Annotated in this window: 89 protein-coding genes and 2 tRNA genes (1 of these 91 only partly in view); 45 read left to right on the top strand and 46 right to left on the bottom strand. The window is 73.3% G+C overall.

What is annotated here, in order from left to right; translation table 11 throughout:
* Positions 1–1,026: 1,026 nt before the first annotated feature.
* The 3 genes from AC3CHW_RS12725 (at position 1,027) to AC3CHW_RS12715 (ending at position 3,713) form a co-directional block, all read left to right on the top strand.
* Positions 1,027–1,995 (top strand): L-tyrosine/L-tryptophan isonitrile synthase family protein, encoded by a 969-nt coding sequence (locus AC3CHW_RS12725; protein WP_198427432.1) that lies wholly within the window; start codon positions 1,027–1,029, stop codon positions 1,993–1,995.
* Positions 1,992–2,816 (top strand): TauD/TfdA dioxygenase family protein, encoded by an 825-nt coding sequence (locus AC3CHW_RS12720; RefSeq protein WP_488470528.1) that lies wholly within the window; start codon positions 1,992–1,994, stop codon positions 2,814–2,816. Before AC3CHW_RS12725 ends, AC3CHW_RS12720 begins: the two co-directional genes overlap by 4 nt.
* Before the next feature lie 99 nt (positions 2,817–2,915).
* Complete coding sequence (locus AC3CHW_RS12715) at positions 2,916–3,713, top strand: class I SAM-dependent methyltransferase (RefSeq protein WP_488470527.1); 798 nt, start codon at positions 2,916–2,918, stop codon at positions 3,711–3,713.
* Positions 3,714–3,867: 154 nt separating this feature from the next.
* Here AC3CHW_RS12715 and AC3CHW_RS12710 read toward each other — a convergent pair whose 3' ends face one another.
* Positions 3,868–4,341 (bottom strand): MarR family winged helix-turn-helix transcriptional regulator, encoded by a 474-nt coding sequence (locus AC3CHW_RS12710; RefSeq protein ID WP_176163594.1) that lies wholly within the window; start codon positions 4,339–4,341, stop codon positions 3,868–3,870.
* A gap of 224 nt (positions 4,342–4,565) precedes the next feature.
* Between AC3CHW_RS12710 and AC3CHW_RS12705 the strand changes: the two genes are divergently transcribed.
* Both AC3CHW_RS12705 and afsK read left to right on the top strand, forming a co-directional pair.
* Positions 4,566–5,264: a hypothetical protein gene (locus AC3CHW_RS12705; RefSeq protein ID WP_488470526.1), complete on the top strand. Its 699-nt coding sequence runs from the start codon at positions 4,566–4,568 to the stop codon at positions 5,262–5,264.
* Between the two features lie 424 nt (positions 5,265–5,688).
* Positions 5,689–8,427: a protein serine/threonine kinase AfsK gene (gene afsK / locus AC3CHW_RS12700; RefSeq protein WP_488470525.1), complete on the top strand. Its 2,739-nt coding sequence runs from the start codon at positions 5,689–5,691 to the stop codon at positions 8,425–8,427.
* Positions 8,428–8,765: 338 nt separating this feature from the next.
* Here afsK and AC3CHW_RS12695 read toward each other — a convergent pair whose 3' ends face one another.
* Positions 8,766–9,983, bottom strand: a complete 1,218-nt coding sequence (locus AC3CHW_RS12695; RefSeq protein WP_488470524.1) for a hypothetical protein — start codon at positions 9,981–9,983, stop codon at positions 8,766–8,768.
* 403 nt (positions 9,984–10,386) lie between these two features.
* Here AC3CHW_RS12695 and AC3CHW_RS12690 point away from each other — a divergent pair, with 403 nt between their 5' ends.
* Positions 10,387–11,010: a hypothetical protein gene (locus AC3CHW_RS12690; protein WP_488470523.1), complete on the top strand. Its 624-nt coding sequence runs from the start codon at positions 10,387–10,389 to the stop codon at positions 11,008–11,010.
* Positions 11,011–11,173: 163 nt separating this feature from the next.
* Here the strand turns inward: AC3CHW_RS12690 and AC3CHW_RS12685 are convergent, their stop codons facing one another.
* The 3 genes from AC3CHW_RS12685 to afsR (AC3CHW_RS12675) form a co-directional block, all read right to left on the bottom strand.
* A complete protein-coding gene (locus AC3CHW_RS12685) occupies positions 11,174–11,359 on the bottom strand; it encodes a hypothetical protein (protein WP_398609718.1) in 186 nt (61 codons plus the stop codon).
* A gap of 213 nt (positions 11,360–11,572) precedes the next feature.
* Positions 11,573–11,821: a hypothetical protein gene (locus AC3CHW_RS12680; protein WP_488470522.1), complete on the bottom strand. Its 249-nt coding sequence runs from the start codon at positions 11,819–11,821 to the stop codon at positions 11,573–11,575.
* Positions 11,822–12,042: 221 nt separating this feature from the next.
* On the bottom strand, positions 12,043–14,964 hold the full coding sequence (afsR, locus tag AC3CHW_RS12675) for an SARP-family global regulator AfsR (RefSeq protein ID WP_488470521.1): 2,922 nt from the start codon (positions 14,962–14,964) through the stop codon (positions 12,043–12,045).
* Positions 14,965–16,154: 1,190 nt separating this feature from the next.
* Here afsR (AC3CHW_RS12675) and AC3CHW_RS12670 point away from each other — a divergent pair.
* The 3 genes from AC3CHW_RS12670 to AC3CHW_RS12660 all read left to right on the top strand — a co-directional run bounded on the left by AC3CHW_RS12670 (position 16,155) and on the right by AC3CHW_RS12660 (position 18,380).
* On the top strand, positions 16,155–16,661 hold the full coding sequence (locus AC3CHW_RS12670) for a hypothetical protein (protein ID WP_488470520.1): 507 nt from the start codon (positions 16,155–16,157) through the stop codon (positions 16,659–16,661).
* Positions 16,654–17,127 carry a hypothetical protein gene (locus AC3CHW_RS12665; RefSeq protein WP_488470519.1) on the top strand — a complete coding sequence of 158 codons (474 nt, stop codon included), beginning with the start codon at positions 16,654–16,656 and terminating at the stop codon, positions 17,125–17,127. Before AC3CHW_RS12670 ends, AC3CHW_RS12665 begins: the two co-directional genes overlap by 8 nt.
* Positions 17,128–17,306: 179 nt before the next feature.
* On the top strand, positions 17,307–18,380 hold the full coding sequence (locus tag AC3CHW_RS12660) for a hypothetical protein (protein ID WP_398609722.1): 1,074 nt from the start codon (positions 17,307–17,309) through the stop codon (positions 18,378–18,380).
* A 16-nt stretch (positions 18,381–18,396) separates the two neighbouring features.
* Here AC3CHW_RS12660 and afsR (AC3CHW_RS12655) read toward each other — a convergent pair whose 3' ends face one another.
* Complete coding sequence (afsR, locus tag AC3CHW_RS12655; protein WP_488470518.1) at positions 18,397–21,396, bottom strand: SARP-family global regulator AfsR; 3,000 nt, start codon at positions 21,394–21,396, stop codon at positions 18,397–18,399.
* Between the two features lie 626 nt (positions 21,397–22,022).
* Between afsR (AC3CHW_RS12655) and AC3CHW_RS12650 the strand changes: the two genes are divergently transcribed.
* The gene (locus AC3CHW_RS12650) at positions 22,023–23,825 is read left to right on the top strand and encodes an APC family permease (protein WP_488470517.1); all 1,803 of its coding nucleotides are present in this window, start codon (positions 22,023–22,025) and stop codon (positions 23,823–23,825) included.
* Positions 23,826–24,094: 269 nt separating this feature from the next.
* Here AC3CHW_RS12650 and AC3CHW_RS12645 read toward each other — a convergent pair whose 3' ends face one another.
* The gene (locus tag AC3CHW_RS12645) at positions 24,095–25,603 is read right to left on the bottom strand and encodes a CehA/McbA family metallohydrolase (protein WP_488470516.1); all 1,509 of its coding nucleotides are present in this window, start codon (positions 25,601–25,603) and stop codon (positions 24,095–24,097) included.
* 307 nt (positions 25,604–25,910) lie between these two features.
* Between AC3CHW_RS12645 and AC3CHW_RS12640 the strand changes: the two genes are divergently transcribed.
* From AC3CHW_RS12640 to AC3CHW_RS12630, 3 genes are all read left to right on the top strand, one after another.
* A complete protein-coding gene (locus tag AC3CHW_RS12640; protein WP_488470515.1) occupies positions 25,911–26,765 on the top strand; it encodes a TIGR03619 family F420-dependent LLM class oxidoreductase in 855 nt (284 codons plus the stop codon).
* 123 nt (positions 26,766–26,888) lie between these two features.
* Positions 26,889–29,816, top strand: a complete 2,928-nt coding sequence (locus AC3CHW_RS12635) for a bifunctional FO biosynthesis protein CofGH (RefSeq protein WP_488470514.1) — start codon at positions 26,889–26,891, stop codon at positions 29,814–29,816.
* Between the two features lie 140 nt (positions 29,817–29,956).
* Positions 29,957–30,823: an AraC family transcriptional regulator gene (locus AC3CHW_RS12630; protein ID WP_488470513.1), complete on the top strand. Its 867-nt coding sequence runs from the start codon at positions 29,957–29,959 to the stop codon at positions 30,821–30,823.
* 161 nt (positions 30,824–30,984) lie between these two features.
* Here the strand turns inward: AC3CHW_RS12630 and AC3CHW_RS12625 are convergent, their stop codons facing one another.
* Positions 30,985–32,013 carry an endo alpha-1,4 polygalactosaminidase gene (locus AC3CHW_RS12625; RefSeq protein WP_488470512.1) on the bottom strand — a complete coding sequence of 343 codons (1,029 nt, stop codon included), beginning with the start codon at positions 32,011–32,013 and terminating at the stop codon, positions 30,985–30,987.
* Positions 32,014–32,452: 439 nt separating this feature from the next.
* Here AC3CHW_RS12625 and AC3CHW_RS12620 point away from each other — a divergent pair, with 439 nt between their 5' ends.
* Positions 32,453–33,547, top strand: a complete 1,095-nt coding sequence (locus AC3CHW_RS12620) for an ADP-ribosylglycohydrolase family protein (protein ID WP_277324106.1) — start codon at positions 32,453–32,455, stop codon at positions 33,545–33,547.
* A gap of 94 nt (positions 33,548–33,641) precedes the next feature.
* Here the strand turns inward: AC3CHW_RS12620 and AC3CHW_RS12615 are convergent, their stop codons facing one another.
* The 4 genes from AC3CHW_RS12615 to AC3CHW_RS12600 all read right to left on the bottom strand — a co-directional run bounded on the left by AC3CHW_RS12615 (position 33,642) and on the right by AC3CHW_RS12600 (position 38,419).
* Positions 33,642–34,832, bottom strand: a complete 1,191-nt coding sequence (locus AC3CHW_RS12615) for an aminotransferase-like domain-containing protein (RefSeq protein WP_488470511.1) — start codon at positions 34,830–34,832, stop codon at positions 33,642–33,644.
* 667 nt (positions 34,833–35,499) lie between these two features.
* Complete coding sequence (locus AC3CHW_RS12610) at positions 35,500–35,709, bottom strand: DUF397 domain-containing protein (protein ID WP_488470510.1); 210 nt, start codon at positions 35,707–35,709, stop codon at positions 35,500–35,502.
* Between the two features lie 341 nt (positions 35,710–36,050).
* Positions 36,051–36,926: a helix-turn-helix domain-containing protein gene (locus tag AC3CHW_RS12605; RefSeq protein ID WP_217196219.1), complete on the bottom strand. Its 876-nt coding sequence runs from the start codon at positions 36,924–36,926 to the stop codon at positions 36,051–36,053.
* A 737-nt stretch (positions 36,927–37,663) separates the two neighbouring features.
* Entirely contained in the window at positions 37,664–38,419 is a 756-nt protein-coding gene (locus AC3CHW_RS12600) for a GOLPH3/VPS74 family protein (protein ID WP_387591651.1), read from the bottom strand.
* Positions 38,420–38,832: 413 nt separating this feature from the next.
* Here AC3CHW_RS12600 and AC3CHW_RS12595 point away from each other — a divergent pair, with 413 nt between their 5' ends.
* Together AC3CHW_RS12595 and AC3CHW_RS12590 are read left to right on the top strand one after the other, a co-directional pair.
* Positions 38,833–41,997, top strand: coding sequence for a D-alanyl-D-alanine carboxypeptidase (locus AC3CHW_RS12595; RefSeq protein WP_488470509.1), 3,165 nt, complete (start codon positions 38,833–38,835; stop codon positions 41,995–41,997).
* A 465-nt stretch (positions 41,998–42,462) separates the two neighbouring features.
* Positions 42,463–44,331: an MFS transporter gene (locus tag AC3CHW_RS12590; RefSeq protein WP_488470508.1), complete on the top strand. Its 1,869-nt coding sequence runs from the start codon at positions 42,463–42,465 to the stop codon at positions 44,329–44,331.
* A gap of 67 nt (positions 44,332–44,398) precedes the next feature.
* On the opposite strand, the gene AC3CHW_RS12585 is transcribed toward AC3CHW_RS12590, so the two are convergent.
* The 3 genes from AC3CHW_RS12585 to AC3CHW_RS12575 all read right to left on the bottom strand — a co-directional run bounded on the left by AC3CHW_RS12585 (position 44,399) and on the right by AC3CHW_RS12575 (position 47,846).
* Positions 44,399–45,580, bottom strand: coding sequence for a 4-hydroxybenzoate 3-monooxygenase (locus AC3CHW_RS12585; RefSeq protein WP_488470507.1), 1,182 nt, complete (start codon positions 45,578–45,580; stop codon positions 44,399–44,401).
* A 195-nt stretch (positions 45,581–45,775) separates the two neighbouring features.
* Positions 45,776–47,065 (bottom strand): glycosyltransferase, encoded by a 1,290-nt coding sequence (locus tag AC3CHW_RS12580; protein ID WP_488470506.1) that lies wholly within the window; start codon positions 47,063–47,065, stop codon positions 45,776–45,778.
* A 7-nt stretch (positions 47,066–47,072) separates the two neighbouring features.
* Positions 47,073–47,846, bottom strand: a complete 774-nt coding sequence (locus AC3CHW_RS12575; RefSeq protein WP_398609734.1) for a MerR family transcriptional regulator — start codon at positions 47,844–47,846, stop codon at positions 47,073–47,075.
* Between the two features lie 256 nt (positions 47,847–48,102).
* On the opposite strand from AC3CHW_RS12575, the gene AC3CHW_RS12570 reads away from it, so the two are divergent.
* Positions 48,103–48,534, top strand: coding sequence for an OsmC family protein (locus AC3CHW_RS12570; protein WP_187060457.1), 432 nt, complete (start codon positions 48,103–48,105; stop codon positions 48,532–48,534).
* 176 nt (positions 48,535–48,710) lie between these two features.
* Here the strand turns inward: AC3CHW_RS12570 and recQ are convergent, their stop codons facing one another.
* The 4 genes from recQ to AC3CHW_RS12550 form a co-directional block, all read right to left on the bottom strand.
* Positions 48,711–51,038, bottom strand: a complete 2,328-nt coding sequence (gene recQ / locus AC3CHW_RS12565; protein WP_488470505.1) for a DNA helicase RecQ — start codon at positions 51,036–51,038, stop codon at positions 48,711–48,713.
* Between the two features lie 158 nt (positions 51,039–51,196).
* A complete protein-coding gene (locus AC3CHW_RS12560; RefSeq protein WP_488470504.1) occupies positions 51,197–52,378 on the bottom strand; it encodes a trypsin-like serine peptidase in 1,182 nt (393 codons plus the stop codon).
* A 319-nt stretch (positions 52,379–52,697) separates the two neighbouring features.
* Positions 52,698–53,570, bottom strand: a complete 873-nt coding sequence (locus tag AC3CHW_RS12555; protein WP_488470503.1) for a class I SAM-dependent methyltransferase — start codon at positions 53,568–53,570, stop codon at positions 52,698–52,700.
* A 474-nt stretch (positions 53,571–54,044) separates the two neighbouring features.
* Positions 54,045–54,467: an arsenate reductase ArsC gene (locus AC3CHW_RS12550; RefSeq protein WP_398609737.1), complete on the bottom strand. Its 423-nt coding sequence runs from the start codon at positions 54,465–54,467 to the stop codon at positions 54,045–54,047.
* Positions 54,468–54,667: 200 nt separating this feature from the next.
* On the opposite strand from AC3CHW_RS12550, the gene AC3CHW_RS12545 reads away from it, so the two are divergent.
* Positions 54,668–54,976 carry an ArsR/SmtB family transcription factor gene (locus AC3CHW_RS12545; protein ID WP_176163624.1) on the top strand — a complete coding sequence of 103 codons (309 nt, stop codon included), beginning with the start codon at positions 54,668–54,670 and terminating at the stop codon, positions 54,974–54,976.
* Complete coding sequence (gene arsB, locus AC3CHW_RS12540; RefSeq protein ID WP_488470502.1) at positions 54,973–56,088, top strand: ACR3 family arsenite efflux transporter; 1,116 nt, start codon at positions 54,973–54,975, stop codon at positions 56,086–56,088. Before AC3CHW_RS12545 ends, arsB begins: the two co-directional genes overlap by 4 nt.
* A gap of 180 nt (positions 56,089–56,268) precedes the next feature.
* Here the strand turns inward: arsB and AC3CHW_RS12535 are convergent, their stop codons facing one another.
* Positions 56,269–57,378, bottom strand: coding sequence for a methyltransferase domain-containing protein (locus AC3CHW_RS12535; protein ID WP_488470501.1), 1,110 nt, complete (start codon positions 57,376–57,378; stop codon positions 56,269–56,271).
* A gap of 505 nt (positions 57,379–57,883) precedes the next feature.
* Between AC3CHW_RS12535 and AC3CHW_RS12530 the strand changes: the two genes are divergently transcribed.
* Together AC3CHW_RS12530 and AC3CHW_RS12525 are read left to right on the top strand one after the other, a co-directional pair.
* Entirely contained in the window at positions 57,884–58,783 is a 900-nt protein-coding gene (locus AC3CHW_RS12530) for a hypothetical protein (RefSeq protein ID WP_488470500.1), read from the top strand.
* Positions 58,780–59,640, top strand: a complete 861-nt coding sequence (locus AC3CHW_RS12525) for a sacsin N-terminal ATP-binding-like domain-containing protein (protein WP_488470499.1) — start codon at positions 58,780–58,782, stop codon at positions 59,638–59,640. The genes AC3CHW_RS12530 and AC3CHW_RS12525 overlap by 4 nt, the downstream gene beginning before the upstream one ends.
* A 459-nt stretch (positions 59,641–60,099) precedes the next feature.
* Here AC3CHW_RS12525 and AC3CHW_RS12520 read toward each other — a convergent pair whose 3' ends face one another.
* From AC3CHW_RS12520 to AC3CHW_RS12510, 3 genes are all read right to left on the bottom strand, one after another.
* On the bottom strand, positions 60,100–60,906 hold the full coding sequence (locus tag AC3CHW_RS12520) for a DUF6551 family protein (protein ID WP_488470498.1): 807 nt from the start codon (positions 60,904–60,906) through the stop codon (positions 60,100–60,102).
* Positions 60,899–61,792 (bottom strand): ParB N-terminal domain-containing protein, encoded by an 894-nt coding sequence (locus AC3CHW_RS12515; protein ID WP_488470497.1) that lies wholly within the window; start codon positions 61,790–61,792, stop codon positions 60,899–60,901. Before AC3CHW_RS12515 ends, AC3CHW_RS12520 begins: the two co-directional genes overlap by 8 nt.
* 636 nt (positions 61,793–62,428) lie before the next feature.
* Positions 62,429–62,587, bottom strand: coding sequence for a hypothetical protein (locus AC3CHW_RS12510; RefSeq protein WP_488471273.1), 159 nt, complete (start codon positions 62,585–62,587; stop codon positions 62,429–62,431).
* Here AC3CHW_RS12510 and AC3CHW_RS12505 point away from each other — a divergent pair.
* Complete coding sequence (locus tag AC3CHW_RS12505; RefSeq protein ID WP_488470496.1) at positions 62,528–62,770, top strand: hypothetical protein; 243 nt, start codon at positions 62,528–62,530, stop codon at positions 62,768–62,770. The genes AC3CHW_RS12510 and AC3CHW_RS12505 overlap by 60 nt on opposite strands.
* 145 nt (positions 62,771–62,915) lie before the next feature.
* Here the strand turns inward: AC3CHW_RS12505 and AC3CHW_RS12500 are convergent.
* From AC3CHW_RS12500 to AC3CHW_RS12490, 3 genes are all read right to left on the bottom strand, one after another.
* A tRNA-Arg gene (locus AC3CHW_RS12500) sits at positions 62,916–62,988 on the bottom strand.
* Positions 62,989–63,312: 324 nt separating this feature from the next.
* On the bottom strand, positions 63,313–63,699 hold the full coding sequence (locus tag AC3CHW_RS12495; RefSeq protein ID WP_488470495.1) for a hypothetical protein: 387 nt from the start codon (positions 63,697–63,699) through the stop codon (positions 63,313–63,315).
* A 27-nt stretch (positions 63,700–63,726) separates the two neighbouring features.
* Positions 63,727–63,885 carry a hypothetical protein gene (locus AC3CHW_RS12490; RefSeq protein WP_176163632.1) on the bottom strand — a complete coding sequence of 53 codons (159 nt, stop codon included), beginning with the start codon at positions 63,883–63,885 and terminating at the stop codon, positions 63,727–63,729.
* 200 nt (positions 63,886–64,085) lie between these two features.
* Here AC3CHW_RS12490 and AC3CHW_RS12485 point away from each other — a divergent pair, with 200 nt between their 5' ends.
* Complete coding sequence (locus AC3CHW_RS12485) at positions 64,086–64,772, top strand: TetR family transcriptional regulator (RefSeq protein WP_488470494.1); 687 nt, start codon at positions 64,086–64,088, stop codon at positions 64,770–64,772.
* Between the two features lie 44 nt (positions 64,773–64,816).
* Here AC3CHW_RS12485 and AC3CHW_RS12480 read toward each other — a convergent pair whose 3' ends face one another.
* Entirely contained in the window at positions 64,817–66,484 is a 1,668-nt protein-coding gene (locus tag AC3CHW_RS12480) for a M6 family metalloprotease domain-containing protein (protein WP_488470493.1), read from the bottom strand.
* Between the two features lie 1,109 nt (positions 66,485–67,593).
* Here AC3CHW_RS12480 and AC3CHW_RS12475 point away from each other — a divergent pair.
* The gene (locus tag AC3CHW_RS12475) at positions 67,594–68,274 is read left to right on the top strand and encodes a TetR/AcrR family transcriptional regulator (protein ID WP_176163634.1); all 681 of its coding nucleotides are present in this window, start codon (positions 67,594–67,596) and stop codon (positions 68,272–68,274) included.
* Between the two features lie 151 nt (positions 68,275–68,425).
* Positions 68,426–69,934, top strand: coding sequence for an MFS transporter (locus AC3CHW_RS12470; RefSeq protein ID WP_488470492.1), 1,509 nt, complete (start codon positions 68,426–68,428; stop codon positions 69,932–69,934).
* Positions 69,935–70,358: 424 nt separating this feature from the next.
* Here the strand turns inward: AC3CHW_RS12470 and AC3CHW_RS12465 are convergent, their stop codons facing one another.
* Both AC3CHW_RS12465 and AC3CHW_RS12460 read right to left on the bottom strand, forming a co-directional pair.
* A complete protein-coding gene (locus tag AC3CHW_RS12465) occupies positions 70,359–70,862 on the bottom strand; it encodes a MarR family winged helix-turn-helix transcriptional regulator (RefSeq protein WP_176163636.1) in 504 nt (167 codons plus the stop codon).
* Positions 70,863–71,340: 478 nt separating this feature from the next.
* Positions 71,341–72,561 carry a questin oxidase family protein gene (locus AC3CHW_RS12460; protein WP_488470491.1) on the bottom strand — a complete coding sequence of 407 codons (1,221 nt, stop codon included), beginning with the start codon at positions 72,559–72,561 and terminating at the stop codon, positions 71,341–71,343.
* Between the two features lie 1,439 nt (positions 72,562–74,000).
* Between AC3CHW_RS12460 and AC3CHW_RS12455 the strand changes: the two genes are divergently transcribed.
* Positions 74,001–75,002, top strand: coding sequence for a sigma-70 family RNA polymerase sigma factor (locus AC3CHW_RS12455; protein ID WP_398609755.1), 1,002 nt, complete (start codon positions 74,001–74,003; stop codon positions 75,000–75,002).
* Between the two features lie 687 nt (positions 75,003–75,689).
* Here the strand turns inward: AC3CHW_RS12455 and AC3CHW_RS12450 are convergent.
* The gene (locus tag AC3CHW_RS12450; RefSeq protein WP_488470490.1) at positions 75,690–77,036 is read right to left on the bottom strand and encodes a P1 family peptidase; all 1,347 of its coding nucleotides are present in this window, start codon (positions 77,034–77,036) and stop codon (positions 75,690–75,692) included.
* A gap of 352 nt (positions 77,037–77,388) precedes the next feature.
* Here AC3CHW_RS12450 and AC3CHW_RS12445 point away from each other — a divergent pair, with 352 nt between their 5' ends.
* A complete protein-coding gene (locus tag AC3CHW_RS12445; protein WP_398612333.1) occupies positions 77,389–77,940 on the top strand; it encodes an AMP-binding protein in 552 nt (183 codons plus the stop codon).
* Between the two features lie 171 nt (positions 77,941–78,111).
* On the top strand, positions 78,112–78,297 hold the full coding sequence (locus tag AC3CHW_RS12440) for a hypothetical protein (RefSeq protein WP_187060499.1): 186 nt from the start codon (positions 78,112–78,114) through the stop codon (positions 78,295–78,297).
* Positions 78,298–78,403: 106 nt separating this feature from the next.
* On the opposite strand, the gene mscL is transcribed toward AC3CHW_RS12440, so the two are convergent.
* The 6 genes from mscL to AC3CHW_RS12410 all read right to left on the bottom strand — a co-directional run bounded on the left by mscL (position 78,404) and on the right by AC3CHW_RS12410 (position 85,338).
* A complete protein-coding gene (gene mscL / locus AC3CHW_RS12435) occupies positions 78,404–78,934 on the bottom strand; it encodes a large conductance mechanosensitive channel protein MscL (protein ID WP_459249246.1) in 531 nt (176 codons plus the stop codon).
* A gap of 114 nt (positions 78,935–79,048) precedes the next feature.
* On the bottom strand, positions 79,049–79,906 hold the full coding sequence (locus tag AC3CHW_RS12430; RefSeq protein WP_488470489.1) for a hypothetical protein: 858 nt from the start codon (positions 79,904–79,906) through the stop codon (positions 79,049–79,051).
* Between the two features lie 287 nt (positions 79,907–80,193).
* Positions 80,194–81,075: an S-methyl-5'-thioadenosine phosphorylase gene (locus AC3CHW_RS12425; protein ID WP_488470488.1), complete on the bottom strand. Its 882-nt coding sequence runs from the start codon at positions 81,073–81,075 to the stop codon at positions 80,194–80,196.
* Positions 81,076–81,434: 359 nt separating this feature from the next.
* The gene (locus AC3CHW_RS12420; protein ID WP_488470487.1) at positions 81,435–81,794 is read right to left on the bottom strand and encodes an FmdB family zinc ribbon protein; all 360 of its coding nucleotides are present in this window, start codon (positions 81,792–81,794) and stop codon (positions 81,435–81,437) included.
* 66 nt (positions 81,795–81,860) lie between these two features.
* Positions 81,861–83,297 (bottom strand): MFS transporter, encoded by a 1,437-nt coding sequence (locus AC3CHW_RS12415; protein WP_488471033.1) that lies wholly within the window; start codon positions 83,295–83,297, stop codon positions 81,861–81,863.
* A gap of 301 nt (positions 83,298–83,598) precedes the next feature.
* Positions 83,599–85,338: a potassium/proton antiporter gene (locus AC3CHW_RS12410; RefSeq protein WP_488470486.1), complete on the bottom strand. Its 1,740-nt coding sequence runs from the start codon at positions 85,336–85,338 to the stop codon at positions 83,599–83,601.
* Positions 85,339–85,651: 313 nt separating this feature from the next.
* Here AC3CHW_RS12410 and AC3CHW_RS12405 point away from each other — a divergent pair, with 313 nt between their 5' ends.
* On the top strand, positions 85,652–88,420 hold the full coding sequence (locus AC3CHW_RS12405; RefSeq protein WP_488470485.1) for a penicillin acylase family protein: 2,769 nt from the start codon (positions 85,652–85,654) through the stop codon (positions 88,418–88,420).
* 176 nt (positions 88,421–88,596) lie between these two features.
* Here AC3CHW_RS12405 and AC3CHW_RS12400 read toward each other — a convergent pair whose 3' ends face one another.
* Entirely contained in the window at positions 88,597–89,211 is a 615-nt protein-coding gene (locus AC3CHW_RS12400; RefSeq protein ID WP_187088268.1) for a 5-formyltetrahydrofolate cyclo-ligase, read from the bottom strand.
* Between the two features lie 100 nt (positions 89,212–89,311).
* Here AC3CHW_RS12400 and galU point away from each other — a divergent pair, with 100 nt between their 5' ends.
* The 7 genes from galU (at position 89,312) to AC3CHW_RS12365 (ending at position 95,529) form a co-directional block, all read left to right on the top strand.
* Positions 89,312–90,214, top strand: a complete 903-nt coding sequence (gene galU, locus AC3CHW_RS12395) for a UTP--glucose-1-phosphate uridylyltransferase GalU (protein WP_398611879.1) — start codon at positions 89,312–89,314, stop codon at positions 90,212–90,214.
* Positions 90,215–90,218: 4 nt separating this feature from the next.
* A complete protein-coding gene (gene glp, locus AC3CHW_RS12390) occupies positions 90,219–91,547 on the top strand; it encodes a molybdotransferase-like divisome protein Glp (RefSeq protein WP_488470484.1) in 1,329 nt (442 codons plus the stop codon).
* Between the two features lie 219 nt (positions 91,548–91,766).
* Entirely contained in the window at positions 91,767–92,252 is a 486-nt protein-coding gene (moaC, locus tag AC3CHW_RS12385) for a cyclic pyranopterin monophosphate synthase MoaC (RefSeq protein ID WP_187062078.1), read from the top strand.
* A 76-nt stretch (positions 92,253–92,328) separates the two neighbouring features.
* Entirely contained in the window at positions 92,329–92,979 is a 651-nt protein-coding gene (locus tag AC3CHW_RS12380) for a MogA/MoaB family molybdenum cofactor biosynthesis protein (protein WP_488471032.1), read from the top strand.
* Positions 92,980–92,993: 14 nt separating this feature from the next.
* A complete protein-coding gene (locus AC3CHW_RS12375; RefSeq protein ID WP_381163525.1) occupies positions 92,994–93,599 on the top strand; it encodes a GNAT family N-acetyltransferase in 606 nt (201 codons plus the stop codon).
* A 150-nt stretch (positions 93,600–93,749) separates the two neighbouring features.
* A complete protein-coding gene (gene sepX / locus AC3CHW_RS12370; RefSeq protein ID WP_488470483.1) occupies positions 93,750–95,363 on the top strand; it encodes a divisome protein SepX/GlpR in 1,614 nt (537 codons plus the stop codon).
* 92 nt (positions 95,364–95,455) lie between these two features.
* Positions 95,456–95,529: transfer RNA gene (locus AC3CHW_RS12365), tRNA-Ala, on the top strand.
* 202 nt (positions 95,530–95,731) lie between these two features.
* Here the strand turns inward: AC3CHW_RS12365 and AC3CHW_RS12360 are convergent.
* Positions 95,732–96,676 carry a nuclease-related domain-containing protein gene (locus AC3CHW_RS12360; RefSeq protein ID WP_488470482.1) on the bottom strand — a complete coding sequence of 315 codons (945 nt, stop codon included), beginning with the start codon at positions 96,674–96,676 and terminating at the stop codon, positions 95,732–95,734.
* An 859-nt stretch (positions 96,677–97,535) separates the two neighbouring features.
* Between AC3CHW_RS12360 and AC3CHW_RS12355 the strand changes: the two genes are divergently transcribed.
* Complete coding sequence (locus tag AC3CHW_RS12355; protein WP_488470481.1) at positions 97,536–98,024, top strand: hypothetical protein; 489 nt, start codon at positions 97,536–97,538, stop codon at positions 98,022–98,024.
* Positions 98,025–98,394: 370 nt separating this feature from the next.
* Here the strand turns inward: AC3CHW_RS12355 and AC3CHW_RS12350 are convergent, their stop codons facing one another.
* The 3 genes from AC3CHW_RS12350 to AC3CHW_RS12340 all read right to left on the bottom strand — a co-directional run bounded on the left by AC3CHW_RS12350 (position 98,395) and on the right by AC3CHW_RS12340 (position 101,847).
* On the bottom strand, positions 98,395–99,609 hold the full coding sequence (locus tag AC3CHW_RS12350; RefSeq protein ID WP_488471031.1) for an RNA polymerase sigma factor: 1,215 nt from the start codon (positions 99,607–99,609) through the stop codon (positions 98,395–98,397).
* An 8-nt stretch (positions 99,610–99,617) separates the two neighbouring features.
* Positions 99,618–100,025, bottom strand: a complete 408-nt coding sequence (locus AC3CHW_RS12345; RefSeq protein ID WP_176163653.1) for a YciI family protein — start codon at positions 100,023–100,025, stop codon at positions 99,618–99,620.
* A gap of 223 nt (positions 100,026–100,248) precedes the next feature.
* On the bottom strand, positions 100,249–101,847 hold the full coding sequence (locus AC3CHW_RS12340; protein WP_488470480.1) for an amidase: 1,599 nt from the start codon (positions 101,845–101,847) through the stop codon (positions 100,249–100,251).
* A gap of 354 nt (positions 101,848–102,201) precedes the next feature.
* Between AC3CHW_RS12340 and AC3CHW_RS12335 the strand changes: the two genes are divergently transcribed.
* Positions 102,202–102,768: a 3'-5' exonuclease gene (locus tag AC3CHW_RS12335; RefSeq protein WP_488471030.1), complete on the top strand. Its 567-nt coding sequence runs from the start codon at positions 102,202–102,204 to the stop codon at positions 102,766–102,768.
* A gap of 121 nt (positions 102,769–102,889) precedes the next feature.
* Positions 102,890–103,801 carry a LysR family transcriptional regulator gene (locus AC3CHW_RS12330; RefSeq protein WP_398611926.1) on the top strand — a complete coding sequence of 304 codons (912 nt, stop codon included), beginning with the start codon at positions 102,890–102,892 and terminating at the stop codon, positions 103,799–103,801.
* A 163-nt stretch (positions 103,802–103,964) separates the two neighbouring features.
* Here AC3CHW_RS12330 and AC3CHW_RS12325 read toward each other — a convergent pair whose 3' ends face one another.
* Complete coding sequence (locus AC3CHW_RS12325; protein ID WP_398611884.1) at positions 103,965–104,432, bottom strand: MarR family winged helix-turn-helix transcriptional regulator; 468 nt, start codon at positions 104,430–104,432, stop codon at positions 103,965–103,967.
* Between the two features lie 352 nt (positions 104,433–104,784).
* Here AC3CHW_RS12325 and AC3CHW_RS12320 point away from each other — a divergent pair, with 352 nt between their 5' ends.
* Positions 104,785–105,852 (top strand): Rieske 2Fe-2S domain-containing protein, encoded by a 1,068-nt coding sequence (locus AC3CHW_RS12320; RefSeq protein WP_488470479.1) that lies wholly within the window; start codon positions 104,785–104,787, stop codon positions 105,850–105,852.
* Between the two features lie 87 nt (positions 105,853–105,939).
* On the opposite strand, the gene AC3CHW_RS12315 is transcribed toward AC3CHW_RS12320, so the two are convergent.
* The 3 genes from AC3CHW_RS12315 to AC3CHW_RS12305 form a co-directional block, all read right to left on the bottom strand.
* Positions 105,940–106,755 carry an SAM-dependent methyltransferase gene (locus AC3CHW_RS12315; protein ID WP_488470478.1) on the bottom strand — a complete coding sequence of 272 codons (816 nt, stop codon included), beginning with the start codon at positions 106,753–106,755 and terminating at the stop codon, positions 105,940–105,942.
* Between the two features lie 149 nt (positions 106,756–106,904).
* Positions 106,905–107,873: an aminoglycoside phosphotransferase family protein gene (locus tag AC3CHW_RS12310; RefSeq protein ID WP_488470477.1), complete on the bottom strand. Its 969-nt coding sequence runs from the start codon at positions 107,871–107,873 to the stop codon at positions 106,905–106,907.
* An 89-nt stretch (positions 107,874–107,962) separates the two neighbouring features.
* On the bottom strand, positions 107,963–108,442 hold the full coding sequence (locus AC3CHW_RS12305) for a GNAT family N-acetyltransferase (protein ID WP_488470476.1): 480 nt from the start codon (positions 108,440–108,442) through the stop codon (positions 107,963–107,965).
* 224 nt (positions 108,443–108,666) lie between these two features.
* Here AC3CHW_RS12305 and AC3CHW_RS12300 point away from each other — a divergent pair, with 224 nt between their 5' ends.
* The gene (locus AC3CHW_RS12300) at positions 108,667–109,059 is read left to right on the top strand and encodes a hypothetical protein (RefSeq protein WP_398611888.1); all 393 of its coding nucleotides are present in this window, start codon (positions 108,667–108,669) and stop codon (positions 109,057–109,059) included.
* A gap of 59 nt (positions 109,060–109,118) precedes the next feature.
* Entirely contained in the window at positions 109,119–109,901 is a 783-nt protein-coding gene (locus AC3CHW_RS12295) for an exodeoxyribonuclease III (RefSeq protein WP_217195348.1), read from the top strand.
* Between the two features lie 49 nt (positions 109,902–109,950).
* Here the strand turns inward: AC3CHW_RS12295 and AC3CHW_RS12290 are convergent, their stop codons facing one another.
* Positions 109,951–110,736, bottom strand: coding sequence for a MerR family transcriptional regulator (locus AC3CHW_RS12290; protein WP_488471029.1), 786 nt, complete (start codon positions 110,734–110,736; stop codon positions 109,951–109,953).
* Positions 110,737–111,005: 269 nt separating this feature from the next.
* On the opposite strand from AC3CHW_RS12290, the gene AC3CHW_RS12285 reads away from it, so the two are divergent.
* The 3 genes in view from AC3CHW_RS12285 to AC3CHW_RS12275 are tightly spaced (each overlapping or abutting the next) and all read left to right on the top strand, a layout consistent with a single transcriptional unit that may run on beyond the window.
* Complete coding sequence (locus tag AC3CHW_RS12285; RefSeq protein WP_488470475.1) at positions 111,006–112,643, top strand: flavin-containing monooxygenase; 1,638 nt, start codon at positions 111,006–111,008, stop codon at positions 112,641–112,643.
* Positions 112,640–113,644 (top strand): alpha/beta fold hydrolase, encoded by a 1,005-nt coding sequence (locus tag AC3CHW_RS12280; RefSeq protein WP_488470474.1) that lies wholly within the window; start codon positions 112,640–112,642, stop codon positions 113,642–113,644. The genes AC3CHW_RS12285 and AC3CHW_RS12280 overlap by 4 nt, the downstream gene beginning before the upstream one ends.
* Positions 113,641–114,393, top strand: partial view of an SDR family oxidoreductase gene (locus AC3CHW_RS12275; RefSeq protein WP_398611891.1) — the 5' portion only. The gene runs 144 nt beyond the window's last position; 753 of the gene's 897 nt are visible here — the first part of the coding sequence; the start codon lies at positions 113,641–113,643; its stop codon lies off the right edge, out of view. The genes AC3CHW_RS12280 and AC3CHW_RS12275 overlap by 4 nt, the downstream gene beginning before the upstream one ends.

Genomic DNA, 114,393 nt, shown 5'->3' with positions numbered 1-114,393 from the left:
CAAGAGGCAATAGCGGTGATCTCGATTTGGCGTACACAGTAGGTGTGGCAGAGCGACCTGCCGCCCGGGCCTGGCCCGGCGGCCACCCCCCACGTCGGTCACGAGCCGATGGCGGGAACGCGGTGGCGGTGCATGCGTCTTGACGCGGCGACCGGTCGCGCAGGGGGAATCCGGGGAGGGAGAGCCGAATGCGCGCTCTGACGCATCGAATGGCTATCGACGGGGTATCGTTCGCGGCTTTCGTGGCCGTTTACTGAACTCGATCGAATGCGCCGACGTCCCGTGGGCGGCGGCCCGACGCGGCGGGGCCGGCCCGCCCGACGGGCCCGCGTCGCGTCGGCCGCCGGTCGCGCGCGGTGGCGCGGTCCGGCCCGGCGGCCCGACGCCGAGCGCACCGTGTAACCGCGCGCCACGTCGGAGCCGGGTCCGCCGCGCGCCACAACGCGCCACCGACGGGGGGTGTGGCGCTGAGACGGGCTCTCGTGACGCGGGTCGGCGGTGATCTCGGGCGCGGTGGGGCCGATCGACCGTTCGGTACTGACATCGATGCCGAGCGCGGGTATCGGTCGCGGCGACCGGCGGCGCGCCACCGTGCGGGAGCCGTCGCGGCTCGCCGTGGCGCGGTGCCGCACGCGTTCGGTCCGCACGCCGCGCCCGCCCGAGCGGCGCGGCCCACGGCCGCCGCCGTCCCGCCACGGCGCCGCCCCGTCCGGCCGGTCCCCCGTGCCGATATGTCACGCCGTCACCCGCGGGGCGGCAGCGGTCGATTCCGACGCGTTCGCTCGCGAAGTCCCGTACCTGGTCAGTTCTTTTACCGTTCGCACCAGCCCACGATCCGCGATTCCCGGGTCTGCTCAGACTCTTTGGGCACCCCGGGGCTTTCGGCTTCGAGCAACAAGGTCCGCGACCCCCGGGCCGGCGCTGCTACGCGCGTCGGGTCCCGGGCGCCGGGCAGGCACATCGGTCTCGTACGAGGCCGGATGGTTCACCTCCATTTACCCCTTTATAAGTAGGCAGGAGAGTGCGGTGACGCAGGTCAAGCAGCAGGCGACCAGCACCGAGATCCTCAACCACGTCTTCCGTTTCCGGCGGTTGATAGCCGGCCCCGACGGGGGCTGCGCGGAAAAGCCGTGCGAGGCGTGCCGCGCCCCGCACGAGAAGAAGGTGCAGAAGTTCCTCGACGCGGGGGAACCTCTGCACTTCGTCATTCCGGCCTTCCCCGCCAAGTCGCCCAACGGGCAGAAGACGTTGGGCGCGCTGCCCGACATGGGGGAGCGCCTGGCCCTGGAATTCCTCCAGTCCTTCTGCGACCACCTGTCGCATTACCACGCGCCGGGCGCCCGGGTCACGATCTGCTCCGACGGTCACGTCTTCGCCGACGTCGTCGGGGTCACCGACGAGGACGCCACCAGCTACCGGTCCGAGCTGGAGGCGATGGTGCGCTCCTTCAACGGCTCGTCGATCGGCTTCTACGCGCTGGCCGACGCGTACGACAGCACCGATTACGACGTCATACGCGACGAACTCATGGCCAAGTACGCCGAGTCGCTGGAGAGCCTCAAGCACCGGGCCACGCAGGACGAGCAGGTGCGCGGGATGTTCAACGGCATACACCGCTTCATGTTCGAGGACCGGCTCGCGGTGAGCGAGGGCAAGAGCCGCTCCAAGATCCGCGAGGAGGCCAAGCCGATCGCGTGGGAGGTCATCCGGCGCTCCAACGCCTGGAGTCGCCTGGTCGCCGAGACGTACCCGGACGCGCTGCGCCTGTCGATCCACCCGCAGCCGGTGCACTCCGAGAAGATCGGCTTCCACCTGGTCCGCACGCGGGACCGCTGGCTGACCCCGTGGCACGGGGTGGCCCTGGAGACCGGGGACGGGATGTTCCTGACGAAGCGCGCCCACGCCGAGGAGCTGAAGGCGTCGCTGGTGTGGCGCGGCGACCGGCCCAGCCACTTCGTCGCGCCCCACCTCACCCTCCAGGAGGTCATGTCGTGAGCGTGGCGCCACCCCACGGTTTCCCCCACGCGGCCGTCCGCATCGAGCGTTCGTTCCTCAAGCCCTTCGGCGCGCTGATCGAGGCGACCGGCGACGCGGACATCAACGCCCTGACGCCCGCGCTGCTCGCGCGCTGGGTCGGCGAGTTCCGGGTGGTCGTGCTGCGCGGCTTCGCCGGGCTGTCCAAGGAGGAGTTCGCCGACAGCGCCCGCCGCTGGGGACCGCTGTTGACCTGGGACTTCGGCGAGGTGCTCGACCTGGTGGTGCAGGAGCGCCCGAAGAACTACCTGTTCACCACCGGCTGCGTGCCCTACCACTGGGACGGCGCGTTCGCCGAGCAGACGCCGGCGTACATGTTCTTCCAGTGCCTGCGGGCGCCGCTGGCCGACGCGGGCGGCGAGACCACCTTCGTCGACACCACCCGCCTCCTGGACGCCGCCGAGCCGGAGCGCCGGGCGCAGTGGGAACGGGTGTGGATCACCTACACCGTCGAGAAGCGCGGCCACTTCGGCGGCAGCTTCACCACGCCGCTGGTCTCCCCGCACCCGATCACCGGGCGCGCGACGCTGCGGTACGCGGAGCCGCTGCCGGCCGAGGAGTACGAGAACCCGCTCACCCTCGACATCGAGGGCATCCCGGCCGCCGACCACGACGAGTTCCTGGCCGACCTGCACGCACGGCTCTACCGCGGCGACGCGGGCTACACGCACACCTGGCAGGACGGCGACTTCCTGCTGATCGACAACCACGCGGTGCTGCACCGCAGGGAGTCCTTCCACCAGGAGTCGCCGCGCCGGTTGCAGCGCGTCCAGATCCTCTGACCGCCCACCGCGGGCGTCCCGCCGCCGTGGCGCCCGCCCGCCCCGTACCGCCGCGAGGTCCCGTACCGCCGCGAGGTCCCGTACCGCTGGAAGGTCCCGATGTCCGTCACCACTGATTACGCGTTCGACAACCAGGCCGCGCAGGCGCCGTCCCGGCTCGGGGCGCTGGAGGCCGCGTACGACCCGATCACCATCGCCCGCGTCGCCGAGCTGGACCTTCCGGCGGGCGCCCGCTGCTGGGAGGTGGGCGCGGGTGGCGGCTCCATCGCCCACCACCTGGCCGACCTGGTGCGGCCCGGCGGTGGCAGCGTGCTGGCCACCGACATCGAGCCGGCGCTGACCGCCCCGGCGGCGGGGTTGGAGACGCGCCAGCACGACGTGCGCGGGCCGCTGCCGTCCGCCGACCGCTACGACCTGATCCACGCCCGCCTGGTGCTCGGGCACCTGCCCGAGCGGCGGAAGATCCTGGCCACGTTGGTCGAGGCGCTCGCGCCGGGCGGCTGGCTGCTGATCGAGGAGTTCGACGCGACCTCGCTCCAGCGCCCGCTGACCGTGCCGAGCGCGGCGGACGCCGAGGTCATCGACCGGGTCGTGGACCTCACCCAACGCCTCCTGGTGGCCAGCGGCGCCGACCCGGCGTGGGGCAACGCGGTGCACGCCGCGCTGGCCGACGTCGGACTCACCGGCGTGCACACCCGGGTGCACGCCGAGAGCTGGTCGGGCGGCAGCGCCGGCGCCCGGCTGATGGCCCACAACACCGCGCAACTGCGCGACCGGCTGCTGGCCGCCGGCGCGACGGAGGCCGAACTCGACCGGATGGGCGAGCTGTTGGCCGACCCGGCCGTGGCCGTCACCTCGTGGCCGCTGGTCTCCACCCGCGGCCGGCGCGCCGCCTGACCCGCACCCGCCAGCACGGTGTCCCGCACCACCAGGGCGGGCCCGACCCACCGGTCGGGCCCGCCCGCCGTCGTCCGGGGGCGCGGCGCTGGGCGGGCGCGCGGCGGCGGGCGGGGGGCCCTGGGGTGGGCGGCCCTGGGGTGGGCGCGAAGCGTTACGGGGTGGGCGCCAGGGGCGGCGGGGGCTGGATGGGCGGCGACTCGTTGTGCCGGGCCCGCCAGCCGTTGGCCAGGACCTGCCGCAGGCCCCCCGCGAGGGCGGCGCGCTGCTCCTCCGACAGGCCGGCGAGCAGCGGCTCCTCCGCCGCCCGCACCACCCCGTCGAGCTCGCCGAGCAGGTCCCGGCCACGGGCGGTGACCCGCAGTTCGGCGGTGCGGCCCCGGCCGGCCGGCGACTCGCGGGCCACCGCGCCCGCCTTCTCCAACTGCCGCACCGTGGCCTGCATGCTCTGCGCGGTGACCCCGGCCCGGCGGGCGAGCGCGCTGTAGGACAGGCCGGGCTCGCGCGAGAGGTGGCCGAGCGCGCTCACGTGCCGCAGCGAGAGCCCGCGCGCCCCCAGCGCGCTGTCGATCTCCTCGCGCATCAGCCGCCCCGCGGTGAGCAGCAGCATGCCCGTGCGCGGCGTCATCGGTACCGGCCCCGGCGCCGGTGGCGTGCGCGGATGCTCGACCGGGCTCTGCCTCACGTACTCCCGCCCTCCGCCGCCCCTGCCGGGCGGCCACTCGTCGGCCGGCCTCCACGAGGGGGCGGCCCGTCATCGGTCAGCGGCGCGAATGCTAGCCTCGATACGAGTTTAAGGCAGACTGAAACAAGGGGTTGGCGCCGCGTCGGGCGCCGCCGGGAGGGCGTGCCATGACCAAGCTCCTGCTCAGCATCCACGTGCTGGTGGCCGTGATGTTCATCGGCCCCGTCACGGTGGCGGCCAGCCTGTTCCCCCGCTTCGCCCGGCAGGCCCTGCTGCCCGCCGGCGCCCCGGGCGACCGGGAGGCGGCGGTGGCGGTCAGGACCGCCGAGAGCCCGGCCAGGGACGCCGAGCCGGCGGGGACGACCGGGATCGCGAGCGCCGCCGAGAGCCCGGCCAGGGACGCCGAGCCGGCGGGGACGACCGGGATCGCGAGCGCCGCCGAGAGCCCGGCCAGGGACGCCGAGCCGGCGGGGACGACCGGGATCGCGAGCGCCGCCGAGACGGTGCGCTCCATCGCCTCGGTGATGCTGCTGCACCGCATCAGCCGGGTCTACGCGGTGCTCAGCGTCGCCGTGCCGGCCTTCGGCCTGCTCACCGCCCAGCAGATGGGTGTGATGGGAGACACCTGGCTGATCGCCTCGATGGTGTTGACCGTCGTCGCCGCGATCCTGCTGGGCATCGCCGTACTCGGTTACCAGGACGCCGTCGTGACCCTGCTCGAGGACGAGGAGCGCGACGCGGGCGCGATGCGCGCCATGGCCGCCCGGCTGCCCAAGCTGGGCATGGTGACCGGTCTGTTCTCGCTGACCTGGGCCGTCGTCGTGGTCCTCATGGTCGTCCGGCCCGGCTCCACGACCGGCGCCTGACCCACCCGAACCCCCGGCCCGCCGCTTCCATCCCCCGCGGAACCCGGCGGGCCGGGCCTTTTCCCCGGCCTCACCCCCGACGCCTCGCCCCGAGCCTCAGACCGCGCCCCCGGCGCCTTCCCCGCGCCGACCGCCGCCGGCCCGCCGCCCCCTCGCTCCACGTGAGCGCCCGCGGGCGCGGGGTGCGCGCCGGCGCCCGCCGCGCGCGGAGGTAGCCCCTCCACTTCCCGTACGAGCCCGCGCGGGGCCGCCCCCATGGGAGAGATCGTCACCGATCCGCCCGGGACACGGCGAATTGCCCCCGGGTTCGCAACCGACGCCTTCGCCAGAGAGAATGCGGGTTGCGTACCGCCGGTGGGCTATGTCGGTGAGACGCTGCAAGGGGTCGTACATTTCCGGCCCCCACGGGGAGGTGGCAGGCACAGTGGAGCAGCTCACGCAACAGGACCCGAGACGGATCGGCCCGTTCGAGGTCCTCGGGCGGCTCGGCGCGGGCGGCATGGGGCTCGTCTACCTGGCCCGCTCGGCCTCGGGCCGGCGGGTCGCGATCAAGACCGTACGGACCGAGCTCGCCGAGGACCAGCTCTTCCGGGTCCGCTTCACGCGCGAGGTGGAGGCCGCCCGCGCGGTCAGCGGCTTCTACACCGCAGCCGTCGTGGACGCCGACCCACGGGCCGCCGTGCCGTGGCTGGCCACCGCCTACGTGCCCGCGCCTTCGCTGGAGGAAATAGTCAACGAGTGCGGGCCGCTCCCGGCCCAGGCGGTGCGCTGGCTGGCGGCCGGCATCGCCGAGGCACTCCAGTCCATCCACGGCGGTGGCCTCGTCCACCGCGACCTCAAGCCGTCGAACGTGCTGGTCGTGGAGGACGGGCCGCGCGTCATCGACTTCGGCATCGCCTCCGGCGTCTCCAACACCCGACTGACCATGACCAACGTGGCCGTCGGCACCCCGGCGTACATGTCGCCCGAGCAGGCCCGCGACTCCCGCAGCGTCACCGGCGCCAGCGACGTCTTCTCGCTCGCCTCCACCCTGGTCTTCGCCGCGACCGGACACGCCCCGTACCACGGCGCCAACCCCGTCGAGACCGTCTTCATGCTGCTGCGCGAGGGCCCGGACCTGACCGGCCTGCCGGACGAACTCCGTCCGCTGATCGAGTCCTGCATGCAGATGACCGCCGACGACCGGCCGACCCCCGCCGACCTCCAGGCGCAACTGGCCCCGCACCTGTTCTCGGCCGGCGACGACAGCGGCACCGCCTCCGCCTGGCTGCCGCACAGCGCGGTCGCCCTCATCGAGGAGCGGCGCGGCGGCCGGACCCCCGGCGCCCGCGCCGGCGGTGGCCAGCACCAGGGCCGCAGCGGCGGCGGACCCGCCAGGTCCGACCGGCCAGGTCCCACCGGCCAACCCGGCGGCGGCTCCGGTTGGGGCCCGGCCGCCGGCGGAGACCCGCGCGGCGGCCTCACCGGCCCCGCGCCGGGCGCCGGCCGGCACGCCGCCCCCAGCGCGGCGGGCATCGGCCCGCCGTCGGCCGTCGCGCCCTCCGCGCCCGCGCCGCCGGTCACGCCCGCGCCGGTGTCCACCGGACCCGGGGCCTCCGCCCAGGTCTCGTCGCCGCCCCCGCTCTCGTCGCCGCCCTCGTCGGCCGCGTCCTGCCCGCCCCCCTCCGCGCCGCACGCCGGCCCCCAGCGCCCGCGGGACGGCGCCGCGCCGGGCGCGAGCGGCGGGCCGGCGCTCAGCGAAGGCCCCGACGGCTCCGTGCGACTGCCCGGCTCCCAGGTGCCGATCGGCCCGGGACCGCGCGTCGCGGACGCCAGGAACGGGCGGGCCGCCCTCGACGGCGGCCCGGCCACCGGCTGGGTCAGGCCACCGACCGGCGGCCCCGGCGTGGGACACGGCGGCGCCCCGGGCGGCCACCCGCCCGGCCACGGACACCCGCCCGCCACCGGACACGGGCCCGCCGCCGGCCACGGCCCCCGCGACGAGGCGGGCCACGAGGGCGACCCGGCGGGCGGCGGGCCGGGCCGCTGGCGGCCCTGGCGGTTCCGGATGTCCAACGACGTCTGGGGGACCCCCGCGGTCGCCGGAGACCTGCTGTACGTCACGTCCTTCGAGGTCCACGCGCTGGACACGGGCACCGGGCGGCGCGTCTTCAAGACCCGCGACGTGGCCTGGGCGATGGCCGTCTCGGGCGGACGCATCCACGCCTCCGACGGCACCACGCTCTACGCGCTGGACGCGTCCGACGGCGCCGAGCGGTGGCGGCTGGCCACCGAGGGCTGGGTCTACTCGCTCGCGGTCGACCGCGGCACCGTCGTCACCGGCACCCGGGGCGGCGGCGTGCAGGCGTGGGAGGCGGCCAACGGCGAACTCCTGTGGGAGATGAGCGGCGCCCAGACGGACTTCGAGACCCCGGAGTCGGGCCCCGTCATCCACGGCGACACGGTCTACGTGTGGTCGGACGCGCGGCTGCGCGCCCTGGAGGCGCGCACCGGCGTCGAGCGCTGGTCCTACCCCGTCGGCGACGCCGCCTCCTGCGGCGGCGTGCCGGTCCGGCTGCTGCACGCGCCCGACGGGGTCGCCTACGTCGCCGCCGGCACCCGCGTGCTGGCCATCGACATCGCCCGCGGCGACGTGCGCTGGCGCTTCGAGGCGCCGGCCGTCTTCCTGAGCCCGCCCGCGTTCGCGCCGGGCGCCGCCGTCGCCGGTGGCGGCATCTACATCGCCGACTACCTGGGCACCGTCTACGCCCTGGACGCCGCCAACGGGCGCGACCGCTGGCGGATCGCCACCGAGCCCCGGCAGTCCATCGAACCCGTCCTGGTCGCCGCCGGCTCCGTACACCTGGGCAGCGGCGGCGCCCTGTACACGCTGGACGCGGTGACCGGCACCCCGAAGTGGCGGTTCGCCGCGGGCGGCGAGGTCATCGGCGCCCCGGTCGTCGCCGACGGCCGGGTGCACTTCGGCTCGGCCGACCACTGCCTGTACACGGTGGACGCCACCGGCGGCCAACTCCGCTGGAAGCTCGCCACCGGCGGCGAGATCACCGGCTCGCCGGTGGCCGTCGCCGGCGTCGTCTACGCCTGCAGCAAGGACCGCTGCGTCTACGCCCTGGACGCCGCCAAGGGCACGGGCCTCTCCCGCTCTCCCGCCCGCCAGCCGTAACCCGCCCGCCGCCGCACCCCCGGGGCGCCTTCCGGCGCCCCCGACGCCGGTCCGGGCCCCGCGACCGGCGGCCTCACGCCGCCGGCGCCATGGGCCCCCGGCACCCGCCGCGCGCGGGCGCGCGCCCCTCGGCTAACCCGGTTTCCCGTACGGCCTGCCGTGGCCCGTGCGGCTCGCCGCCCCGCCCGTACGCCCTGTCGCTCCTCGGGTACGTCTCCGCACGTCCCTCGTACGCGCTGCCGCGCCAGGCGGCTGCCGGTCGTTCCCGGACGTGGCGTACGGCGCGGGCCCCCGCAACCCCGTCAGGGTCCTCGTCAGGGGCCTCGTCCAGGGCGTCGTCAGGGGGTTTCGTCGTCCTCGCGCCGGACGGGCTGCGGCAGCGTTCGCTCGGTGTCCGACTCGGCCGGGGCGGTCGGCCCGGGCCACGGCGCGGTCTCGGGCCCGCCCCGCGAGGGCCCGTCGCCGGTGTCGTACGAGGGGGCGCCTCCGGGCGGCGGGCCGGCGTCGCGGCCCTGGTCGGGGGCGTCCGGGGTGGGGGCGCGGTGGCCGGTGGGGGGCCGGCCCGGGGCGGGGGTGTCGTCCGTGACCGGCGGCATCTCGATCGTCTTGTCCTCGCGCTCGGCCTCCGGGGCGGCGGGCCAGGTGACGCGGGGAGTGGGGGCGCCGCTCGCGCTGGCACCGGCCCCGGTCCCCGTCGTGTACGGCGGACGCGCGCCGGCGCGCGCCTCGGGGCCCCGTGGCGCGGGCTGGGGCCGTGGCGCGTACAGGTCGCGCGGGTACGCCTCCGGCTCGTGCGGGTCGCGCTGGAACAACCCGGCCGCGTAGCCCGCGGGCAGCGGCGGCTCGCCGTCCCGGGCCCCGCCGGGCCGCCGTTCGCCGGGCCGCCGTTCGACGGGCCTGCCGTGCCCGGCGCCGTAGCCCGCGCCCGTACCGGCCCCCGCTCCGTAGCCCGCGCCCGTACCGGCCCCGGCGCCGTAGCCCGCACCCGTACCGGTCCCGGCTCCGTAGCCGCCGCCCGGGCCGGCGGCCGGTGGCGGCCCGCCGTAGCCACCCGGGCCCGGCCCCGGGTACGCCCCGTACCCGCCGTACGTCTCGTCCGCCCGCTCGCCGGTCAGCGCGTGCCGGCCCCGGCGCGCGGGGCGTCCGCTCATCAGGGCCGCCGCGATCAGCAGCAGGATCGAGCCACCGAGCGCGCCCGCGACGCCGAGACCCAGGCCGTTGCCCTCGCCGTCCACGGTCAGGCTGCCGGCGGCCTGGCCCTGGCGGACCATCCACAGCACCGTGAAGCCCAGCGCCACGAGGCCGGCCAGCGCGACGAGCAGCCGCGACCGCAGCAGCAGGCCCACCACCGCGATCAGCGCGGCGCAGGCCATGGGCAGGAACAGCGAGCGCAGCAGGCTCACCTCGACGCCGCGCCCGCCGTCGAGCCCGCCGAAGAGGTCGTCCACCCGCACATCGCGCCCGTGACGGCCGTCGTACCAGGCACGGAAGGGGCTCCAGACGACGGCCGTCGCTCCGATGAGAGCGATGAGGCTCCCGAAGACGTTGCGGACCATCCCCGACTCCTCGCCTGTCGCGTACGCGCTCTCCCTCTCGACGCTACGCCCGCCCCGGCGGGCCTGCCACGCGAGGAACACACTGGGTAACGGTGCGGGGGGAGTTGGTGAAGAGATGAACCAATGGGGCCGGAGGGAACCGATCTCCGTCCCGGAGCGTGGTGGAATGCAGACCCGTCGCGGGCGATCACCCAGCGGTCCGGCACCGTCCGGACGGCGTCACACCACGCACTCCCGCCAGGTGCCGCGGCCGGGTTCACCCCGTACCCAGTCGGGCCGGGCGCAGGGCCGCGGCGGCCCTCCCCCGAGGGGGTCGGTGCCGTCGCTTCGTTGCTCTATGCTGGCGTGCACTCGTCAATGGGCACTTATTGGCTTGTAACGGTCTTTTCCACGGGGGTATTTCATGAATGTGCGTCGCCGACGGCACCTGCGGGTGGTCGCCATGGTCGCCGTCGTCTTTATCGCCCTGACCGGCGCCCGGCGCAGCGGGGGCGGCGGCTGCGACGACAACGACAGCAGCTCGTCGTCGTCCAGCGACGGCTTCGTCTCGGGCAGTTCGTCCGGCGGCAGTTCGTCGGGCGGCAGTTCGTCGGGTGACAGCTCATCCGGCGGCGACTACGGGGGCGGCTCGTACGGAGGCGGTTCCTACAGCGGCGGCTCGTACAACGGCGGCACGTCCTCCGGTTACGACTCCACCCCGACGCCGTCCCCCACCCCGACCGAGCCGACCTACGTCGGGGACGTGTCCGGCGAGGCGAACGGCAGCAACTGTCGCTACGACCAGTCGTCCAGCCAGCTCGAGTACGACGTCGCGGTACACAACCCGTCCACGGTCACGACGTACGACTACTCGATCACCGTCAAGTGGGCGGCCAGCTCCAACAGCCAGACCATGGGCACCGACTACGAGCGCGTCACGGTGGGGCCGGGCCAGTCCCAGACGGTCACGATGTCGAGCTACTACACCTTCAGCGAGCGGACGTACTACACCTGCCAGGTGACGAGCGCGTCCAAGTCCGCGAGCTGAGGCGGGGGCGGATCGTCGGAGCCGCGTGCGCGGCGGGGCGTGCGTGAACGCCAAAGGCCGGCTGTGCACGGTCAGGTGAACGGCGCGGCTCCGACAACACAGACACATGCGACGGTGGAGCCTGCCCCTCGGGGCCGGACTCCGCCGTCGCAGCGCGTTGCGCTCAGGAAGCGTGGCCGTCCAGCGGTATCGCCGGAGGGGTGTCGCTGTCATGAGCTTGAATGCCCGTCACGTGGCCACTCGTCGGCGCGCTGGTGGTGTGGCCATCGGCCACCGCGGACGAACCGGCGAAGAGGACCGCGGCTGCGGCCATGGCGAGTGCCGCACATGCCCTTCTGGTGTCACTCATGAGAGCTCCTTAAGCGGGGGTGAATATGCCTCGTGACAGGAACGTAATGACGGTGGTGCTTCTTTTCGATCAAGCGGCCAGAAGTGGTGTGAACCTTGGCCGGAATCGGCTAGCGATTCTCATGGGTGCAGGGACCAGCCGCGCCGGCGCCCCCTCCGTGCCGACGATGCCGGTCCCTGCAGTTATCCCCCAGGAAAGATGTCGAGAAGCCGCCTAGCCCTGCGGCTCGGACGTGGCGTGCCCGTCGCCCAGGGCGACCGCGGGCGCTCCGGTGGCGTGACCGTCGCCCAGGGTGGTGGGCGCTCCGGTGGCGTGACCGTCCTGCGGCAGCACGGGCACGGGCTTCTTCCGCTTGTCCGGGCGGATGGGGGCGCCGGTGGCGTGCCCGTCCAGGGACCTGATGTCCGCCTCGGTCACGGTGTCTTCCTGTGGTTCTATCTGGGCAGTCTGGTTGTCAGCCATGGTGCGGGTCCTCCCGTTAGTCGTGCAGTGAAGGGGTCAGAAGTGCCCGCCCAGTCGCTCCCCCGTGGGCGGCCGGACGGGCATTCAGGGCCGTTCACCATAACGGTGTGGCCACCTGATCGACCCGCCTGCCCCCCGACGCGACGGATCGACGCCACAGAGACTGCCGTGCAGTGATAAACGATCGATGAACGGCCAGCGTAGGAGGGTGAGGGAGGCGACTACGCGGCGGCGGGGGAAAGGAGTCGACGCACGGCGTCCGCTTCCGCGGCGCCCAACTGGTCGAAAATTCCGAGCGCCTCATTCCAGCACGCCTGCGCGCGACCGGACTGTCCGATCGCGTCGAGTGACCGGCCGAGTACCGTCAGCACGTTTCCGCGACGCCATTCGCCGCCGATTCCCCGCAAATACGAGAGCGCCTGTTCCGCATTGGTGGCGGCGTGCGCCGCTTCTCCGGCCGCGAGATGTACCTCGGCGAGCCGGTACAACGTCATGCCTTCCCAAAGGCGTTGCCGGTTCTCGCGGAATACCGTGAGCGCGTTGGTGAACTGCGTGAGCGCCATGTCCAACTGCCCGGCGTGCCGCAGGGCGAGGCCGTAGGCGTACAGGCCGTTGGCCAGTCGGAAGGTGACCCCGAGCTGTCGGTAGATGGTCAGCGCCTGCTCGGCGAGTCGGACCGCGCTGTCGGTGTTGCCCAGGGACACGTGGACCCGGGACAGGTTGCACAGCGCGCTCGCCTCGCCGGGGCGGTTCTCGTCGGCCCGGAAGGCTTCGAGGGCGCGCGTCAGGTACGCCTCGGCGTCGTCGTGCCGGCTGTGGTAGATCGCGATGATCCCGCGCTCGTTGGCCGCCTGACCGCAGGGCACCGGGTCGTTGCTGGCCACGCCGAGAAGCATGGCGTGCTGGGCTTCCTCGTCGGCCTTGTCGAACCGGCCCGAGAGGCTGTGCGCGAACGTCAGCACCGTACGGGCCCGGCCCTCGGCCCGGGTGTCCCCGGCCTGCTGGGCGGCCTGCAGGAGCACCGTGCCGGCCTGCAGGCACTGGTGCGAGTAGGTGCCCGACTCGGCCAGGTCGCGGGTGGCCTGGAGCAGGTCGACGGCCCGGCGCAGGGTGTCGCCGCCGGCGAGCTGGCGGGCCGTCGCCAGGATGCAGGTGGCCTCCGCGAACAGCCAGTCCAGCGCGGCCTCGCGGTCCAGGAAGGCCAGTCCCGGGTAGGTCGTGGGCGCCAGGTGGTCCACGACGCGGTCCCCGGGGCGCTCGATCGCGTACACCCGGGCCGCGGACGCCAGGTAGAAGTCCAGCAACCGCGACATCGCGGCGGCGCGCTCCGACGGCGGTTGCTCGTCGCGCTCCGCGCAGGCGCGGGCGAACAGGCGCACCAGGTCGTGGTAGCGGTAGCGGCCCGGCGCGGCGGACTCCAGGAGTGACGCGTCGACCAGGGACTCGATCAGCTCCTCGGCGTCGTCCGGGTCCATGTCGAGCACCGCCGACGCGGCGGCCAGCGAGATGTCGGGGCCGTCGGGCAGGCCGAGCAGGCGGAAGGCGCGCGCCTGCTGCGGCTCCAACTGGCCGTAGCCCAGCTCGAAGGTGGCCTTGACCGCGAGGTCGCCGGCGCGCAGCTCGTCCAGCCGGCGGCGCTCGTCGCCCAGCTTGCGGGCGAGCGCCGAGACCGTCCAGGTGCGGCGCGAGGCGAGCCGGGAGGCGGCGATGCGGATCGCGAGCGGCAGGAAGCCACAGGCGGCCACCACGTCCATGGCCGCGTCCCGCTCCGCGTTGACGCGCTCCGCACCCACGATGCGGGTGAAGAGCATGAGCGCCTCCTCGGGGCTCATGACGTCGAGGTCGACCAGGTGCGCGCTCTCCAGGTCGATCATGCGGGCGCGGCTGGTGATCAGCGCGGCACAGCCCTCAGCGCCGGGCAGCAGGGGGCGCACCTGCGCCGCGTCGCGCGCGTTGTCGAGGAGGGTGAGGACCTTGCGGCCGGCGAGCGTGGAACGGTAGAGCGCGGCCCGGTCCTCCAGGGTGTCCGGGATGGCCTCGTCGGGCGTGCCCAGGGCGCGCAGGAACGAGGCGAGGACGGCCTCCGGCTCCACGGCGGTGGGGCCGGCGCCCTGGAGGTCGATGTACAACTGTCCGTCGGGGAAGTGGGCGCGCGCCGCGTGCGCCACGTGGACGGCGAGCGTGGTCTTGCCGACGCCGCCGATGCCCGCGACGGCGGAGACGGCCATCACGCGCCCCTCGGCCGTGGCGAGCTGGTCGCTCAGCTCCGTGACGAAGGCCGCGCGGCCCGTGAAGTCGGCGACGGTGGCCGGAAGCTGGGCGGGTCGCACGGTGGTCGGCTGCGAGGCGGACGAGGTGCCCGTCGGCATCGCGTTGAGGTTGGTGTCCGCCTGCAGGATGCGCTGCTGGAGCTCGGACAGCTCGGGGCGTGGGTCGACCCCGAGTTCGTCGGCGAGCAGCTTGCGGGTGTCGGCGTAGACGGCGAGGGCCTCCGCCTGTCGGCCGCTGCGGTACAGGGCCAGCATCAGCAGTTCGCGCAGCCGCTCGCGCAGCGGGTGGGCCGCCGTCAGCGCGGTGAGCTCGGAGATGGTCTCGGTGTGGTGGCCCAGTTCGAGGTCGAGGTCGAGGCGGGTCTCGACGAGGCTGAGGCGCCACTCCAGGAGCCGGGTGCGCTGGTTGTCGGCGTACGGGCCGGGGAGGCCGGCTAGCGGCTCGCCGTCCCACAGGTCCAGGGCCTGGCTGATCAGCTCCCGGGCCCGGGCCCGCTCGCCGCCCGCGCGCGCCTTCTCGGCCTGGCCCGCGAGCTGTTCCGCGCGGTCCACGTCGAGCGCCTCGGCGTGGACCTGGAGCGCGTACCCGCCGGACTCGCTGACCAGCGTGCTCGCGTCCGGCCCGAAGGACTTCCGCAGCCGCGACGCGTACGTGCGCAGCGTGGCGATCGCGGCGTCCGGGGGCTCGTTCCCCCACAGGCCGTCGATGAGTTCGGCGGCGGTGGCCGTCCGGCCTTCGCGCAGCAGCAGGGCGGCGAGGAGGGCGCGCTGTTGCGGCGAGCCGGTGTTGAGCGGTACGTCGCCGCGCCAGGCCCGCACGGGGCCGAGCACGGTGAAGCGCAACTGGTGCGCTTGCCCCTGATCGTCGCCCATGGTCTCCCCTTGCCGAGTGTCTCCGCTTCGCACCGGTCAGTTTGCCTTGTCGGTGGCCTCCGCGTCAGTAGGGGCCGGGCCTCTGCACAAGGCCCGCAAGAGTTGGCCGATTCGCAATATCGGTGGGTGGGGTAGTGGGCCGGCGTGCGGTAGTTGGCGTCGCGGTACCGGCAGGCAGGGGGGAGGGAACTCCGTTGATATCAACTAGTCTCCCGGCATCCGCGCATCGATGCGGATATACCACTACTTTCGATTCCATAGCGGGGCTTCGCCCCCACGCGTTTCGCGGCCGGCGTGCGCGAACGGGGGTTGCTCTCCGGCCAGTTGACCACGCCTAAACCGATGTCAACAGGCGCATGAAGTGTCCCCCGTGACGGCCCCGCGTCCGCATATCGGCACCGTACGGGCTGTTCGAGGTCAACGCTACCGGCCGGCCGACGCGTTGGCGGTCGCGCCATTCGCGCCGCGCAACACGTTCCGCATCCGGGCTGCGGGGCGGTGGGTTGAGACGGGTGGTGCGGGTGGGGCGATACCGCGTGTGGTGCGTACGCGGGCCCTCGAACGGGGCCCTTGGCGGACGGCGCGCCCCGCGTCGGCGCGCCGCTGGCGCGGGCCGGCGGGAGGCCCGCGGCACGGCGCCCGGTCCGACCGGGCGGCGCGTGCCCTGCGCGCGCGGGGACGGGGCTGGGGTCGGGGCTTCGCGGTCGTGGACGAGCGGGTCAGGGGACGAGGCGGGCCGGGGAACGGGTTCCGGTCGGGCGATTTCAGGATCGCCGACCGGTCACAATCGGCGCGGTGTTCGCGAATGCGATGATCTCGTGAAACGGTCCGCGCGCGCCATGTCGCATATGCCCATACAGCGTATACGCGTCACTCGCCGGACTGTTTACTAGTGAAATTACCAGTGGATTCGGTGTCCGCTAAGTGCCGGTCCCTTTGCTGAGGGGTGGACCGCGTAGACGCGCACCGCCACTCCTGGCACGCTCACTTCCGAAGCGGCCCGAGGATCGCGGGGATTTATGAATCCGAGGGCCGCGGGGTCAGTTATTCCACTGGCTCTCGGCGAACGGGGGACCCGCCCGTGCCCACCGTCGCGGAGATGGGCACGGCGCGGGGTCGTCGTTGTCGGGGAGGCGGGACGGGGGCGCCTACTGGTTATCGCTGTTGTATGGATTGGTTGAGGTCAGTTGATGAGGCTCGTCGCGTACCGCAGTTCTGATGCGCCACTGCTCACGGGATATCGACTACCGGACGAGCTGTTGGGGGTGCGGCCGGCCGACTGGTCGGACGCGGCCGAACCGCACCGGATATCCGAGCCGCGGGAGCGCCGCGACGAGCGGCTGTACGTCGTACGCGACATCGCGTACGTGCGCTATACGGAAATCGACTGGGCCAGTGGGCAGGCCCGGTTGGAGATCGGACCGCGCGCGGGGAAGGGGCGCGACGACCGGGACGCCCGGGAGCACGGCGAGCGCGAGGGTGACCTGATCGGCGCCCTTGTCGACGCCGCCGTGACGCACGGTCGTCGCGTCCTGAACCTGCGCCGCCTGCACGGCTGGGTCACGCCGGCGGCCCGGCCCCCGCTGGCGCCGTTGCGCGCGGCCGGGTTCGCCTGGGAGGCGGTGGTACCGCGGGGATGTTGGTACGCGGGCGCCGAGGTGGAGCGGGAGATCTGGGGACTGGTCGCCCATGGCTGAGCCCGTACGGCTGGACCTGCCGACCGCCGTCCGCAGGTTGCGCCGACTGCCCGACAGCGGCCTCGGGTTCCTCGGCCTCGACCCGCTCACCCAGAACGACCAGTGGCTGCTGAACCGTCTCACCAGCATGCGCGCCACGCTCTACGACACCGAGCGCGGCACCCTCGTCGGCTGCGCGCCGAACCCCGCAAACCCACGCCAGGCGCGGGTGGCGGTGGCCGCCGACGACAGCGCGGCCCTGACCGCGCTCCTGGTCCTCGTCCGCGCGACGGCCGGCTACACCTCGTTCACCGCCGTCGCCTGCGCGTCGGACGCCGGCCTGCCCGCGCTGCTCGACTGCGGCTTCCGCGAGGTGGGCACGTTGCGCGGGCACGTGTTCCGCGCCGGGGTCTACCTCGACGCCGGCGTCTACTACGCCGCGGACGACGACCTACGCGCGCACCCCCAGGCCACCTCCCACGCCTGACGGACGGTGCCGCCGGCTCCCCGACGCGGCGTCAGCCAGCCCCGTACGACCGTCGACGGGTCGCCCGTCGCCACCGTCTGTGCGGCCGGGACTACCCCGCGCAGGCGAATCGCTTATCGGACGGTTAGCGTCATGCGACACCCTGGAGTTGATAACGGGGGCTGAGCGGAGGGGGAGTCATGAAGCCGATCGAACCGGGTGAGACCCAGAGCGTGACGGTCATGCGGCTCTATCAGCACGCGGTGCGCGAGGGGGGCATCGAGCCGGGCCAGGCCGCCGAGCAACTTCAGGTCTCCGAGGACGAGGCCGCTGCCGCCCTGGCCGAGCTGCGCGAACTCGGGCTGCTGCGCCGGCTGTCGGTCGCGCACACCCGCCTGGTGGCGATCAACCCGCAGACGGCGGCGGCCGACCGGCTCGGCCCACGGGAGCACTCGCTGCGCGAGGAGCAGTCCCGGCTGGCGAGGCAGCGCGCGGCGATCGAGGCGTTCATGCCCGTCCACCTGGAGGCCGCCATGGGGCAGTACCCCGCGGAGGGCGTGGAGGTGGTGGACGACCCCGAGCTGCTGCACAAGATGATCAGCGAGATGACCGCGGTGAGCCAGACCGAGGCGTGCGTGATCCAACCCTTCGGCATCCGCACCCAGGAGGAGGCGGACCTGGGGCTGCCGAAGTACCTCAACCTGCTCGGCCGCGGCGTGCGCCAGCGCACGCTGTGCCAGCACAGCGTGCGCTACAGCGCCACCACCAAGCAGGGGGTCGCGGAGCTGTGCGCCGCCGGAGCCGAGGTCCGCACGCTGGACGTGCTGCCGCCCCGGATGATCGTCATCGACGGCTCCCAGGCCATCCTGCCCGGCCCCGACCCCGCCGAACTCGGCGTGGTCGTCCGCAACTCGGCCGTCGCCCGCTACCTCACGGGCGTCTTCGACATCTTCTGGATGGCCGCGACCCCCTTCTCCGGCCTCGGCCAGGGCCCGCGCGACCGGGACATCTCGCGGGACATCGACTCCGCCATCGTCAGGCTCCTCACCACGGGCGCCAAGGACGAGGTCATAGCGCGCCGGTTGGGCATATCCCTGCGCACCTGCCGCCGCCGCATCGCGAACCTCATGGACGACATCGGCGCCGACAGCCGCTTCCAGGCGGGCTACCTGGCCCGGCAGTACGAGGAGCGGCGGGCCGGCGCCGCGGGCCCGGGCGTGGGCTCGGCGGCGACGCTGCGCCGAGTGCCGGGGCTGGCCGCCCGGGCGAGCTGAGCTTGGGCCCGCCGCGTCACGACGAAACGGGGGTCGCGTGCGGGGCGGCGGGCCGGGCCAGCGAGTCCAACAGGCGGCGTACGTCGCGCTGTTCCGGGGAGTCGAGTCGCTCGTGTACGGCCAGCGCCGCGCTCCAGCACACCCGGGCCCGATCGGTCTGTCCCAGCTCGGCGAGGGCCAGGCCGAGCGTGGTGAGAGTGGTGGCCCAGCGCCTCTCTCCGCCGATGCAGCGGAGTTCGAGGGCGCGCTCGGCGTGGTGGATGGCCTCGGCGGGCTGTTGTTGGGCGAGGCGCACCTCCGCGAGCCGGGCGTGCGTCGAGCCCTCCCACAGCCGCTGCCGGTGGCTGTGGAAGCACTCCATGGCGCGGTTGAGATAACCCGTCGCCTCCTCATGGCGTCCGATCTGGGTCAGGGCGATGCCCATGGCGTACCAACTGTTGGCCACCCGGAGGACACCCCCGGAGCGCTCGTGGAGGGTGATGGACTCGTCCAGGAGCGCGAGCGCCTCCTCGGCGCGTCCGGTTGCCGCGTAGACGCGGGACATGTTGCTCAGAGAGTTGGCGACGCCCGGGAGGTTGTCGTCGGCGCGGAAGGCCGCCAACGCTGCTCGGAAGTGCCGTTCGGCGTCGTCGTAGCGGTGCTGGTAGACGGCCACGATGCCGCGATCGGTGTGGGCCTCGCACCGCGGGATCGGGTCATTGGCGCTGATGGCCAGCGCCAGTGCCTGCCGGCTCGCCTCGTCCGCGTCGTCGAGTCGGTTCAGCAACCGGTAGCTCAGCGTCAGCAGCAGGCAGGCGCGGCCCTCCGCGCGGGCGTCCCCGGTCGTGCGCGCGGCGTCCCGACAGGCCAGCGCCGCACGGTGGAAGGCGTTGGTCACGGCCCCCGACTCCACCAGGTCCTTCGAGACGGTCAGCAGGTCGACGGCCTGGCGTTGCCGCGCGCCGCCGAGGGATTGGTGAACCAGCGCGAGCAGCCCCTCCGCCTCCGCGAAGAGCCAGTCCGAGGCGGCCTCCTGGGTCGCGAAGGCCAACCCCTCGTGCCGGGTGGCCGCCACGTGGTCGACCACCCGGTCCCCGGGCCTGCTCCGCGCGTACACCCCGCGCGCCGTGGCCAGGTAGAAGTCCAACAGGCGGGAGAGGGCGGCCTCCCGGTGCTCCACCGGCTGGTCGGCCTCGGCGCGGGCCCGGGCGTAGAGGCGCACCAGGTCGTGGAAGCGGTAGCGGTCCGGCGTCGTGGCCTCCAGCAGGGAGGCGTCCACCAGGGACTCGATGATCCCCTCCGCCTCCTGGTCGGGCAGGTCGAGGAGGGCGGCGGCGGCCGGCAGGGAGATGTCCGGGGTGTGGGGCAGCCCGAGCAGGCAGAAGGCCCTGGCCTGGGCGGCGTCGAGCTGGGCGTAACCGACCTCGAAGCAGGCGGTCACGGCCAGGTCCCCGACGCGCAGCTCGTCCAACCTGCTCCGCTCGTCGGCGAGCTTGGTCGCCAGTGTGGCCACGCTCCAGCGGCGGCGGGTGGCCAGGCGGGAGGCGGCGATGCGGATGGCCAGCGGCAGATAGCCGCAGGCGGCCACGACCGCGGAGGCCGCCTGGTGATCGTCGCCGACGCGCTCGGGACCCACGATGCGGGCGAAGAGGGTGTGGGACTCGGCCGGGGTCGTGACGTCCAGGTCGACCACCAGCGCCCCGTCCAGCGCGAGGTGGGCACGGCTGGTGACCAACGCGGCGCACCCCTCCGCACCCGGCAGCAGCGGCCTGACCTGGCCCGCGTCGCGCGCGTTGTCCAACAGCGTGAGCACACGCCGACCGGCGAGCGTGCTGCGGTACAGGGCGGCCCGCTCCTGCACGCCGGGCGGAATGGCCTCGTACGGCACCCCGAGGGCACGCAGGAACGCCCCGAGCACGACCTCGGGCTCGGCGGGGCCCGGGCCCGCGCCCTGGAGGTCCACGTAGAGCTGCCCGTCGGGAAAGTGGTGCCGGGCGGCGTGCGCGACATGTACGGCGAGGGTGGTCTTGCCGACGCCACCTATGCCGGCGACGGCCGCGACCGCCATGGTCGGCCCCTGGTCCGGGGCCAGGTGGTTGACCAGTTCGGCCGCCAGCCGGGTGCGTCCGGTGAAGTCCGCCACCGCCGCCGGGAGCTGAGCGGGTCGGACCGCCACCTCCCGCCGCGCGGCGCCTGGCCGGTCCGCAGGCGGGTTGAGCTCCGGGTCGCCCCGCAGAATCCGCTGCTGCAACGCGGACAGCTCGGCCCTCGGGTCCACGCCCAACTCGTCGGCGAGCAGCCTTCGCGTGTCGGCGTACACCGCGAGCGCCTCCGCCTGCCGGCCGCAGCGGTACAGCGCCAGCATCAGCAGCTCCCGCAGCCGCTCCCGCAACGGATGCGCGACCGTGAGCGCGGTCAACTCGGCGATGCAGTCAGCGGGGTGTCCCGTGGTGAGGTCCAGCTCCAGGCGGCTCTCCAGCAGACCGACGCGCCACTCCTCCAAGCGGTTGCGCTGCGAGTCGGCGTACGGGCCCGGCACGCCGGCCAGGGTTTCGCCGTCCCACAGGTCAAGCGCCCGCTGGAGCAGCTCCCTGGCGCCGAGCTGGTCGCCCGCGGCGCTCGCCCGGTCGGCCAGGGTGCGTAACTCCTCGGCCTGGCCGAGGTCGACGGCGTCCGCCGCGATCCGCATCGCGTATCCGCCGGACTCGCTGGCCAGCACGTCCGCGTCGGGGCCGAACGCCTTGCGTAGCCGAGAGGCGTGGTTGCGCAGCGCGGCGACCGCGGCGTCCGGTGGCTGGGCGCCCCACAGGTCGTCGATCAGCTCCGGTGCCGTCACCGTCCGCCCGCGGCGCAGCAACAGGGCCGCCAGCAGCGCCCGCCGCTGCGGCGAACCCACGTCGAGCAGTTCGTCACCGCGGCACACCCGCACCGGGCCCAGCACGCCGAACCGCAGCGGACCCGCTTGGCCCGCGCGGCCCGGGTGTTGCGCGTCGGACTCCCGCCCCGCCCCGTCCCACGGCCGACCCCCACCCGCCATGGCTCCCCTCCTCAGGCATAGACCAGCGCAGTGCCCGTCAGTTTGCCTTCTTCCGCTGCCCGACACGGCAGATAAATGGTGACTGCTGCCCCTGCCGCACGACCATGGCCCGAAGCACACGGTAACCCTGTGGTTACGGATTCCGCCGGTGGTTCGGGTGTTGTTCCGGCGGCGAAGGCACGCCGATCGCCGGCGTGCGGCGTCGAGTAGCCCGCGACGGGGGCGGGTCGAACGGGATGGCTGTGGCTCGTGGGGCGGGGCCCGCTGGCCCGAGAACGCGCGGTCGGCATGCGGCGTGGCTCCCTGTGACGCAGGTGAGACGGGATGTGACGGGTGTGTCAGTGGTGCGGGCTGTGCCGCTGGCGGCTGTCGGCTGGGGTCGTCAGCACGGGTGAACGGGCGGTTCCCCTCGCCCGGGGCGGAAATTTTTGAACCCGGACAAACGGGGCGCGGATGCGATTCCCGTAGCAGGGGCAAAGGCGCGTGATGCCTCCGAAGCCCAGGAACTCGCGGCGATTCACCGAGCATTTTCGGCCAAGGTTCTGCTTTCTGGCTTCTCAATCAAGCTTCCCCGCCTGGAATTTGATCTTCCGGCTGCGGAAACAGCACGGCTTAACGTCCTGTTCATGGTTCAGGCAGACCCCCCGCGGCCCCAGGCCGGAGACACGGTACGGAGCGTCGCCTCGCGCTGGCGCCGGCCCGGCCGCCGCGCGCGGGCCGGCGCCAGCGGAGTCGCGAACGGCCCCGCGGCGGAGGCGGTCACCGGGCCCGCCGCCCCACCGACCGCCCCACCGGCCACCCGACCCGTCGCCTCCGTGCCCACCGCCGGCGTCGCCGCCACCGCTCGACCGGCCCCACCCGGCACACCCGGCACACCCAACTCGCCCGACGCCCCCGAGGTGCCCGAGCCGTCCGGCTCGGGCGGGCGCGGCGTGCGGGACAAGGGGCTGAGCGGCGGGTCCGTCGGGTTGTTCGGGAGTGCCGTGATCGGCGTCTCCACGGTCGCGCCCGTCTACTGCCTGACCTCCACGCTCGGGCCGACCGTCGGCGAGGTCGGGTTGCAGACGCCCGCCGTCTTCCTGGCCGGCTTCCTGCCGATGCTGCTCGTCGCCTTCGCCTACCGCGAGTTGAACCGTTCCGTCCCGGACTGCGGCACCTCCTTCACCTGGACGGTCAAGGCGTTCGGGCCCCGGGTGGGCTGGATGTGCGGCTGGGGGCTGGTGGTGGCCACGATCATCGTGCTCTCCAACCTCGCCGGAATCGCCACCTCCTTCTGCTATCTCCTGCTCGGCGAACTCACCGGCAGCGCGGCCGTCGCCGAACTGGACGACAACACCGCCGTACACATCACCACCTGCCTGGCCTTCATCGCCCTGGCCACCGCGATCAGCTACCGCGGCATGACCGCGACCAAGGGCGTCCAGTACGCGCTGGTCGGGCTGCAACTGGCCGTACTCGTGCTCTTCGTGGCCCTGGCCATCGACAAGGCGCGCACCGGCGACCTCCCCGGCTCCATCGACTTCTCCTGGAGCTGGCTCAACCCCTTCGCGGTGCGGTCCTTCGCCACCTTCACCGCCGGCCTCTCGCTGTCCATCTTCATGTTCTGGGGCTGGGACGCCTGCCTGACCGTCAACGAGGAGACCTCGGGCAGCGACCGCACGCCGGGCCGGGCCGCGTTGCTGGCCATGGTCGTACTCGTCGGCTCGTACCTGCTGACCGCCGTCGCCGCGCAGATGTACGCCGGCGTCGGGGACCGGGGTACCGGGCTCGGCAACCCCGACACCGCCGACAACGTCTTCGCCGCGCTCGCCGACCCGGTCCTCGGCTCGGCGCTCGGGGTGCTGCTGTTCGTGGCCGTCCTCGCCTCGGCCGCGGCCAGCCTGCAGACCACGTTCATCCCCGTGGCCCGCACCGTCCTCGCGATGAGCGCGTACCAGGCGCTACCGCCCGCCCTGGCCCGTGTCCACCCGCGCCACCGCACGCCGGCCGTGGCGACCGTGGCCGCCGGCGTGGCGACCGGCCTGTTCTACGCCGTGATGAGCCTGGTCAGCGAGAACGTGCTGATCGACACCATCTACGCCCTCGGCCTCATGATCTGCTTCTACTACTCCATCACCGCCTTCGCCTGCGCCTGGTACTTCCGCCACGACCTGCGCCGCTCCGCACGCGACCTGCTGTTCAAGGGCGTCGCCCCGGCCCTCGGTGGCCTGCTGCTCGCCGCCGTCTTCGGCAAGACGCTGTACGACATGGGCGACCCCTCCTACGGGAGCGGCAGCTCGCTCTTCGGGGTCGGCAGCGTCTTCGCCATCGGTGTCGGGCTGCTCCTGCTGGGGGCGGTGCTCATGGCCGTGATGCACCGCCGCAGCCCGGCCTTCTTCCGCGGCGAGGTCCTCACCCGCGCCACCCCGGCCCTGACCGTCCAGGACTGACCACACCCGACCGGGCGCGACCGGTCCACGGCGGACGCCGCACCAGGCCGCTCCCGCACGGCCCGCCGCGCCGGAACCCCCGCCCGAGCACCGCACCCGAGCACAGTGGCAACCCACCACGCCCGAGCACCGCACCTGAGCGCCGGGGCAACCCACCACGCCCGAGCACCACACCCGAGCACCGCACCCGAGCACCGTGGCAACCCACCACGCCCGAGCACCGCACCTGAGCCCCACGTCCGAACGCCGCGCCGGAGGTCGGCCGCCCGTCAGTGGTCGCCGAGGAAGATCGGATTGGTCATGGCCGCCATCGGGCCGGGGACGCCGGAGGTGCCGCCGTCCGCCGGGGCGTGCCGGACCTCGGCCCGGACGTACGCGGCGTACGAGGGCGTGGTCTGCCACTCGACCGTGCCCGAGCCCGACGCGGGCGTGGCCGTCGCGAACAACTGGCCCTGGTCGGTGAGGAAGCGGACCGTGCCCTTGGCCGGGGCGCCCGATATCTCGAGCCGGACCGTGACCCGCTCGTCCCGGGCGGCCGACAGGCGGCCCCCTATGCCCGCGTGCCGCCCGCGCCCGCCGAGGGCCGTGAACGACAGGTCGATCGCCGCGGACTCCGCGATCCAGCTCCGCCCCGCCCTGATGCCGGCCAGGACGGCCGGCCGGGACAGGTCGTCGGCGAGCACCACCGTCTGCGGCAGGCCCACCGTCTGGCCCTCCCGATGGGCGTCGCTGTTGCCCATCGCCGGGAGCCAGGGCTTGCCGCCACGGACCGCGGCGACCAGGGCGTTGTCCCACTCGGCGATCGACACGTCGTCCTCAAGGGTGAACGGCCCGTTCCACACCTCGACCGCGTCCGCCTCGTTGAAGCCGAACTTCCAGTTGCAGCCGACGCAGGACGCGTGCGGGTGGGCCGGCACGACCAGGCCGTCGGCCTGCCGGATCTTGCGGGCGAAGCGGCCGAACGCGTTGTCCCTGGCCCGGTAGCGCCAGTCCACGAAGGTGCCCGGGTCCACGCCGAGCGCCAGCACGTGTCCGTTGCGCGTGGTGACCTCCTCGCCGGTGAGGATCAGCAGGTCATCGCCCCACAGCCCGTCCCACGCGGCGTGCGCCGAGTGCGTGTTGTGCTCGGTGGTGGTGATGAAGTCGAGGCCGGCGGCGCGGGCCGCGGTCGCCACCTCGCGCGGGGTGCGCTTGCCGTCCGAGTGCACCGTGTGCAGGTGGCTGTCGCCCCGGTACCAGGCGCGCCCGCGCCCCTTGGCGCGCTGCGGCGGGTAGACCGGGCGCGGGGTGCGCCCGCGCGGGCCGTGCCGCAGGGTGATCGTCACCTCGTAGCGCAGGCCCTGCGGCGCGACGGTGTACGGGCCGAGCACGACGTGCCAGGTGCCGGCGCCCACCGGGCCCGGCAGATAGCCCGGCGTCGCGTGCTCCGCGCTGATGGTGAACTCCGTACGAGCCCCGCCGGACCAGCCACGGAAGCCGCGACCGCCCAGCTCGGTGCCCCGCTCGTCGAAGATGCCGATGTCGCAGGCGTTGCCCTGGGTGCCGGCGGGCACGGTGGGCCTGTCGTAGGAGTACGCGACGTGGATCTCGCGGACGCCGCTCGGCACCTCGATCGGCAGGTAGACGAAGTCCGGGGCGCCGGTCGGCAGTTCGCCGGTGACGCGCCGGCTCTGCTCGCCGCGCCCGTCCGCCGCCTGGGCGAAGGTCACGGTGGAGAGCGTGAGCGCGCTCGCCGCGCCGGTGGCGGCCGACGCCTTCAGCAGTGATCGACGGTCCATTTCCATCCCCCCATCAGCGGCCCGCGCCCTGCCCGATCGCAGGTCGCCGTCACCCGTCCCACTGGCCCGCGCGGCGCCGGGCTGTCAGCGCCCCGCGTGCCCGTGGCCCCACTCGCGCGACGGCGCACGAGGCAGCCGCCACCGACGGCCGAACGGCCCCCGCGCGCCTCGCGGCCGGGTGCCGAACTGCCGTGTGACAACCGTTGTACGCGTCTGTGACAGAGGCGGAAAGCCCTGTGGATAACCCGATGACGGTGAGAGAACATACGGGCAGCAAGCCCAGCCGACGCGGAGGTAACCCCCGGCCATGCGTGTCTCCATCACCAGCATGCTCACCGACGAGACCATCGGCCCGCTCCGACTGGCGCGCGAGCTGGAAGAGCGCGGGTTCGCCGGGCTCTACCTGCCCGAACACACTCACATCCCGGTGGACGCCGCCTCGCGGCTGCCCTCCGGCGAGCCCACGCCGCGCGCGTACGGCCGCACCCTCGACCCGTTCGTGGCGCTCGGTCAGGCCGCCGCCGTCACCGAGCGGCTCGGTCTCGGCACCGGCGTCGCCCTGGTCGCCCAGCACGACCCGATCGACCTCGCCAAGCAGGTCGCCACCCTCGACTTCCTCTCCGGCGGCCGGTTCACCCTGGGCCTCGGCTTCGGCTGGCACGTGGAGGAGGCCGCCAGCCACGGCGTCGGCTGGTCCACCCGGCGTGAGCTGGTACGCGACCGGATGGCCCTGATGCAGGCGCTCTGGGCGCCGGAGCCGACCGGCCACGAGGGGGAGTTCGGCTCCGTGCCGGCCAGCCACGCCCACCCCAAGCCGCCGCACGCGCCACGGGAGCGCGCCGGCGCGCCGCTGACCGGGCCGCGCACCCTGGTGGGCGGGGCGGCCGGGCCCAAGCTGTTCGCACACATCTCCGAGTACGCCGACGGCTGGCTGCCGCTCGGCGGCAAGGGCCTCACCGAGACCCTGCCGAAGCTGCGTCAGGCGTGGACGGAGGCGGGCCGCCCGGGCGAGCCCGAGGTGGTGCCGTACGGGGTGTTGCCCTCCGCCGGGAAGCTCACGCACTTCGCTGACCTGGGCATCACCGAGGTCGTGTTGCAGACGCCGACCGGCGACGGGAACACCGTGCTGCGGGCGCTCGACGACTACGCGCAGTACCTGTGACCCCACCCGCCCCACGGCCGTCCCGCACCGCGCGGGGCGGTCGCGCGCGGCGTGCCCGGACCTGTGACATAGCCCGCAGCGATCTTCGGCGCCACTGTCAGGGGCCGCTCGTATCCTCAAGGAATGACGACGAGCGCAGAGGGACAGGACCCCGAACGACAGCCGCAGCGGTCGCGGCAGGCGCGGCAGTCGCACCCGGCCACGCCCGATCACACCCCCGCTGACCAGGCCGTACCGCGGCCGGCAGCGGGCACGGCGCCCCCGGCCGACCCGCCGGCGACCCCCGAAGGGCCGCCCGCGCCGACCACTTCGGCCCCCACGGCCCCGCCGGTCGAAACCGCCTCGCCCACCCCCGCCGCCCCGGCTGCCTCGCCCACCCCCGCCGTCCCACTGCCCACCCCGCCCACCCCGGCCGTCCCCTCCGCCGCGCCCACCGCCAACGCCATGCGCCGCGCGCTGCGCCGGGCACGCGACGGCGTGGCCCTCGACGTCGGCGAGGCCGCGGTGCTGCTCCAGGCGCGCGGCGCCGACCTGGACGACCTGTGCGCGTCCGCCGCGCGGGTGCGCGACGCGGGCCTGGCCGCCGCCGGCCGGCCCGGCGTCATCACGTACTCGCGCAGCGTCTTCATCCCCCTCACCCGGCTGTGCCGGGACAAGTGCCACTACTGCACCTTCGCCACCGTGCCGGGCAAGCTGCGCCGCGCCGGCCACGGGATGTACATGTCGCCGGACGAGGTGCTCGCCATCGCCCGCCGCGGCGCCGAGATGGGCTGCAAGGAAGCGCTGATCACGCTCGGCGACAAGCCCGAGGACCGCTGGCCCGAGGCGCGCGAGTGGCTGGAGGCCGAGGGGTACGACGACACCATCTCCTACGTGCGCGCCATGGCCATCCGCGTCCTGGAGGAGACCGGGCTGCTGCCGCACCTCAACCCCGGGGTCATGACCTGGACGGACTTCCAGCGGCTCAAGCCGGTCGCCCCGTCCATGGGGATGATGCTGGAGACCACGGCCGAGCGGCTGTGGAGCGAGCCGGGCCAGCCGCACTACGGCTCGCCCGACAAGGAGCCGGCCGTGCGGCTGCGGGTCCTGGAGGACGCGGGCCGCAGTTCGGTGCCGTTCACCAGCGGGTTGCTGATCGGCATCGGCGAGACGCCCGAGGAGCGCGCGGAGTCGCTGTTCGCGCTGCGCCGCGTCGCCCGCGCCTACCACGGCATCCAGGAACTCATCATCCAGAACTTCCGCGCCAAGCCCGACACGGCGATGCGCACCGCGCCGGACGCGGAGCTGGACGACCTGGTCGCCACCGTCGCCGTCGCCCGGCACATCCTCGGCCCGTCCGTGAACCTCCAGGCCCCGCCCAACCTGGTGGACGGCGACGTCACACAGCCGGCGGCCGGTGGCGCGTACGCGCGGCTGATCGGCGCGGGCATCGACGACTGGGGCGGCGTCTCGCCGCTCACGCCCGACCACGTCAACCCCGAGCGCCCCTGGCCGCAGATCGACGCGCTCGCCGAGCACAGCGCCGCCGCCGGCTTCGAGCTGCGCGAACGGCTCGCGGTGTACCCGGAGTTCGTCCAGCGCGGCGAGCCCTGGCTCGACCCCCGGCTGCTCCCGCACGTCGGCGCGCTCGCCGACCCCGAGACCGGCCTGGCCCGCGCCGAGGCCCTGCCCACCGGGCTGCCGTGGCAGGAGCCCGACGAGGGCTTCGCGCTGCCCACCACCGGCACGGGCCGCACCGAACTGCACCGCACCATCGACACCGAGGGCCGTACGGGCGACCGGCGCGCCGACTTCGACCACGTCTACGGCGACTGGGACGCGCTGCGCGAGGCGGCGGCGCCCGGCATGGTGCCCTCGCGGATCGACGGCGACGTGCGGGCGGCGCTGGCCGTGGCCGCCGACGACCCGACCCGGCTCACCGACGACGAGGCGCTGACGCTGCTGCACGCGGACGGGGACGCGCTGGACGCGCTGTGCCGGGTGGCGGACGACCTGCGCCGCTCGGTGGTCGGCGACGACGTCACGTACATCGTCACGCGCAACATCAACTTCACCAACGTCTGCTACACCGGCTGCCGCTTCTGCGCCTTCGCCCAGCGCCGCACGGACGCCGACGCCTACACCCTCTCCCTGTCCCAGGTCGCCGACCGCGCCGAGCAGGCGTGGGAGGTGGGCGCGGTGGAGGTCTGCATGCAGGGCGGCATCCACCCGGACCTGCCGGGCACCGCCTACTTCGACATCGCCCGGGCGGTCAAGGAGCGCGTGCCGGGCATGCACGTGCACGCGTTCTCGCCGATGGAGGTCGTCAACGGCGCCTCGCGCACCGGCCTGTCCATCCGCGAGTGGCTGACCGCCGCGCGCGAGGCGGGGCTCGACTCCATCCCGGGCACGGCGGCCGAGATCCTCGACGACGAGGTGCGCTGGGTGCTCACCAAGGGCAAGCTGCCCACGGCCACCTGGGTCGAGGTCGTCTCCACCGCGCACGAGCTGGGCATGCGCTCCTCGTCCACGATGATGTACGGGCACGTGGACCAGCCCCGGCACTGGCTCGGCCACTTCCGCACGCTCGCCGGCATGCAGCGGGCCGCCCTGGAGAAGGGCGTCGATGGCTTCACGGAGTTCGTGACCCTGCCCTTCATCCACACCAACGCCCCGGTCTACCTGGCCGGCATCGCCCGCCCCGGCCCCACCACCCGCGACAACCGGGCGGTCACGGCGATGGCCCGGCTGCTGCTGCACCCGTACATCCCCAACATCCAGACGAGCTGGGTCAAGCTGGGCACCGAGGGAGCGGCCGAGATGTTGCGCTCGGGCGCCAACGACCTGGGGGGCACGCTGATGGAGGAGACCATCTCCCGGATGGCGGGCTCGGGTTACGGCTCGTACCGCTCCATCCAGGACCTGGTCGCCATAGCGGAGGCGGCGGGCCGCCCGGCGCGGCCCAGGACGACGACGTACGGCCAGGTCCCGGCGGAGCGGCAGGCCGCGGCGCTGGCGTCGGACGGCCACCTGCCGGAGCTGCTGCCGGTGCTGGGGGACGGCGCGGTGTGAACCTCCCGACGGACCAGTCGGGCCAGGCGGACCGGACGGCCCCGACGGACCCGGCGAGCCCGACCGAACCGGGCACGGGAAGTCGGGTCCGTGGGGGTGCGGCCTTCCTAGCGTGGTGGGCGTAAGGGAAGGAGACCGAGGTGCTGGACCGGCTGAACCAGGCCCTGGAACACATCGAGGCGCACCTCGACCAGCGGATCGAGATGGCCGACCTGGCGCGGATCGCGGTGACGTCGGAGTACCACTTCCGGCGGCTGTTCTCCGCGCTGGCCGGGATGCCGCTGTCGGAGTACGTCCGGCGCAGGCGGCTGACCGTCGCGGGCGCCGAGGTGCTCGCCGGCGAGCGGACACTCCTGGAGGTCGCGGTGCGCTACGGCTACGGCTCGGGGGAGGCGTTCGCGCGGGCCTTCCGGGCCGTGCACGGCGTGGGCCCGGGGGAGGCGCGGCGCGATGGCGCGCCGCTGTGTTCGCAGCCTCGGATCTCCTTCCGGCTCACCGTCGAAGGGAGTAGCAGCATGCGATACCGAGTGGTGGAGAAGGCGCGGTTCCACGTCGTGGGCAGGAAGGCCCGGGTGCCGCTCGTCCACGAGGGCGTGAACCCGGCGATCGCGGAGTTCATCCGCGGCATCGACCAGGAGACGCTGGGGCGTATCACCGCCCTGTCCGACCAGGAGCCGCGCGGCGTGGTCGGGGTCAGCCACAACCTCGACCCGAGCCGGGCCGAGGGGACGGAACTGGACTACTACCACGCCGCCGTGACCGGGGCCGACGCCCCCGCTGACCTGGACGTGTTGGAGGTGCCGGCCGGCACCTGGGCCGTGTTCGACAGCGAGGGCCCGTTCCCGCTGACGCTCCAGCACCTGTGGCGGGACGTGTTCACCCAGTGGTTCCCGTCCAACCCGTACCAGAGCAGGCCGGGGCCCGAGATCCTGCGGACCCACCTGTCGGAGGACGGGACGCGGGCCGAGGCGGAGCTGTGGATTCCGGTGGAGCGCGTCCGGAGTTGACCGGGCGGGGGCGGTGGCGCGAGTGCAGGTGTGGGTGCGAGTAGGGGGTGTGGGCGGGCGGGTGTTGACCAGCCCGCTCACCCGCCAGCCCGCCGACCCGCCAGCCCGCCATCCCGCTCACCCGCCACCCCGCCGACCCGCCACCCCGCCAACCCGTCGGCTCAGGACCGACAGGGCACGCGGTGGGCGCCGGTGGGGGGCTCGTCCTTGATGAGGCCGTCGAAGCCGCGGGAGCGGTGCTGGCGGCAGGCCGGGCCGGCCCGCACCGAGCCCGCGTAGTCCACGGCGAAGACGGCCTTGCCCTCCTTGATGAACGGCGACAGCTCGTCGCACTCGTCGAACTGCGCGCACTCCTCGGGTAGCGCCCAGTCGAAGGCGTCGACCAGCCGGGCGGCCGAGCCCGGCTGGTCGTGGCCGTTCTTCAGGCCCACGGACAGGCCACGCCGGTGGGCCTGTTCGGCGACCTCGCGGTACCAGGAGAGCTGGTCCTCCAGCGTGATCGGGAACCCGGGGTCGTTGTCGACCGGATTGTTCTGGTCGGGCTCCACGCCGTCGCACCCCATCCGCCGGGCGAGGTCGAACCGGGCCCAGACGGCGTCGGCGAACAGGTGCCGCCGCGACCGCCGGATGTCCAGCCACCGCTCGCCCTCCCACCCGGTGTCCCAGCCGATCACGGAACCCGAGGCGGGCTGCCGCGGCCGGTTCGGCGGCCCGCCCTCGGCGGCGGCGCGGTGGCCGGGGAAACGGTGGGCGTCGGGCCGGTAGTCCTCGTACGCGCCGGTGTCGACGTAGCAGATGACGATCGGGCGCGGCGTGCGGGCGTGCAGGGTGGCGATCTTCCCGGCGAGCGCGCCGGCCGGTACGGGGATGACCTCGCCGCCCGGGTAGCGCAGTTCGGACCCGGCGGGCGCGAGGTCGAACAGGTCGAGGTCGTACATCTGCCGGGGCGCCGACAGGTCGTACGGCTCGCTGATCTGCCAGTCCCAGTCGGCCGCGGCGCCCGGCCGGGGGCGCCACCAGTCGCCGGCGGCGGGCTCACGGGTCGCCCCGCCGGTGGGCTCGCGCGCCTCCGCGGACGGCTCGGTCCTGTCGTGCGCCCCCTGTGATCGCTGCGCGCGCCCGCTCTCACCGCAACCCGCCAGTACGGACGCGACCAACACCAGCGCGACCGCCAACCCGCCCACCCTCATGGACTCCCCCTGCCCGTGCGTTCCCCCGGTGCGCGACGTTCCCGGCCGCGCGCCGCACGGGGCGATGCTAGGTGGCCCGGCGTGGTGCGACGGGCCGCGCTGCTCGCCTCTCGGACAGGTGCCCGAATGGCCGGACGCGCCCCGGTACGGGCCGGCGCGGCGCGGCGCGGGGCCGCGCACCGTCCGGGGGGCGCTCGGCGGGCGGGTGGTTCGATGTGGGCGAAGGCGGGCCGCGGCGGTCGGTTCGGCGGCTACGGCGAGGGGGTGTGGTGCTCCGCGCGGGGCGTCGCGATGATGTGGTTCACATTCGGCGACGGGCCGGAAGCGATCATTCATGGTCCATTACAGTGCTGAACCAGTTTGGGTGCTGCGCGAAGAGCCATAGAAACGAACTGAAAGGGGCGAGGTCGTGACCGCATCTGCCCGTGCGGCGTCCGCGATGTGGGGCCGCGCCGAGCAGCAGGACTTCCGTAGTCGGGTCCGCGGTTGTCTGCTCGGCGGCGCGATCGGCGATGCCCTGGGCGCCGGCATCGAGTTCGACTCGCTGGCCGCCATCCGCGAGGCGCACGGGCCCGACGGCGTCACGGACTTCGTCCCGGCCTACGGGCGGCGGGGCAGCGTCACCGACGACACCCAGATGACGCTGTTCACCGTGGACGGGTTGATCCGCGCCCAGGTCAGACGCGACACCGGCGCCTGGCACCCACCCACCGACGTGTACGCGGCCCACCGCCGCTGGTACGCCACACAGCACGACTGGGGACCCGACGAGCGCAACCACAACGACGGCTGGCTCGCCCGCGAGGAGTGGCTGTACGCGCAGCGCGCCCCCGGCCGGGCCTGCCTGTCCGGCCTGGCCGACGGCCCGATGGGCACCCTGGACGCGCCGAAGAACCCCGACTCCAAGGGGTGCGGCGCGGTGATGCGCTCCGCGCCGTTCGGGCTGCTCGTCGGCTGGGAGCCGCAACTCGTCTTCCAACTGGCCATCGAGTGCGCCGCGCAGAGCCACGGCCACCCGACCGGCTACCTCTCGGCGGGCGCGTTCGCCCTCATCGTGCACGGCCTCGCGCGCGGCGAGGCGCTGGACGGCGCCGTACAGCGCTCGCTCGCCATGCTCGCCACCCGGCCCGGTCACGAGGAGACCTCCGACGCGCTCAAGCACGCGCTCGGCGCCGTACGTCAGGGGTTGCCGACGGCCGAGCGGGTCGAGTCGTTGGGGGAGGGGTGGACGGCCGAGGAGGCGCTGGCGATGGGCGTGTACTGCGCGCTGGTCGCCGAGGACATCCGGCACGGCCTGCTGCTCGCGGTCAACCACGGCGGCGACAGCGACTCCACCGGCTCCATCTGCGGCAACCTGCTCGGCGCCCTGCACGGCGAGACGGCCCTGCCGCCCGGCTGGCTGGCCGAGTTGGAGGGTCGCGGCACGATCCTGGAACTGGCCGACGACTTCGCCATGGAGATGACCCAGGGCCCCGCCCTGCACACCCCGGCCAAGTCGTCCCCCGCCTGGCTGGCCCGCTACCCACGGGGTTGAGCGGCGCGCGAGCCCCGTGGGTGAGGGCGCGCGAGCCCAGTGGATGGGGGGCGGGCGAGCCCCCTGTGACGGGGAGGCGCCGCGCGCGAGCGCGCTACCGCAGGCCCTTGGCCAGGCGCTTCAGGCCGTCGGCTATCTCGTCCGGGGTGTGCGTCACGAACGAGAGCCGCAGCGTGGTCGGGTCGGGCTCGCCCGGGTAGAACGGGGCGCCCGGCACGTACGCCACGTCGTGCGCGACCACCTCGCGCAGCGCCTCGGTGGCGTTCCAACCGGCGGGCAGTGAGGCCCAGACGAACATGCCGCCCTGCGGCCGGTTCCACCGCGAGCCGGCGGGGAGCGCCTCCGGCAGCCCGGCGATCAGCGCGTCCCGACGCTCGCGGTAGGCGCCGCGGACCCGGGCGAGGTGCGCGTCGAGGTCGTTGTCGGCGAGGTAGCGGGCGGCGGCGAGTTGGTTGACGGTCGGCGTGTGCAGGTCGGCCGCCTGCTTGGCCACGTTGCAGGCGCGCAGCAGCGGCGCCGGCGCGCGCAGCAGGCCAAGGCGCAACCCGGGTGCCATGATCTTGGAGTAGCTGCTGATCAGCGCCGTGCGGTCGGTGGCGCCCGCGTCCTGCGCGAAGGCGGCGATCCACGGCACCGGCTCGCCCTCGAAGCGCAGTTCGCCGTACGGGTCGTCCTCGACCACCCACAGCCCGCGCCGCGCCGCGACCTCGGCGATGGCCCGGCGCCGGGCGGCACTCAGGGTGCGGCCGGTGGGGTTCTGGAAGGTGGGCACGGTGTAGAGCAGCTTCGGCCGCTCCCGTACGACGGCCGCCTCCACGGCCGCCGGGTCCAGGCCCTCCTCGTCCCCAGGGACCGCGACGACCCGCGCCCCGGCGAGCCCGAAGCACTGGAGCGCCGCGAGGTAGCACGGCTCCTCCACCAGGACCACGTCGCCGGGGTCGAGCAGGGCGCTGGCGACCAGCGTCAGGGCCTGTTGCGAGCCGGTGGTGATCAACAGGTCGGCGGGGTCGGTCGGCAGGCCGCGCGCCGTCAGCCGCCCGGCAGCCGCCGCGCGCAGTCCGGGGTCGCCCTCGGTGGTGGAGTACTGCAGCGCGCGCCGCGGCTCCTCGTCGAGTACGCGACGGAAGGCGGCGGCGATGCCGTCGGTGTCGAAGAGTTCCGGCGCGGGCAGGCCACCCGCGAACGAGATGACCTCCGGCCGGGCGGTGAGTCGCAGGATCTCCCGCACCGGCGAACCGGCGACCGTGCCGACCCGGGCGGCGAGGCTGGGGGTGTTGGCGCGCATCGACTGCTCCTTGTCTCCCGGGTGCAGTCTACGGAGTAGATGGCCAGGTCAACCATCTGCGTGCACGCCCGTGCGCATATCGGTGCGCACGCCCATGTGCGCATATGGGCTGGTATCTGGGTGCATGGCTGCCGGTTGTCGGCAGCGGTGTGCGGCGGTGGAACTCGGCAGCGGGGCTCGGCAGTGGTGGCGCGGCGGTGCCGTTCGGTGCCGGCTTCGGTGGCGCGGGGCGGGGAGGCGGCGCGGCAGCGGGCGACGCGGGGGGCGAACGGCTGCCGGGGAGAGGCGATGTGGGGTCGCCCCTCCCGGCGGTGACGGGTGGCAGGGGGTGGTGGACGGCGGCGAGCCCCCTCGGCAGGGACGGCGACCGGTCGAGAGGGCTCGTGTCGACGGCGCGTCAGCGAGTGCGACGCGTCGCCGCCGTACAGAAGAACTCCGAGGTCACAGGCGCGGATCTCGGATGGTGCGGCTGGTGCGACGATCCCCCGCGGCGAGCTGCGGCTCACACGGTCTCGTAGCGGCTCGTGGGGATCGTGGTGGAGCCGAACCGGTCAGGAGAGCTGTGGAACGGACCGGGACGGTTCCTGGCGTGGTCAGCGCACTGACCGCTCGACGCGGCCGGGTGGGCGCTGCCGGGAACTGCTCTGTGGCGCGGGCGGCCGGTGGATCAAGCGCCCTTGAAAGCGCCGTGGTTGACGCCCGCGATAAAGCTGTTCCACGACTCCGGGGAGAACGCCAGGGAGGGGCCGCTCGGGTCCTTGGAGTCGCGCACCGCGATAATCTCGGTGGCCGGGGACGCCACTTCCACGCACGCGCCGTTGCCTCCGGAGTGCGTGGACTTCTGCCAGGCGTGGGTTTCCCCGCGTCGAATAGCCATGTTTACTCCGATGTGTTTGCCGGATGGTTCTCGCCACCATTCGGGCGACGCGCTCGACGCTACTCGCCTCCCCTGCCAGGGGAATGGGGCGTTCACTCGACCGGATGGCACATTCCCTGGCGCCCTTCCACGCGTGGGGCGCGACGGTGTAGCCTCCCTCCCCGCGTCGGAGCGCCGGAGGCGTGAAGGCTCAACGTGACCCGCGTAGAACGGAGTTCGGCCCGCGCTTGGGCCGCGAGCGGCGGCGGACCCGCGTGTGGGTCGCCGGGCGGGGCCGGTTGGCGGGCCGACGGGGAATGCCGTATCCAACGCGTACCGAAAAGGACGTCGGGCGCGGCGGTCTACTTCCCGGATTCGTGGTTTCGCGCGTGCTCCTGGGCGACCTTCGCGATGAACTCGCGGGTCTGGTCCACATTGAGCGCCTGGGCCCGCAGGTGCTCGTACATCATGCTGTAGCTCTGCACGTCGGAAAGCTTCTCCAGATACAGGTCGCTGGTGACGCCCTCCAGGTAGACCACGCTGGTGTCGGACTCGTCGGAGAATTCCAGAATGGAGAACTGGCCGCTCATGCCCGGGTGCGAGCCCAGGTCGAACGGCAGCGCCTGCACGGTCACGTGCGGCTCGTGGCTCATGCGAATCAGGTACTCCAACTGTTCCGCCATGACGCGCGAGTTGCCCACCAGGCGGCGCAGCGCCGACTCGTCCACCACCGCCCACAGGCGCAGCGGGCTGAGCGGGTCGGTGATCCGCTCCTGCCGGCGCATGCGTACCTGGACCCGCTGCGCGAGTTGCTCCGCCGTGCCCTCCGGAATCGCCCCGCCGATGACCGCCTCGGCGTACTGCGGGGTCTGGAGCAGCCCCGGAACCACCTGGGACTCGAAGACGCGCAGCGAGGCCGCGTCGTTCTCGAAGCCGATGTAGACGCTGTACGGGACGTCGCCGAACGCGTTCCACCAGCCCTGCTGACGCGAGTCCTTGGCCATTTGCATCAGCGACTCGACCAGGCGCTTGTCCTCGACCCGGTACGTGCGGCACAGGTCGCGCACGTCGCGCTGGCTGATGCTGCGGCGGCCGTTCTCCAGTCGGCTGATCTTCGACTGGGAGACCATCAGCTCCTCGGCCACCTCCTCCGCCGTCATGCCCTTCTCCTGGCGGAGCCTGCGCAGTTCCTGGCCCAACCGGCGTCGCCTGACCGTGGGGCCCACACTGGATGTCACGGGAAGTGCACCTCCGGGTTCACTCTGCTGCCCGTTGCTGGGACCGTCTCCGTACGTGCGGAGACCACTGCCGTTCAGCAGCCTGCCATCACTGATCGGGGCGGCGCTGGAAAATGCACACAGAGGGTCTTGATGCGGCCACGTTCGGCGATGCGCGGGCGGTCCGCCGGCGCGCGGGCGGGCGCGCGGGGCGGCGGAACGGCCGTACGTCACGGTGACCGTCCCCCCACCCCGCGCGCTTTCAGCGGCTCCCGAACCGGTCAGTGGACCGCGGCGGGGTGCGCCCCGGCGAAGCGTGCTCGGCATGCCGCCCGGGCGGTGCTGGTGTGGTGCCGGTGGTGCCAGAGGCACCCAAGTGCCGTGCGGTGCCGGGACGACGCCGGTGGCGTCGCCCGTACCGCGCGGCACGGGTGGAGATGTCGTGCAGATGGTGCGAGCGGTGCCGAGCGTCTGCTCGGCACCGCGGGTCGTACGGCCCTGCGCGAAGCACCGCTCGGAAGCGGTGCTCGTGGTGCTCTGGTTGTTCGTGGTGCTGGCTGAATGTTGCTGGTGGTGCCTGATGTTGCTGGTGGTGCTGGGCTGGGCCCATGGTGCGTGGCGTCATGCCGGCCGAGGGGACGCCGTGGGGCGGTGGGTCGGCCGGCAGCGCGTCGGCTGGCGATGTGCCGGCCGGGCAGCGTCCTGCGCGGCAGCACATCGATGAAACGGTTTTTCCTCGCGCGTGACGCCGGACCTCGTCAGCGAGCGCCGACGCGGGCCATGTTCCCGCTGGCGGACGCCGACTGCGCCGGAACGCCCGTCGCGGCCTCCGCCGTCGGCCGGGCCCCGGCGACCTGCCGGCCAGTGGCCGGTGCTCGCCTTGGCTGAGCGGCGACGCCGTTCTGTACGTCCATCACGGCGTGCGCCACGAGCCCGCCCATCGGGTCGTGCCTGATCAGGTCCCGGAGCCGGGAGCGCGATGAACGCCCCTCGTTCCCCGGGTAGAGGTGCTTGCCGAGCCCGACCGCGTGGGCCAGGGCGGCAAGCGCCGCGGTCCGCGGGTCCGGCGGTACGCCGGTGCGGATCGCGTTATCGAGTCGGGCCCTGATCTCCCGGCTGATCGCCGTCTCCGTCGCTTGGTAGCGCGTCGTCGGCAGCACCCCACACATCTGACCCGCCACGGCATGCACCATGCCGCACCGCTCCAGGTGCGTGAGATACGTCTGGCGCAGCCCCAGTCGGGGCCCGCCGATCCAGTGGACGGCGCGCACCGGACTGCCGCGTCGGCGCAGCAGTTCGAGCGCGGAGTCCAACGTCGGATCTCCGGTCGGCCGTGGTAGCACCACGGCTATACGATCCCCATCTGGGGCTATCCGTCCTGCCAGAGCCAGCTCTACTAGCTGGGCCCCGGCAAGGCCGAGGTCAAGCGACTGCGGCTGCGCTGTGGTGCCCGTGGCCGGGTCCAAAGCGAGCAGCAGAAGCTCCTCCGGAATTGTTCTGCGGCTCCTGCCCATCCATGCCTCCCCGCGTGGATGAATGACAGGGTGACCCCTCTCACATTGGTCTGTCGAGAGCGCGTGGGCACTTCGAGCGGGAACCGGTAGGTATGTCGTTCTCGTCTAGCAGGTGGGCGACGCCCCTTGGCGGAGCGGCCGTGCTGGCGCGCCGCGGCGACACAGGACACTGGACAGACGGTTGGGCGGCGGGGCGCGGTGCCACGGGCAGTGGTGCGTCCCGCGCAACGTATTTCGAGGAGGCATCGGTGGCGGGCGAGTCCCCCGACAGGTCAGAGCAGCGAAAGTCATCGGGGGAGACCATCAGGGGCGAACGTGACCCGCGGCTCACCGACCGGCGCGAAGCGGAGGAGACTCCGGGCTCCGCTCCGGCGCGCGAGGGCGCCGCACGGACGGCCGCCAGGGCGCCGGGCGTGAACGGCCGCGCGGAGGCGCCTGGCGGGGCCTCCACGCCCTCCTCGGGCGCCTCGGAGCGCTCGGGTGGGCCCGAGCGTCGGTCCGGCGGCGACGGCGCCGAGCGCGGCGCCTCCGGCGTTCCGGCGCGCCGCGGCGGCGCGACCGGGGCCCGGGCGGACGCGGAACCGGAATCCGATCAGCGCGAGCCCGCGGGCCGCGAGCGGTCCGGCGACCAGGCGACGGCCGTCTTCACAGCGATACGTCGCACCCCCGGCCAGGCGTCGGGCGAACCCGACACGTCGAGCGACCCGCGCGGGAACACGGGCAGGGCCAAGGCCGGGGCCGCCGGCTCCGGCGGCCCGGCCAACGTTCGCGACAGCGAATCGGACGCGGCGGACGAGGGCGCCGACGGCGCGCGGGACGAGGCGGGCGACGACGGCACGGCGGGCTCGGGCTCGGCCGCCGACGGTGAGGACCGGGTGACCACCGTGCTGCGCACCGGCCCGCTGCCGACGCGGCCCGGCGCCGACCGGTCCGCGACGGACGCGGCGCCCGCCGGCGACGGCGCCACGGACGCGGACGCCGATGTGGACGGAGAAGGGGACGAGGGGTCGGACGGCGGTTCCGCCGCCGCTTCCGTTTCCAGCACCTCCGACTCCGCGTCGGCCGCTTCCTCGGCGTCGGATGCTCAGGCGGACGACGCCGACGCGTCGGCATCCTCCGGTGCGGGCGACGAGCCGGCCGCGCCGGTCGGCGACGCTCGGCTGCGGGCCGCCGTCGCCGCCTGGGTGGCCAAGGCGGGTCCCGACGACCGGGAGGAAGCGCCAGGTGACGGCCGGTCCGACGGCGGCACCCGTACCGACTCCGCCGCCTCCGCAGGTGGGGCCGGCACCGCCGAGCGCGGCAAGGGCAAGGGCGGCGACAAGGGCAAGGGCGGCGCGTCGGCGACCCCGGCCGGGGCGGGAGCCGCCGCGAGCGGCTCGGCGGCCGACGCGTCGTCCTCCGCGTCCGACGACGATTCCGTATCGGGTTCCGCATCCGGCTCCGGCGGCGTCCCCGGGACGCCCGCCGACCGTGCCACGGCCGTGTTCGGCGCGGTGCACGGCGCCGCGGCGGCCCGCGCGGCCCGCGACGGCGCGAGCGACGGCGGCACCGGGACCAAGCCCAGCGACGGCAAGGGCGGCGGCGGCAAGGGCAGCGGGACCACGGCCAGCGACAGCGAGGCCGCTGGCGGCACGAGCGACGGCGGCAAGAACGGCAAGGACGGCAAGGACGGCAGCGCCAAGGCCAACGGGTCCGACGGGGCTGACGGGACCGGCCGTACCGATGCCACCGGCCGGGCCGCCGCTTCGGTGGACACCCCCACCTCCGTATTCGGCACCCTCCGCCCCAGGGAAGCCGGCGACGGGCCGGCCGGCGAGCGCGCCGGCGCCCGCCCCGGCAAGGCCGAGAGCAAGGGCGAGGACAAGGCCAAGGGCAAGGACAAGGCCGAGGGCAAGAACGACGCCGCGGACGAGGCCAAGGCCAAGGGCGCGGACAAGGCCAAGGGGGTGGGCCCGGCGGGTGACGCCGTCGACCGTCCGACGACCGCGTTCAAGGCGCTGCGCCCCTCCGATCTGCCGCGCGACGCCGGCGCCACGGCGGGCGGCAAGGGCAAGGGCGCGGGACGAGGCCAGGAGCCGGCGAGTGCCGAGCGGACCAGCCAGTTCGTGCCGCTGAAGTCCGCCGACGAGCGGCCGGCGAAGCCGGCGGCCGGCGCGCGGCCCGCCGCCGCGGCCGGCGCGGGGGCCCCGCCCGTGACCGAGCGCACGGCGCAGCAGCCCGTGCTGGACCTGCCGGCCGGCGCGGCCACCGGCGCCACGGCGACCGGTGAGTCCGAGCGGCCCGCCGGTCCGCCGGCGCCGCTCGACCTGTTGGCGCAGCTCACCAACACGCCGCCGCCCAAGCCGACGCTGACCCGGACCATCGTGCGCCGGGTGAAGATCTGGACGCCGGTGGTGCTGGTCCTCGCGATCCTCTTCGGGGTCGCGCAGTCGCTGCGCCCGCTGCCGACGCCCGAGCTGAAGCTCACCGCGAACAGTTCCTTCTCCTTCGACGGCGCCAAGCCGACGATGCCGTGGCCCAGCAAGGGGCAGGCCGTCGTGGACGTCGAGGGGCTCGGCAGCCTGGGCGCGTACGGGGAGCAGAAGCCCGCTCCGATAGCGAGCGTGGCGAAGGTGATGACCGCGTACGTGATCATGCGGGATCACCCGATGAAGGCGGGCACCGACGGGCCCAAGATCAAGATCGACGCTAAGGCGGCGGCCGACGCCGGGAAGGACGCGGACGGCGAGTCCGTCGTCAAGGTGGACGAGGGTGCGCAGATCACCCAGCGGGAGGCGATCGAGAGCATCATGATCGCTTCCGCGAACAACATCGCGCGGCTCCTCGCCCGCTGGGACGCCGGGTCGGAGGCCGCGTTCGTCACGAAGATGAACGAGGCCGCCAAGGACCTGGGGATGAAGAACACCACGTACACCGACCCCAGCGGTCTGAACGCGACCACCGTCAGCACCGCCGTCGACCAGGTGAAGCTGGCCAAGAAGGCGATGGACGACCCGGTCTTCCGGGAGGTCGTCAAGATGCCGAACTACGAGGACAGCCGCGGCGACGTGCACGGCAACTGGAACCACCTGGTGCCGTTCAACGGCGTGGTGGGCATCAAGACCGGCACCACCACGAAGGCCGGCGGCAACCTGGTCTTCGCGGCCGAGAAGAAGATCGGCGGCACCACGCAGCTGATCATCGGCGCGGTGCTCTCGCAGCCGCCGGCCGAGCGCGACAACTCGATCCTGACCGGCGCCCTGGACGCCAGCAAGAAGCTGATCCTCAAGGCGCAGGACACCCTTCAGGCGCACAAGGTGGTCAAGAAGGGCGACGTGGTCGGCGAGGTGGACGACGGTCTCGGCGGCAAGACGCCGGTCGTCGCGGTCAAGGACGTGACCGCGGTGGGCTGGCCCGGCCTGACGGTGAACCTGGACCTGACGGACGGCGGCAAGAAGCTGCCGCACACGCAGGACGCGGGCACCGAGATCGGCACCCTCACCGTTGGTCAGGGCCCGGGACAGGTGAAGGTCCCGGTCGCGCTGGGCGAGGACCTCGCCGAGCCGTCGTTCGGTACGAAGCTGCTCCGCGTCACCTGACCGGCCCGTTCTGACCCGCCACCTGTGGGGGTCGGCACCCAGGCCGCGCGGCGCCCCGGCCACGCCGCCCGCCCCCGGCGGGCGGCGTGGCCGTCTCCGGCCGGGCCGCCCGCCGGGCACGGCCACGCGTCGTAGGCCCGCGCCGGCGCGCGACGCCCGGAACGTGCCCGCCCGGTGCGCGTCCCGTGCGCGCGTCGTGCGCGGCTCGTGACCGCCCCGCGTGCGGGGGCGCCCGGGCGCGGTGACCTTACGCACAGCCGGACGGTGAAGAGTTGGCGAATGCCGAGGTCACGCGCAGATCGGGAAAGAGCAGGGGGTGCGGTCGTGCTAGCGTCGCCACGGTCCGACCGGGCCTGTCATCGCACGCGCCCCATCGCGGACCAGCGCGAGACCATCGGGTGGCAGACCAGCCCGAAGAGCGCTGAAGATGGGGGATGACCCTCGGGGCAGACGGGGAGAGCTGCAGTGACCACCGTTGATCCGGCGCGGACGGACCAGGAAGACGCGAGCGCCACGGGGCTGATACGCGTACCCGCACAGCGGCGGTCGGGGGAGGGCGAGGGCGGCTCGGTCGACACCCGGGAGCGGCCAGGCATGCTTCGCCGAATCGCCCTCGCGCTCTGGCATCCCGTTCCCGCCGCGCTGATCTTCGCCGGCCTGCTGCACCTGGTGTGGGTGCTGGTGGTGGCCAACAGCGGCGGTGACATGGCCGCGCAGGACGCGTGGGCCGAGTTCGCCCTCCAGCACCCCGGCTCGGCGTACAACCTGGCCTGGTACGGGGGCATGCACCCCGTCTCGTACAGCGTGATCTCGCCCTATCTGATGGCCGTGCTCGGGGTCCGCACCACGATGGTGATAGCGGGCACGCTCTCCGCGGGGCTCGTGGCGCTGCTCCTGGTGCGCAGCCGCGCGGTGCGCAAGCCGATGGTGCCCGCGCTGTACGCGGCGTTCGCGCTGGTCTGCAACGCGATATCGGGGCGCGTGACGTTCGGGCTCGGCACGATGTTCGGGCTCGCGGCGCTCGCCGTGATCTTCGCCTGGCCGACCCGGTGGCGCTCCACGCGGGCCCTGCACCGGGTCCTTCGCTGGCTGCTGGCCGCGCTGCTGGCGGGCCTGGCGACCATGGGCAGCCCGGTGGCCGGCCTGTTCGTGGGCATCGTGGCGGCGGCCCTGTGGCTGACCAAGCGGCGCTGGGCGGCGTACGCGCTCGGGGTCACGCCCACCATCGTGGTGGCCCTGTCCTCGTGGCTGTTCCCGTTCTCCGGCGAGCAGCCGATGACCTTCCCGTCGACGATCCTGCCGCTGCTGTCCGGCATCGGCGCCGTCGTGTTCTGCCCGAAGAGCTGGCGCACGGTGCGCTTCGTCGGCGGCCTGTACACGCTCGCCGTCCTCCTCACCTGGCTGATCCCCTCGCAGATCGGCAGCAACATCACCCGGCTCGGCATGCTGTTCGGCGGCGTGGTGCTGATCGCCGCGCTGTCGGAGTACACCCGGCCCCGCCGCGCGGAGCTGCTGCGCGCCGGCCGGCAGTGGACGGCGCTGGTGACCGCGCTGGTGGCCCTCACCGTGTGGCAGGGCTGGAAGTCGGGTGACGACATCGTCAACACGACCCCGTCCGCCGCCTGGGCCCGCGAGCTGGCACCCATGCTGGACCAGCTCAAGCAGGTCAAGGCCAAGGAGCAGGGCCGGGTCGAGGTCGTGCCGGCCAAGAGCCACCGCGAGTCCTCGGCCCTGCTGCGCTACGTCAACCTGGCCCGCGGCTGGAACCGCCAGGCCGACCTGGAGCGCAACCCGATCTTCTACGACGACACGCTCACCCCGCACAGCTACCGCGCCTGGCTGAACCGCTGGGCCGTGCACTACGTCGTCCTGCCCACCGGCAAGGTGGACACCGCCGGTGAGAAGGAGGCGGAGCTGATCTTCGACGGGCTGCCGTACCTGGAGGAGATCTGGTCCAACGCGAGCTGGAAGCTGTTCAAGGTCGAGGACCCGACGCCGGTCGCCGAGCCGCCCGGCAAGCTGGTGAGCGCGGAGCCCGACCAGCTCACCCTCACCGTCAAGGAGCCGGGCCCGGTCCTCATCCGCGTCCCGTACTCGCCCTGGCTCGGCCTCGTGGACCGCAAGGGCGACCGCATCAAGGCGCCCAGGTCCGACGTCGACGGCGGCGCGCCGGTCAACCTCAACGGCTGCCTGACCAAGCGCGTCGTGGAGGCCAAGGACGGGCAGCCGGAGGACGAGTGGACGGTGCTGCACGCGCCGCACGCCGGGACGTACCGGATCGGCGCGCCCTACCAGTTCCCGCGCGGCACGCCCTGCCCCGACAACATGGAGTAGGGGCCCCGCCCGAGCCCCGGCCGCACGCGGGCCGGGGCGGTGGACGGCGTAGGGCGAGCGGGCGGTCTCAGTTCAGACCGGTGAGGAACTCGCCGAAGAGTCGGCCGGCGGTCTCCGATTCGAAGAGGCGTTCGAACTCGGCGCGCGCCAGGCGGCGCCGGAACGCGCCCCGGTAGGAGGCGTCCCCGGCGTCGTGCACGAGGTCGGTGACCCACGCGGTGTACGCCTGGTAGTTCCACACGTGCCTCAGGCAGGTCGCGGAGTACGCCTCAAGGAGGCTCGCGTCCCGCTCCGTGAGCCACGCCAGGAGGGCCGTGGCGAGGACGCCTGCGTCGTGCAGGGCCAGGTTCATGCCCTTGCCGCCCGTGGGCGGCACGATGTGCGCGGCGTCGCCGAGCAGGAACAGGCGGCCGTGACGCATCGGCTCGTGGACGACGCTCCGCAGCGGCACCAACGTCTTGCTGGTGATCGGCCCTCGCGCGGCGACCGGCTCCCCGAAGCGCGCCTCGATCTCCCCCCAGACCCGATCGTCCGGCCACTCCTCGACGACGGTGTCCAGCGGGCACTGGAGGTAGCAGCGGCTCGCCCCCGGGCCGCGCGGGAACTGGCTGGCGAAGCCCCGGTCGTGGATCGCCATCGTGGTCTGACGGCTGGCGGGGGCATCGGCCAGTACGGACAGCCAGGCGTATCCAAAGTCCCGGGAGTAGCTGGTCAGCGCCCCGGCGGGGACGCTGGTCCGGCTGACGCCGTGCTCGCCGTCGCAGCCGGCGACGACGTCACAGCCGATGGTGCGGGTCACGCCCGCGCCGTTCCGGTAGCGCACGCGCGGCCGGGGGCCGGCGATGTCCGCCAGCTCCACGCCCTCGGCCTCGAAGCGCAGGGCGCCGCCGTCGCTGACGAACACGTCGATGAGGTTGCGTACGAGCACCTGCTGGGGGCACAGGCGGCCGTCGGCGTGGCCGTCGGTCGCGTACCGGAAGGGCCGTGGCTCGCCGTCGACGCGGAAGTGCAGCACCGGTTCCAGGGGGACGCCGCCGACGACCCGGTCGGCCAGGCCCCACGCGCGGAACATGCGCACGGCTCGCGAGTCGACGACCCCGGCGCGCTGCCGCCGCTCGACGTACGCGCGGTCGCGCCGCTCCAGTACGACGCAGTCGACGCCGCCGCGCAGCAGGAAGGTGCCGAGCGTGAGGCCGGCGACGCCCGCGCCCACGATCACGACGGTGGTGTTCTCCTCCGGCACGGACATGGCCGCTGCTCCTTGGTTCCGGGGACCTGGGCGAGCCGCTGGCGCGCTCGCCGCCGCGCGGCGGCGGTCGCCGGAGGCGGCCCGCCCCGCGCCCTCGGCGACACATTCTTCAGCGGGCGGCCGACGGGGAGAAGGGCGCGCCACCCGGCCGGGGCGCGCCACCCGGCCGGGGCCCGCCCCTCCGTGCCCCGCCCGCTACCCGCCCGCCGCCGCGAGCGCGCCCACCGCGCGGAGCACCGCCCCCGCCCCGTCCTCCGTGGCCATCGCGCGCGCGAGCCGCTCCGCGCCGGAGCGCAGCGCCGGTTCCCGTACGGCCGTCGTGATCGCCGCCGCGAGGCGCTCCGCCGTCAGCTCCGCGAACGGGATCGCGGGCGTGGCCGCGCCGCTGGCCGTCAGGCGTCGGGCCCAGAACGGCTGGTCGGCCAGGACCGGCACCGGCACCGTCGGCACGCCGGCGCGGGCCGCCGCCGCGGCGGTGCCGGCCCCCGCGTGCTGGACCACGGCCGCCACGTGCGGGAAGAGCAGCGTGTGCGGCACCTCCCCGACGGTCAGCACGTCGTCGCCGTGCGCGGCCAGGCCCGCCCAGCCCGCCTGCACCACGCCCCGCACGCCGGCGTCGCGCAGCGCCCGCGCGGCCAGCTCGCTCAGCCGCTCGCCGGCGCCGCCGCCCATGCTGCCGAAGCCGACGAACACCGGCGGCGGGCCGGCCGCGAGGAAGTCCGCGAGTTCGGCGGGGAGCGCGGCGTCGGCGGGCAGGTGCGGCCACCAGTTGCCGGTGACCTCAAGCCCCGTCCGCCAGTCCCGTGGCCGGGGCACCAGCGCCTGGCTGAACCCGTGCAGCACGGGCCACCGGGCCGCCTCCCGGGCCCCGCGCACCGCGCGCGCCTCGGCCGCCGGCAGCCCGAGCCGGCGCCGCAGGTCGCGGGCGGCGTCCGCGTGGACGCGGTCCACGACGCGCAGCGCGAGCCGCCCCGTGGCGCGGTTGCCCCACCGGCCCAGCGACCGGGTGCCGCCGACGACCGGTGGGAAGTCCCCGGTGGGCGCGGTCGGCTGGAGGTACAGGCCCAGGCTCGGCGCCTCCAGCGCCTCGGCGATGTGCCAGCCGAGCGGGGCGGTGGTGGTGGACAGGAGCAGCAGGTCGGTGCCGGGCTCCGCGGCGTCGGCCATGCCCTGCCCGAGCCGCCCGACGAAGGCGGACGCGGTCCGCAACAGCGCCCGCCGCCCCCGTGGCGCCGAGCCCCCACCGCCGCTCACGCCCTCGCCTCCGCCCGTGCCCCCAGCCCCGCCCGTGCCCTCGCGTGCGTCCCCGCCGCGCGGGTCGGCCGGCAGCGGGCGGAAGGCCAGGCCGGCGTCGGCCGCCGCGCGCGCGTACGGCTCGTGCGTGGCGAGCGTGACCTCGTGACCGGCCGCGCGCAGCCTGGCGCCGACGCCGGTGTACGGGACGACGTCGCCGCGCGAGCCGGCGGCCATGATCAGGATCCTCATCGCCGCGTCACCCCCGCCGGCGCCCGGCGCCCGCCCGCACCGCCGCGTGCAGGAACTCGGCGAGCCCGGGCCGCTGCTCGGCCGGCGGCACGACCAGCGCGAACGCGCGGGCGTCGGCCAGGTAGTCGTCGGCGATGCGGCAGTGCATCTCGGGCGGGCACGGCGCGAACCACCGCGCGATGTGCTGGCGGTGCTCCTCGGCCAGCTCCAGCGCCAGTTCCCCGTCGGGCGCCACGCCCTGGTCGAACGCGTCGAGCAGCCGCTTCCGCCACTCGGCCGCCTCCGCCATCAGTTGCCGCCAGTCCTCCTTGGTGTGCTCGGCGGCGCGGGCCATCGCCTGCTGGTATCCCTCGCTCGCGCCCCACTTCAGGTGCGCCTCGGTGGCGTAACTCAGGTCGAACGCCACCTCCCCGAACACCTCGAAGCGCTCGCGCGGGGAGAGCTGGACGCCCGTGCGCCGCACCTCCATGGCCCGCTCGGCGACCTCGACCAGCCGCCGCAACGCGGCGATCTGCGCGGTGAGTTCGCGGTGCCGGGTGCGGAGCGCGTCCAGCGCGTTGGCCTGCGGGTCGCGCAGTATGGCGGCGATCTCGTCGAGGGGGAAGCCGAGTTCGCGGTAGAAGAGGATCTGTTGGAGGCGGGCCAGGTCGGCGTCGCCGTAGAGCCGGTAGCCGGCCGGACTGCGCTCGCTCGGCGTCAGCAGCCCCGCCTTGTCGTAGTGGTGCAGGGTGCGCACCGTGACCCCCGCGAAGCCGGCGACCTGCCCGACTGAATAGCTCATGGTGGTGACCTCCCGTTCGGGAAAAGCCTGGAGCCTGACGCGAGGTGAGGGTCAACCGGGCCCCGAACCCGCCCCCTCCGGGCCACGCGCCCACCGGCCCGGCCCCCGCCCCGTCACGCGCGCGTCACCCGGGCGCGGGAACGCCGTACGCCAGGCGTTGCCCGATCGCCGGCCGGAGCAACCCCGCCCGACACCGTCGCGCCCCTAAGCTGAGCAGCGCACACCGCTTTTACGCTGAGAACCCGGGAGCACCCGCATGGCAACGACGCGCACCGCCCAGACGCACTGGGAAGGCAACCTGCTGGAGGGCAAGGGCACCGTCGCCCTGGACTCCTCCAAGCTCGGCACGTACGACGTGAGCTGGCCCTCCCGCGCGGAGGAGCCGGCCGGCCGCACCAGCCCCGAGGAACTGATCGCGGCGGCGCACTCCTCCTGCTACTCGATGGCCTTCTCGCACGGCCTCGCCGGCAAGGGCTTCACCGTCGAGTCGGTGGACACCCGGGCCGACGTCACCTTCCAGCCGGGCGAGGGCATCACGGGCATCGTGCTGACCGTCAAGGCCCGCGTGCCCGGCCTGTCCGAGGAGGACTTCCAGGCCGCGGCGGCGGACGCCAAGGCCAACTGCCCGGTCAGCCAGGCGCTGGCCGGCGTCAAGAACATCACGCTCCAGGCCGAACTGCTGGCCTGACGCACCCCGCGGCCCCGGGCGCGCCACGCGCCCCCGGCCGCCGGCCCGCGCACCACGACCCGGCCGGGCCCGGCCGCCGCCCTCGACAGGGGCGGCACCCACCGGGCCCGGCCGGGTCGCGTCGGACACCGCCCCGGCCGGCCCCGGACCGGACCCGCGCCGGGCGCTCGGGCCCGTTACGCGCCCTCGTCCCAGAACGGGGGCTCCGGCTCGGGCTCCTCGTCCGGCCAGTCGTAGAGCGATGTGGCCGCCGCCGCGCGGGGCCCGGCGCCACTCCCGCTCGGGCCGGTGGCCGGGCCGCTCGCCCGCGCGCCCGCCGCCTGGCCGCCGCGCGGAGCCGCCGCGCGCGCGGGCTGGGCCGGCGCCCCGGCGCCTGACCCGGCCCCCGCCCCGGCGCCGCCACCGGTGCTGTCACCAGCGCCGCTGTCAGCGCCGCCACCAGCACCGCCGTCGGCCGGGAGGGTGCCGTCGGCACGCAGCTCGGCCAGCACGTCGAGGATCGGCTGCCCGTACTTGGCCAGCTTGTTCTCGCCGACGCCGGAGATCGCGCCCAGCTCGCCGAGCGTGCTCGGGGCGCTCGCGGCGATCTCCTGCAACGTCGCGTTCTGGAAGATCACGTACGCCGGGACGCCCTGTTCCTTCGCGATCGCCGTCCGCCAGGTTCGCAGCCGCTCGAAGACCGGCACCAACGGCTCCGGCAGGTCCACCGCCGCCGCCCGCCGCGAGCCGCCGCCACCGCCCTTGGCCTCGGCCCTGGGCGCGCGCTTGGCCGGCTCCGGGTCGCGCCGCAGCGGCACCTTGCGCTGGCCGCTCAGCACCTCGCCGCTGGTGTCGGTGAGCACCAGCGTGCCGTACTCACCCTCGACCGCCAGCAGCCGCTGGGCCAGCAACTGCCGTGCCACGCCCCGCCATTCGGACTCGCGCAGGTCGGCGCCGATGCCGAAGACCGACAGCGCGTCGTGGTCGTGCTGGATCACCTTGGCGGTCTTCTTGCCGAGCAGGATGTCCACGATCTGCCCCACGCCGAACTTCTGGCGCCGCTCGCGTTGCAACCGCACGATCGTGGACAGGAACTTCTGCGCGGCGACCGTGCCGTCCCAGGAGTCGGGCGGGGTCAGGCAGGTGTCGCAGTTGCCGCACGGCGTGGACTTCTGCCCGAAGTAGGCCAGCAGGTGCACCCGGCGGCACTCGACCGTCTCGCACAGCGCGAGCATCGCGTCCAGGTGGCTGCCGAGCCGGCGCCGGTGGGCGGCGTCGCCCTCGGAGCCGTCGATCATCTTCCGCTGCTGGACCACGTCCTGGTACCCGTAGGCGAGCCAGGCCGTGGACGGCAGCCCGTCGCGCCCGGCGCGGCCGGTCTCCTGGTAGTAGCCCTCGACGGACTTGGGCAGGTCGAGGTGGGCGACGAACCGCACGTCCGGCTTGTCGATGCCCATCCCGAACGCGATGGTGGCGACCATGACCACGCCGTCCTCGCGCAGGAACCTGGCCTGGTTGGCGGCGCGCACCCGGGAGTCGAGCCCCGCGTGGTACGGCAGCGCGTCGATGCCGCTGCGCACCAGGAAGTCGGCGGTCTTCTCGACCGAGCCGCGCGAGAGGCAGTAGACGATGCCCGCGTCGCCCGGGTGCTCGCTCCGCAGCAGCGCGAGGAGCTGCTTCTTCGGCTCGTTCTTCGGCGCGATGCGGTACTGGATGTTGGGCCGGTCGAAGCTGGCGACGAAGTGCCGGGCGTCCTTGAGGTTCAGCCGTACGGCGATCTCCTCGTGGGTGGCCTCGGTGGCCGTCGCGGTGAGCGCGATGCGCGGCACCGTGGGCCAGCGCTCGTGCAGGGCGGACAGGGCCAGGTAGTCGGGCCGGAAGTCGTGGCCCCACTGGGCGACGCAGTGCGCCTCGTCGATCGCGAACAGCGAGATCTGGCCACGGTCGAGCAGCCGCAGCGTGGACTCCGTACGCAGCCGCTCGGGGGCCAGGTAGAGCAGGTCGATCTCGCCGGCGAGGAACGACGCCTCGACCACCTGCCGCTCCTCGAAGTCCTGCGTGGAGTTGAGGAAGCCGGCGCGCACGCCGAGCGCGCGCAGCGCGTCGACCTGGTCCTGCATGAGGGCGATCAGCGGCGAGATGACGACGCCGACGCCGCCGCGCACGAGCGCGGGGATCTGGTAGCACAGCGACTTGCCGCCACCGGTCGGCATCAGCACGAGCGCGTCGCCGCCGCCGACGACGTGCTCGATGATCTCCTCCTGTGGGCCGCGGAAGGCGTCGTAACCGAAGACCCGGCGCAGCGTGCGGACCGCCGCCGACTCGTCCCCGCCGCCCCCCGCGCCCGCGGTCCCGGCTGTGGTGCGATCCGCGTCCGCCTGCCCCGCGGCCGGCGCGGCGGCGGCACTCGCGGGGCCGCCGGGGCCGCCGGACGGGCCGGCCGCCCCGGGGGCGTCGGTCGCGTCGAGGGCCTCGGACGCCGCGGGGACGTCGCCGAGGTCGTGATCGAGGGGAGGGGGAGTCATTCGGCAATTCTATGGGGGCCGCAACGCCCCGCACGGGCCGTTCCCGGCAGGGGAGATCATCGGGCCGACCCCGGCCCGCTGGCGCACGCCCGGCGTACGGGCCACGCCCCCGCGTACGCCGGGCCGACCGGGGAGCCAGCGCGGCCCGTGAGCCCGGTTCAGCGCTCGGCGAACCGCTGGCTGACCGCGTCGAAGACCTCCCGCGCCGCGCCGCCGAGGTGCGGGCCGGCGAGCCAGGTGTGCGCGGTGGAACCTATCGCGCTGTTGGAGACGAGCATGGTGACCCCGTCCCGGCTCACGAACCAGCCGCCGCCGGAGGCCCCACCGGTCATCGTGCAGCCGACGCGGTACAGGGCGGGCGCGCCACCCGCGGCGGCCAGGCGCCCGGGCGGGCCGACGCAGCGGAACATCCGCGCCCCGTCGTACGGTGGCGCCGCCGGGTAGCCGTACGCGCTGACCCCGCTGATCCGCCCGGCGGGCGGCGCCCCGAACCAGATCGGGATCGCCGCGCCCACCGTCTCCTCCAGCGAGGCCCCGCCCCGTTTGGGCCGCACGTGCAACACGGCGAAGTCGTACGCCGAACCTCGCTCGTCCCCCGTGCCGCCGTACCGCAGCCACCCGTCCGAGGTCTGCGACCAGTCGGCCCACCACACGCCGTACGGGCTGACCTCCGCCGGCGGCGCGTCGGCCAGCCGCTCGGCGGGGTGGCCCCGGTCGTTGTACGCGGGCACGAACACGATGTTGCGCATCCAGGTCCCCCGCGCCCCGCCGTGCACGCAGTGGCCGGCGGTCCACACCAGGTTGGAGGCGCCCGGGTGCGCCGGGTCGCGCACCACGGTGCCCGAGCAGACCGTGGGCCCCTCCGGCCGGTCGAAGAAGACCTTGCCGACCGGCGCCATGTTCCGGTGGTACGGGCGCGGCACCTGGCGCGCCGGCACCGGCTCCGGTATCCGGTCGGTGCCGCCCCGGGCGCCGCCGGCGGTCGCGTGCGGGGGCTGCCGCGCCCGGGCCATCCGGTCGGGCTGCCACAGGTCGTCGGCCGGGGGCCGCGCGAACGCGCCCCCACGGGAGTCGCCGCCCCCGCCGTCCCCGCCGTCCCCGCCTCGTCCGTCCTCGTCCCGCCCGTCGCCGTCGCGGCCCGCCCCGTCGCGCCCGGGCTTGGCGCCGTCGGGCGACGCCCGGTCGGGACCCGGTGGCGGTTGCGGGGCGTCGCCGGGGGACCGCTGGCCCGGGGTGGCCGACGGGGCGCCGGCCCGGTCCTCACCGCCGACCGCGCAGGCGCCGAGCGCCAGCGCGCACGCCGCCACCGCCGCGACGACCACGGCCCGTACCGATCGCATGCCCCGGCCCCCGTTCCCTCGGTACGGCGCCCGCCGCGCCCGGCCCGCTTCCGATCCTGCCCACTCGCCCGCCGCCCCGCACCACACGCCAACCCGCTGCCGCGGTTTGGCGGATTGGCGACTTGGCGAGTGGGCGCTTCGGGGCGGGCCGGCGGCTCTCATCGGAGGGCTGGCGGGTTGGGCGGGCTGTCGGTTTGAGCCAGGTGGGGGCGGCGGGTGGGGCGAGTTGGGGGCGGCGGGTTGGCGGGTCGGCCGTACGGAACGCCCGCCGGCCCGCAGACCCGTCAGCCCGCCGTCCCGCCCGCTCGCCCTCCCGGTCCTAGACCCAGGCCCGCATCACGTGGCCGCCCGTCTCCCGCAGCGCATCGGCCGCCGCGCTGTCCGGCGCGTACCGCCGGGCCAGCTCGCTGAACGACGCGTCCGCCGTCTGCGCGAAGCCCCAGGAGCGGAGGCGGTCGGCGAGTTCGGCGGGGACGAAGGAGCTGTGGAAGGGCTCGCCCTGCTGCGCGGCCCACTCCGCCCGCCGCTCGTGCAGGGCGCGCTGCTCGGGGGAGAGGGCGCTCGCGGGCTCGCCGTAGTCGAAGACGACCTCGGTGCCGGCCGGCAGGGACGCGATGAAGCCGAACGTGGCGGCGACCGCCTCGGCCGTCAGGTACGGCACGACGCCCAGGCACATGAAGAACGCCGGCCGCCCGGCGTCGAACCCGGCCGCCGTAAGCCCCTCGGCGAGGTTGGACTCCTCGAAGTCGATCGGGGCGAACGTCAGCGCGTCGGGCACCGCGATCCCAGCCTCCAGCAGTTGCCGGCGCTTCCACTCGTGCGTGGCCGGGTGGTCGACCTCGAAGACCCGCACGCCGGAGGCCGCGTGCGGATTGCGGTACCCGAACGTGTCGAGCCCGGCCCCGAGCACGACGACCTGCCGCACGGCCCGCTCGCGCACCGCGTCGGCCAACGCGTCCTCGGCACAGCGCGAGCGCGCGGCCACGCTCACCCGCAGCGGCTCGCGCCCGGGCTCGAAGGCCACGGCACACAGCGGGTCGTCGGCGTAGTCCCCCAGGATCGCCACCGCGAACGGATCGGCGAAGACGACCCCGCCGTCCAACTCCTGATGCGCCGCCCGCAACGCGGCGGCACCCCGAGCGGTGAGACTCGGCTGCCCAACCTGCATGAAGTCCTCCCACGTGGTGGTCACCGGAAAACCCCTCGTGGCAGCGGCCGGTACGCGGCTGCCACGACGTCATCAGACCAGATCACCGCGGACCCGGGCGACGGTTAGGGGTCCGAACGCCCAGGACAGGGGCGGGCGTTGGATGGGGGGTAGGGGCGGGGGTGTGGGCTCGCTGGCCGCTGCGGCGCCGGGCGAGGGTCCGCTGGCCGCTGCGGCGCCCGGGGCGAGGGTCGCTCGCGGCCCGCCGTACGGACGCACCGCTCGGCGCGTCGTCGTAAGCACCCCCGTAAGCACCCCCGTACGCATCGCCCGACGCGGTGGCGGGTGCGCGGGCCGCCGCCGGGGGAATCCGGGCCGCCCGGGGCGGGTTGGAGCCCAGGACGGATCGTCACCAGCCTGGTGACCAGCGCCGCACGGGAGGGCCGACGACCACCTTGGTGACGACGCCGACGACGCGGCGAGCCGGCGGGTGACCGGGGCCCCGCGTGGCCGCCCCGGTTAACCCCGCCCCTGGGCCGGCCCAGGGGCGATCTCCGCTATCAGGTCCTCGACCAGGACCCTGATCGCGTCCCGGATCGGGCGGACGGCCTCGATGCCCTGGCCGGCCGGGTCGTCCAGCGTCCAGTCCAGGTAGCGCTTGCCGGGGAAGACCGGGCAGGCGTCGCCGCAGCCCATCGTGACGCAGACGTCGGAGGCTCGGACCGCGTCCACGGTCAGCACCTTCGGGGTTTCGGCGGAGATGTCGACGCCCACCTCGCGCATGGCCTCGACGGCGGCGGGGTGCACGGCCGCGCCGGGGCGCGAGCCGGCCGAGCGGACCTCCACCCGGTCTCCGGCCAGGTGGGTCAGCCAGGCGGCGGCCATCTGCGACCGGCCGGCGTTGTGCACGCAGACGAACAGGACGGAGGGCTTGACGGGCATGGCGCTCTCTTTCTGGACTCGCGACGGCACGCGAGCGACGACGGGCGTGGCGGATGTCGTGGGTGTTGTGGGGGCGTGGGTGTCGTGGGTGTGTCGTGGGCGTGGTGGACGACGGCGCCCGGCGGCCTCGGTGTCCCGCTGCCGCGAGGAGTCAACGACGGCGATGGCATCAGCGGCCACTGATGTGAAAGTATCAGCCCATGATGACGTCAGTCGACACTGATCTGATGCGGGTGCTGGCCGATCCGCTCAGGCTGCGGATCGTGACCCTCCTGGCCCGCGAGACGCTGTGCACGACGCACCTGGTGGCGGAGACCGGGGCGCGGCAGACGAACCTCTCCAACCACCTGCGCGTGCTGCGCGAGGCGGGGGTGGTGGACACCGAGCCGTGTGGCCGGTTCACCTACTACCGGCTGCGCCCCGAGTGCCTCACCCAGCTCGCGGGTCAGTTCGCCGAGCTGGCCGAATCCGCCCGTACCGCCGCCGACAACAAGCGAGCCTGCCCGTGAACCGCGCCGAACCCGTCGACGTCGCCCCGCCAGCCGGTCAGGAGACCTCGGTCGTCGCCAGGCTCTCCACTCTCGACCGCTTCCTGGCGGTGTGGATCGTGCTGGCCATGGCCCTCGGGCTGGGGCTCGGGCGGGCGATCCCGGGGTTGGACGACGCGCTCGCCAAGGTCGAGATCGGCGGCGTCTCACTGCCGATCGCCGTGGGCCTGTTGGTCATGATGTACCCGGTCCTGGCCAAGGTCCGCTACGACAAGCTGGACGCGGTCACCGGCGACCGGCGGCTGATGGCCTCCTCGCTGGTGATCAACTGGCTCGTGGGGCCCGCGGTCATGTTCGCGCTGGCCTGGATCTTCCTGCCCGACCTGCCCGAGTACCGGACCGGCCTGATCATCGTCGGCCTCGCCCGCTGCATCGCCATGGTCATCATCTGGAACGACCTGGCCTGCGGCGACCGGGAGGCCGCCGCCGTGCTGGTCGCCCTGAACTCCGTCTTCCAGGTCATCGCCTTCGGCCTGCTGGGCTGGCTCTACCTGGACCTGCTGCCGGGCTGGCTCGGCCTGGGCGACGGCGAGCACCTCGACATCTCCCTGTGGAAGATCGCCCTGAACGTGCTGGTCTTCCTCGGCGTCCCGCTGCTCGCCGGCTTCCTCACCCGCCACCTGGGCGAGCGGCGGATGGGGCGCGAGTCGTACGAGTCCCGCGTACTGCCCGCGATCGGGCCGTGGGCGCTGTACGGGCTGCTGTTCACGATCGTGATCCTCTTCGCCCTCCAGGGGAAGACGATCACTTCCCAGCCGCTGGACGTGGCCCGGATCGCGGTGCCGCTGCTGGTGTACTTCGCGCTCATGTGGGCCGGCAGCTTCCTGCTCGGCAAGGCGATCGGGCTGGCGTACGACCGGACCGTGACGCTGGCGTTCACCGCCGCCGGCAACAACTTCGAACTCGCCATCGCCGTCGCCATCGCGACCTTCGGCGTCACCTCGGGCCAGGCCCTGTCCGGCGTCGTCGGCCCGCTGATCGAGGTGCCCGTCCTGATCGGCCTGGTGTACGTCTCCCTCGCCTGGCGGGCGAAGTTCGCCCCCACGGCGCGGGTCACGGTGGCCGAACGCTGACGCGACCGGACGTCGACGTGGCTGGCCGCCGACGCGACCGGACGTCGACGCGACCGTACGCCGACGCGACCGTACGCCGACGCGACCGGATGCCGATGCGGTGCGCCCCGGCCGCGCCTGGCCCGGCCGCCGGGGACGGTCGCCCCGGGGCCGGGCCGGCTGCCCGCGCGGACCCGGGCGTCAGCGAGGCGCCTCCGCCTCCTCGGTTCCGCCCGCACCGTCGGTTCCGCCCGCCCCGCCCGCCCCTTCGGGCTCGCCGCCTCCGGCGCCCGGTGCGCCGCCGGGATCGGGGACGGTGGACGGACAGGGGGCGAACGCGCCGCGGTGCACCGTCTTGTCGCCTGTGACGTCGAAGTGCGCGGCGAAGCGGGTCCGGCCGAGCATGTCGGCGGTGTTGCCGCACACCGGGGTCGGCCGGCCCGTGGCGAACCGGTGCCGGTCGTCGAGGTCGAAGGCGTGCGGGTGCCCCTCCAGCGTGCCGCGGTAGACGGCCGTCTGGCCGTAGTCCTCGCAGCCGTCCTCCAGGGGCAGCTTGAACGCCCGCACCGTGAGCGCGGAGAAGTTCACGTACCCGATCTTGCGCGCGATCTCCGGGTGCGAGACGGGCGCCGGGCAGCGGTCGATCACCCGCACGTCGGCGCAGCCCGAACGGGCCATGAGGCGGCGGAAGTCCCGCTCGTACAGCGCGCCGCTGAGGCACTCGCCGAGCAGTTCCGGGTCCTCCATGAGCGACGCGGGGATGCGCCGGTCGGCGAAGATCTCGCAGAAGTGCAACTCGCCGCCGGGCCGCAGCACGCGGAAGATCTCCTCGAACATGCGCGGCTTGCACGGGGAGAGGTTGACCACGCGGTTGGCGACCACCACGTCCACGGAGCCGTCCGCGATGCCCGCCGTGCTGAGGTCCTCCAGGTAGCCGTTGCGGAAGTCGACGTTGGCGTAGCCGAACCGCCCGGCGTGGTGGCCCAGGTGCCGGCGGGCCACCTCCAGTTGGTCCTCCGCCACGTCCACCCCGATGACCCGCCCGGTGGGACCGGTGAGTTGGGCCAGCACGTAGGCGTCGCGCCCGCTCCCGCACCCCAGGTCGAGCACCGTGGCACCGGCGAGGGCCGCGGGGATCGGTGAGCCGCGCCCGTGGAACCGGTCCACCACCTCCCCGTGCACCCGCCGCAGGGCCGCCGCGACGTGCGGCGGGGGCGGCGCCGTGCGGCAGCCGGGGGCTGGCTGGCCCGCGGGGGACGGAGGGTTCCCGCCGCCGCACTCCTGGACGTACGCGGCCGTGGTGGTCGACATGGCTCTCCTCGAACGCGGCAGCGGCCCCTGCCTGGTGGACGGGGCCCGACGATCCGTACGTGACGACACTTTTACGCTCCGTACGCACCTGAGGGCGTGACGACGGATCGGGGAGGCCGCGGGGCCCCGCCGAGCGTTGACCGTCGCCGCGGCGCGGAGACCTCCGCCTCACACCCCATCGGCGCGCCCCTATGTTGACAGGTGTCGAATAAGCCCGCCTAGCGGACCGATCACCTCGTCCCCGGGCAAGGGGACAACCAGCCACTTGGCCGCGCCGAGCGGCCCGCCGCCGCCACCCGGCCCGGCTCGCCCCACCACCGCACGCCGCCGCCGCACGCCGCCGCCGCACGCCGGCGTCGCGCACCGGCGCCGGAGGCCACCGCCCTGACCGGGTGGTGACCCTGTCAGGGGTCGTGGAGGAGGTGTGAAGGTCGGGAGCTATCGTCTGCACGTCAGCCACGTCCGGGCTGGCCTGAAGCGGGCGAACGGGAGGGGCGGGGCGTCGATGGGGAAGAAGATCGAGGAACTCGGCGTACAGGTCGACGAACTGGCGTTGTCGCTGGTCGGATGGCAGGTCGAGGACGTACGGGCGCGGCTCGTGACGGAGAGCTTCGACGGCACGCACTTCCAGGAGATCGTCGTGTCGGGCACGGCCCGCTTCCTGCGGGAGGACTGGACCGACCGCTTCTCGGCGGACGAGGACGACGACTACCCGCCCACGCTGCTGCTCGGGCTGAGCCCGGTGGAACGGCCCGACGCGGTCAGCTACACGTACGCCCTGCTGGAGACGGTCAAGAAGGCCAGCAAGCGGCCGGTGCGGTTCTCCCGGACCAGCAGCACCTGGGAGACCTCCCAGCGCGTCAGGCCCGAGCAGATCGCGCTCCAGGTGACGTCCTTCGACGTCAGCGAGACCGACCTCGACCTGACCTGGCCCGGGCCCAGGAACAAGCCGCTGCCCGTCGAGCTGGTGGACGAGACGGTCCACGAGTCCGCACGGCTCAAGCCCACCACCTGCGACGCCACGATCGTCGGCGCCAAGGACGAGGCGACCCTCCAGGTACGCGTCGGCGGGTTCGCCGAGTTCGGAACGGCCAGGGAACTGCTCACCGACCTCGTCGCCATGGAGTCCTGGCGGGGCGAGGCCCCCGAGGACGAGAGCGACGTCGAGGACGAGTGCCCCTTCGAGGTCCCGCTGCCCGCGCTCGCCGTCGAGGTGCTGGACGACAGCGACTTCCTGCTCGACAAGCGCGAGACCCCGCTGTACGGGCGGGTCCCGGTGGCCGAAGGCGGCACGGTGCCGTCGCGTCAGCCGCGCTGGGTCGTCCAACTCCCGTTCCACCTGGACGACCTGTCCGGCAGACCCACCCGCGTGGTGGTCCGCGTCCTGGACGCGGAGGACCTGTGACCGCCCTGCCGACGGCCGTCGCCGCGCTGCGCGACACCCTCGTACGCGAACACCGGCAGGCGCCCGGACTCTTCCGCGAGATCGCCCGGATGGAAGAGTTGCTCGCCGACACCTACCGGGACCGGGTGCCCTACGAACTGCTCCAGAACTCCGACGATGCCGGCGCCCGCTCCGTGCTCGTCGAGGACCTGGGGGACGGCCGGTTCCGCTGGGGCAACGACGGACGGCCGCTGGACGCGGCGGACGTCGAGGCGCTGTGCCGCAGCGCCAACTCCACCAAGACGCGCGGCGGCGACTCGATCGGCTACCGGGGCATCGGCTTCAAGTCGCTGGCGGCCATCGCCCACCGGATCGACGTCCGGTCGGCGGGCGTGCGCTTCGCGTTCGACCGGACGGCCGCCGCGGCGCTGCTCGGCGAGGGCGACGCGAGCGCGGTGCCGCTGATCCGGATACCCGCCGAGGTGCGCCCCGACGCGCCGGTCGCTGGCGTCACCTTCACCGTCACCTGCCGACGTCCCGACACCACGCCGGCCCCGTCGAGCAGCACGGCGCCCCCGTCGGCCAGCACGGCGACCCCCGGGGCGATCGACCCGCTCAGCGCGCTGTTCCTCCGCAACGTGACGCACATCCGCACGCCCGCGGCGACGGGGCCGTCGTCAGGGACGGGGGCGACGTCCCGGACAGGGACGGCGACGGTGTCCACGACAGGGACGGGGACGGGGACAGAGACAGGTACGGGGACGGGGACAGGTCAGGGAACTCCGACCGCCCCTGGGAGGCTCCCGGGGCGGCGACCGGGGACGGGGGCCAGTGGCTACGTGGAGCGGTTGTCGCGGAGGCGTTCCGTTGCTGGCTGATCGTCGCCTTTGATGCCAGACGTAGCCGTCAGGTTGGGACGTTGTAGACGTCAAACGCCTCGGGCTGTGATCAGCCCGGGCGTTTTGGCTGGCGTCCCGGCGGAATTCGCAGCTGCGATACTCGTTTCAGGAGACATTGGACTCTTGTCAAGGCTCGGTGCTGTGTGATGGTCTCTCTGACCAGCAGCCTGCAAACTGTGTAACCAAATCTTGCACAAGATGCCTCGTGATGGACAGGCTACTTACGCACCCCGGGCGGATTCGTGCTGAACTGGGCGGTGGCTCTGCCGTAAACTGCTACTGCGCCGAGACGGCTCCAACCATAGCTCTAGAGAACCGGGGTGCTTGCGGCGGGTGCTGACGAATGACTGGCTTGCCATCTCAGTGGTCCAATGTCGAGGGAAGAGCCGGGCTGTTGCTGGCTCTCCATAGGTAGTCAGGCTCACAAGAGGCCTTGGTTCAGAATGGCTGTTGAGATTCTGTGCTGAGTCGCCCCGACCGTCGCCCAGAATTGTAAGCGTCACGAATCACCCTGGCGATTCCTTCTACCACGGTCCCGCCGGTGACTTCTTTGTAACCGCGACCCTTGCCGAGGAGGCTCGCAGGCCCCCCGGGTAGTCGGGTTAGCTTGCGGACAAGTGCATCTGAGTCGAGGAACGGGAACTCGTGGAGAACAGACGCTACGCCGAGGAGCACGTAGCTGTTCCCTGCGGCAGGAATATTTCCCCATGCCTCAGTTACGACCCTCAAGGTGCGCCTTAGTAGTTGCCCCCTCTCTGGTGACTTTACGTAGATCTTTCTTAGTGCTGCAACCGCGATGATTGCGTTGCCGGCGCCGGAATCCGAAACCACCCAACCATGATCATGTGCCGCGCGTGTGATGTCCAGAGATTCGGCGTGTCCTGCGGTGACCTCCGCCATGAATTTGTACAGCGGTTGCACGCGTCGGTTATCGTTCAGGCCGAGAAAAAGTTCAGCTTCCTGTTCTGTTGTGAGGCCCCGAAATACCTTCATTCCGATTTTCGTATCTCCGTGGTCTGCAGCCATGCATAGAGCTCCTCGATTCTGGCCGTCGAGCCAGATGTAGGTGCCGTCTGGTCGGGCTGACACTTGAGGAACCCCAAGACGTCCCAAATCAAAACCCTCCCTGAGCTTTCGCGCCACCCAGGCTGTGTCCACCGGCCGGGTGTTTACGGCTCGGTCTGTCGTCACTTGGCTGGGAACGAGCAACTCGATCTCGACGGAGTGTTGGGTTCTGCTATTCATTGCGCATCTTCTCCATTTTCTTCACGTAGGTGTTCGACATTCGACGAGCCTCCTTGAGAGCCTTAAGCATGTATTCGAAATGCTCCGAAGTTGCCAGGTCTTCTGTTACGACGTCGGACAATCCTTCGAGCGCCCCAATCACCACATCGGCGGTGCGGACATAGTCATACTCCCTCTTAGGGGAGCGAGGTCGAAGGGCTGTGTGGCGTGTCTGCTTGAGATTGCGTTCACCGGAGACAATAACCCTTGGTCCGCCGCTTAGGTACGGAAAGCAAGATTCTAGTGTTTCCGGGCACATTCCTTGCAGAAGTAGCTGATGCAACTTTGCGACTACGGAGGTCAATGGGTAATCACGAGGGGGATTCTCGACTGCCTCCACCATGAGCAAAAGTGACTTTTGCGCCTTGCCTACGGTGCCTGAGCAGCTAACTTCCTTCTCTGCTTTGCGGAGGGTCGAACGAAGTACCGTATAAACTTTGGTTGGCAGCCCTACCGCAGCGGCGGCTGAAACTTCTCGCCGGAATCCCTCCTCTGCTCCACGAGGGGGTGGGAGGCGATGCAAGCTAAAGGCTGTTGCCACTCTTTCGGTTACGGTCATGGGTAGCGAGTGGATGGGATCGGGATTCACTAGGTGCTGTTGCAATTCGCGTGCGCCTTCTTCGATATTCCCAACGAAGATTGCGTCCACAAAATGCATATGAGCCCGCCTTGTCGCCTCAAGACGTCTATGTCCACTCAGGAGGAAGTGGTCCTTCTCGGCGATGAGCAGGGGGTCTTTGAGTCCAGATGTCCTGATGGATGAGACTAGGCCGTCGAGATGACGCATCCTTTCCATCGGAGCTGCTGCAGTCCTAATTTCGGAAAGTCTGATTTTCGCTTTCTCCAAAACTCTCCTCTTCTCGGGCTGACAGCACCCGTCCAGTAGAGCCGGGTGCGCGATCTGAGTGGGAGATTAAGCGCAGCTCGTGGTGGATGTAAAAGTCGCCACTCGTGTGGGGTAATTGTCATACCGCTGAGAGGGGGCTGCAGACGATGGTGAGGTCAACCGAGATTCCTCAGGCGATTTCACCCGGCGCGTCGGCCGCAGCCTAAACTGGTGGGAGCAGTCGCTCTCACACCCCGTCGGCGGGCAGAGCTGGCGTCGTGCGTAGACGGTCTGCCACGGGCCGAACCGTCCGGGCGGGGCACGCCAACCCACTTCCTGGCTCCGACAGCGTTGCCGGCAACCCGCCCGGTGCGGACGATCGTCGATGGCGCACCTGTGGGAGTACGCCTGGTGGAACGTCATCGGACGGCTGATGATCGTGCAGACCATATAGGAGTTGGGTCGTCATCAGTGCTGCTGCATCAAAGTGCCTTGCCGAGCTCCAGGATCAGCTGCGACATACTGGGCTGGCCAGCGGCACTACGAGAAGTTGTTTTCGGGAAACGTCGAGCTGGGACGCAATGTGCACATGAAAGAGCAGTCCGCTCCTGAGTTTCTGGCCGTCTAGAGTATGTCGCCAACAGGCTCGGTACAGAGCTATGAATCACCGCCTGCGAGCTCGCGGAAGGTGACATCGAGCTGTACGAGGAGATCGGTCTCCCGCCGGGCCGGCTTCACGACCTCCGCCACGGCGCCGTGACCCTCGCCCACGCGGCCGGGGCCGACCTGAAGGGCATCCAGGAGATGCTCGGCCACTCCTTGATCACCATCACGGCCGACACGTACGCGAGCCTGCTCCCCGAGGCCGACCTGGCGATCGCCGAGGCCGCAGCCCTGGCTCGTCCCACGCGCCCGCGTCACCTCCGAAAACACCGCCTCCCTAGCGGAGGCCGAGCCCGACGACGCGGAGCATCCCGGCCCGGAGTCCGCGCCGGATGATGCTGATCCGTTGGGAGGAATTTCGGAGATCAACTCTCCGTCCGCTCACGCACCGCTCACGCAAACGGCCCCGGACGAGAAGCCCGAGGCCGAATAGATTCCCCTCCCTGAGGGAGAAACCCCAGGTCAGAGCGGTAACGCGTTGTGCCCCCGGCAGGATTCGAACCTGCGACACCCGCTTTAGGAGAGCGGTGCTCTATCCCCTGAGCTACGGAGGCGGGGCTTGCGTGTCCCCGTCGGCCTTGACCGAGAGCGTCGGGCTCCACGCGGTCTGGGCCGTCGGTGAGGGCGGCCCAGGACAGGGTAGCGGATGGGGATGCCCGCGCGGTGGGGTGGGCCGTGGAGGGGGCGGGTCAGTGGTGGCCCGCTGGTCAGGGGGAACCTCGGCCGACTTGGGCGGGGCGCGGAGACCTGGGGCGCGGGCGGTAGGGCCTTGCCTGTCGCATGGCCGTGCTCGGGGCCGGACCGGCAGTCGCGTGCGCCCGGCGCCTTCGCCTACTCGGGCCGCTGGGACACCCGTACGCCCGCGCGTGCGCCCCCGGCTAGCCGCCGAACTGCCAGGTCACTGTGTCGTTCGCGGCGAGCAGGGAGAACAGGACGACCAGGTCGGCGACGCCCAGGGTGAGGCCCAGGAAGGCGCGGCCCTTGCGGTGGGTGCCGCGAAGGAGGGCGAGGGTGGCCAGGGCGATGGCGCACGGGCCGAAGACCAGGTTGAAGACGAGCAGACCGACGAGGCCGAGTACGAAGGCGGCCACCGCCATGCCGTCGGCGTCGCGTGGGCGGTCGGAGTGTCGGATTGCGGTCGGCTCGGTGGTCGGTTCGGCGGTCGCCGGCGGGGCGGGAGTGGCGGTGGGGGCGGAGTGGGGGGTGCGGCGGTGGTCGGCCGGGGTGGTGGCGGTGTGCTGGTGGTCTCGGGTGAGGGCGCCCATGGTGAACTCCTCTCGCTTCAGGGGCGGTCAGTGCTGCCTGGTGCGCGTACGGCGTTCGCGGAGGGAGAAGACGAGCAGCCAGCCGGCGATGACGGTGGCCGCGACGAGGAAGACCGGCAGCGAGGTGTGGGCTGCCGCGCCGACCACGAGGCTCATGAGGAGGAAGAGTGCGACGAGGAAAAGCATCGGACGGCCTTTCTCGGTCGGGGTCGGGGTCGGTGGTCCGGGGGCGGTGGGCGCGGTCGACGTGACCGACGTGGCCGATGTGACCGGTGTGCGGTCGGGGAAAGCCTGCGCCACAGTTCAGTGAACAGTTGGAATGACGACTGTTCACTGACTCCAGTGTACGGTGGCCAAAGTGAGAGAACGGCTGTTTACTGAATGACATGAGTCACACGGTCGGGGTCAGGCAGGCCCAGAAGCAGAAGACCCGGCAGGCCCTCCTGGACGCGGGGCTGCGGCTGCTTGAGGAGCAGAGTCTGAGCAGCCTCGGCCTGCGCGAGGTGACCCGACTGGTGGGCGTGGCCCCGGCCGCCTTCTACCGGCACTTTCGGGACATGGCCGACCTCGGAGTGGCGCTGGTCGAGGAGGCGTTGGGCAGCCTGCACGTCATGATCCGCGCCATACTCGCCGAGCAGAACGGCGACGAGGAACGGATCGAGGGCACCGTCGACGCGGTCGCGCGCCACGTGCGCGCGTACCCGGCCCACGTACGGTTCATCGCGCGCGAGCGGCACGGCGGGGTGCGCCCCGTACGCGAGGCCATCGCGGCGGAGTTGGGCCGCTTCGTCGACGAGGTGGCCGCCGCGTTCGCCCTCCAACTGGAGGCGGACGGATGGAGCGCCGAGGACATTCGGATGCTGGCCGGGTTGTACGTGGACCACATGGTGATGACCGCTGCGGCGTTCCTTGAGGCGGCCCCGGATCGCTCCGCCGCCGCTGACGCTGACGCCTCCGACGACCCCGCCGCGGCCGATCGCGCGGCGTCGGCCGCGGAGGCCAGGATCGCCGCCACCGCCCGCAGCCAACTACGCATCATCAGCCTGGGGCGACAGCATTGGCGTGATGTGTGATGTGTGATGCGTGATGCGTGATGTGCGGCCGTGGTTTCCGTGGCTCAGCTCGCCGCGCCGCGGCGGGTGATTCTGATGGTGTAGTCGCCACCGCGGGTGCGGTCGGTGACGGTGATGCTGACGCGTACGCCGTGCCGGTTGTCGGTGAAGGTCTGGCCCGGCGTGAACGTCGCGTCGCTGAGGCCGGCGTGCACGTTGGGGAGCCGGGTGCAGCCCTGCGCGCCGGCGGTCGGGGCGCTCCAGGGGCGGGCGGTTCCGCGGTGGTGGTGGGTGTGGGGGTGGTGGGGCGAGGGCGGTTGGTGTGGGGTGTCGGAGGTTGACACGGTGCCGGAGGCGGTCGCCGAGCGCGAGGTGGTCGGTCCGTTGGGTGGGGGTGCGGCCCCGTCGGGCCGGTGGGGGTGGCGCGGGGCGGTTCCGCGTGTGCTGTCCATGACGGTGACCGGGCCCTGCCCCGAGTCCTTGTGGACGTCGACCCAGTAGATGAGGACGCCCGGTCGGCACACGGCGGCGTCGTTGCCCCCGCGCGTCCGCGCCTCCATGGCGTACCCGCCACGTCGCGACACGGGAAGGAAGACCACCTTCGTGCCGCCGGGGCGGGCGAGCGGGGTCAGGGTGTGCCGGGATGTTCCGGCTCGGGCGGTCGCGTCGGGACTCTCGGTAGCGCACGCGACCTGCCGCGCGCCGAGCCAGCCCAGCTTCCACTTGTGCCAGCCGAGTATGTCGTTGTTGGCACCCCAGTCCTCCGACATCAGGTCCCAGTGCCCGGCCCGGTCCGCGCCCGACGCGGTGTAGAGGTCGGGCAGGCCGAAGGAGTGGTTGTTCTCGTGCGGCAGCACTCGGTAGCCGGTCTCGCGCAGGCTGCCGGTGCCGTCGTCCTGGCGGCTGTAGACGAACGAGACATTGGACAGGCGCACGCCGTCGGCGCGCGGCGCGCGATCGTTGTCCGCGAACGTCACGGAGAGCACCGTGTGCGCCGCCGGCGGCCCCGCGTTCGGCGTGACCAGGACGTTGACCAGGTCGTACCGCCCGAAGTCCACGCGCTTGTCGGCCGCGGCCACGATGTCCTTGAGCAGCCGCTGATAGCCGGGCTCGTACGGGCTGCCGCGGTCGATGCCGTACGCGGTGAAGGGGCGCGGCATCCGGAGCCAGTGGCGGATCGGCGTGGCGGGCCGGTAGTCGAGCCGCCCGTACGAACCACGGGTGAACCAGCGCGAGGTCTGCGGGAAGAACTCCGCGAACCGCTGTCGCGCCGTGCCCTCGCCGGGGGTGCCCGGGAAGTCGATCATGAGGGTGAGTGCGTGCACCGTGCCGGTGCTGCGCGCGTAGCCGTCCTTGGTCGGAATGCCTTCGGACAGGTGGGCGTCGCCGTGGGTCGGCAGGGCGCAGGGGAGGTCGGCGGCGTCGGCGCCGGAGGCGTTGGCCGCGGAGTCGTCCTGACCGGCGGGGCGCCGGTCCGTCTCGCCGCGCCCCGTGGTGCCGTCGTCGGGTCCGTTCCGGGTCGTTGTGCCGTCTCCGTCCCCGACCCCGTCTCCGTTCCCGTCCGCGTCCCCGTCTGTCGGCCGCTCGTCGCGGCGGCCGGTGAGGCCGTCGCCTGTTCCGCTCTCGCGTGACCGGGCGTCGGCCTGGTCGGGGGTGGTGCTGTCCCACTCGGCCGGGGCCGGTGGGTGGTCCGGGGGCGCGGCGGTCGGGTCGTCGGTGGTCGTGGGCGCCACCGGTATGAGGGCGACGAACGCGGCGGCTGCGACGAGCGCGACGCGGGGCGTCCTGCGGTCTCGTATTCGTGCCTGACCTGCGGGTATGTGCCCCGGGCGAGCGGTCTTCGGGGCCCGGGACGGCGGCGTGGCGGGGCGCGCGGGGGAGACGGGGGAGCGCGGGGTGGCTTGCGCGCCATGCGGAGTCTCCGGCGGCCGGGGTGCACGGGGTGTCTGGGGCGCCCGGGATGTCTGGGCGGGGTTGCGCGGGGCGCGGTGGTGCGAGGCGGGGGGCGTGGGGAGTGCGCCGGGGCGAGGGTCGTTGGATGGGGGGCGTTGGGCCCGCTCGGGGCCCTGGTCCTCGGGAGGGTTGCTGTCGCCTGGCCGTTGGTGCCGCATGCCGGACCCGCCTTCGCGGCCGGGGCAGCCGGTCGGGTGCGGTGGCTGCGCTGTGCGACCACCATCCCGAGCGCGGGAGCGCGCCGCGCGCCGGGTGCGCCCGTCCGCGCGGAATCTGTGCGCCGCTCGGGTGTCGTGGCGGGCGGCGAGGTGTGACGTGTGACGTGGCGGGCGTTGGTCGGGGTGGCGTCCCGGTCCGCCGGAGGTGGTACGCGGGCCCGTTTCGTACGCCCCACGCACCCCGTGTGTCTCCTGTGTTCCGCCGCGGACGATCTTTCCGGGGCCGCGCCCCGGGCCGTGGCGCGCTCGTGACCTGCGGATACGTAGCTCTGCGGGGCCGAGGCGAGCTCGCCTTTCGAGCATGTGTTCCAGTTCACATCGACGCGCGAAATATCCGGGGAGGGGCTCCCCGTTTAACCGGGTGACTTCATAAACGGGGACTGGGTCCCCGGTACGAGGACTTGAGACCTAGGTCCCAAGGATCGTCCCGGGGCCGGGAAGTGACGGAGCGGCATGGGGGCTGAGGGCGCGCGCAGCGCGTCCGTTGGCGCCCGCGTCGCACCACCAGACGACCGAGGAACCGCGGAAGTCGGCGGCGGTCGCACGCACCGCAGCAGCGTCGCTGCGGAGCCGCGCGGCGGCGCGTCAGCAGTACGCATCGGCGTGACAGAAGAGCAGAAACCGTAACGAGCGGGGGCCGCGAGCCCCCGGCCATCGAAGGGAGAGCGGCCGTGACCGCCACCAGCTCCGCGAAGGTCTCGCAGCCCCGGCTGCGCGCGGACGCGTTGCGCAACCGGGAGCGGATCATCGCGGCGGCGCGCGAGGTGTTCGTCGAGCACGGGGCCGACGTCCCCCTCGATGAAATCGCTCGACGGGCTGGGGTCGGAAATGCCACGCTCTACCGGCACTTCGCGGATCGTGGCGAGCTGATACACCACGTCGCGCTCTCCGTCATGGATCACATAGCTGACCAGGCGGAGGCGGCGAGGGTGGAGGAGCCGGACGCCTTCGAGGCACTGCGGCGCTTCGTGCACCAGGCCGCTGGGATGGGAGCGCTGTGCCCGCTGATGTCACATACCGCTGACAAGGAACACCCTGAGTTGGTCGCCGCTCGACACCGCCTCAACTGCGGCATAGAAGCCCTGATGAGGGATGCCCGGGAGAGCGGACAGCTACGGACCGACATAGACGTCGGTGACCTGATGGTCGCCGTGACCCAACTCACGCGACCGCTTCCCGGCCTGGGGGCCACGCCCCGGGGCCGGGGGTCCGAGTGCGGGGTGAGCTGCGTGGACTTCGATCAGTTCGTCCACCGGCACCTGCAGTTGTTTTTGGATGGCCTCGCGACGCCGGCTCGCTCCGTACTTCCCGGCGCGGCAGCAACCATGGAGGACCTGCGCCCCACGACCTGAGCCCATGACCTGACGTTTCTCTCCTTCTTGTCGCGCCGCCGACAGTCACCACAGGCGCGCTCTTGCCACCATCCGGGCCCTGCATGCCTCCCGCGTCGCCGGCCCGCCGAGTCCCGATCTTTCACTCCCGTATCGCTAGGTAGGCCCACTCATGCCAGAAATGGCCAAGCAAGCTGACCCACGGCGCTGGAAAGCGCTGATCTTCATCGCCCTCGCCCAACTGATGGTCGTGCTCGACGCGACGATCGTGAACATCGCGCTCCCCTCGGCGCAGGAGTCCCTGAACATTTCCGAGGGCAACAAGCAGTGGGTCATCACCGCCTACGCCCTCGCCTTCGGTGGTCTGCTCCTCTTCGGCGGACGCCTGGCTGACCTGTGGGGACGTCGTCAGACGTTCATCATCGGCCTGCTCGGCTTCGCCGCCGCCTCCGCCCTCGGCGGCGCCGCGGTCAACAGCGGCATGCTGCTCGGTGCCCGCGCCCTGCAGGGCGTGTTCGGCGCCCTGCTCGCCCCTGCGGCCCTGTCGCTGCTCGCGGTCATGTTCACCGACCCGAAGGAGCGGGCCAAGGCGTTCGGCGTCTTCGGTGCCATCGCCGGTGGTGGCGGTGCGGTCGGCCTGATCCTGGGTGGCGTGCTCACCGAGTACATGGACTGGCGCTGGACGTTCTACGTGAACATCCCGTTCGCCGCCGTCGCCGTGGCCGGCGCCATCATGGTGATCAGCGAGCCCAGCGACAGCCGTAACCCCTCCAAGCTCGACATACCCGGCGTGGTGCTCGCCACCACGGGTCTGGTTTCGCTGGTCTACGGCTTCACCCGGGCCGAGGAGGACGGCTGGACCGCGGGCGCCACCATCGGCCTGTTCATCGCCGCCGTCGTGCTGCTCGCCGCCTTCGTCGTGGTCGAGGGCCGGGTCAAGAACCCGCTGCTTCCGCTGCGCGTGCTCACCGAGCGCAACCGTGCCGGCGTCTACATGTCGCTGGGCCTCGCGGTCATCGGCATGTTCGGTCTGTTCCTCTTCCTCACCTACTACCTGCAGATCGTCAAGGACTACAGCCCGGTCACGACCGGCCTCGCGTTCCTGCCGATGATCGCCACGATGATCACCGGCTCGACCCAGATCGGCGCCCGCCTGATGACCCGCGTTCCCCCGCGGCTGCTCATGGGCCCCGGCTTCCTGGTCGCCGCCCTCGGCATGGGGCTGCTCACCCAGCTCGACACCGAGAGCTCCTACGTCGGGCTGATCCTGCCGGCGATGCTGCTGCTCGGCCTGGGTATGGGCACCGCGTTCATGCCGGCGATGAGCCTGGCGACGCACGGCGTGCAGCCGCGTGACGCGGGTATCGCCTCCGCGATGGTGAACACCTCGCAGCAGGTCGGCGGCGCCATCGGCACCGCGCTGCTCAACACGATCGCGGCCAGCGCCACCACCGAGTACTTCAAGGACCACGCGCAGGGCGCCACGTCGGCCAAGAGCCTGCAGCTCACGGCCCTGGTCGAGGGGTACACGACCGCCATCACCTGGGCCGTCGTCATCCTCCTCGTGGCCTCGGCGATCGCCTTCACGTTCGTCAACACCGGGCCGCAGAGTGGCCACGGTGCCGCCGCCACCGGCGATGGCGCGGAGGACGACGTTCCGGTGCCGGTGATGGCCCACTGACCCACCTCACCGCCCTACCGGCGCCGAGCGAGGCGCCCGGGTGGGAGGGGATGGACAGCGGCTGCCGCGCCCGATGCGCGGCAGCCAGCCGCGGGGCCCCCGCCGTTGGACACGTTTGGCGACAGTGTCCGACAGCGGGGGCCCCGCGGCGTATCCGCACGGAACGGCTCGGACCGGCGCAGCGCCGCCGGCGGGTGCTCGGGTGTTCGGGGGGTCGGGTGGTCGGGTGCTGGCGGCGGCCGGCCCCGGGCGGTGGGCGTACGTGGCGGGCGCGGGGCGGCGGTGACGGTGGGGGAGGTGGGGGAGGTGGGGGGCGAGGGTGTTGTGAGGGCGCCCCGCGTGGGGCGCGGGGTGTTGGAGCGCGTAGGCGCCGGGGGCGCGGGGCGGTGAAGCGTGAAGGCGCCGGGGCGCGAGGTGGTGGGGTTCAGCGCAGCCAGGGGAGGTCGGCGCGGCCACACTCGGGCTGGAGGCCCTTGGCGATGGCGCGGCAGATCTCGCCGAGCTGGCTGACCTGTTCGGCCGAGAGGCGATCGAAGATCGCGTGACGGACCGCCTCGACGTGCCCGGGCGCGGACTTGCTGAGCACCTCGTAGCCCTCGTCGGTGAGCACGGCGTTCTGGCCACGCTTGTCGGAGGCGCAGTCCTCGCGCCGCACCCAGCCGTACTTCTCCAGTCGGGACACGGCGTGCGAGAGGCGCGAGCGGGTGATCTTCGCGTTCCGCGCCAGTTCGGTCATCCGCATCCGTCGCCGTGGCGCGCGTTCCAGGAGCACCAGGAGGGCGTAGTAGGTGTGCGGCATGCCGGCGTCGCGCTGCAACTGACGGTCGAGGTGGTCCTCAAGGAGTGTGGAGGCGTGCATGTACGCCTGCCAGGTCTGCTGCTCCTCGTCGGTGAGCCAGCGCGGCTCGGGCTGGGGTCCACTCGTCATGACAACCACTGTTTCATTCCGGAAGCTCTTCTTGAAGTTTAAACAAGTGCGAGTTGCAGCCATTCCCCGAGCGTGACGGGTCACCCGGTTCCCGGTACGGAGGGTCACCCCGTCTCACGCCGGCGCTCCCGGTACGGGCGCGCGCAGGGTGAAGCCCGGCCCACCTGACGCGGTACGTCAGGTGGCCGGGGCAGCTCAGTGCATGGTCCACCAATCGGCAGTGCCCGCACGGCCTTTTGATCATCTCTGCACGTGTGGAAGGGACTCTCTTGACGCTTGTGTTGGCTGAGAACGTTCGCTTGGGAGCCACGTCGTGTCGCTGAACGATCGTCGGCGGACGTTCGGTGGGCGCCTTGCGGGCGTTCTGAGGCGGTGTGGCCTCATCGACAGCGGCCCCGTCGGCCCGTGCGCGCTCGCGGAACCTGACTGAAAGGCGTCGTGCCGCCCGTACGGCTCACCCGCCGCGCAGGGTCGCGGGTCAGCGGGGTGCGTCGATCATGGACTGGGCGTGCAGGGCCGCCGCGAGCGCGCGGGCGTCGCCGTCCGGGGTGGCGGCTGCCACGTCCACGGCGGTGTCCGCGAACTTGATCACGTGCTCGTCCCCGTGCGCCGTGGCCAGCGCGAACACCTCGTCGGGCGTCATGCTCGCGGCCTGCCGGACCATCGGGGTTGGCCGTCGTTCCGTGGCGCGGTCGCCCGTGAGGCGGCCCTCCGCGGGGCGGTCGTCGCAGAGGCGGGGCGCGGGCAGGGGTGAAGCGGGCCCGTAGATCATCATGAGCACGGCCACGGGCGGCCACACGGCGCGCAACGAGGGCGCCCACAGCGCGCGCGGTAGCGCGGGCAGCGTACGCAGCACCGCATTGGGCGCGGTGGCGGCGTGCACGAGCATGATCGGATCGCCGTGGCCGTGGGTGGCGTACCGGTGGGTGCCGGCCCGTACGAGCCGGCTGAGCTGCTCGTACGCCAGGTCGGGGTCGTCGGGTACGTGCAGCGCGCCGGCCGCCTGCTGCCAGCCGGGGACGGTGGGGACGCGGGCCAGCCGGTCGCGGATGCCGCCGCTCTGGTCCGCCAGGCGGGGGAGCGCGGCGAGCGCCGCCGCGGGGGGCGCCGCGCCGCCGACGTCCACCGCGCCCGGCAGCGGCTGGTGGCGGGCGGCCCAGTAGCCGAGGGCCTCGGCCAACTCGGTCAGGCGCGGACCGCTCGGGGCGGGTGAGGCGTGAGGGACGGCGGGTACGGGTGCCGAGCCTGTGGCGGTGTTGGGGGCGGCGTGTGGTGTGTGTGCGGTGCGCGCGGTGTGTTCGGAGTCGAGCAACGTACGGACCGCGTGCCCCACCCGGATCACGCCATGCGTGGCGGAGGCGAGGATTCCGGGCAGGAGGCGGGGCCACCACACGGCCAGGACCTCGCGCCAGGGCCGCTCGGCCAGTTGGCGGGCGAAGTAGTCGGCCCAGTCCGTGAGGTGCCGCGGGGCCGAGCGCCTGCTGTCAGGTGGTCTCGGTGATCGGAGAGAGGCGGCGCGGCCGGTCCTCCAGCTGCTGCCGTAGGAGTCGAGCCAGCCGTGCACGGTGGCCGACTGCCCGTGCCTGACCAGCGCCTCCACCGCCATGGGCGCATGGTTGGACAGCCAGCCCGCACGCTCGGGGCCGGTGTTGTGCAGTCGTTCGAGAGCTTCGTCGAGGATGCCGCTCGTGTCGTCCATGGGCGCACGCTAGGCAGCCACACCCTGACCCGGAACGGTCGCGAGGACCAACCGCGTCTCGTCCCTGCGGCCGGCGACCATCGACCTGGTTCCCGGCTTTTCTGTGGGCGTGGTGTGTGGTGCGTGGGCGTGGCGGGCCCGGGCGACGGCGGGGGAGCGGATGTGGTGGTGTGGTCGGTCGCGGCGACTGGCCAGCGTGCTCGGGTGCGGAAGACGTACAGGGTGCAGATGCCCATGACCGCGCCGAGTAGCAGGCCGATCTGGGTTGCCTTGAACACGGACGCGCCGCTGAGCCCGTACGGAACTCCGCAGGCGCGACCGGACGTACCGCGCCGTCGCGCCTTGCTTGTGCGGGCGCGCGTGCCGGGGCCGTGTGTGCGCGGACGCGGATGCGTGTGGCTGTGCGGCGTGACGGGGCCTCGTTCTCTCGCCACCTCTGGCCGTCACCGCTGGCCGTCACTGCTGGTCGGCCGGCAGGGCACACCCTCGACAGCACACCCGGTCGCGCCGCCCGGTGCCTCGATCAGCCGGTCGAGCTGCCTGGACCTGTCTTGACCTGCCGTGACCTGCGAAGACGGTCGTCCAGTGGGCGGAGTGGTGGAGAGCGGTGGGGAACGGTGTGGAGCGGCCGGGAGCCGGCGGGGCCCGGGTGCGGCGGGGGAGCGGGGCCCCGCCGGTGTAGCGCTGTGCGGGGGCGCGTTGGGTGAGGCGTACGGGCGCCACGGTGCGCGGGCGTGCGAGGGAGCGCTGAGCGCGGGGGAGGGAAGCACGGCGGGTTTCGCGTGTGTTGGCCTTGCGGGGTTGGGGCCGGTTGCAGGGCCGATGACTGCTCGTCGCTGGCTGAGCGGCGGGTTTCGGCCGGCTGGGACGGAGTGCCCCGGCCTCTGTGGGCGAGCGACTGGGCAGGTGAAGGTTGGGTAGGTAAAGACGGGTCGGTCTGGTTACTCGTGTAGGCGGCCGGGCCCCGACGGCCTGGGGGGCCCGATGGGGCGCGGGCCGGCCGGGCCGCGCGGGGCGGACTCCTGTCCGGTGCCGCCACCTGGGCCTTCCATCGCCGGGTGGTCGGTGGGCTGAGCAACCAGACGGCGACGTATGCCGTCTACAGGGTGGGAGCGGGAGCGCGGACGACGCCGCTCGGGAGCGGGGAACGCGACGACGGACGTGATGGCCGTCTCACGGGCGCGGCGCGGGCCAGCAGTCGAACAAGCGTCGGGGCCGCCTTCGGTACCCGCCCTGACCTGCACTTCCCGATGATCCACTGTCATGTGGCCTCCCTTGCGGCGGGACAGGGTACTGCATGATCACGAAAATTGCGGGGCCGGCTGGGAATTCTGTCCGGTTTCCGCTCGTTGTTTCCATCGGACGGGGTACTTGCAGGGTCCAGACCCTCTATCCCGACCAGCCCGATCCCGCGACCAACTCATCGCAAGGGAGCACGCATGGCAACCCGTGCCGTCGCCCGTCGTCAGGCCACCAACGCCGGCTCTGACGGGGCAAGCAGCGTTCGCGCCGTAGGCGGGGAGATCGCCGACCGCGACCTGGTCGGCATGTACCTGGACGAGATCGCACGTACGCCGTTGCTCGACGCGGCCAAGGAAGTCGAGCTGTCCCAAGCCATCGAGGCTGGGGTGTACGCCCAGCAGATCCTGGACGGCGAGGTGGACGAGGCCGAGGCGGGCGGCGCGAGCCGCGCTGAGCTGGAGGCGCTTGCCGCCGAGGGCGCCCGGGCGAAGGACGTGTTCATCCGCTCCAACCTGCGTCTCGTGGTAGCGGTCGCGCGCCGGTACCCGCGCAGTGGCCTGCCGCTCCTCGACCTGATCCAGGAGGGCAACGCGGGTCTGGTGCGCGCGGTGGAGAAGTTCGACTACGCCAAGGGCTTCAAGTTCTCGACGTACGCGACCTGGTGGATTCGGCAGGCCATCACGCGCTCCATCGCCGACCAGTCGCGTACCATCCGGCTCCCCGTCCACCTGGTCGAGGAGTTGGGCCGCATCCGTCGGGTGCAGCGCGAGTTCAACCGGGAGAACGGGCGCGATCCGGAACACGCGGAGATCGCCGCCGAGCTGGGCTCCACCCCGGCGCGGGTCGCGGACGTGCTCGACTGGGCCCGTGACCCGGTGAGCCTCAACATGTCGGTGGACGACGAGGGCGAGACCCAGTTCGGCGACCTGCTGGAGGACACCTCGGCGGAGTCCCCGGAGCAGTCGGTCCTGGTGATGCTGCGCCGCGAGGGTCTCGAAGACCTGATCGGCCGGCTCGACGAACGCACCGCCTCGATCATCAAGGCGCGCTACGGCATAGAGGACGGCCGCGAGCGCACCCTGACCGAGGTCGGCAAGCAGCACGGACTGACCCGCGAGCGCATCCGACAGATCGAGAAGCACGCCCTGCTCGAACTGAAGAAGATGGCCCGCGACACGGGCTTCGACGCGGCGGCCTAGCAGCGCCGCGCCGCTCGGGTCAGGTCAGGCAACGCCTGACCTGAGCGGCCCCCCCCGAGACCAGAGCCCCGGTGCCACTCCCCCCCCCGGCACCGGGGCTCTGCCCTGTTTGGGGCTTCCCCCCGCCCCCCGCCCCCCGCCCCGCCCCTCCCGCCCCCACCTCCGCGGCCAGGCCCCGCCCACGTCGGCCCCGCTTCCGGCGCGCCCCGCCTCCCGCCCGCGTGGGTCGGGCCTGTCGTGCAGCGTCACCGGTCACGCCGTCGCCTCGACCTACGCCCGGGCGGCCACCCCGACGCGTCCGCCCGCCGACCGAGACCGCGCCCTGACGTCCCCGTTCGCTGTCGCCGGCCTCTCGACGAACCCCGTCGGACGCCCTGCCACTCCCTCGGCCCCTGTCGCGAACAGACAGCCCGCGCAGCCCAGGCACCCGCGCCAGGCACCCGCGCAAAACAGGCCAGCCCGGGTCAGCTCAGGCCGTGCAAAACAGGTCAGCTCAGGCCGCGCAGTACAGGTCAGCTCGCGCCGGACAGGTCAGCTCGCGCACCCCGCGCCGAACACGGCCAGAGCCGCAGTCGGAGCAACGGCCAGAGCCTCAACCAGGCCCGGAGCCTGAGCTAGCGGCCACAGCGCAGCCGTCCCGGAGACCGGGCCTGCCTGGGGCTCGCCGGCCAGGCAGCCCAGCTCAGGTCAGGGCGCGGGCGCGGCGTACAGGTCCCAGTAGGACGGGAAGACGCCGCCTGGCCCGTCCACGCTCTCGGCCGCGAGTATCGCGTCCACCACTGCCCGCATCAGTACGTCCGCCCCGGCGGCGAGCACCTCGTTCAGCGCCCCCGCTGCCGCGTGCACCCCGAAGGCCGGGTCCGAGGTCGGGTCCGCGACCTGGCCTATGGCCGAGCCCGGGGCCACGGCCGAACCCGAAGGCGAGTCTGAGCCCGAAGGCGAGCCCGAGCCCGAGCCCGCGCTCGAAGCTGAGCCCGTGGCCGCCCCGGTGGCGGCTCGGCCCACCAACGGCCGCTCGCCGGTGGCCAGCGCGAACACGGTGTCCCCGTCGGAGAGCAGGTGCACCGGCCGCACGGCGCGGGCCAGCCCGTCGTGCGCGGTGCCCGCCAGTTTCTGGGCCTGGGCGCGGGACAGCGTCGCGTCCGTGGCCACGACGGCGAGCGTGGTGTTCAACGGGGGCCGTACGGAAGCGGCCGAGCGCCGTTCGGACTCCTCCCACGCTTCCCGTAGCCGTCGCTGGGCCTCGGCGTGCCGCTCGCGCGACACCGCCCCGCCCGGCAGCGCGGCCACACCGTGCTCCCCAGAGTCATCGCCGCCGTCGCCTTCGGCGCCGACTTGGTCGTGCGGGCCGAAGAGGGTGCCGTACAAGCGGCCCGTTATCGGGTCGATCGGAGAGCCCGACGCGTTCACCGCGACGAGCGCGGCGACCGTGACGCCGGAGGGCAGTACCACGCTCGCGGTGCCGATGCCGCCCTTGAGCCCACCGGCCACCGCCCCGGTGCCCGCCCCCACGTTGCCGCGCGCGCAGCTCGCCCCGTCCTCGCCGTGGGCAGCGGCGGCGGCCTCCCGGCCGAGTGCGGCGTCGGGCCTTGCTCGCCAGTCGCCGCCGCGTCCGAGATCGAACAGCGCGGCAGCCGGGACGACCGGCACCACCTGGGCCGGCTGCGGGCCGACCCGGAATCCACGGCCCCGCTCCTCAAGCCACTCCATGACGCCGGACGCCGCGTCCAGGCCGAAGGCGCTGCCCCCGGTCAGGACGATGGCTTCCACCCGCTGGACCAGGTTCCGCGGATCGAGCGCGTCGGTCTCCCGGGTGCCCGGGCCGCCGCCCCGTACGTCCACCGCGGCCACCGCGCCGCCCGGCGGGGCGAGCACGACGGTGGTGCCGGTCAGCCAGCCCGCGCTCTGTCGCTGGGCGTGGCCCACCCGGAGACCCCGGACGTCCGTCAAGGCGTTCTGCGGGCCGGGCCGAGGGGCGCCTCCTGCCGCTGTCGCGTTGCTCGAACCGGTTCCGGCGTCGTCAGCGTCCACCATGGGGCCATGCCTATCACGCGGCTCGCACCGAGCCGGTGGGGCGACGGAGCGGAACGGGTACGGGGTGGAAACGGGGCGGTAGCCGGGTCGGCTGGCTGTGGCGGGGGGCTTAGCTCGCGGTCGTCTGGCGCGGCGTGTCGGGCGAGCGGGCGGCCTCGGCCACGGGGCGGCGGAGGTAGCGTGGCGGGCGGCGTCGAGCGGGCCGCGGGCGGGCCTGGGCCAGCCGCCGGCGGGCCGTGGACGGGGCGTCCACCGGGCATTCGAGGCCGGCATAGCCGCTGAAAACTGCCTCTGACGTGCGCGTATAGCGTTCGTTGATCGGACGTCAACGCGAGCCCGCCACGCTGTTCTCATGTTCGCCGTATCTGACACCGCCGCACCAGCCACCGCCACCACCCTCTCCGCCGCCGTGACCACGCCGGCGGCCGTATCGGGTGGCTCGGGGGAACCGGTGGCGTTGCGCTGGGTCGGCGAGCAGGGGCGGGCCGAGGAGTTCACCCACACGCAACTCCTCGACCAGGCGACCCGCGCGTCAAGCATGCTGACCGAGCTTGGCGTGTGCTCCGGTGACCAGGTGGCCGTCATGCTGCCCCTGGTGCCGGAGTCGGTCGTCACGACGCTCGCCTGTGGCCGACTCGACGCGTCCCGTGTCTCGCTGCCCATGAGGGAACCGGTGGGGGCACTGCGCGAGCGGATCAGGGAGTCCGGTGCACGCGTGCTGATCACCGTGGATGGGGTGCTACGGGATGGGCGGGCGTACGGGTTGAAGACCGCGCTCGACCGGGCGCTGATGGGATGTCCCGAGGTGGAGACCGTGCTGGTCGTGCATCGACTGGGGCTTCCGGTCCGTTGGGTTGCGGGCCGGGACCACTGGTGGCACGAGCGGCTGGCCGCCACTCGGTAGACCGAGGGCCACACCAGAGGGGCAGGTACGGGTGATCCTGCCCCGCCGCGTTCTGCGGCTGCCGGTTGGGGGACCGGCAGCCGCGACGCGGTCGCCGCCGAGCATCGCTCCGGCACGGGGGACCGGAGCGATGCTCGGCGCCATGCCGTGCGCCGGACGTACCCTGGGGGCATGAGCACCGCCCCCGCCTCTGAACCGCGCGATCCGGCTTCCGCGCTGATCTTCGACGACCCGTTGGCGCAACAGTCCTCGGACGATACGGACCAGGGATGGGGCGAGCGGACTCCGAGGACGGGCGAGGGCGGCCCGGCCGACCTGGCGCGCTTCCTCGACGAGAAGCCGCCCCACCACCTGTAAGAGGACCCGGGTCGGTGGGGCGGCTTCACCGCTGCCGCCGTCGACCGCCCCGAGAGGGCGTCCCCGGCCTCGCCGAGCAGCGCGCGGCAGCGACGGAACGCGGCGGCTAGCGCTCGGTCGGCGCCGGCCCCGACTCCGCACCCCCGTCGGCCTGCCCGGCGGGGGCCGGACCACCGCGCTGCGCGACCAGCACGTCGCGGATCTCGCGCAGCAGCTCCACCTCGCTGGCCTCGGCCTCGGCGTGCTCCACCTCGGCCTGCTTGTCCCGGGCCGCCTTCCGCGCCAGGTAGCGCGACATGGGCAGCACCATCAGGAAGTACACGACCGCGGCCGTGATCAGGAACGTCAGGGTGGCGCTGAGCACGGTGCCCCACATGATGGGGACGCCGCTGACCACGTCGCCCGCCTCGTTCGTCTTGCACGGGCCCTTGAGGCAGGAGCTGTACCTGTCGAGGTCCTTGGTGCCGAACGCACCGACAAGCGGGTTGATGACGCCCTTCACCACGGAGTTCACGACGTTGGTGAACGCGGCACCGATGACGACCGCTACCGCCAGGTCGATGACGTTGCCACGCATCAGGAAGGCTTTGAAGCCGTCCAGGACGCTCTGCTTCTCGTCGGTCGCCGAACTGCTCACGGCCGTGCCTCTTTCCACTATCGGATTTCCAGATTCCGCAACTTATGGCACGGTGCGGCAGCGCTGTCCAATCCGCCCACCCGAATCCGCGAGTTGACAGCACACGAGCACGAATCATCGCCGCACCACCGCCAGACGCGCGGCGAGGCCCGTGCCGACCAAGGCCGTCGCGGTCTCCCGGGGAACGGACAGCACCACGAGCGCGCCCTCGCCCGGAGCGGTCTCGCGCGACGGCGGCACGTCGACCACGCGAGCGGCGCGCGCGATCACGCGCGGGCCGGCGGACAGGCCGCCATCCGCGGCGGCCTCCCGCTCGGCCGGCCAGTCCTGGGGCGCGCCGTCGGCCTTGGCCGACCCGCGTGCCCCAGGCGCCCCGTCGGTTCCGCCCGCTGCGTCGGCCGCGTCAACGGCTGGCTCGGGCTCGGGGCCGACCGCGAGCTGGCCGGTCCAGCCGGCGTCGGGCGCGGTGGCCAGCACGTCCACGAGGTCGCCGCGACGCAGCAGCCGTACGACCCCGGCGTCGGCGATCCGCACCGCCGCCACCCGCAGGTCGCCCTTCGGGTGCCCGCTCGCCTCGCCGGGTGGGCCGGCGAGGCGGGCCGGGGAAGGCGACGCCGGCGGCGTGCCGCGCGCGTCACCGGGGTGGGGAGCGCCGGGCGGGGTGGTGGAGGGAGCCGAGGAGGGGGAGCGCTTGTCGTCCGTGGGGCTCGCCGCGACCGCCGAGGCCAGCGCCGCCACCGCCAACAGGGCGAGGGCCGCCCTGCGTCGTCGCTTGCGCGGCATCCGGTGCAGCCGATGCCAGCGCGTCTGGCGCACCCGCACCGGTTCGAACAGGGGTAGTCCGCGTGGCGCGGGGGCGGCCCGGCCGAGGCCGGGCGCGGCGTGCGGTGCGTCGTGCGGGCCGGTCACGGGGCCCGGCGGCTGCTGCGCCGAGCCGGCGCGGGGGACTGCGGAAGGGTCGTACGCGGACATGACGAACACCACCTGCCGTGCGGAGTTGGGGCCCTGCGGCCTGCACACCCCACGGTGCATGGGTTCGGCGGATCGCGTGCGCGGCTGTGGACGGCCGCTGGGCTGTGGATAACTCCGTCACCCACTACCGCCCCGCGCAGACCAGCCCAACCCAACCCGCCCCCAACCGGGACAGGCCACCCCGACCGCGCCAGGCCAACCCCGCCAAACCAGCCACGCACGCCGCCTCGCATCCGGCCAGCTCGGGGCGGGCCCCAGGAGGGAAGAGAGGGCCAGCCCGGCGCGGGCTACGGCGGTGCGATGCCCAGGTCGCGCCCCTCGTGGGCGCGGGCGCAGACGCAGTCGCGTTCGGCCGGGTCGGGGAGGGCGGCCACCGCGTCGAAGAGGACGTCGCGCAGCCGGTCCACGTTGCTCGCGAAGACCCGCATGACCTCCTCGTGGGAGACGCCGTCGCCCGCCTCCGTGCCCGCGTCCAGGTCGGTGACCAGGGTCAACGACGTGTAGCACAGCTCCAGTTCACGGGCGAGCACGGCCTCCGGGTGGCCGGTCATGCCCACCACCGACCAGCCCTGCGCCGCGTGCCAGCGCGACTCCGCACGGGTCGAGAAGCGCGGGCCCTCGATGACGACGAGCGTGCCGCCGTCCACCGGCTCCCAGTCGCGCCCGCGCGCCGCCTTGAGCGCCGCGAGGCGCCCCTGCGGGCAGTACGGGTCGGCGAACGTCACGTGCACGACGTTGGGCCGAGGCCCGCCGTCGGGGAGGGGCTCGCCGTCGAAGTACGTCTGCGCCCGCGCCTTCGTACGGTCCACGATCTGGTCCGGGACGAGGAGGGTGCCGGGTCCGAACTCGGGGCGCAGGCCGCCGACCGCGCACGGGCCGAGCACCTGCCGTACGCCGACGGAGCGCAGGGCCCACAGGTTGGCGCGGTAGTTGATGCGGTGCGGCGGCAGGTGGTGTTTGCGGCCGTGGCGCGGCAGGAAGGCGACGCGTCGGCCGGCCACCTCGCCGAGGAACAGCGAGTCGCTGGGGGCGCCGTAGGGCGTGTCCACGGTGATCTCGGTCACGTCGTCGAGGAAGGAGTAGAACCCCGATCCGCCGATCACCCCGATCTCCGCCTGGGGCGCGGTCTGCGGTGTTACCGACGGTGCTGTGGTCTGCGTCTCGGCCATGCGGTCACCCTAATGGCGCCCCGCGCGACCCGTGCGGGCCGGGCCACCCGCGAGCGCGGAGCGCACGCCCGCGCACCACCCCCGCGCGACCGCCCGTACGCCACGCGGCCCATGCTGATCCGCGTACCCCGACACCCGGCCCCCGGCCGAGCCCCCCGCACACGACGAAGCCCCTGCCCGCCTCCGGGGAGGCGGGCAGGGGCCGCGACAGAGAAAGTGACGCCAACGTCAGGCGACAGCGACCGCGCCAGTGCCGACAACACAACAGTGACCGCGCCAACAACCGCGCCAGTGTCGGCAACAGCGACACACGAGCGGCGGGCCGGCGCCGGACGGCGCGGCAGTCGGGCAGCGGCGCGTCAGGCGGCCGTGGAGCCCTTGGTCGCCGCGGGCTTGCTGGCGCTCGACGTGCTCGTGCTGCTCGACGAGGAGGTCGAGGACGACGACGAGTCGGACGACGAGGACGAGGAACCCGACGAAGAGGACGAGTCCGATCCGCTCTTCGTGGACTTCGACGAGCCCGGGGTGCTGCTGGAGGAGGCGCTACGGCTGTCGGTCCGGTAGAAGCCGGAGCCCTTGAACACGACGCCGACCGCGGAGAACACCTTCCGCAGGCGCCCCTTGCAGCTCGGGCACTCCGTGAGCGCCTCGTCGCTGAACTTCTGCACCGCTTCAAGGCCCTCGCCGCAGCCGGTGCACTGGTACTGATAGGTCGGCACGTGATCCTCCTGGCACTCTCACTCAATGAGTGCTAACGACGATCCATAGTGCAGCATTCCGCGGCGTCAGTCCACCGTGACGGCCTCGCGGTGACCGACTCCACGTGTGGAGCCGCTCACCACCGGGCCCGTGGACGGGGTGGCGAGGCGTCCGCGGAGCAGTACCAGGGTCGTCAGCGCGAGCCCCGTACCGGCCAGCGGGACCACGAATCCGACGCTCGGCCCGAAGCCGTCGGCGAGCTGGCCGGCGGCGGTCGCGGCGCCGGCCTGGCCGAGCGCCACCGCGCCGGTGAGCCAGGTGAACGCCTCGGTGCGCGCGGTCGCCGGAACGAGCGCGTCCACCAGCGTGTACCCGGTGATCAGCGCCGGCGCGATGCACAGCCCGACCAGCAGCCCGAGCGCGCCGAGCAGCGGCACGGCGTGCACCGCCCACAGCGCGGAGGTGGCCAGGGTGAGCAGCGGGTAGGCGATCAGCAGCCGCTGCTGCGGGCTGCGCCGCCAGCTCAGGGCGCCGCAGACGATGCCGGCCACCATGTTGCCGGCGGCGAAGACGCCGTACAGGACGCCGTTGATGCCGGGCTGGCCGATCTCCTCGGTGAAGGCCGTCAGCGAGACCTGGAGGCCGCCGAAGACGGAGCCGATGCCGAGGAAGACCACGGCGAGCACCCGCACGCCCGGCACGCCGAGTGCGGAGGCGGCCGGCCGGTGCGCGCCGTTCTCCGCACGTCGCGGACCGGACGCGCCCGCGGCTCCCGCGCCTGCGGTCTTCGCACCCGCGGTCTTCGCGCCCGCCGTCTCCGCGCCCCCGGCTCCCGCGCTCGTCCGGCGCGCTCCCCAGCGCGCGGTGCGCGCTGGCGTACGCGGGTGGCTCGGCGCCGGCTGGGTGTGGCGCTGGGCCGCGAACAGCAGGCCGCCGATGAGCGACAGGGCCGCCTCGGCGAGCAGTCCCGCGGCCGGGTGCACGCCGGTGCACAGGGCAGTGGTGAGCACCGGGCCGATCACGAACGTGAACTCGTCCGTCACCGACTCGAAGGCCGCCGCCGTCGTCTGGAGGGATGCCCGGGCGCCGCCCGTGGCCCCCGCCCCGTCGCCGAGCAGCGCCGCCCAGCGGGCCCGCACCATGGGCCCGACCTGGGGCACCGAGGCGCCGGCCGGTACCGCGGCCACGAACAGCGCCCACAGGGGCGCGCCGCCGAGCGCGAGCACGGTCAGCAGCGTGACCGAGGCGGCGTGCGTGAGCACGCCGGGAACCAGCACGGCCGCCTGCCCGAAGCGGTCCGCGAGCTTGCCGCCCTGCGGCGCGAAGACCGCCATCGAGACGCCGGCCGTGGCCGACACGGCGCCGGCGATGCCGTAGGAGCCGCTGGTGTGCTGGATGAGCAGGACGATGCCGATGGTGAGCATCGCGAACGGCTGTCGGGCCGCGAATCCAGGCAGCACGAACGACCACGCGCCGGGCGTGCGCAGCAACTGCCGGTAGCCGGGCTTGCCCGCGGCGTCGATCGGATCGGGTGCGGATCGATCGGCGCCGCGGGAGCCGCGGGCGGTGCGTCGGGTCGAGCCCGCCTCGGCGGGTTCGGCCGCTGGGGACCCGTCGGCCGGATCGGGGGAGACCGTGGGCGCCACGGCCTGGCCTTTCCACCGCCTGGTAGCGCTCCGTGGGGGTATCACGAGGCGCCGAGAGCTGTCCTCTCGCGCATGACCGTGGTAGATACCGGACGGGCCGCCGTGCGGTCGCGCCAGCTCTGCGTCAGGCAGAGTTGGTCGGTTATTGCCTATCTGCACTTATGTTATCGGCACACTTTCACGGCGTGTCCTGGCTGTGATCAAGCTCATCCCGGTGCCGCTCGCCGACCGCCGTGCCCGCGCTGCGGGTGGCGCCGTGCGCCGGCCGCTCGGGGCCCATCGCGGTGCCGCGTCCCGCGTCGGCCGTACGCCCCGCGCCCTGCGCCCGGGGGCCGCCGCGACCGCGAGCCGCCCCGGCGCGCGCGCCCGCGCGGGCCCTCGGGCGGTGGCGCTGCCAGGCCCAGGGCGGCCAGATCGCCGGGGCGCCGGGGCGCCGCGCCGACTCCGTCGGCCGCGCGTCGTCGCCACCCGTACCGAGCCAGTCCGCCAGCTTGCCGCCCCGGCTGACCGCCCGCAGCCGCCGCTCGGCCGCGTCGCGCACCGGGTCGGTGGCCACCACGAGGAGTTCGTCGCCGCTGCGCAGCACGGTCGTCGGGCCCGGTACGAAGCTCGTACCGTCGCGCACGATCAGCGTCACGGCGGCGCCGGCCGGCAGCCGCAGTTCGCTGACCTCGACGCCGTGCATGCGCGAGCCCTTCGGGATGGCCAGCGACAGCAGGTGGCCGCTCAGCCGCTCCAGCGGCGCCGACTCCACGCCCAGGTCGGCGGCCAGCTCGGAGTCGCCGAGCCGTAGCCACTTGGCCAGCCAGGGCAGCGTCGGGCCCTGCACCAGGGTGTAGACGATCACCAGTACGAACACGATGTTGAAGACCCGCTGGCTCTCCGGCACCTCGGCGACCATGGGAATGGTGGCCAGCACGATGGGCACCGCGCCGCGCAGCCCGGCCCAGGACAGCAGCGCCTTCTCCTGCCACGGGGTGCGGAACGGCGCGGTGCTGACCAGCACCGACACCGGTCGCGCCACCGCCGTCAGGATCAGCCCCACCACCAGGGCCGGCACGATGTCGTCGCCGAGCTCGTGCGGCGTGACCAGCAGGCCGAGCAGGACGAACATGCCGATCTGGGCGATCCAGCCGAGCCCCTCGGCGAAGCCGCGGGTCGCCGGCCAGTGCGGCAGCCGCGCGTTGCCCATCACGAGCGAGGCGAGGTAGACCGCGAGGAACCCGGAGCCGTGCGCCAGCGCTCCGCCGGCGTACGCGGCGACCGCGATGGCCAGCACCGCGATCGGGTACAGGCCGGAGGCGGGCAGCGCCACGTGGCGCAGTCCGTACGCGCCGAGCAGGCCCACGGCGAGGCCGATCGTCGCGCCGATGGCCAGTTCCAGGGCGATCTCGCCGACCAGGACGTACCAGTGCTCGATCGGTCCGGTCGTGGAGAACGCGACGACCAGGATCACGACCGGGGCGTCGTTGAAGCCGGACTCGGCCTCGAGGGCGCCGGTGAGCTTGCTGGGCAGCGGCACCTTGCGCAGCACCGAGAAGACGGCCGCCGCGTCGGTCGAGGAGACCACGGCTCCTATGATCAGCGACTGCTTCCAGTCGAGCCCGACCAGATAGTGGGCGCCGGTCGCGGTGACCCCCACGCTCACCGCGACGCCGACCGTGGAGAGCATGGCGGCCACCGGCAGGGCGGGTTTGACCTCGCGCCACTTGGTGCCGAGACCGCCCTCGGCGAGGATGACCACCAGCGCCGCGTAGCCGATGACCTGGGTCAGTTCGGCATCGTCGAAGACGACGCCGACCAGGCCGTCCTGGCCTATGGCGACGCCGATGCCGAGGTAGATGAGCAGGCTGGGCAGCCCGCTGCGGGATGACAGGCGCACTGCGGCCACGGCGACCAGCAGCACCAGCGCGCACATCAGCAGGAGTTCGTTGAGGTGGTGAACAGTCAGGGGCCGACCCTTTCGCGCGGGTTTCGACCGAAATGCTTTACCCCGGCCGACCGGAACTTCATTGCCTTACCTAACATTTTACGGGTTCTTAACGCCTGTGATCGAGGTGGGGGCGGTGCCGACCGATTCCGCCGTGATCGTTCACGTCGATCGCCGGCGGTCGCGGCGACCGTCGGGGACGCCCGATCGCCGGCCACTGACTCCGCGTAGGGGAGCCGCCCGCGCTCCGGCTACGGTTGCTCCAGCACTCCAGGTCCACCCTGCCCCTCGAAGGACAGCGATGCCCTCCCGCGAAGAACCGACCGCCCCTTCCGGAAAGAAGAAAAGGAAGAGGCGGCGCGCCCGTCTGATCGTGATCGCAGTCGTGCTGGCGCTCGTCGCGGGTGTCGGCTATGGCGTGTTCTGGAGCATCAGCACGGTGCGCGCCTCGTTCCCCGAGACCACCGGCTCGATCCAGCTCGACGGCATGTCATCCCCGGTCCAGGTCAAGCGCGACGGCAACGGCATCCCGCAGTTGTACGCGGACACCGCCGAAGACCTCTTCCGCGCCCAGGGCTTCGTGCAGGCCCAGGACCGGTTCTGGGAGATGGACGTACGACGGCACCTGACGGCCGGGCGGCTGTCGGAGATGTTCGGCTCCGACCAGGTCGAGACCGACGCGTTCCTGCGCACTCTCGGCTGGCGCGAGACCGCGCAGCGCGAGTGGGACACCAAGCTGTCGGCCGCGACGAAGAAGTACCTCACGGCGTACACCGCGGGCGTCAACGCCTACCTCGAGGACCACGAGGGCAAGGAGCTGTCCGTCGAATACGCGGCGCTCAGCTTCGAGAACGACTACAAGCCGCAGAAGTGGAGCCCGGTCGACTCGGTCGCCTGGCTCAAGGCCATGGCCTGGGACCTGCGCGGCAACATGCAGGACGAGATCGACCGCTCGCTGGCCACCAGCCGGCTCAGCGCCCGGCAGATCGAGGACCTGTACCCGGCGTACCCGTACGACCGGAACCGGCCGATCGTGGACCGGGGCGCGGTGAACCCGCTGACCAAGGAGTTCGACCCCAAGGGCGAGGAACAGCCGACCGGGGTCGACGCGCCCGCCGCCGGCGCGGACTCGGGCATGGGGCAGGGCCTGCGCAGCGGGCTGTCCTCGCTGTCCAAGACGCTGGACGAGATCCCGGCGCTGCTCGGCCCGAGCGGCAACGGCATCGGCTCCAACTCGTGGGTGGTCGCCGGTGAGCACACCACCACCGGCAAGCCGCTGCTGGCCAACGACCCGCACCTGGCCCCGCAGATGCCCTCGCTCTGGTACCAGATGGGCCTGCACTGCAACCGGGTCAGCGCCAAGTGCCCGTACGACGTGGCCGGGTACACCTTCTCCGGCATGCCGGGTGTGGTCATCGGCCACAACGCGGACATCGCCTGGGGCATGACGAACCTGGGCGCCGACGTCTCCGACCTGTACCTGGAGAAGGTCACCACCGACGGCTACCTGTACGACGGCAAGCAGCGGCCCTTCACCACCCGCAAGGAGACCATCAAGGTCGCCGGCGGCAAGGACCGCACCATCACCGTCCGCTCGACCAGGAACGGGCCGATCGTCTCGGACCGCGAGGACGAGCTGGAGACGGTCGGCAAGAAGGCGCCGGTCGGCGACGCGGCCCCGGACCGTGGCGACGGCTACGCCGTGTCGCTGCGCTGGACCGCCCTCGATCCCTCCCACACGATGGACGCGGTGTTCAAGCTCAACCGGGCGCGCAACTTCACCGAGTTCCGCGCCGCCGCCGCCGACTTCGCCGTGCCCTCGCAGAACCTCATCTACGCGGACACCGAGGGCAACATCGGCTACCAGGCCCCCGGCAAGATCCCCACCCGCGGCGAGGACAGGAACGGCAAGCCGATCGACGGCCGCTACCCGGCGCCGGGCTGGGACTCCACGTACCAGTGGACCGGCTACATCCCGCAGAAGGCCCTGCCGTACGAGTACAACCCCAAGCGCGGCTACATCGTGACGGCCAACCAGGCCGTCGTCGACCGCGAGCGCTACCCGTACCTGCTGACCAACGACTGGGGCTACGGCGCGCGCAGCAAGCGCATCACCGACCTCATCGAGTCGAAGATCAAGGACGGCGGCAAGATCTCGACCGACGACATGCAGTCCCTGCAGATGGACAACACCAGCGAGATCGCCAAGGTGCTGACCCCGTACCTGCTCAAGATCAAGATCAGGGACGGGTACGTCCGCGAGGCGCAGGAACTGCTGGACGGCTGGGACTACACGCAGGACTCCGACTCGGCCGCCGCCGCGTACTTCAACGCCGTCTGGCGCAACACGCTCAAGCTCGCCTTCGGCAACAAGCTGCCCAAGGAGCTGCGGGTCAAGGAGCAGTGCCTGCGGGTGCGGCCCGCCGACGAGACCGGGCCCGTCGAGGACCTGGACGACGACAGCGACCTGATCACCGAGTGCGGCGAGCGCGACAAGGACGTGGCCCAGCCGGACGGCGGCGACCGCTGGTACGAGGTCGTGCGCGGCCTGCTCAAGCAGCCGGACAACGACTGGTGGCACACGAACGGCAACCAGACCAACCGCGCCACCGACAACCGGGACGAACTGCTGGCCCGGGCCATGAAGGACGCCCGGTACGAGCTGACCTCGAAGCTGGGCAAGGACATCAACACCTGGAGCTGGGGACGACTGCACCAGCTCACGCTGAAGAACCAGACCCTGGGCACCAAGGGCCCCGGCTTCGTGCAGTGGATGCTCAACCGTGGCCCGTGGAACCTCAGCGGCGGCGAGGCGGCGGTCAACGCCACCGGCTGGAACGCGGCGGGCGGCTACGAGGTGGTCTGGGTCCCGTCCATGCGGATGGTGGTCAACCTCGACAACCTCGACAAGTCCCGCTGGATCAACCTGACCGGGGCCTCTGGCCACGCGTACCACGAGCACTACGACGACCAGACCAGCAAGTGGGTCAAGGGCGAGATGCTCGACTGGGCCTTCAGCGAGAAGGCCGTGGACGAGGCGACGGACGACAAGTTGGCCCTGACGCCGTAGGCGCCCGGGGCGCCGGCCGGCCCCGGTGACGGGAGCCGAGCCCCGCGCCCCGGGGCCGCGTGCCCGACGCGAGAGCGCCGGTGAGACTGGTTTCGGCCAGCCTCACCGGCGCTCTCGCGTGCGCGCCCGGCTCGGCACCGTGGCGTTCGCGTCTCCGGCGTTCACGGCTCCGGCGTTCAACACTCCGGCGGGCGGAACCGGCGCACGCCCTCCGGCGTCACCACCGCGTGGACCGCCCGGTCGTGCGGGTCCCGTGGCACCCGCTCCACCACCTCGTGCGCGTACAGCAGCACCACCAGGGCCGGCCGCGCGCCCGCGATCTCCAGGCGGGCCAACACGCGGTCGTAGCTGCCGCCGCCGCGCCCGAGCCGCACCCCGCGCCCGTCCACGGCGAGCCCGGGCAGCAACACCGTGTCGGCCGTGAGCACCGCCTCCGGCCCAAGGCGCGGGCCCGTCGGCTCCCACAGGCTGATCTTGCCGGGGTGCGCCACCTCGGCCAGGTGCTCGGCGCCCGCGTACTCCGCCCAGTCCAGGTCGTTGTCCGGCAGCAACACCGGCAACAGCACCCGCACCCCGCGCTCGCGCAACACGTCGAGCAGCGCGCCGGTGCCCGGCTCGCTGCCCACCGAGACGTACGCCGCGACGGTGCGCGCCGCGCCCAACTCGGGCAACTCCAGCGCGTGCCGTACAAAACCAGCCAGTGTTTCCTCGACGTCATCTGCGGTCAACCTGGACCTCATCGTCAGGAGGTCTCGCCGCAACGCCCGCTTACTACCGTCAGCCCAGGTCATGACACGTATAAACCCCTCGTGTGTGCTGCTCTTGTGACGCCTCGGGTCATATTCGGCGGACCAGCACGATCTACGCAAAACCACCGGTAGGGTGCTCCGCATGACTCCATCGCGCACTCGGATCAGCAAGGCTGTCATCCCCGCCGCCGGCCTCGGGACCCGCTTCCTCCCGGCCACCAAGGCCACCCCCAAGGAGATGCTGCCGGTCGTCGACAAGCCCGCGATTCAGTACGTGGTCGAAGAGGCGGTCGCCGCCGGACTCCCCGACGTCCTCATGGTCACCGGCCGCAACAAGCGCCCCCTGGAAGACCACTTCGACCGCAACTACGAACTCGAGGAGGCCCTGCGGCGCAAGAAGGACGAGTCCCGGCTCGCCCGCGTCCAGGAGTCCAGCGACCTGGCGACCATGCACTACGTCCGCCAGGGCGACCCCAGGGGACTTGGCCACGCCGTGCTGTGCGCCGCGCCGCACGTCGGCGACCAGCCCTTCGCCGTACTCTTGGGCGACGACCTGATCGACCCCAGGGACCCGCTGCTCGCGCGCATGATCGAGACGCAGGAGACGCACGGCGGCAGCGTCGTGGCCCTCATGGAGGTCGACCCGGCGCAGATTCACCTCTACGGCTGCGCCGCCGTCAAGACCACCGACGCGGAGGACGTCGTACGCGTCACCGACCTGGTCGAGAAGCCGGACGTGGCCGACGCCCCCAGCAACCTCGCCATCATCGGCCGCTACGTGCTCGACCCCGCCGTCTTCGACGTGCTGCGCACCACCGAGCCCGGCCGCGGTGGCGAGATCCAGCTCACCGACGCCCTGCAGACCCTCGCGGCCGACGAGACCGTCGGCGGCCCGGTGCACGGCGTCGTCTTCCAGGGCCGCCGCTACGACACCGGCGACCGTGGTGATTACCTGCGTGCCATTGTCAGACTCGCGTGCGAACGTGAGGATCTGGGTCCGGACTTCCGTGCCTGGCTTCACCGTTACGTCACCGAGGAGATGTAGCCCGTTGAGTAGCACCGCCGAACCGGCCACCAGCAGACCCGAGCGGACCTGGCTGGTGTCCGAGCACCTCGACGACGTCCTCGGCCGACTGCGCCCGCTGGACCCGATCGAGCTGCGGCTCCTCGAAGCGCAGGGCTGCGTCCTGGTGGAGGACGTCACCGTGCCGGTGGCCCTGCCGCCCTTCGACAACAGCTCGATGGACGGCTATGCCGTGCGGGTGGCCGACGTGGCCGCCGCCAGCGAGGAGTTCCCGGCGGTCCTCACCGTCATCGGCGACATCGCGGCCGGCAGCGGCGAACTGCCCCGCGTCGGCCCCGGCGAGGCCGCCCGCATCATGACGGGGGCTCCGCTGCCGCCCGGCGCCGAGGCGGTCGTGCCCGTCGAGTGGACCGACGGCGGCAGCGGCGGCGGCCCGGCCAGCGGCATGCTCGCGCACAGCGCGGCCCCCGAGGGCGCCGGCGGCGAGGTCCGGGTGCACCGGCCGGCCGCCGCGCGGGCGCACGTGCGCGCCCGGGGCAGCGACGTCGGGGCGGGCGAACTGGCCCTGCGCGCCGGCACGGTGCTTGGCGCTCCGCAGATCAGCCTGCTGGCCGCCATCGGCCGCGCCACGGTCCGGGTCCGGCCCCGACCGCGCGTGGTCGTGCTCTCCACCGGCAGCGAACTCGTCCCGCCGGGCGAGCCGCTGGGCCCCGGTCAGATCTACGACTCCAACAGCTTCGCCCTCGCCGCCGCCGCCCGCGACGCGGGCGCCATCGCCTACCGCGTCGGCGCGGTCACCGACGACGCGGCCACGCTGCGCGCCACCATCGAGGACCAGCTCATCCGCGCCGACCTCCTCGTCACCAGCGGCGGCGTCAGCGTCGGCGCGTACGACGTGGTCAAGGAGGCGCTGACGGGCCTGGGCGACGACGCCGACGGCGTGCGGTTCCGCAAGCTGGCGATGCAGCCGGGCAAGCCGCAGGGGTTCGGCTTCGTCGGCGAGGGCGGTCGGGACCGCGCCCCGCTGCTCGCCCTGCCCGGCAACCCGGTCAGCGCGTACGTCTCCTTCGAGCTGTTCGTCCGCCCCGCCATCCGCACCCTGATGGGCGTCGAGCCCGTGCACCGCACGGTGGTCAGCGCGGTCTGCCCGGAGGGCGTGGCCAGCTCGCTGCCGGGCCGCCGCCAGTTCCTGCGCGGGCGTTACGACGCGGACGAGAACGCCGTCACCCCCATCGGCGGCTCCGGCTCCCACCTGGTCAAGGCGCTCGCGCACGCCAACGCGCTGATCGTGCTGCCCGAGGAGACCACGTCCCTGGAGCCGGGCGGCACCGTGGACGTCGTGCTGCTGGACTGACTGACTGACTGTCGGCCTGACTGGTGGACGATCGCTGGGACCGATCGCTGGTCAGACCGCTGGGACCGAGCGTGCCGCAGGGGGCGCGCGGGAGCGGGGCGGGTCCGGGGCGCGGGGCGTGGGGCGCGCGTTTCCCGGACGGCGCACCGTGGGTAGTTGCCGCGCTGACCGCGGGGTACGGCCGGTACGGTTGCTGCCCTAGGACCGACCGGGAGAACCATGAGCAGCGCCCAGGACCACCTCACCCATCTCGACGACGCGGGCGCGGCACGCATGGTCGACGTCTCGGCGAAGGACGTCACCGCGCGTACCGCCACCGCCAGCGGGCGGGTGCTCGTCTCGCCGCGCGTGGTCGAGCTCCTGCGCGGCGACGGCGTGCCCAAGGGCGACGCCCTGGCCACCGCCCGGATCGCCGGCATCATGGGGGCCAAGCGCACCCCGGAGCTGATCCCGCTCTGTCATCCGCTGGCCGTCTCCGGCGTCAGGGTGGACCTGTCGGTCGCCGACGACGCGGTGGTCATCCGCGCCAGCGTGAAGACGACGGACCGTACGGGCGTGGAGATGGAGGCCCTGACGGCCGTCACCGTCGCGGCGCTGACCGTGATCGACATGGTCAAGGCCGTCGACAAGGCGGCGGTCATCACGGACGTCAGGGTCGAGGAGAAGTCCGGCGGAGCGTCCGGCGACTGGAGCCGCACCTCATGACCACGCCCTCGCCCGCGGGCCCACCCCCGAGCCACCCGCCCGACACGCGCCGACCGACCGGCCGCGCTACCGCGCCCTGGTGATCACCGCCTCCGGGCGCGCCGCCGCCGGCGTCTACCCCGACAAGGGCGGCCCGCTGCTGGCCGAGGGGCTGTCCGCGATGGGCTTCCTGGTCGAGGGGCCGCTCGTGGTGCCGGACGGCGAGCCGGTCGGGGCGGCGCTGCGGGAGGCGGTGGCCGCCGCGTACGACGTGGTCGTCACCACCGGGGGCACCGGCATCTCGCCCACCGACCGCACGCCCGAGATGACGCGCGCCGTCCTCGACTACGAGATCCCGGGCATCCCGGAGGCGCTGCGGGCCGAGGGCCTGGCGAAGGTGCCGACGGCCGCGCTGTCCCGGGGGCTCGCGGGGGTGGCCGACACCACGCTGATCATCAACCTGCCCGGCTCGTCTGGCGGGGTCCGGGATGGCCTCGCGGTGCTGGGCCGACTGCTCGTGCACGCCGTGGACCAGCTCCGGGGCGGCGACCACGCCCGCCCCACCGAGGCCGCACACCCCACCGCGTCGAGGGAGCCGGGCGCCCCAGGCGCGCCGGGTGCCCCAGGCGCGCCGGGCGCGCTGACCGGGCAGCCGGCGCCCGCCGCCTCCGACGAGCCGCCCGCACCGAGCGAACAGAGCCGCCCCGTGGGAGGCGCCCCCGACGAGTCGGCCGGGAGCCCGCGCTGAACGCCTGCTGGCCGGTGGCGCTGGTGGACGGTCCCACGACCCTCCGCCCGATAAGGCTGCGCGACCAGCGCGCCTGGCGCGAGGTCAACCGCCGCAACCGCGAGTGGCTGCGCCCCTGGGAGGCGACGATCCCGCCACCGCCCCCCGGCGGCCCGGTCGCCCAGCGGCCCACCTACCGGCAGATGGTCCGTCACCTGCGGGCCGAGGCGCACGCGGGGCGGATGCTGCCGTTCGTCGTCGACTACCAGGGCCGGTTGGCCGGCCAGTTGACGGTGGCCGGGATCACCTGGGGCTCGATGTGTTCGGGCCACATCGGCTACTGGGTGGACAAGGCGGTCGCCGGGCGCGGAGTCATGCCGACCGCGGTGGCGCTGGCCGTGGACCACTGCTTCCGCTCGGTCGGGCTGCACCGGGTGGAGGTGTGCATCCGCCCGGAGAACATCCCGAGCCGTCGCGTGGTGGAGAAGCTCGGCTTCCGCGAGGAGGGGCTGCGGCCCCGGTACCTGCACATCGACGGCGCGTGGCGGGACCACCTGGTCTTCGCGCTGACCGTGGAGGAGGTGCCGGACGGGCTGCTGAGCCGCTGGCACCGGATGAGCCCCGGCACCTCACCGATATAGAAAAGACGTTCGATAATGGCCACACTTTGAACACGTTTGCCGGTAAGTCATCGCACCAATCACAAAAAAAGCTTGAGATATGAGCCAGATCGTGCGACACACCGCGCCAATTGGCGGATCGGCCCGCTCCGCTCCCTCTACCGTGTCACCGTGAGCAGCAGTGGCCTCATCTACGCAGTCATCGTCGGGGCCTGGGCCGCCTACCTGGTGCCCATGTGGCTCCGCCGGCAGGACGAACTCAACGACGCCCGTCCCACGGAGCGCTTCAGCACGGCCATCCGGCTGCTGTCCGGCCGAGCGGCCATGGAGCGGCGCTACACCAAGGGACTGGACGCCGGGGAACTGCCCGAGGCCGCATCCGACGATGCCCCCACGCCGGTCGGCGCGGCAGCCGACGCCGCCCCGGGCCCGCACGTGCCCGACCGGGCGCCGGTCGGGGTGGGCGGCCCGGACGACGAGACCGACATCGTCGACGTACGGGCCTTCGCCCACCCCGCGACGATGAGCGTCACCGTCACCGACGCCCTGCTCGCGGACCCGGCCGAGCGCCCGCCCGCCGGGCCCGACGGCGCCGCCCCGACGGACGGGCCGCCCGCGACGGGCGAGGCGGACGCCCCCGGGCGACGGGACGCCGGCGCTGGCGCCGGCGCGGACGGTGGCGCCGGGGAGCGCACCCGGCGCGCGAAGGTACTGGCCCGGCGCCGGCGCACCACGGTGCTCCTCTTCCTCGCCTTCACCGTCGGCTCGATCGTCGCCGCCGTCGGCGGCGTCGCCTTCCTGTGGGCCCCGGTGGGACCGGCCGTGCTGCTCAGCGCGTACATCGTCTACCTGCGGATGCAGGAGCGCCGCCGCTTCGCCTTCACCATGGACCAGCGCCGCGCCGAGCTGGCCGCCCAGCGGCTGCGCGAGCAGCGGGGGCGCCCGGCCTCCGGATCGGCCCGGCCGGGCGCGGCGGGCTCCCAGCCCGGCGACCGCCCCGCCGACGGCCCGGCTCCCGACCGGGGCCCCGACCGCCCGACCCCGCCCCGCCCCACCGTCGACCGTCCCGCCGGCGACCGCCCCCGCCCCGAGCGGCGCGGGGCCGCCCGCCCCAGCGCGGGCATGCCCCGCCAGCCGGGCAGCGGCAGCGCCAGCGACCAGGCCCGCCGGCCGGCGCCCGGTGACGAAGCGGCCGGGCAGCCGACGTACGAGGGTGAGCGCGGCCCGAAACGCCCGCACGGCGGCGACCCGGCCCCGCGCGTCCACGACGGCGACCCCACCCGGCGCCCAGCGCCGGGCGCCGGCCCGGCCCGGCGCGTCGGCGCGGCGGCCGGTCGCCCCACGCCCGACGACCGGCCCGAGGGCGCGGCACCCGCCGTGCCGTCCGACGCGGCCCGTTCCGCACACGCGGCCGACCGCAGGGCCCTGGTCGAACAGACCGACCACGCGGAGTGGGTGGACGAGCGGGAGCGCGAGCGGGGCGGCGCGGCGGGCCAGAGCTGGGACCCGGTCCCGGTGCCGCTGCCCACCTACGTCACCGCCCCGGTGGCGCCCCGCGCCACCGCCGACGCGGACCTCGGCGCCCCCGACAACTGGAGCCCGTCCCGGTCCAGCGCCGCCGAACCCACCGACGGACCGCCCGCACCGGCCGACCCCGGCGACCCCGCCCCGGGCGACCCGACCCAGCCCGGCACCGGCTCGCACCGCCCGGCCCGCGACCGGGGGCGCACGCCACTGTTCGACCAGTACGCCGACGAGTCCCGCCCCCGAGCCGCCAACGAGTGACACCCGCCACGCCCGTCACGACCATCGTTGACCAGCGAGGGAGCGGATTTCCGAGCAGCCCGAGAGGGATGCTAGAGTTTCACTCGTTGCAAGGGCCTGTGGCGCAGACTGGTAGCGCACCTCGTTCGCATCGAGGGGGTCAGGGGTTCAAATCCCCTCAGGTCCACCGCAGCTCAGAGCCCCAGCCAGGGAAACCCGGCTGGGGCTCTTTGGTGTCGTACAGCAGCGAAGTACAGCAACTACCGTGGATCTTGCTTGTCCAGGCGCTCGCCGCTTGCCCAGGTGCCTGCCGAGCCGCCGCAACGCCTTACGGGTCGCTTCTGACGGTACGTGTGAGGAAGCTGATCTCCCCGTACAGAGGGCTCAGGTCAGGCTTTGAGCCAGACGCGGCGGTGACGCGCTACGGCGTAGACCCGCTCGACCTGTTCAGGAGTGAGCTTCCCGGAAAGAGGGCCGAGTGCCGCCACTTCTCGTTCTTGGTAGACCCGCACCGTGAACTGCGTGGCGGCGCGTTGGAGGGACGTGACGCCAACGAATACCAGAGCCGGTTCCACCGGCACGGGGAAGTCGCAGTAACGTCCCAACACACCTCGTACGTAGTCAGCCTCAGCCTTACTCGCCGCGGCGTAGGGCTCCGGTTTTCTTCCGTTCACCCGCGCCATGGTGTCGCCGATCCAGACCGAGGCGCCCTGGTGGTTCTTGGTGTTGACGCTGAATACGCCCCCAGGGCCGATCAACAGGTGATCGATGTCTCCACCGTTGCTCTTCTCGATGCCGTGGAGAACCCGCCAGCCGAACGCGGACAAGCGCGCCAGTTCCCGGCCTACTCGGCGTTCCCCTTCGAGTCCGGTGTACCAACTGTCCCATTCAGAGGGCTGACGCAGGACTTTCGCCCATAATCGCTCACCCGCGGACGGTCCTCGCTCGGCGATCATTCCGAGCAGTCTGGCGCCGGGGCGGTTCCGCGCCAGATCCTCACTCGGAGAGAGCGGTGGGAGGGGAGCCGGACGGCTCGGCCGGCGCGCGGGAGCCGGGCGGCCCGGCTGGTGCGCGGGAGCCGGGCGGACGGGCGGTCGAACGTCTGGCACGGAAGGCGGCGTGCGAGCGCCGGATCGCCCGGAGGGCGTGACCGTGACTCCCTCACCGAGGTGCTTTCGGAGCAGCGACAGCGCCGCGTCGCGGTAGCTCTCCGCCTTGATCGTCACGGCCTTCGTCGCTCGATCCGCCCACGCGACCGTGGTGCCGTCCGGCAGATTGACGTAGAGCCGGTCCTTGCCGTGCCGCTTCCATGGTTTCACCGTGAGATCGCTCATCGGTCTCCCCCAGTCCGTGCCGCCCTCCCCTATGCCAGCAGCCAACGGTGAGATCGACAAGACTGCGTGGTCAACGCGACCTGTTACAGGTTTCTCTACCTCATCAAGCCCGCCCGTTCCGGGCGGGGAGAGGGAGGGGCGCGCGTGGAAGCTGCCGCAGGCGGGCGCTGCTGCTGCTTCGACGCGGTGGCCTTGAGGTGTGCTGGCGGTGTGGTCGAGCGTCGATGGCTATAGCGCGTGAGCGGACAAGCAGGCCCAGGCCGTGACCCGAGCGCCAGTGTCATCCTCGCGGGCCCGGGGCCCGGTGGGGGCATCCCCTTGGGGCGGGTGCTGCCTCGCTCGGGGCTTGTGGGCTGCTCTTGTCTTTGGCACCCGGCGCGGCTGGGCAATGCTGGGGTCCCCAGCACCGCTACGGGACACACCCAGTCGGCCCGCGCTGCGGGCCGCCCGGGGCTCGTGCGGCTTTGCGCCTTCGGCGCACACCGCACGGCCCCGCGCCCGGCAAGAAGGCCCCGGGGTGTCCCGCTACACGCTTTACCCCGCCCAAGCCCGTACGCCGGACTCCGAGAGCTGATCGCCCACCACCCCGGGCAGTCCACCACCCCGGAGGGTCCGTCCCCCGCAGGCCCCGCCAGCAGTCCACACCAAGCCGACCCCGGCGAGGCAGCCAAGCCGCGGGCGCGAAGCCACAGCACGAACCCGTCGCCGACAGCCCAGCAGCCAGGCCCAGAAGACGCGCGAAGGTGATGAAGGCGCGTGGTGGTGAGGCGGGGGTGGGGCCGGGGCGGTGATTGCTCCCGCCAATCTTGCTGCGGGCCTACAGTGGACTATCGGCGCTGTTGACAAGCAAGGAGGGCCTATGCGCTTGGAGACGGTCACGGCTTTGGCCGCAGCTACTGGCACGTTGTTGTTCAGCGCCGCAACCGGCTGGGTCGCCGTTCGGGCCGCAAAAGCCAGCATGGCCGACAAGCTCTTGGGCGCAATGACCGAGGAGGCGGCGCTGGTGGCTGGGCTACAGGAAGACTCTCCCACGCGTCGCAAGCTTCAGGACCACCTGGAGTGGATGGTCAACCGGTACGTGTCCGAACGTCAAGTTCAAGTGCAAGTCAAGGTCGAGTGGTCGGCTCTCGCCGGCAGCTTGGTGCTGGGGACGTTGATGGGCGCACTAGGTATCTGGGCAACGCTCAGGGGCGGCTGGGCACTGCTGTGGCTTGCTCTGGCCGTGCCGCTGCTACTTATCTGCGTGTACGGGTTCTTCTTCGAGGCGTCAGGCGGGGAGAGCCGGCAGCGGTTGATTCGGAACCTAGACGCACAGGCGAATCGACCGAGCCGCGGCCGAGACGCTTGACACGAGTCGACACGCGGTGGTGCGGCGGAGACCGCTTCCGCAGCAACACAGCAGCGAAGTACAGCAACCCCACCCCCCACCAGTGACCGCCTATGTCCGTCCCCACCGTTCCGATCAGCGCAGCAGACCTGAACGACCGCCGTGCCGGTAGTTCGCCTCAAGGGGGTCAGGGGTTCGAATCCCCTCAGCTCGACCGCAGCTCAGAGCCCCAGCCAGGGAAACTTGGCTGGGGCTCTTTGGTGTCTCCGTGAGCCGGCCCGACGGTGAAAATCACGCCACGTGCCCCCGGCTGTGGCAGGGCGGCCAGTTGGTCCTGGCTTGGCCCCGGTGAGGCGCGCACGCGCGGGAGCCACGCGCGGTCGGGGCGGTGTCAGGGGCGCAGGCGGGTGTTGAGGCGGGCGGCCTGGTGGGTGAGGTGGGTGCGTTCGGCGAGGTTGGGGGCGCGGTGGGCGGCCTCGGCGTAGAGGCGGGCGGCCGTGGCCAGGTCGCCGGCGCGCTCGTGGAGGTAGGCCGCCACCGCCTCGCGGCGGGGGAGCGGGTGGGTCTTGACCGAGGAGTCGCGGGTCGAGGCGTCGAGTTCGGCGAGGGCGGCCAGGCCGGCGTGTGGGCCGTCCGCCTCGCCTACGGCGACCGCGCGGTTGAGCCGGACGACCGGGCTGTCGGTCAGCCGCGCGAGTTCGTCGTACCACTCGACGATCTGCACCCAGTCGGTCTCCTCGGCGGTCTGGGCGTCCGCGTGCAGGGCCGCGATGGCGGCCTGGGCCTGGAACTCGCCCAGTTGGTCGCGGGCGAGGGCCGCCTGGAGGATCCGGACGCCTTCGGCGATCAACGTCGTGTCCCACCGGTCGCGGTCCTGCTCGGCCAGGGGCACCAGGCTGCCGTCGGGCTTGGTGCGGGTGGCGCGCCGGGCGTGGTGGAGCAGCATGAGGGCGAGCAGGCCGGCCACTTCGGGGTGGTCGATCGAGGCGGCGAGCTGGCGGGTGAGCCGGATGGCCTCGGCGGCGAGGTCGACGTCGCCGGAGTAGCCCTCGTTGAAGACCAGGTAGAGGACGCGCAGCACGGTGGCCACGTCGCCGGCCCGGTCGGGCCGGCCCGGCGCGTCCGGCTCCGCCCCGGCGGGGGAGAGTCCCACGCCGGCGACGGTGCGCTTGGCCCGGCTGATGCGCTGCGCCATGGTCGCCTCGGGCACCAGGTAGGCCCGGGCGATCTGGCGGGTGGTGAGCCCGCCCACGGCGCGCAGCGTGAGCGCGACCGCGGACGAGGGGGTCAGCGACGGGTGGGCGCACAGGAAGTAGAGCTGGAGCGTGTCGTCCACCGCGGTCGCCGGGCCGGGTACCGGCTCCGACTCGACCAGGTCCTCGCGCCGGCGGCGGGCCGAGTCCGCCCGTATCGCGTCGAGGAACCGGCGCCAGGCCACCGTGACCAGCCAGCCCTGCGCGTCCCGTGGGGGATCGGCCGGCCAGGTGCGGAGCGCCTCGACCAGCGCGTCCTGTACGGCGTCCTCGGCCGCCGCGAAGTCGGCTCCGCGGCGGACGAGGATGCCGATCACGCGCGGCGTGAGACGGCGGAGCAGGAGCTCGTCCATCGAGGTGGTCACTCCGTGATGGTGGGCGGCGCGGAGAGGAACGGGCGCAGCTCCAGCCACTCGTGGATCGGCTCGCCGCCGGCGCCGGGGGCGGCCGACAGTTCGCCGGCCAGTTCGAGGGCGCGCTCGTAGCTGTCGACGTCGATCACCATCCAGCCGGCGATGAGGTCCTTGGTCTCGGCGAACGGGCCGTCGGTGACCGGCGGGCGGCCCTCGCCGTCGTACCGGACCCACGTTCCCTCGGGCGCGAGCCCCTGACCGTCGACGTACTCGCCGGTCTCCTCAAGGCGGGCCGCGAAGTCGTGCATGAACTGCACGTGCGCCGAGACCTCCGCCGGCGTCCACTGGTCCATCGGCACGTTGTTCACCGGTGCCGGGGCGCCGCGGTAGTGCTTGAGCAGCAGGTACTTGGCCATGGTGGTTCTCCTTGGTGCTGGTGCGGCCCATTGTGGTCGCGTTCACGGCGGGGACGGAGCCGGGCGCGGATTCTCGACATGGTGGGCGAGGATTTTTTTCGCGGGTTCGGGGAGGCGGGTCGGGGCGGGGGCGGGCCGGGTCGGAAAGGGGGCGGCGGCCGACCCCCGGGTGGGGCCGGCCGCCGCTGGCGCCGGTGGGCTGTGCGGTGTGTGGGGCGGGTGGTCAGCGGACGGGGTCCGGGCCCACCGTCGGCAGGTAGCGCGGGGCGCGCCAGGCGTCGAGGCGGGACTCGACGGCCGAGCCCAGGGACAGCAGCTTGCCGTCCTGGTGGTTGCCGGCCGTCAGGAGCAGGCCGACGGGCAGTTCGTCGGCGAAGCCGGCCGGCACGGACAGCGACGGGTACCCGGAGACGGCCGCGGGGGTGGAGGAGGGGATCACGTCGTTGTCGCCGCGGGCGCAGTCGGTGGTCCAGGCGGGCGGGTTGGTGGGGGCGGCGATGGCGTCCAGCCGGTACGTGGCCAGCGTCTCGTCGATCGAGCGCCGCGAGAGGTCCTTCAGCTCCGCGCGCATCGCCCGGTACTCCGGGTCGGTCGTGGGCGGCGCCGCCAGGGCCTGCTCGAACAGCTCCTGCCCGCTGAAGCAGGTCTGCTCCTCGGGGTGGTCGCGGTTGAACTCGATGAGCTCGGCGAGGTCGCGCGGGCCGCCCTCGCGGGTGGCGAGGTAGGCGTCGATGTCCCGGTGGAACTCGCTGAGCAGCGCCGGGAACTCCAACTCGGCCAGCCGCTCCTGGTACGGCGGGGTCACCTCGACGACCTCGGCGCCGGCGGAGCGCAGCTTCCGCGCCGTACGGACCATCAGGGCGTCCACCTTCGGGCCGAGCGTCGGCAGGCGCCACAGGCCGATGCGCTTGCCGCGCAGGTCGCCGGGGCGGGTGGGGTCGGTGGCGGGGCTGTTCCGGTGGGCGGCGTCGTGGTCGCTGAGGACGGCGAGGGTGAGCGCCGTGTCGATCACGTTGCGCGCCATCGGGCCCGCGGTGTCCTGCTCGGCGGAGATGGGCACCACGCCGTCCCCGCTGACCAGGCCGAGGCTGGGCTTGAGGCCGACCACCCCGTTCATGCCGGCCGGGCAGACGATGGAGCCGTCGGTCTCGGTACCGATCGCGACCTGGGACAGCGAGGCGGCCAGCGCGGCGCCCGAGCCGGCGGACGAGCCGCACGGGTTGCGGTCGAGGACGTACGGGTTGTGGGTCTGGCCGCCCACCGCGGACCACCCGGAGGTGGGCTTGGCGGCGCGGAAGTTGGCCCACTCGGAGAGGTTGGCCTTGCCGAGGATCACGGCACCCGCCTCCCGCAACCGGGTGACCAGCGCCGCGTCGGTCTTCGGCGGGCGGTCGGCGAGCGCGAGCGAGCCGGCCGTCGAGGCCAGGCCGCGGGTGTCGACGTTGTCCTTGATGAGTACGGGGATGCCGTCGAGCGGGCCGCGGGTGGTGCCCTCACGGTGTCGGGCGTCGCTGGCGGCGGCCTGCTGGCGGGCGGTCGGGTCGGTCCGTAGCACCGCGTTGACCTTGGGGTCGACGGTCTTGATGCGCCACAGGTAGGCGCGGGTCAGCGCCGACGGGGTCAGCGAGCCGTCGGCCATCCGGGCCTGGAGCTCCGGGATGGTCACCGTGTCCAGATCGACCCCCAGCCTCGGGGGTGAGTCCGCTGGTGGGGCACTGTCGGTGCGGTGGTCGGCGGCCTCCGCGCTGGTGCTCGGCGCGCCGGTCAGAAGGGACCCCGCGAGCAAGGCGGTGATCAGCGTGGCAACGCTCCTCTTCCTCATGGGCGTTAGCGGACTACACGCCGGCGCCCCGGCGCAAGAGCGCCACACGGCGCATGCGCCTCGTTGTGAAAGTCATCGCCGCGCGCCCCTCCTGGCTGGTGACGTCCCGCGACGCCTTCGGGCCTGGCAGGGTGAGTATGGACGGAGGTGAGTGTGGGTGGGACTGGGCGGCGGTGGGTGTGGGTGGCGCCGGGCGGGAAATTCGGGTGAGGGTCGGCGGGCGGGTCCCTAGGGTCGGCGAGCGTGACGACGAACGAGGCGTACGACGAGCGGACGGCCGGACGGGGCGCGCGGGGCGGGGGCCACGAGCCGGCCCGGCTCGCCGGGGCGGCCGAGGCGGAGGCGTACGGGCGGCTGGTGAACGTCGTGGACGTGGAGGCGACGTGCTGGTCCGGGCAGGCGCCGCCGGGACAGGTCAGCGAGATCATCGAGATCGGCCTGTGCGTCGTGGACACCGTGGCCCGCGAGCGGGTGGCACGGCACCGGCTCCTGGTGCGCCCGGCCAGGTCCACGGTGAGCGCGTTCTGTACGGAGCTGACCGGGCTCACCCAGGCCGAGGTGGAGCGGGGCATGCCGTTCGCCGACGCCTGCGCGACCCTGGCGCGCGAGCACCGGGCGGTCACCCGGGCGTGGGCGAGCTGGGGCGACTACGACCGCAAGCAGTTCGCCCGGCAGTGCGAGCGCGGGCCGGCCCGCTACCCGTTCTCGGGCCGACACACCAACGCCAAGGCGGTCTTCGCCGACGCGTACGGGCTGGCCAAGCGGCCCGGCATGGCGCGCGCCCTGCACCTCGCGGGGCTACCGCTGGAGGGGCGGCACCACAGGGGCGAGGACGACGCGTGGAACATCGGCGCGCTCGTCCTCGACCTGCTCGCGCGGGACGCCTGGCCGGGCGGGAACGCCCCGGGCGCGCCTGCCTGACGGGCGGCCAGCGGGTGGCCAGCGGGTTGCCAGACGGGTGGCCAGACGGCGGCCAGCGGCCGGGCGGACCGCCCCGTTCCGCCCGTGTCATGATGATCACGACGGCATGGGTGGGGGAGCGATGGACCTGCTGCAACTGCGCTACTTCCGGGCCGTGGCCCGCTTCGAGCACATCAGTCGGGCCGCGGAGGAACTGCACGTCGCGCAGCCGTCGGTGAGCCGTACCATCGCCCGCCTCGAAGCCGAGTTGGGCACGGACCTCTTCGACCGGCAGGGCCGCCGCATCCGGCTCAACCAGTACGGGGCGCTGTTCCTGCGCCACGTCGAACGCGCGCTCAGCGAACTCGACGACGCGCGGCGCGCGGTCGCCGACGCCCGCGAGCGCGGCCTTGGCCGGGTGACCGTGACCGCCGAGACGCTGCTGACCCTCGCCCGCGCGCTCGGCAGCTTCCGCGCCACCCACCCCGCCGCCGACGTGCGGCTCTACCAGTCCAACGCGGTGGAGATGGAGCGCCGGCTGCGGGCCAGGGAGGTGGACTTCTGCGTCGCCTCGCAGCCGTTGACCGGGGCCGGCCTCGAGTGCGTCGAGCTGGCCAGGGAGGAGGTGCTGCTCGCCGTGCCGTACGGGCACCGGCTGGCGGGTCGGCGCAGCGTGCGGGTCGCCGAGCTGGCGCACGAGTCGTTCGTGGTCAGCCGGCCCGGCAACTGGCCCCGGGCGCTGCTCGACCGGCTCTTCGCCGCCGAGGGGCTGACCCCGCGGATCTCCTGCGAGGCCGACGAGCCGGGGGCGAGCGGGGAGTTGATCGGCGCGGGCCTCGGCATCGGGCTGGTCCCCGCCATCTCGCGCCAGGAGGGCATACGCGCCCCGGTCACCTGGGTGCGTATCGACGCGCCCGACTGCCACCGGGTGCTGACCCTGGTCTGGCACCGGGACGCCCACCTGTCCGAGGCGGCCCGCGCCTTCCGGACGTTCATCACCAGCACGCCCTTCATGACGCACCGGTTCCCGACCGCGCGGCAAGCCCAGCCGTAACGCCGGGAGCGGGCGGCCGGGGGGGCGGGGCCGGGCGTGCGGGGGTCGGGGGCGGGGCCTACCGGCGCGAGGCAGGCCGGTGACGGGGCGGCCGGTGGTCGGGGAGGCCGGGGCGCCGCGCGCGGTATGGCTAGTTGGGTGGCCGGGTCGGATGGGGTGCGGACTACCGGGCCGGCTTGCAGGCGAGTTGGCGGAGGGTGGTCACGAGGTGTTCCCGGTCCTTGGGCGCGAGCCAGCCGAAGAGTTCCCGGCCGATGGGGACGGCGATCTCCTGCACGGCCGCCAGGCGTCGCTCGCCCTCGGTGGTGAGCCGGACCGCGTACGCGCGGCGGTCGTGCACGGCGCGGCGGCGCTCGGCCAGGCCCTGCCGCTCCAGGTCGTCGATGATCCGGACCATGGCCGACTTGTCCACGTCGAGCAGTTCGATCAACTCACGCTGGCTGACGGGCCCGTGCTGGGCCAGGCCGCGCAGGACGGCGAAGTGCCGGGCCTCGATGCCGGCGGCGCGCAACCCGCTGTTGAACGCCTGGCGACAGCGTTGGTGGGCGGCGGCCAGGAGCGTGCCCAGGGCGGTGTCGTCGGTGGTCGGGTCGGTGGCGGCTGGGGGCCCCTTGGGCGGCTTGTCGTGCACGGCTTCCATCGTAAAGGCGGGAAAACCAGTGTTGTTTGAGACTGTCTCGCGCACGCCCCATGGGCGGGCACGCGCCGACCTACGGGTGGGCGTGCGCCGGCCCACGGGTGGGCGTGCGCCGGTTCGCGGCAGCCTCGGTGGGGCACTCCCGCCACGGGGCCGGGCTTCCGCGCGTGGTGCCCGGCTAAACCCGTCGCGCACCCGTTTCACGTGTTCCGGTGAGTCCCGCCCGAAGGGCCGTCGTGGTGCGCGGGCCGGCGTGACGCTGAGGTGAGCCCGCGCGGCGGGGCCGGCTCCGATGGTCGGGCCTGGCGCGGAAGCCGAGTGACATCTGAGCTGGAGGGGTCTCTCCATGAGCCTGTCGAAGCCGGACCGCACCAGACCGCCGTCGCCCACCGTGCCGCCCTCGCCCGCCGTTCCGCGCTCGGCGGCGCCCCCGCCCTATCCCGACGGCTGGTTCGCGGTCGCCAGCAGCGCGGAGCTGCGGCCCGGGCGCGTGCTCACCCGCCGGCTGATGGGCGAGGACGTGGTCGTCTACCGCACGCGGAGTGGGCGGCTGCGCGCGGTGCGGCCGTTCTGTCCGCACCTGGGCGCGCACCTGGGCCACGGCGGGCGGGTGCGGGACGAGGAACTCGTCTGCCCCTTCCACCACTTCGCGTTCGGGCCGGAGGGCGAGTGCGTACGGACCGGGTACGGCACGCCGCCGCCCAGGGCGCGGCTGAGCGCGGTGGCGAGCCGGGAGGTCGCCGGGCTGGTCTTCGTGTGGTGGCACGCCCGGGGCGAGCCCCCGTCGTGGGAGGTGGCGGCCCCGCCGGCGGCCGAGGGGTTCGGGCCGGTCCGCTGCCTCGTGCGCACGCTCGTGGCGCACCCGCAGGACTTCATGGAGAACGTCATCGACACCGGGCACTTCACGCCCATCCACCGGCTCGGCGTGCGGATGGTGGAGGAGCCCCGGTTCGACGGGCCGCGTATGACGTCCGCGTACCGCCTCGCGCGGGTGGGTGGCAAGAAGAACGTGCTGTTCTCCTCGGCGCCGGTGATGCGCGCCACGGTGCAGGGGCTCGGCGTCTTCATCGCCGAGACGACCGTCCCCACCATCGGCATGGAGATGCGCGCGTGGTTCTGCGTGGTGCCGCTGGACCCGGTGCGGATCGAGATGCGGCTGGCCGTGGCCGTACGGTTCGCGGGCGTGCGCCACCGCGGCGCCGCCCGGGCGCTGGCCGCCCTGGCCCCGGGGCCGCTCGCGTGGTTCAGCACCTTCGAGACCGCCCGCGACCTCCCCATCTGGGCGCACAACACCTACCTGGAGCACCCGAGGTTGGCGCAGGGGGACGGGCCGATCACGAAGTACCGCCGGTGGGCCCGCCAGTTCTACAGTGACTGGCCGGGCGGGGCGCGGCCGGCCCGCCGCCCCGCCTGACGCGATGCGACGGGGCGCGGCGCGGGTGGCGGGAGCGGGCGGTGGCGGGCGGCGGGCTCGTGGCGGGCTGCGGGCCCGTGGCGGGACTCAGTTCTTGCGGGCGACGCCGCCGTACATGGCGATGTCCCGGTCGTTGATGTTCGGGTCGGTGTCCGCGTCCGGCTTCCAGTAGTGCACCTGGGTCACGCCCGGCTCCACCAGGTCGAGGCCGGTGAAGAACGCCTCGGCCTCGGCCCGGGTGCGCAGCCGCATCGGCATGCCGCGGCTCTCGTACTCGCTGGCCACGCGGCCCACCTCCTCCGGCGCGAAGTCGGCCGTGCCGATGGTCATGGCCAGGAAGCTGCCGGAGGGGAGCGGGTCGAGCAGGCGGCGGACGATGCCCATCGCGTCGTCCTCGTCGAGCAGGAAGTGCACGATACCGATGATCATCAGGCCGACCGGCCGCGTGAGGTCCAGGGTGTCGGCGACCTCGGGGGCGGCCAGGATGGCGGCGGGGTCGCGCATGTCGCCGTCGATGTAGGCGGTGCGTCCCTCCGGCGTGCTGACCAGCAGCGCCTGAGCATGGGTCAGCACGATCGGGTCGTTGTCGACGTAGACGACGCGCGAGTCGGGGGCGGTGCGCTGGACGACCTCGTGCAGGTTGGGCTCGGTGGGGATGCCGGTGCCGATGTCGAGGAACTGGCGGATGCCCTCCTCGCGGGCGAGGTACTGCGCGGCCCGGTGCATGAAGAACCGGTTCTCCCGCATGTGTACGGGCATGGCGGGCCATTCCTGACACATCGCGTCGCCGGCCTGCTGGTCGACGACGTAGTTCGTCTTGCCGCCCAGGATGTAGTCGTACACGCGCGCGGAGTGCGCCTCTTGGGTGTTGATGCGGTCCGCAGGGTAACCGTTTTTGGCCATCGTGCTCGCTCCCTCGTCGCTGGCCGTCCACGGTGTGCACGGCGTGCGATGAGTCTACGGATTACTTTGAGGGGCCACCCAGTTGGGATCTCGCTTGCGACGCCTCGGAGCAGGCGTTATACGCCGAGTGGGGCAATGACCGCGCGCGGCTACGGCGTCGCGCGCCAGGCCCGGTCCCGCTGGGCGCGCAGCAACGGCAACGGACTGTCGTCGCCCCCGTACAGCCGGTCGGCGAGCCGGACCACCGTGTCGTACCGCGCGAGCAGCAGGCCGCGCCGGCGCACCGCCGGGCCGTGGCCGGCGCGTTCGGCCGCGCGGGCGGCGGCCGGCGCGCCCACGGCGATGGCCAGGCCCGCGATGTCCTCCGCCGGGTCGCCGATGGCCGCGTCGGTCCAGTCGAGCACGCCGGCGACCCGCCCGTCGTCGCTGACCAGCAGGTGTTCGCCCTTGAGGTCGAGGTGGCAGAGGCACGCGACCGGCGCCGGCGCCGTGGTCGCGTCCGCCGCGCCGGGCGTGGGCTCGTCACGGTCGGCCGGTGTGGGCGGCGCCGGGTGGTGGGGAGCCGGCGGGTGAGCGGCGGGTGTGGCCGGGGTGACCGTCGTGACGAGCGCGGCGTGCTGGTCTGGCGTGAACTCGCCGTCGTGCAGGAGTCGTTCGGCGACCGCGACGGCCGCGTGCCATGGCCGTACCAGCGGGCGGGGCGGCTGGTACGGGAGGCCGAGCGCCACCGCGTCGGCCGGGTCCACGGCGCGCAGCCCGGCCAGCAGCGCGGCGAGGTCCGCCTCGCCGGCCCGCGAGAGCGGGCGCGCCTCGGCGCTGGTGCCGGGCAGCCGCGTGTCGAGGGTGTAGGTGAGGCCGGGCGCCCACTCGCCGCGCCCGACGCTGGCCGGCACGGCGACCGAAAGGCGCGCGCGGAGCAGGTCGCGCAGCGCGCTCTCGCGCCGCTGCCGCGCGGCGCCGGCCGGGTCGCGGGCCAGCCGCAGCACGTGGTCCTCGCCGACCCACCAGGACGCGTGCTCGCCACCCTCGTCGACGCGGCGCGGCTCCGCCGCCGGCCCGGACAGGCCGGCGGCGGCCAGGAGTTGGCGCAGGGCGTGCGGCGTGGGCAGCGGTCGCATGGGCGGGGCGCCGTTCGTCGGGGGTGGGGGCCGCGCGGCCCGTACCGGACGGACGGCCGGGCCGGGGCGCGGCCCGGGTGCCCGGGACGCTAGCCGAGCGGCTTGACGAAGCAGCGGCTCTCGTCGTGGAAGCGGTACAGGCCGAACTTCGGCTCGTGCGGCACGTACGCGCACGAGGCGTACAGCGTCAGCGCCTCCGGCTGCTCGGTGCCGGACTCCAGGACCATGCGGGTGCGGCCGGCCGCGCGGGCGTCGGCTTCGAGGGCGGCGAGTATCCGGCGGGCCAGCCCCCGGCCGCGCGCCGCGGGCACCACGTACATCCGCTTCACCTCCGCGTCGCCGTCCGCGTACCCCTCGTCGCTCTGGTCCTGCGACCGCCAGCCGCCGCTGGCGATGGGGGTGCCGTCCGCGTCGTAGGCGAGCAGGTACAGGCCGCTCGGCGGGTCGAACTCGTGGGCCTGGAGCTTGGTGTCGTCGGGCTCGCCGTAGCGCTCGACGTACTCCCGCTGCACCAGGTCGTCGAGGTGCGCGACATCGGGGTGGTCATACGGCACGGGCACGATCTGCATTCTGGTTATCGTACGGACGCGTCGATGCCAGGCCACCGGTTTACGGGCCTCGCGGCGGCCGTTCGCGGGTGCGGCGCGCGGCCGGGCGCAGCCGGGACCGGGCGCTGCCGGGTTGCGGTCGGTGGGCTGAGACGTTGGTCACTTTTTGCGGACTTATGTGGGCGTGGTGCCCGGATTTCTCCTCCCTCACGGTGTAGGTGGCCAGCGCGCTGAGAGGGAGCACCATGATCGTTACGCCGACCGATGCGGAGATCCTGCGCGCGGTGCGCCGCGTCCATGACCTGGAGCGGCGGCACGAGGAGCTGCGGGCCCGGCTGGAGAGCATGGACGAGGCGCGCGGCCCGGAGGACGTGGCCGAGCAGAACCGCTGCGGGGAGGCGATGGCGGCGACGGCCGAGACCCTGCTGATCGAGTCCGTCTACGCGCTGGAGGAGATCGGCCTCTCGCTGGCCGCCCGGGCCGTCGAGGTCACCGCGGCGGCCGAGGGGATCACCCTGCCCCGGGCCGCCGCGCACCGGGAGCACGCCGCCGCGTCCCCGGAACCGAGCGTTCCGCCGGCGGGTCGGCGGCGCTCCGGGGTGCGGCGCGTGGCGCGTAGGCTGCCGGGGGTTCGGTGAGCGACGGGGGAGCAAGGGTGGTGCGTACGGTGGCAGCGGTCACGACGACGGTGACGACGGTGAACGTGAACGGTCTGCGGGCCGCCGCGAAGAAGGGCTTCACGCCCTGGCTGGCGGCGACCGAGGCGGACGTGGTGTGCCTCCAGGAGGTGCGGGCCGAGCCGGAGCAGTTGCCGGCCGAGGTACGCGAGCCCGAAGGCTGGCACGTCGTGCACGCCCCGGCGGCGGCCAAGGGCCGCGCCGGCGTCTCGCTCTACACGCGCCAGCGCCCCGAGCGCACCCAGATCGGCTTCGGCTCCACCGAGTTCGACGCCAGCGGGCGCTACCTGGAGGCCGACCTGCCGGGGCTGACCGTCGCGAGCCTCTACCTCCCCTCCGGCGAGGCAGGCACGCCGCGCCAGGAGGAGAAGGAACGGTTCATGGGCGAGTTCCTGCCCTACCTCAAGGAACTGCGCGAGCGGGCCGCCGCCTCCGGGCGCGAGGTGCTGGTCTGCGGCGACTGGAACATCGCGCACCGCGAGGCCGACCTGAAGAACTGGAAGGCCAACCGCAAGAGCGCCGGCTTCCTGCCCGAGGAGCGCGACTGGCTCGGCCGGCTCTTCGACGAGGGCGGCTACACGGACGTGGTGCGGCGCCTGCACCCGGACGTCGAGGGTCCGTACACCTGGTGGAGCTACCGGGGGAAGGCGTTCGACAACGACAGCGGCTGGCGCATCGACTACCACGTGGCGACCCCCGGGCTCGCCGAGCGCGCCACCTCGGCCGTCGTGGAGCGCGCGGCCTCCTACGACCTGCGCTGGTCGGACCACGCGCCGGTGACGGTCACGTACGCGGCGGCGTGACGCCGGGCCCGGCCGCCGGGACCGGGGCGACCCGGTGGCGCGTTCGGGGTCAGTCCCGCGCGCTCGCCGGCGGGCCGCCGGTGGCGTCCGGCGGCGCGGGGCGCGCGGCCTCGGCGTCGGTGGGGCCCAGCCACTTCTCCAGCTCGGCCCGGACGCGGCGGTCCATGGCCAGGGAGAGTTCGGCGTCGACGATGCTCTTGGCGCTCTGTCGCAGGCTGTCCAGCGTCCTGGTGACGTGCGCCGCCTCGTCCGCCGTCAGGCCCTCGCCCGCGCTGGCCCGGGCGATGACGTCGGCCAGCACGTGGGTGCGCACGAGTTCGGTGAAGCTCTCCGTGACGGCCTCCATGTGCTGCCGCAGCTCCCGCCCGGCGGCGAGCACCTCGGCCAGCGGCACGCCCTTGCGGACCAGGTCGTGGGAGGCGTCGAGCAGGCGGCGGCTGACGTGGACGAGGTCGTCGCCGTCCACGGCCAGGTAGCCCAGGTCCAGCGAGGTGGCCAGATTCTCCGGGGTGACCTCGCCGGTGAAGTAGTCGGCCAACTCCTGCGGGGTGAGCTTGACCGGGGTCTCCTCCGACCAGGGCACCGGGATGGCCGCCGCCAGGCCGAGCACCTCGCCCACGTCGCGCCCGCTCTCGAAGGCGGTGAGCAACTCCGCTATGCCGCCCAGCGTGTGGCCCCGCTCCAGCAGCGCCGCGATGGTGCGCAGCCTGGCCAGGTGGTGTTCGGTGTACCAGGCGATGCGGCCCTCGCGGCGGGGCGGCGGGATCAGCTTGCGCTCGCGGTAGAAGCGCAGCGTGCGCACGGTGATGCCGGCCTCTTCGGCCAACTCCGCCATGCGGTACTCGCGCCCCTGCTCGGCCTCTGTCGTCTTCGCCACCCGAGCAGCCTATGCCGACTCGGCTTGGTGGCGAGGGGACCGGCGTCCGGCGTGCGGTACGGCGTGGTTCGCGGGGGTCGCGCGGCGGTTTCGTGCCGTACGGCGGCGAGGTGCAACCGCCGGTAACTTCCTCTCGCGTAACCCCTACCGCTCGGTATGTTCCTGCCTTACTCTCCTAACCGTGCCAGTGATTGCTGGCGCGGTTCCTCGATTCGGGAGGCGGCGGCATGGCCGAGCATGAGCATGTGCGGGTGGCGGTGATCGGCACCGGCTTCGGTGGGCTGGGGGCGGCGGTCCGGCTGCGTCGCGAGGGCATCACCGACTTCGTGATCCTGGAGCGGGCCGACGCCGTCGGCGGCACCTGGCGCGACAACAGCTACCCCGGCTGCGCCTGCGACGTGCCCTCGCACCTGTACTCCTTCTCCTTCGCGCCCAACCCCGAGTGGCCGCGCAACTTCTCCGGCCAGCCGCACATCCGGGCCTACCTGGAGCGGGTCACCGACACCTTCGGCCTCCGCCCGCACCTGCGGTTCAACTCCGAGGTGCGCGGGGCGCGGTGGAACGGCGACGAGCTGTACTGGGAGATCGACACCGCCAGCGGCGCGTACACCGCCGACGTCCTCGTCTCCGCCACCGGCCCGCTCTCCGACCCGCAGATCCCCCACGTCCCCGGCCTCGACTCCTTCCCCGGCCGGGTCTTCCACTCGGCGCGCTGGGACCATGACTACGACCTGCGCGGCAAGCGCGTGGCCATGATCGGTACGGGTGCCTCCGCCATCCAGATCGTGCCCGCCATCGAGCCCACGGTCGAGCGCCTCACCCTCTTCCAGCGCACCCCGCCGTGGGTGCTGCCGCGCGCCGACCGGAAGATCACCGGCGTCGAGCAGTGGCTGCACACCAGGGTGCCCGCGACGCGCGCGGTGCGCCGCGGACTGCTGTGGGGCATCCGCGAGTTGCAGGTCAGCGCCTTCACCAAGCGCCCCAACCAGCTCGGCCTGGTCGAGGCGTTGGCCAAGTCGCACCTGCGCAAGGCCATCAAGGACCCCGCGCTGCGCGCCAAGCTCACGCCCGACTACCGCATCGGCTGCAAGCGCATCCTGCTGTCCAACAGCTACTACCCGGCGCTCGCCAAGCCCCATGTGGACGTCGTGGCCTCCGGCCTGAGCGAGGTGCGCGGCTCCACCCTTGTCGCGGCCGACGGGACCGAGACCGAGGTCGACGCGATCGTCTTCGGCACCGGCTTCCACGTCACGGACATGCCCATCGCGCGGCGCGTCACGGGCGCCGCCGGCACGACGCTGGCCGAGGAGTGGAAGGAGGGGATGGAGGGCCTGCGCGGCAGCACGGCCGCCGGGTTCCCCAACTTCATGACGATCATCGGCCCCAACACGGGCCTCGGGAACAGCTCGATGATCCTGATGATCGAATCGCAGCTCAACTACCTCGTCGACTACCTGCGCCAACTCGACACGCTGGGCGGCCGGGCCGCGCTCGACGCCCGCCCGTCCGCCGTGCACGCCTGGTCGCACCGGGTGCAGGAGCGGATGAAGCGCACCGTGTGGAACGTCGGCGGCTGCGACAGCTGGTACCTGGACGCCAACGGCCGCAACACCACCGTCTGGCCCGGCACCACCAGCGAGTTCCGCCGGGCCACCCGCGAGGTCAACCTCGCCGAGTACGAGGTGCTGCGCGCCCCCCAGCGGGCGAGCGTCTCCGCGCCGGCGGGTGCCGGCGCCGGGCATGCCGGGGACGCGCCGGTGGGTAGGTCAGCCACGTCCACCCCGTCCGCCAAGCGCGCCGCGGCGCCGGCCGCACCGGCCAGCGGGCCGCAGGCCGACGGCCCGTCCACGGAGGCCGTAGCGTGAACCGGCCGATCCACGCCACCCAGGGCAGGTACGCCCCGCCCACCCCCGTCCGCGAGCTGACCGTCACGTCCGCCGACGGCGCCCCCCTGCACGTCGAGGAGTACGGCCCGGGCGGCGCCCCGACCGTGGTGCTCGCGCACGGCTGGACCTGCTCCATCGCCTTCTGGGCGCCGGTGATCAGGGAACTGTCGCGCGACCACCGGGTCATCGCGTACGACCAGCGCGGGCACGGCCGCTCCGCCCCGCCCCCGTACGGCTGCTACACCACCGAGACGCTCGCCGACGACCTGGCCGCCGTGCTCGACCAGACCCTGGCCACCGGCCCGGACGGCCGCAGGGAACAGGCGGTCGTGGTGGGCCACTCGATGGGCGGCATGACGATCATGGCCGCGGCGCGCCGCCCCGAGCTGCGCGAGCGGGCCGCCGCCGTGCTCATGTGCAGCACCGGTGCCGGCGCGCTGCTGGCCGAGACGCTGGTGGTGCCCACGCCCAGGGGCCGCGTCCGGGAGCGGGTGCACACCCTCGTGCTGGGCTCGGCGGCGCCGCTCGGCCGGGTCACGCCGGTCGCCCGCCGGGTGCTCAGGTACGTCACGATGGGGCGCGCCGCGACGCGCGAGATGACCGACGCCTGCGCCCGTATCGTGCACGCCTGCCCGCGCCGGGTGCGCGCCCAGTGGGGCCACATGATGGGCGAGATGGACCTGGCCGCCGACATCGGCGAGCTGACCCCGCCGACGGCGGTCATCGTCGGCACCGCCGACCGGCTCACCCCACCCGTGCACGCCCACCGGATCGTGGCCGCGCTGCCGAACCCGCTCGGCCTGACCGTGCTGCCCGGCATCGGGCACATGACCCCGGTGGAGGTCCCGGACACGGTGGCGGACGCCATCCGTGGCCTGGTCACCGACCACCTCACCGACCCCGCCCCGGCCCCGGCCGAGGCATCCCCGAAGGCGTCGGCCGTGGCCGACGCGGCAACGGCGAAGGAGCCCTCGGCATGAGCGCACGCAACAGCCTGGAAGGCCAGGTGGCGGTGGTGACCGGCGCGGCGCGCGGGGTGGGGGAGCTCCTGGCCCGCAAGCTCTCGGCGCGCGGCGCGACGGTGGCGCTGGTCGGCCTTGAACCGGACGAGCTCAAGCGGGTGGCCGACACCCTGCACGGCGAGGGCGGCCACTGGCACGCCGACGTCACCGACCACGCGGCGATGGCCCAGGTCGCCCGGGAGGTGAAGGAGCGGTTCGGCAAGGTGGACATCGTCGTGGCCAACGCCGGCGTCGCCACCGGCGGCCCGTTCGTCGACTCCGACGAGCGCGCCTGGAACCGCGTCATCGAGGTCAACCTCATCGGCAGCGCCACCACCGCCCGCGCCTTCCTGCCGGTGCTGCTGGAGAGCCGCGGCTACCTGCTCCAGATAGCCTCGCTGGCCGCGATCACGCCGGCGCCGCTGATGACCGCGTACTGCGCGTCGAAGTCCGGCGTCGAGGCGTTCGCGCACAGCCTGCGCGCCGAGGTCGGTTACCGGGGCGTGCGGGTCGGCGTCGGCTACCTGAGCTGGACCGACACCGACATGGTGCGCGGCGCCGACGAGGACGAGGTGCTGCGCGACCTGCGGGCCACGCTGCCCTGGCCGAGCAACCGCACCTACCCGCTGGGCCCGGCCGTCGACCGGCTCGTGGCCGGCATCGAGCGCCGGTCGGCGCACGTGTACGGGCAGTGGTGGCTGCGCGGCATGCAGTCCTTCCGCGGCTAC

It is taken from the genome of Streptomyces sp. MGP-BFMKR1, assembly GCF_057766585.1.
This window is presented reverse-complemented; position numbering and strand designations above follow the sequence as displayed.

Excerpts from the sequence above, each read along its gene's own strand:
- AC3CHW_RS12715 (WP_488470527.1), top strand. The coding sequence starts at position 2,916 with ATGTCCGTCACCACTGATTACGCGTTCGACAACCAGGCCGCGCAGGCG.
- AC3CHW_RS12710 (WP_176163594.1), bottom strand. The coding sequence starts at position 4,341 with ATGACGCCGCGCACGGGCATGCTGCTGCTCACCGCGGGGCGGCTGATG.
- AC3CHW_RS12705 (WP_488470526.1), top strand. The coding sequence starts at position 4,566 with ATGACCAAGCTCCTGCTCAGCATCCACGTGCTGGTGGCCGTGATGTTC.
- AC3CHW_RS12695 (WP_488470524.1), bottom strand. The coding sequence starts at position 9,983 with ATGGTCCGCAACGTCTTCGGGAGCCTCATCGCTCTCATCGGAGCGACG.
- AC3CHW_RS12690 (WP_488470523.1), top strand. The coding sequence starts at position 10,387 with ATGAATGTGCGTCGCCGACGGCACCTGCGGGTGGTCGCCATGGTCGCC.
- AC3CHW_RS12685 (WP_398609718.1), bottom strand. The coding sequence starts at position 11,359 with ATGAGTGACACCAGAAGGGCATGTGCGGCACTCGCCATGGCCGCAGCC.
- AC3CHW_RS12680 (WP_488470522.1), bottom strand. The coding sequence starts at position 11,821 with ATGGCTGACAACCAGACTGCCCAGATAGAACCACAGGAAGACACCGTG.
- afsR (WP_488470521.1), bottom strand. The coding sequence starts at position 14,964 with ATGGGCGACGATCAGGGGCAAGCGCACCAGTTGCGCTTCACCGTGCTC.
- AC3CHW_RS12670 (WP_488470520.1), top strand. The coding sequence starts at position 16,155 with ATGAGGCTCGTCGCGTACCGCAGTTCTGATGCGCCACTGCTCACGGGA.
- AC3CHW_RS12665 (WP_488470519.1), top strand. The coding sequence starts at position 16,654 with ATGGCTGAGCCCGTACGGCTGGACCTGCCGACCGCCGTCCGCAGGTTG.
- AC3CHW_RS12660 (WP_398609722.1), top strand. The coding sequence starts at position 17,307 with ATGAAGCCGATCGAACCGGGTGAGACCCAGAGCGTGACGGTCATGCGG.
- afsR (WP_488470518.1), bottom strand. The coding sequence starts at position 21,396 with ATGGCGGGTGGGGGTCGGCCGTGGGACGGGGCGGGGCGGGAGTCCGAC.
- AC3CHW_RS12650 (WP_488470517.1), top strand. The coding sequence starts at position 22,023 with ATGGTTCAGGCAGACCCCCCGCGGCCCCAGGCCGGAGACACGGTACGG.
- AC3CHW_RS12645 (WP_488470516.1), bottom strand. The coding sequence starts at position 25,603 with ATGGACCGTCGATCACTGCTGAAGGCGTCGGCCGCCACCGGCGCGGCG.
- AC3CHW_RS12640 (WP_488470515.1), top strand. The coding sequence starts at position 25,911 with ATGCGTGTCTCCATCACCAGCATGCTCACCGACGAGACCATCGGCCCG.
- AC3CHW_RS12635 (WP_488470514.1), top strand. The coding sequence starts at position 26,889 with ATGACGACGAGCGCAGAGGGACAGGACCCCGAACGACAGCCGCAGCGG.
- AC3CHW_RS12625 (WP_488470512.1), bottom strand. The coding sequence starts at position 32,013 with ATGAGGGTGGGCGGGTTGGCGGTCGCGCTGGTGTTGGTCGCGTCCGTA.
- AC3CHW_RS12620 (WP_277324106.1), top strand. The coding sequence starts at position 32,453 with ATGTGGGGCCGCGCCGAGCAGCAGGACTTCCGTAGTCGGGTCCGCGGT.
- AC3CHW_RS12615 (WP_488470511.1), bottom strand. The coding sequence starts at position 34,832 with ATGCGCGCCAACACCCCCAGCCTCGCCGCCCGGGTCGGCACGGTCGCC.
- AC3CHW_RS12610 (WP_488470510.1), bottom strand. The coding sequence starts at position 35,709 with ATGGCTATTCGACGCGGGGAAACCCACGCCTGGCAGAAGTCCACGCAC.
- AC3CHW_RS12600 (WP_387591651.1), bottom strand. The coding sequence starts at position 38,419 with ATGGGCAGGAGCCGCAGAACAATTCCGGAGGAGCTTCTGCTGCTCGCT.
- AC3CHW_RS12585 (WP_488470507.1), bottom strand. The coding sequence starts at position 45,580 with ATGTCCGTGCCGGAGGAGAACACCACCGTCGTGATCGTGGGCGCGGGC.
- AC3CHW_RS12580 (WP_488470506.1), bottom strand. The coding sequence starts at position 47,065 with ATGAGGATCCTGATCATGGCCGCCGGCTCGCGCGGCGACGTCGTCCCG.
- AC3CHW_RS12575 (WP_398609734.1), bottom strand. The coding sequence starts at position 47,846 with ATGAGCTATTCAGTCGGGCAGGTCGCCGGCTTCGCGGGGGTCACGGTG.
- AC3CHW_RS12570 (WP_187060457.1), top strand. The coding sequence starts at position 48,103 with ATGGCAACGACGCGCACCGCCCAGACGCACTGGGAAGGCAACCTGCTG.
- recQ (WP_488470505.1), bottom strand. The coding sequence starts at position 51,038 with ATGACTCCCCCTCCCCTCGATCACGACCTCGGCGACGTCCCCGCGGCG.
- AC3CHW_RS12560 (WP_488470504.1), bottom strand. The coding sequence starts at position 52,378 with ATGCGATCGGTACGGGCCGTGGTCGTCGCGGCGGTGGCGGCGTGCGCG.
- AC3CHW_RS12550 (WP_398609737.1), bottom strand. The coding sequence starts at position 54,467 with ATGCCCGTCAAGCCCTCCGTCCTGTTCGTCTGCGTGCACAACGCCGGC.
- AC3CHW_RS12545 (WP_176163624.1), top strand. The coding sequence starts at position 54,668 with ATGATGACGTCAGTCGACACTGATCTGATGCGGGTGCTGGCCGATCCG.
- AC3CHW_RS12535 (WP_488470501.1), bottom strand. The coding sequence starts at position 57,378 with ATGTCGACCACCACGGCCGCGTACGTCCAGGAGTGCGGCGGCGGGAAC.
- AC3CHW_RS12530 (WP_488470500.1), top strand. The coding sequence starts at position 57,884 with ATGGGGAAGAAGATCGAGGAACTCGGCGTACAGGTCGACGAACTGGCG.
- AC3CHW_RS12520 (WP_488470498.1), bottom strand. The coding sequence starts at position 60,906 with ATGAATAGCAGAACCCAACACTCCGTCGAGATCGAGTTGCTCGTTCCC.
- AC3CHW_RS12495 (WP_488470495.1), bottom strand. The coding sequence starts at position 63,699 with ATGGGCGCCCTCACCCGAGACCACCAGCACACCGCCACCACCCCGGCC.
- AC3CHW_RS12490 (WP_176163632.1), bottom strand. The coding sequence starts at position 63,885 with ATGCTTTTCCTCGTCGCACTCTTCCTCCTCATGAGCCTCGTGGTCGGC.
- AC3CHW_RS12485 (WP_488470494.1), top strand. The coding sequence starts at position 64,086 with ATGAGTCACACGGTCGGGGTCAGGCAGGCCCAGAAGCAGAAGACCCGG.
- AC3CHW_RS12470 (WP_488470492.1), top strand. The coding sequence starts at position 68,426 with ATGCCAGAAATGGCCAAGCAAGCTGACCCACGGCGCTGGAAAGCGCTG.
- AC3CHW_RS12465 (WP_176163636.1), bottom strand. The coding sequence starts at position 70,862 with ATGACGAGTGGACCCCAGCCCGAGCCGCGCTGGCTCACCGACGAGGAG.
- AC3CHW_RS12460 (WP_488470491.1), bottom strand. The coding sequence starts at position 72,561 with ATGGACGACACGAGCGGCATCCTCGACGAAGCTCTCGAACGACTGCAC.
- AC3CHW_RS12455 (WP_398609755.1), top strand. The coding sequence starts at position 74,001 with ATGGCAACCCGTGCCGTCGCCCGTCGTCAGGCCACCAACGCCGGCTCT.
- AC3CHW_RS12450 (WP_488470490.1), bottom strand. The coding sequence starts at position 77,036 with ATGGTGGACGCTGACGACGCCGGAACCGGTTCGAGCAACGCGACAGCG.
- AC3CHW_RS12445 (WP_398612333.1), top strand. The coding sequence starts at position 77,389 with ATGTTCGCCGTATCTGACACCGCCGCACCAGCCACCGCCACCACCCTC.
- AC3CHW_RS12440 (WP_187060499.1), top strand. The coding sequence starts at position 78,112 with ATGAGCACCGCCCCCGCCTCTGAACCGCGCGATCCGGCTTCCGCGCTG.
- AC3CHW_RS12430 (WP_488470489.1), bottom strand. The coding sequence starts at position 79,906 with ATGTCCGCGTACGACCCTTCCGCAGTCCCCCGCGCCGGCTCGGCGCAG.
- AC3CHW_RS12425 (WP_488470488.1), bottom strand. The coding sequence starts at position 81,075 with ATGGCCGAGACGCAGACCACAGCACCGTCGGTAACACCGCAGACCGCG.
- AC3CHW_RS12410 (WP_488470486.1), bottom strand. The coding sequence starts at position 85,338 with ATGTGCGCGCTGGTGCTGCTGGTCGCCGTGGCCGCAGTGCGCCTGTCA.
- AC3CHW_RS12405 (WP_488470485.1), top strand. The coding sequence starts at position 85,652 with ATGCCCTCCCGCGAAGAACCGACCGCCCCTTCCGGAAAGAAGAAAAGG.
- AC3CHW_RS12400 (WP_187088268.1), bottom strand. The coding sequence starts at position 89,211 with ATGACCTGGGCTGACGGTAGTAAGCGGGCGTTGCGGCGAGACCTCCTG.
- galU (WP_398611879.1), top strand. The coding sequence starts at position 89,312 with ATGACTCCATCGCGCACTCGGATCAGCAAGGCTGTCATCCCCGCCGCC.
- moaC (WP_187062078.1), top strand. The coding sequence starts at position 91,767 with ATGAGCAGCGCCCAGGACCACCTCACCCATCTCGACGACGCGGGCGCG.
- AC3CHW_RS12360 (WP_488470482.1), bottom strand. The coding sequence starts at position 96,676 with ATGAGCGATCTCACGGTGAAACCATGGAAGCGGCACGGCAAGGACCGG.
- AC3CHW_RS12355 (WP_488470481.1), top strand. The coding sequence starts at position 97,536 with ATGCGCTTGGAGACGGTCACGGCTTTGGCCGCAGCTACTGGCACGTTG.
- AC3CHW_RS12350 (WP_488471031.1), bottom strand. The coding sequence starts at position 99,609 with ATGGACGAGCTCCTGCTCCGCCGTCTCACGCCGCGCGTGATCGGCATC.
- AC3CHW_RS12345 (WP_176163653.1), bottom strand. The coding sequence starts at position 100,025 with ATGGCCAAGTACCTGCTGCTCAAGCACTACCGCGGCGCCCCGGCACCG.
- AC3CHW_RS12340 (WP_488470480.1), bottom strand. The coding sequence starts at position 101,847 with ATGAGGAAGAGGAGCGTTGCCACGCTGATCACCGCCTTGCTCGCGGGG.
- AC3CHW_RS12330 (WP_398611926.1), top strand. The coding sequence starts at position 102,890 with ATGGACCTGCTGCAACTGCGCTACTTCCGGGCCGTGGCCCGCTTCGAG.
- AC3CHW_RS12320 (WP_488470479.1), top strand. The coding sequence starts at position 104,785 with ATGAGCCTGTCGAAGCCGGACCGCACCAGACCGCCGTCGCCCACCGTG.
- AC3CHW_RS12315 (WP_488470478.1), bottom strand. The coding sequence starts at position 106,755 with ATGGCCAAAAACGGTTACCCTGCGGACCGCATCAACACCCAAGAGGCG.
- AC3CHW_RS12310 (WP_488470477.1), bottom strand. The coding sequence starts at position 107,873 with ATGCGACCGCTGCCCACGCCGCACGCCCTGCGCCAACTCCTGGCCGCC.
- AC3CHW_RS12305 (WP_488470476.1), bottom strand. The coding sequence starts at position 108,442 with ATGCAGATCGTGCCCGTGCCGTATGACCACCCCGATGTCGCGCACCTC.
- AC3CHW_RS12300 (WP_398611888.1), top strand. The coding sequence starts at position 108,667 with ATGATCGTTACGCCGACCGATGCGGAGATCCTGCGCGCGGTGCGCCGC.
- AC3CHW_RS12290 (WP_488471029.1), bottom strand. The coding sequence starts at position 110,736 with ATGGCGGAGTTGGCCGAAGAGGCCGGCATCACCGTGCGCACGCTGCGC.
- AC3CHW_RS12285 (WP_488470475.1), top strand. The coding sequence starts at position 111,006 with ATGGCCGAGCATGAGCATGTGCGGGTGGCGGTGATCGGCACCGGCTTC.